We start from the raw sequence: 115,343 nt of genomic DNA, 5'->3' as shown, positions 1-115,343 counted from the left end.
AAAATCAAAGCAGCACTATTCGATTTAGATGGCGTTCTTGTAGACACAGCTCGTTATCATTACGAAGCGTGGCTGGTTTTAGCTAACCAGCTGTCCATTCCATTCACTGAGAAAGAAAACGAGCAACTGAAAGGAATATCCAGAACCGAGTCACTAGAGCGATTGCTGTCATTTGGAAAAATGGAACAGAAATTCTCAGAAAAAGAGAAATCAGCCTTTGCTGAGCAAAAAAACAATCTATATCTTCAAGCGATTCAAAAAATGGATGAAACATCCGTTTTGCCTGGTGCAATAGCTGTTCTTGAGTACTTGAAAAAAACAAACATCAAGATCGGATTGGGATCAGCAAGAAAAAATGCACGCCTCATTTTAGAAAAAACGAATTTGACAAGTTATTTTGATGTCCTTATTGACGGCACGCAAGTATCAAAAGCAAAACCTGATCCAGAAGTTTTTCTCAAAGGAGCACAGCAATTGAATGTACCGCCAAATGCATGCTTGGTCATTGAAGATTCAGAAGCTGGTTGTCAAGCAGCTTTGGCTGGTAACATGCATGTATTGGGAATAGGTGAAAACATAAATCTTCCTTCTGCTGAATATGTGATTCCTGATTTAACCGTTTTTGATCAAGTACGTTCGTTTTGGCATTTATCAGAAGCCGTATCACGTATATAATAGTTTCCGTTTTTTCTGTCACAAGCAAAACGTTATCCTCCTTTTGGAAATCAAGGTATGATGAGAAAAAAGGGGGATTTTATATGACAAAAAAAGCAGTTTTCGCAGGCGGATGCTTTTGGTGTATGGTCAAACCATTTGAAGAGCAGCCAGGGATCATTTCTGTGACATCCGGTTATACTGGCGGGCATGTACCAAATCCAACTTATGAACAAGTAACAACAGGCACAACAGGGCATACAGAAGCAGTAGAGATCGAATATGATCCAGAAGTTATTTCTTATGATCAGTTGGTGGAAATCTATTGGCAGCAAACCGATCCGACTGACGCATTAGGACAGTTCGCTGATCGCGGTGATTCTTATCGTCCAGTGATCTACTATAATGATGAAGAAGAACGAAATATTGCAGAGCGTTCAAAACAAGCATTGCAAGACAGCGGGCGATTCGATAAGCCAATCGTGACAAAAATCGAACCAAGAAGCGAATTTTATCCTGCAGAAGATTACCATCAGGATTATTACAAGAAAAACAAGCTCCATTACAATCTTTATCGAGAAGGTTCTGGACGTGCAGGTTTCCTTCGTCGACATTGGGGCGTCAAGAAATAAGAAGCCGAAAAAGCTACTTATGGAACACCGTATATCAGAGGTTGTAAAACCAGCATTTTGAGCTAATACTGAGGGTCAGCTGATTGAACACCATTTAGTGGAGAGGTTGTGAACCTGTCGCCTAGCTCCAAGTCACAAGGATTTGGTAAGAGAACACTATATATCAGAGGTTGTGACAAGTCGTTTGTCACAACCTTTTTTCAATACCTAAGATGAAGGACAATCAGCAACGCACTGCTCAAAAAAGGAATGAAAGGCAGCTTTTCCAACTTTTTTTTATGACAGATAAAGTAAACAGAAAAAACGGATATTCCAAACAGACTAGCAAGAAACAAGATCTGAAGCAACTCTTCTAGAGACAAGCCACCACTCCAAGAAAGCATCAACAGAGTATCGCCAGCTCCGAGATAGGATTGACCATAGCGAAGGCACACACCGCCTACGATAAACGTTAACAGCACACTTTGCCATTGGAAGACGCCGGCCTGCAACCAAAAAATCCATAAAATTGCCCAAGAACAGAATAGCGTGTGAGAATGGACCATGAAGTAAAATAAATCCATCAACGAAAATAGCAAAGCCGAAAGCATCCATATGAACGTCGAAAAATTTCTTGCGGAAGAAAAAGTAAAGAACCAGGCAAAAAGACCACCACATAAGGCTTCTGCCAACAAATAGTAGAAGGGCAACCGACACCTGCAATAGCGGCAGCGAAATCGTTGGACGATGATCGAGAGAATCGGAATCAATTCATACCAAGAAAGCGAACGACAGCATTTGACACAATGAGATCTAGGATAAATAATAGAGTGACCTAACGGAATCCGCTGGGCGGTTAAACATAAAAATGATCCGATACAGCAACCAATGATAAAATAAAGTAACACGCCATCTCCCCCTTTTCAAAACCAAGATACGCAAGCTTAAACTAAATTTTTGTACATACATAAAATTTGAGGTGAAAAAATGAACGTTTCAATCGGATTAGATATCGGAACCACACAAACCAAAGCAGTTGCTTTCACAGATGAAGCCCAAGAAGCAGCATCCGCTTATTTTCGCTACCCTTTGATCCAAGAAACACAAGGGATGGCAGAACAAGATCAGGAATTGATCTTTCAAGGTGTCTGCACCGTTATAAAAGAAGTAATTAAACAGTTGCCTTCAGACACAATCATTCAATTTGTCTCCTTCTCCTCTGCGATGCATGGCCTGATATTGTTGGATGAAGAGAAAACACCGTTATCTCGAATGATCACTTGGGCAGATAACCGAGCAGCGGACGAAGCAGAAAAACTGAAATATACCGTGCTTGGCAAAGAATTTTATCGGCAGACTGGGACGCCGATTCATCCAATGACACCATTGAACAAAATCAAGTGGCTGCAAAACAGCCAACCTGAATTATTCAAAAAAACTGCTTATTTTGTCGGTATCAAAGACTATATCTTTTATAGATTGTTTGGCGAACTGATCAGCGACTACGGAACAGCTTCAGGAACTGGATATTTTGATATCCATGAATTCCAATGGGCAGAAGAAGTGCTTGACTACTTGAACATTCGAATAGAGCAATTGCCGCAAGTCTTTCCTTCCACCTATCAAGTAACAGGTCTACCATCAAAAACAGCAGCAGAACTAGGTTTGCCAAATGATATATCATTTGTTTTGGGAGGGGCAGACGGGCCGCTTTCTAATCTAGGGTTAGGTGCTTTTGGTGATACGATCGCCGCTTTGACCGTAGGAACGAGCGGAGCACTTCGTTTTATTACTACTCAGCCTCAGTTCCATCCAGAAATGGAGACGTTTTGTTATGTTCTGGATCAGAAACATTGGGTAGTGGGAGGAGCGACTAGCAATGGTGCTGGCATCTTTGATTGGGCAGGGCATACATTTTTACAGGAAGTCGTTCAATCTGCTAAAGAAAAAGGAGAAAATCCATATGATGCACTGCTTTCGGCTATCGCTTTTGTGCCAGCGGGTGCCAATGGTCTGATTTTTCATCCCTATTTACTTGGTGAGCGAGCACCGCTTTGGGACGCAGATGCGTTTGGCAGTTTTATCGGTTTACAGCGGCAACATACAGAAAAAGAAATGATGAAGGCGATTCTAGAAGGGATCTGTCTCAACCTTTATCGGATTTTAAAAGGAGTTTGCCAGGAAAATCAGCTCACAGAGATCCGTGCTACAGGCGGGTTTGCTCAATCTCCGATTTTTCGTCAGATGATGGCTGATGTACTGGGTTACCCGCTTGTTTTCCCTACTGTCACAGAAGCATCCGCATTAGGAGCTGTGATTTTAGGCTGGAGAAGCATCGGAAAGATCCAAAGTATCAGTGAAGCACAGGAATTGATAGAATTGAAAGAGCAAGTTGGAGTACAAGAAACTGATCATAAAAAATATCAGAAAATCTATCCATTATTTGTTTCGACACAAAAGCATTTAGCACAGACTTATCAGCAATTTGCTCAACTGCGAGAAGAATTAGCTGATTCTGAAAAATGATTGGCTTTACGGATAAAAAAGCGAACTGAAAATCGTTCTCAGGTAAATGATTTTGTTGTACTTTTCATTGAAAGTCTACTATTATTTTAAGTGTAAGAAAATGTTAGGAGGCAAGAAAGATGAAATTCCAACAAACCAAAGAAGTATTAAATCAATTAGTTGCAGATCTAAGCCAAATGTCTGTTGTTGTTCACCAAACACATTGGTACATGAGAGGACCAGGTTTCCTTACATTGCACCCAATGATGGATGAGTTCATGGATGATTTGAACGCTCAGTTAGATGAAGTATCCGAACGCTTGATCACATTAGACGGTTCACCTTATTCTACATTGCGTGAATTTGCAGATAACACAAAAATCCCTGATGAAATTGGCCGCTGGGATCGTACTATTCCAGAACGTTTGGAAACACTTGTTGCAGGCTATCGTTATCTAGCAGATCTTTACCAAAAAGGAATCGAAGTTTCTGGAGAAGAAGGCGACGATCCAACACAAGATATCTTTATCGAATTCAAAACAGCCACAGAAAAACGTATCTGGATGATCCAAGCTCATTTGGGCAAAGCGCCAGAGATCGACGCGTAAAAACTGTTGTTGAACTTGACCGAAAAAGAGGTTGTGAAATCAGCGTTTTGACCTGAGTATTAGAGAAACAAACGTCAAAATAGTTCCTCATATTTTGCCGTTTTTTGAGCTAATACCGAGGGTCAGCTGATTGAACACCGTTTACCAAGAGGTTGTAAGCCTGCCGTTCAGCTCCGAGTCACAAGAAACAATTTTAAAAAACAGCTTCTTATGTTTTATGGATATTGTGACTTGTGACCGAGGAGTTGGCAGGAGAACACCGTTTATTCAAAATAAGGGGTTGTGACAAGACTTTTGTCACAGCCTCTTTTTGTTTTTCATTTTGACAGGAAACGACCCTTTTATATAAAAGAAAGAAAAGAAGTAAAGTTTCATATAAATTTTTCAATCAAGCAGAAAAACGTTGACATTGACTAGATTAGCGGGTAATATGTTAAATGGTATTGTTTGCCCCACAAAGAGCCCCGGAAACTCGAAGTGTATGTCAAACATCAGAACTTAAATTGGAGGAAAATAACGTGCGTACAACATATATGGCCAAACCAGGCGAAGTAGAACGTAAATGGTATGTAGTAGACGCAACTGATGTTCCATTGGGACGTCTTTCAACAGTTGTTGCATCTGTACTACGTGGTAAAAATAAACCAACTTTCACACCTCATTTGGATACTGGCGATTTCGTCATCGTCATCAATGCAGACAAAGTGAAATTAACAGGTAAAAAAGCGACTGACAAAATTTATTACCGTCACAGCAACTACCCAGGAGGATTGAAATCAATCACTGCTGGCGAATTGCGTGCTAAAAATTCTCGTCGTTTGATCGAAACTTCTGTAAAAGGTATGCTTCCTAAAAACACTTTAGGCCGCAAACAATTTACAAAATTGAACGTATACGGTGGAGCAGAACATCCACATGCAGCACAACAACCAGAAGTTTTAGACATCACAAACTTAATCTAATAGGAGGGAATTTCATTGGCACAAGTTCAATATATCGGCACAGGCCGTCGTAAAAACGCAGTTGCTCGCGTACGTCTAGTACCAGGAACTGGCAAAATTACTGTAAATAAAAAAGATGTTGAAGAATACATTCCACATGCTGACTTGCGTGAAGTAATCAATCAACCTTTCGCTGTTACTGAAACAAAAGGCGCATATGACGTATTTGTTAACGTAAACGGCGGAGGATACGCTGGACAATCAGGAGCTATCCGTCATGGTATCGCTCGTGCATTGCTAGAAGTTGATCCTGACTTCCGTTTAGCTCTTAAACGTGCTGGCTTACTTACTCGTGACGCACGTATGGTCGAACGTAAAAAACCAGGTCTTAAGAAAGCCCGTAAAGCTTCACAGTTCTCAAAACGTTAATTGCGATTATCGTTCGAGTTCACGAGTTACGAGAATCGTACTGGGCGAAGCAATGCTGAGCGCAGTTACCTTAATCCTAACTTTTCTGGCACTTTCCACAATTTGGAAAGTGCCTTTTTTGTGTTTTTAGCTATGTTAATAGGTAGGATTCTTGGTCTATAATATCATTCGATCTATAAACAAACGGGAAAAAGATAAAGTATCATCAAACAATATTATTTATCCGCTTCTGAGGTTGTGACAGAAGTGGTCAGCTTCAAGAAATAAGAAGGAATTTACAAAAATTGCTTCTCATGTTTGATAAATATTGTGACTTGTGACCGAGGAGTTGGCAGGAGAACACCGTTTATTCGGAAGAAGGGATTGTGAAAAGTCTTTTGTCATAACCTCTTATTTGGTAGCTAATTGTAAATCCCAAACGGCATGTATTATTTTTCATAAGTCCGTTTTTAAGGATTAATGTTTTCTTTTGCTTTTTATATGGTCTGGCTTCAGCGAGAAGTTCCAACGCATATACAAGGACGTCTGATGTCAACGATAACAACGATTACCATGGTGGCCAGTCCACTTGGATTAGCACTGTTTGGTGCGCTCTTTGATTGGCAGACAACTCAACCACGTCTGCGAGACAGTCTGATTTTTCTTGAAATTCAATTGGAAAATTTACACTTTCTTTATACATTTCTGGCTGCTTTCTTTATACCCGTCAACTATACTTCACTTATCAATAAGAAAGAAGGATAAGTATGGATTTTGGAAATGAAACGGTCTTGAAAGCAACTGGTATAACCAAAAAATACGGTGCTGCCAAAGCATTAGATAAAGTATCGATCGAAATCAAACGTGGAATGATCTATGGTTTGATTGGGGAGAATGGAGCGGGTAAGTCTACCTTTATGAGAACTATTATGGGTTTGATCTCGATTGATGAAGGTTCGATCGAATTATTTGGAACGACGGATTTGCAGGCAGCAAGACGACGTATGGGTCAATCGATTGAAACCCCTGCTCTTTATCCAGAATTAACTGCAAGAGATAACCTACGTATCCAAGCAGCGAACGGCGGTGTGTCGGATAGAGAAATCGAAGACCTGCTGAAAATGATGCGATTGGAAAATACAGGGAAAAAGAAAGCAAAGAATTTCTCTTTAGGTATGCGCCAGCGTTTAGCTATTGCAAATGCACTGATCACGAATCCAGAATTTTTGATTTTGGATGAACCGACGAATGGGATGGATCCAGCAGGGATGGCAGAAATGCGAGAAATCATCCAACGTTTGGTAAAAGAACGGGGCATCACCGTCTTGCTTTCTAGCCACTTGCTAGATGAATTGTCACAGATCGCCACTCACTACGGTATTTTGCATGAAGGACACTTGATCAAAGAATTATCGAAAGAAGAATTGGCACAAGAATCTCGTCAATTTATAAAAATTGACACTTCGGCGACGGAACAAGCAGTAACGGTTCTCGACTCTCTTGGTTATAGGGATTATTTTGTCCAATCTAGCCGTGTTATCCAGCTTTTTGAAGGAATTGACCAAGTAGCAGCCATCAATCAAGCATTGGTAGAGGCAAAAGTTCCTGTGGATGGTATCCACCTAGTTGGGCAAAAACTGGAAGATTATTTCTTACAATTAACTGGAGGCAATCCACATGTTTAATCTATTAACTGCTGAAAAAATAAAAGTATGGAAGAGCCGTAAAATGTGGGTCTCACTAGGACTGATGGTCGTACTTCCGCTTTTTTATTCTTGGAACGAATGGTATATGCATACAAAATACGGCAATGAATTAAACCAAGCAACGGATACAGTCATCAACGGTGCAACAGGGATTTTAATGGTGGAAAAAATGGCTGCATGGATTCTTCTGGCTTTCGCAGCATTTGCGTGCTTTTATATTGGGGAAGAATTTCAAAACGGTACGATTCGCAATACGTTATCTTTAGGACGGAATCGAATGACTTATTATGTGTCGAAACTTCTCGTTACGCTTTTGATCACAACACTTGGCGTGGTTTTGATTACGGGGCTAGCCATGATTGCTTACACACTTGCTTTCGGATTTGGTGAAGTTGAGGGAATCAAAAACTATGGAAATTATGTTCTAAAAGTATTTCCTGTATTGCTTCTGCTGATATTAGCGACATTATCTGTTCCAGTGGCTTTGACATTCATCACTAGAAGTACCAGTGTCAGTTTGCTTCTTTCTTTTCTTTATATCATGGGAACGGCCTTCGTTCCCGGTGTTTTCGCAAAAATCAAAGGCTTGGAATTTCTAACGGAGTGGTTTACGGAAACGTGGCTCATGTATACGGACTTTGCGCAACAAGCAACTTATTCGCAAGCACCGAAAATGATTCTGGTCAGTCTAGTAACAATCGTGGTATCATCAGCTCTAGGAATGTTTATTTTCCAAAAATCTGACATTAAGTAGGTGTTCCTGCTGGAAACTATTTTGATTATCGAAGACGATGAAGCTGTTCATTCTTTACTGGAGGAGGTTCTTGAACAGAGATACAAACTTCTTGATGCTTATTCAGGTACGGAAGGAAAATTATTGTTAAGCACATATCCTGTCGATTTGATCCTTCTAGATCTCATGCTTCCAGGGCTTTCAGGTGAAGCATTGTTAGCAGAAATCCGACAGACATCGAATGTTCCGATCATCGTTCTTTCAGCAAAAAGCGATCAAAGAGATAAAGTTTCCTTGTTGGCAGCAGGAGCGGATGACTATGTGACGAAACCATTTGATATCGAAGAACTGTTGTTACGAATCGGCATCCAACTTCGTCATCAGACTTCTGTCCAAGTAAAAGATCTGTCGCAACGCATCTATTACAAGGAAATCTTACTGGACAAAGAGTCGAGGGATGTAAATGTGAATGGTGTGGCTGTCCATTTGACAGGAAGAGAATTCGATCTGCTGAAGCTTTTTTTAGAACATCCGAAAAAAGTATTTTCGCGAGCAAATCTTTATGAAACAGTTTGGCAAGAACCATATTTTGATAGTGAGAAAACAGTGAATATGCATATTTCCAATCTTCGAGGGAAACTAGCAAAGGCACATGCTGTGTATATTCATACGGTGTGGGGAGTGGGGTTTAGATTTGATTAAGTGGCTGTTGCTTCTCGTTGTTATCTTTATGGGAAGTTTTATTTTCTTCCTGCAAAGGGAAATCAAGAGATTAACTAAGAAAATCGCCACTCTTTCTGAACGACAAGAATATGGTGGTCGTCTTTCAGTCGAATTTCGAGAAAAGAATCTAATGGACCTAGTAGATGCACTGAATACATGGGTGGATGAAAATGAACAAAAAGGACAAGCATTTCAAGAAATGGAAGAAAACATCAGACTATCGATCGTCGGCCTTTCTCATGATCTCAGAACTCCTTTGACTGCTATTAACGGTTATGTACAATTACTGGAACAGGTAGAGGATACGGAGAAACGGGAGAAGTATTTAACGATCATCAAACAATCTGTTGCAAGATTACTCAGTATGACGGATCAGTTTTATGATCTTGCTCGAATAGAGACGAAGCAAAAAGAAATGGATCTCCATACGCTTTCTTTTTCTAAAGAGGTGGAAGAAGTATTTTTCTCTTTTTATGAACAATTTTCTGAGAAAAATATCGAGGTAGCGTTCGCTGAACACTCGATAAATACAACTGTATTAGCAGATCCGCTCATGTTGCTGCGAGTGCTGCAAAATATCATACAGAATTTATTGCGTTATGCAGATGGACAAGCAAAGGTGACATTTTCAAAAGAGGATTCATTCATTCGATTAACAGTGGCCAATCCTATCAAACCAGGAGCGCAAACCTCTGTTGAAAAAGTCTTCCAGCGTTTTTATACCGAAAATACCAGCCGCACAAATACGGAATCTAGTGGAATCGGGCTTTACCTGTCAAAAAAATTGGTGGAAGGAATGGGAGGAGAGATGACCGCTAGATTAGACGGGGGCATCTTCTCCATCTCCGTCAAGTTGCGGAGGGTTTAATTGGCTCTAATTTACCTGAAGTGAATGACAAAAAATTGTATCTCGTTTTAAAGACATCTTCTTTTTTGGAAGGTGTTTTTATTTTGGTGTGATTGATACGAATTAGGTAACGAAGACAGTTATTTTTGTACCCCCTTTTCAAATAGCGCAACAGTGCTATACTAAAACTAACAAATCAAGGAACGGAGAGGGATATGGGCCAAAGAGAATTTATCGTTTTAATTATTATTGCAGTTGTTATTTTATTAGTTGTTTTAGACATTTTTTCACGTTTGAAAGTAAAGGAAACAGTTCGTAGTAATTGGGGAAAAATTCCTTATCAACCGAGATTTGATAAAGAAGAAAGTTTGAAGGATGCGTGGCTCACGGAGAAAAAATTCCGTTCATGGGATAGTGAAATCGACGATCTTACTTGGTATGACTTGGATATGTTCGAAGTATTTGAAGGGATCAACAGTACCTATTCTAGTGTAGGTTCAGAAGCGTTGTATCAGCGTTTACGTAGCTTTGATTTTGGAGAAGATTATCAGTTAGAAAAACTAATTGCTTTTTATCAGGAAAATCCTCAACTGAGAGAAAGAATCCAATATCAATTCGCTCGTTTAGGAAAAAAAGATCATAATTTTGCAAAACAATATCTAGCGGATGGAAAAAGTAAAAAGATTGGACGCGTAGGTTTATTTATTTTTCTTGGCTTGCTTCCGCTGGTGGGTGTAGGTTTGCTTCTTTTAGGGCAAGTACTAGGAATCTATCTAGCAATCGGTGGCTTAGTATTCAATACGGTCTATTATCTAGTGAAGAAACAAACACTAGAAACAGAGCTGAATAGCATGAGTTATTTGGTTTCAACGATTTCAGCCGCCAATCAGTTAGCAAAAATGACGACACCACTTCAAAAAGAGCTGAAACAGCAAACTAAACCATTAAGAGACATCCCTAAATTAGGTTTTTCATTTCGAATGAAGAGCGGGAGTGAAGCAGAATTGATTTTTGAATATGTCAACATCATGTTCATGCTGCCATTTATCTCCTATCATTTCGTTCTCACTAAATTAGAAAAGCATTCAACTGAAGCCATCAAGCTGTGGGAATTGCTGGGAGAATTGGAAGTTGCAGCAGCCGTTTTGAATTATCGCACCTATATGCCGATCACTTGCCGACCAGAGTTTACTGAGGGCGGTGTGACAGCGAAAGATATCTATCATCCATTGTTAAAAGAAGCGGTAGTTAATCCAGTCAACTGGCAGAAGAATACATTAGTCACGGGTTCCAATGCATCAGGAAAATCTACGTATGTCAAAAGTATAGCCATCAGCTGTATTCTAGCACAGACGATCCAAACAGCGATTGCAGAACAGTTTACCCTGCAACCTGGACATGTGTTGACTTCCATGGCAATCGAAGATGATTTATTTGAAGGCGACAGTTATTTTGTTTCAGAAATCAAATCGATCAAACGTTTGCTGGACCAAGTGGCTTCCAAAGAACGCTGCTACTGCTTCGTAGATGAGATTTTAAAAGGAACAAATACGATCGAACGGATTGCTTCTTCCGCTTCAGTCGTTCGGTGGCTTGCGGAGTATCCATCTTTAGCATTTGTCGCCACACATGATATCGAATTGACAGAGATTTTAAAGAATTATTGTGAGAATGTCCACTTTGAAGAACAAGTAACAGAAGGAAAAGGAATCAGTTTTGATTTCAAATTAAAAGAAGGACCTTCAAGGACCCGAAATGCGATTGCCTTGCTGAAAGTTTTGAATTATCCTAAATCCATAGTTGAACAGGCCCAAAAAGAAAGTTTGTTGTTCGATGAACAGCGTCAGTGGTATCCGTTTGATTAACTTTATCAAACGAAGCATGATGCGTGGGTCCAAAAAGACGATTATCAAAAGAAGTACATTGATGCCAAAAAAGTGGCAGAATTCAATGGGAACGAGTCTGCTGTCCAGATGATCTTGGAAGATTTAGCAAAAGACGATACAAAATAAACCACGCTGTCTTCCTTCTAGCAGCTTTTATCGAAAAAACTTAGCATCAGCGACGAGACGCACGTTCCATGGCAAAGTTCTCCGTAAAACAAACAGCGAAAACAGAAATTGAAAATAACTATTTCCATTTTATTTATTTCGGTTAAAATAAAAGAAAAAAGCTTTCGATAAAAGGACGGAGGAAAGCTTAACATGAATAAAAAAGACAAGAACCTCAGTTATAAGGATCTTCTATATGTCATCGTAGTAGTTGCTGTCGGTACTTTTATGATTTTAAAAGTTCCAGAGTTGTTTAGATAGTTATTCTATCGAAGATGATCATGAACTAGAAAACACATCTCCTCTTTGTTAGCAGGTGTGTTTTTGTGTGGAAGCCAAGTTGTTTTTTCATCTGCTGTATTCCATGATACAATTAAGAATCATGTCTATAAGGAGATAGGAAATAAATGGCAAATGCGCTTGAAATAAATAATTTGAAAAAGATCTATGGAAGTGGGGTCGAAGCATTGCGGGGAATCGATCTTTCGGTGAAAGAAGGAGATTTCTATGCGCTATTAGGGCCAAATGGAGCTGGGAAGTCTACAACGATCGGGATTATTACTTCTTTAGTCAATAAAACATCTGGAAAAGTGAATGTCTTCGGTTATGATCTGGACAAGGATCTAGTTCGAGCAAAGCAACAGATTGGATTGGTTCCACAAGAGTTCAATTTTAACCCTTTTGAAACGGTCCAGCAAATCGTCGTGAATCAAGCAGGCTACTACGGTGTCTCTCGCAAAGAAGCGATGAAACGCAGCGAAAAATATTTGAAGCAGTCCAATCTTTGGGAAAAGAGAAATGTCCGTGCACGTATGCTTTCCGGGGGAATGAAGCGAAGACTGATGATTGCTAGGGCATTGATGCATGAACCACGTTTGCTGATCTTGGATGAACCAACAGCAGGAGTTGACATCGAGTTGAGACGCGAGATGTGGGAGTTTCTACGAGAATTGAACGAAAATGGTACAACGATCATTTTGACGACGCATTATCTAGAAGAAGCTGAAATGCTTTGTCGCAACATCGGAATCATCCAATCGGGTGAACTGATCGAGAATACAAGTATGAAAGAGCTTCTGTCAAAACTGCAATTTGAAACATTTATCTTTGATTTAGCGCCATATGATACCAAACCTGTGATTGAAGGATATGCTTGTACATTTGAAGATGAGCAGACAATCGCTGTCGAAGTTGAACGAAATCAAGGGGTGAACGGAATCTTCGATCAGCTTACAAGACAAGGAATCAAAGTTCTTTCTATGAGGAATAAGTCGAATCGTTTAGAAGAACTGTTCTTGAAAATCACAGAAGAAAATAATCATACGGAGGAGAAAAATGTTTAATCTTTATTTTACTGCATTAAAAAGTTTAGCTATCAAGGAAACGAACCGCTATTTGCGTATATGGGTCCAAACACTGGTTCCGCCAGTGATCACGACATCCTTGTATTTTGTTATTTTCGGAAAAATGATCGGTGGGCGGATCGGTGACATGGGTGGTTTTTCATATATGGAATTCATCGTTCCTGGTTTGATTATGATGTCTGCTATCACTAGTTCGTATGCCAATGTTTCTTCGTCCTTCTTCTCTCAAAAATTTCAGAAAAATATCGAAGAAATCTTGGTAGCACCTGTTCCTACGCATGTGATTATTTGGGGCTTTGTGATTGGTGGTGTGGGTCGCAGTATTCTCGTCGGCTCTCTCGTAACGATCATTTCCTTGTTCTTTGTACCACTTCATGTGTATTCATGGTTCATGGTAATCATTACATTATTGATGACGGCAATCTTGTTTTCATTAGCAGGACTGCTCAACGGGATTTTTGCTCAGTCTTATGATGATGTATCGATCGTGCCTACATTTGTCTTGCAGCCGTTAACTTATCTAGGTGGCGTTTTCTATGCCATCTCTATGTTACCGCCCTTTTGGCAAGCTGTTTCAAAAGTCAATCCGATCGTTTATATGATCTCCGGTTTCCGTTACGGATTCCTTGGAACGATCGATGTGCCAGTAGCAACATCGATGATCGTACTTGTGTTATTCATCGTTGTTTTGTACGCCGTTACTTGGTATTTGATCAATAAAGGAAGAGGATTGAGAAGTTAGAAAAGAGGTTGTGAAATCAGCGTTTTGACCTGAGTATTAGAGAAACAAACGGGAAAATAGTTCCTCATATTTTGTTGTTTTTTGAGCGAATACCGAGGGTCAGCTGATTGAACACCATTTATTCCGGAAAATGGACTGTGATAAGATTTTTGTCACAGTCTTTTTTTTGCTCAATCAGAAACATCTTTTAAGCTGTTCACTTTGCTTCTTTTTTTGTTTCCTAGTATAATGACAATGTTTTTGAGAAAGATTGCGACTTCACTGCTTGATAGAATGGAGAGTAACAAATAAATGACTACTAATTTTTGGAAAGAGCTGCCAAAGCCTTTTTTTGTTTTAGCACCAATGGAAGATGTAACAGATGTTGTATTTCGCCATGTCGTAAAGCATGCAGCAGCACCGGATGTCTTCTTTACTGAGTTTACAAACTCAGACAGTTTCTGTCATCCAGATGGAAAAGACAGTGTACGAGGAAGATTAACATTTACAGAAGATGAACAGCCGATGGTTGCCCATATTTGGGGAGACAAGCCAGAATTTTTTAGAGAAATGAGCATTGCTATGGCAGAAATGGGCTTCCAAGGAATCGATATCAACATGGGCTGCCCAGTCCCTAATGTAGCAGAACGTGGAAAAGGCAGTGGCTTGATCCTTCGTCCAGAAGTAGCGGCACAATTGATTGAAGCAGCTAAAGCTGGCGGTTTGCCTGTCAGCGTCAAGACGCGTATCGGCTATACGGAAATGTCTGAGATGGAAGAATGGATCAGTCACCTACTTCATCAAGATATAGCCAATCTTTCTGTCCATTTGCGTACGCGTAAAGAGATGAGTAAAGTAGATGCACATTGGGAAGTCATTCCTAAAATCATTGCTTTACGTGACCAAATCGCTCCACAAACACTAATCACGATCAATGGAGATATCCCCGATCGCCAGACAGGAGAAGAATTGGCCGAGAAATATGGCGTTGATGGCATCATGATTGGCCGAGGGATTTTCAAGAATCCTTATGCATTTGAAAAAGACCCGAGGGAACATACAGAAAAAGAACTGATCGGACTACTTCGTCTGCAACTAGATCTGCAAGATCATTATTCAGAAATCATCCCGCGTTCCATCACAGGACTACATCGTTTCTTTAAAATCTATATCAAAGGATTTCCAGGAGCAAATGACTTGCGAGTTCAGTTGATGAATACGAAATCTACTGATGAAGTACGAGAGATCTTAGAGACCTTTGAAAAAGAACATCCAACGCTTTTCAGTGAACAATGATTTCTTGCTTGAACACCGTGAATTAGAGGTCGTGAAAAAGCTGTCCTGTATCAAGTAATAAGAACAGCCAAACAAAAATAGCTCTTCATATTTTGTCGTTTTTTGAGCTAATACCGAGGGTCAGTTGATTGAACACCGTTTATATCAGAGGTTGTGAGCCTGCCGTTTAACTCTGAGTCACAAGGAGCAATTTCAAAAAACAGCTTCTCATGTTTGATGAATATTTTGACTTGTGACCGAAGAGTTGGTAGGAGAACACCGTTTATAAGAGGTTGTGACAAAAGTCTTGTCGCAACCTCTTTTTTAACCAAAAAAGTGCAAATAGTTTACTTTAAGTAAGAGAATAATTATGATGAATAAAAAAGGTGGAACAAATAGCATACTATATATATTGAAATGAACACTGTATGGATGCTCCAACTTGATGAAGCTAAGGAGGAATTCGTATGTCAGAAAAGGAATTAATGAAGGTAGTCGGTTTTTATGAAGGGTTGCCGATCGATGATCCAAAAAGCTTTATTGATGAAAAAGAACAGATACCTGTACCCAGTTCACGGGATCTTCTGGTAAAAGTCAACGCAGTATCTGTTAATCCTGTCGATACGAAACTTCGCCAAGATAACGGGATAAGAAATGCTTTACGTATCTTAGGTTTTGATGGAGTCGGGAAAGTTGTTGCTGTAGGTGACGAAGTGCAAAAATTTTCTGTCGGCGATCGCGTTTTTTACGCAGGTACAACAACAAGAGCAGGAAGCAATCAAGAATACCAACTAGTTGACGAACGTATTGTCGCTCTTGCACCAAAAAATCTTTCAGATGAAGAAGCTGCAGCCTTGCCGTTGACCTCATTGACCGCTTATGAATTGTTATTTGAAAAATTTGGTCTAACTCCAGAAGAAAATGCCAATCGCGGGAAAAAAATCTTAGTGATCAACGGATCCGGGGGCGTCGGTTCGATTTTGAATCAACTAGCGCATTGGGCTGGCCTAGAAGTCTACGCGACTGCAAGTCCGAAGAATTTTGAATGGCTGAAAAAAACAGGTGTAGACTATCCAATCGATTATCATCACGACTTAAGTAAAAGTTTTCGTGAATTAGGAATCGATCAAGTAGAGTATGTCGCTGTATTATTCGATATTACCCGCTACTTTGATCAAATCAAGCACCTTGTCCGACCATTTGGACATGTGGGAACGATCGTAGGGATCAAAGAGCCGTTAGATATAGGTGTTTGGAAAAACCAATCTATCAGCTTCGACTGGGAGTATATGTTCGCTAAAACAGACTATAACTATGAAATCGAAACGCAAGGAGAAGCTTTAGCGCACATTGCTGCTTTAGCAAATGAAGGGATTATCCGCAGTACATTGAGCAAGGTCTATTCAGATGGGATGAATGCGAAGAACTTGAAACAAGCAACCAAAGACGTAGAAACAGGACATATGTTAGGAAAAGTCGTTGTTAGTGGTCCGTTCAACGGATAAGCAAGAATACGCCGATTTTTTTCTTATTTGACTTTGATAAAAACAAGAGCGCATGACAGTAATTTGCCATAAGCTCTTGTTTTTTTATTTATAATAAGCGAATCAACGAAAGGGAAAGAATTCCTGCCAAGACGATCACCAATAAGCTTTTTGAAAGAATAGCAGCTAAAAGTGTAGGAACTGAAGCCAAAGCATTTTCGAGATTGATCTGCGGCAGATGTCCGATATTTTGGGTAAATAGACTGCTGAACCATAAAGCAGACATAATGACGATCGGGACAAAACTTAAATACTCAAGCAACGGTTGCGGTAAATCGAATTTTTTCAGTAAGACAAATGGTAGGACCCTAGAAAGCCAAGTTGCTAAAGTACAACCTAAAATAGTCAGCAATGTAAACTCAAAAGAAGGCATGTTTGATCCACACCCCCAATCCGCACCCAATCAGTGTTACAACTACAATCACTAAGTTGCTTGGGATAAAAATCAGTCCGACATATACCAGAATCAAAGTGAGACCAATCAGGATCAACTGTAATCGTTTAGAGGTGTTTCTATCAGAAATGACTTGAAGATAAAGTAACCCGATAAACATAGCGACGATGGCGAAATCCAAACCAAACTTTTTCGGATCAGTAATAAAATTCCCTAAAAGTGCGCCAACAAGAGAAGAACCCACCCACGTCAAATAAGAAATCCAATTAGCTGTATTCATCCAACGAAAGTTTAACTTTTGTCCAGTATAGTTCAATTTATTCATTCCCAGTGCGAAACTTTCATCTGTCAGCAATGTGCCAATCAGCAGATTTTGAAGCAGCCGATTTTTCTTGAAATAAGGAGCAATCGTCATACTCATCAGAATCATTCGGGAATTGACTAGAAAGGTCGAGAAAACGATGGAAAGCAATGGGCTGTGACTAGCAAGCATGCTGACTGTGATAAATTGGGCAGAACCAGCATAGACCAGCAGGGACATCAACGTGACGACTAGTGGATGAAATCCGGCAGCTTTCCCAACGATACCAAATGCAAGTCCAATACCGATATAACCGAAAACGGTAGGTAACGTGTCTTTGATCGCAGTTTTTATATCTAACTTTTCATCCAATAACAAAACTCCTTTAGCACGACATAAATTTTCATAATTGTCGTTAAACTTGTGAATATTCTAAATTTTTAATGAGCATTTGTCAATGGTGGGATTGAAACGTAAAGAACTAGCGGGTCGCAGATTTACACGTATTGTTTCGGTGGGAGGAGGCGCGAAAAATCTTGCATGGCTACAAATCCAAGCTGATATTTTCGATGCAACGGTCTATTGTTTAAGTGTGGAGGAAGGACCTGCATTAGGCGCAACAATGATTGCTGCACTAGGGTTAGGGTGGTTCGACACACCTGAAAGTTGTTGTCAGAATTTTATCCAATATACAGATGCAGTGGAACCTCTCTTACAAAATGTAGAAAAGTATCATAAAATCTATCAACAATGCCGGAAAATCTATCCAGCAACGAAGGAAATTTGTCATGACTTATAAAACAAAACGCGTACCTAATAGTCAAATGACTAATATTGGGTACGCGTTAAGTCTTCTTTACTTCATCCTTTGCATGATTCGTGTTTTTAAAGCAAGGTCTGCTGTATTTCTTGTGGATTTAGGATGGTTGTTATCGTTTACTTGCTATTTTTCATTGAAATCGTCTTTCTTTACCGTTTCTTTAGTTTTTTATCTATTTTTTTCTTTTGGTTAGAAAATTCTTTTTCCCGAAAGTCTTCTTTCAGGATTTTTATGGAGTAGCGTTTTGAATAAGAGGCGTCAGTATGATCGACTTGGCAGACGAACCAAGAGAACATTTGCCTTTTTTCTGCATGAGGTGCTTCTGCTAATAATTCTTTCCATAAATAATAACAGTCCTCTATCAGAAGAAGGGTTCGTTCATCCTCAGGCTCCCAATAGAATGTTTCGAGAGTAGCAATCACTTCATTGATCAATTCGAATGCGGGAAGATAGGCATTTTGCTGAATAAGCGATTCAACTGCTTCTTGGATGAACTTTCGCATCTCCATGATGAACTTCGCTGTTTTCCTGTTTTTGTTTTTCTTGATAATATGATCGTATTTATGGATGATAGTTGTTAATTTATCTGAATAATTTATTGCATGAAATGGCATCTTAACTTTGAAGCGTTCGATAAAGTGCGGATGTTCTATAAGAATCTCTGTTAAAAGCTCCCGTACAAGAGAGGAACTAGCGGAGGAAACAAGGGACGAGAGTTCGGAAAGTGAGTAGTTGGATTTTTTTATTGGACGTTCTTCGTAAGCGAATAAGACAGCAGCCATGTGTTTGCATTTTTTTCCTTCTATGGCATATAGACAATCACAAGTCATGTTGGTCTTTTCATCCCAAGTGATCACTACCTTATAATCTTCCGTGCCAGAAACTGTTGCGGACAAGTACTTGCTTGTATAGTTCAAATGACGGACAAAACCGTGCAGATGATAGCTGTAACCGCGTTCCAAAACGTTTTCAGGAAAATACTCAAGCCAATTATTCATCTAGTTCTCCTTTCATGAAACACTTATTTATATTTAGTATAAAGAAACGTTTAAGAAAAAAGTAGCTGATTTTACATATTTGATAATCACTTTTGCTCGAATTGTCAAAAATTCATTCTCCTTTTCTTTTCTTAGAGAATGTGAGAAAAAGTAAAAGAATAGCGTGTTTTAAAGATGGAACTTTTTTTGTTTTTTATTTATCTGACAAAAATGAAGTGATTTTGTTAGAAATAAATAATTGTTCCAATTGATAAAAGAGGTATGATGTATCGCAAAGAAAAATCCAAGCAGCGTTCTGATCAGCAGTTTGAACAACAATTTGCTTTGTACAGTAGGTAGTAAGCGGATTAACTAAGGGAATAAAAGATATTTTTACCGCTTTGTTTACTTAGAATCTGTCTTCCCCAAAATTTATTTTTCTAAAGGTAAAACATAGATAGGCAGATAATACCAATTATCCGTTACGAAACGCTGCTTGAGAATTTTCTTTAGATCCATACAACATTTTCTACATCTGACTAAATTGGTTCCTGATTCATCAAGTAATTGACTTTCTTTGATAATATGATAAAAAGGCAATCAAGGAGGAAGATAAATATGCTTAAAGATCTGAACCAATTGATCGATTACATCGAAGAACATTTGACAGAAGGACTTTCCTATAAAATAATAGCCGAAAATACAGGAATCTCTGAATATCAATTAAAACGCATCTTTACGTTTATTGCAGGGATGTCGCTAATGGACTATATCAAAAACCGTAGATTGGCTTTGGCTAATCGCGATCTTCTAGATGGATCAAGAGTGACAGAAACGGCGTTTAGATATGGATATGAAACAGTCGAAGGTTTTTCAAGAGCTTTTCGTGATTGGTCAGGATATCTGCCTTCAGAAATCAGCAGATACGGCATACAAAAATCTTTTCCACGCTTGACATTTTTTATTGATGTCAGAGGAGGAAAATCGATGGAATTTCGTATCGAAAAGAAAGAACAGTTTTATGTGGCAGGTGTGGCGAAAAAAGTTCCTGTCAAATTTGAAGGAGTCAATCAAGAAATACAAAAGTTAGCGCAGACGATCACGGAGACTCAAAGGGAAGAGATGCATAAGTTAGGAGATTTATATCCAAATCAAGTAATCAACGTTTCTTATGGATTTGATGGAGACCGCTTGGAAGAAAAGGGCAGTTTGATGCACATGATTGGCTTTGCTACGACAAAAGAAAATCCGTACGCTGATTTAGAAATGCTTGCTATAGAAGAACACACTTGGGCCATTTTTCCTAATAAAGGGCCATTTCCCCAAACTTTACAAGATACTTGGGGGAAAATCTATGCAGAATGGCTTCCTTCTTCAGATTATGAGTTAGTCGAAGCTCCCGAGATCTCTTTTACAAAATGGGGAGAGGATTTCAGTAATGTTTACAGTGAGATTTGGATTGCAGTGAAAGCAAAAAAATAGTTAAAAAATAAAAATATCCCTAGAAAAAAGAGCGTAATCGTGTCATTTCCCTTTAATTTTATGTAAGATGAACTTAATATAATAGAAAGGGTGGGAGAAATGGCAAAGTATAGGATCGAAGAAAAACCAGATTTTACGGTGACGGGTATTGGTGTGGAATTGAAGAGTAGCAATACGGATTTTGTCGGTTTGGCTGCAGAGAAACAAGCATTTGAGCAAAAAGTTATCGGTAATGGAACAATAGATGCATTGAAACAAGCTGCTGAAAATCATTATTTCTTTACAGTCAACGAACCCTATAACGGGAAAATGATGTACTATGTCGGTGTTCAAACGAGTCAGGATGTTCCAAACACTACGCGAATCATCCCATTCCCAAAAGGAACGTATCTTGTTGTAAGCGCTTTAGCAGAATCGCCTGAAGAATTAAGAAATGATTTGACGAATACGGCCTTTGGGCATGTTTTAAGAGAAGTAGAAGATTACGCCTATGTTGGGGGTCCAAATGCTGTAGTCGAAATGGGAGTTACCAACGGGAAATATATGGGAGAAATCTGGATACCGGTAGTCAATAAACCATGATAATATAGAGGTCGTGAAAGTAGCGCTTTGACCTGAGCATTAGAGAGGAAAAATGGGAAATAGCTTTCCATATTTTGCATTTTTCAGAACTAATGCCGAGGGTCAGCTACTTGAACACCGTTTATCAAGACGTCATGACTTCAGCGCTTTGACCTGAGCATTAGAGAGGAAAAAGGGGCATGACAAGGCTTTTGTCCCCCGGAGAATAAAAGAATTTATGTAGACGATTCCGATCAGAAAAATGCAGGCACAGTAGAGAGAATTATAAAAATCTCTCTACGAGGCCTGTGTTTTCTGGTCTTTTTTCTTTTTCCAAAACGGCTATTTTATGTATCAGACTATCAAGTGTGATCTTAGCCATTTCTTCTTCTGCCTTTTTCTGCAGCCGAGCGTAGCTTTCTTCTAAAGCTTCTTGGATATTCGCACCAACGACGCAATTTGGATTTGTTTTTGGATCGACTTGGATAAGCTGTGTATTACCTTCGATGCTGCGATAGACATCTAGTAAAGAAATCTGATCTGGACTTTTGGCAAGGGAAGGCTGCGGTTTTCCGGTTTTTGTAAAGATCAAACCGGATTTTTTGAGCTGACTCATGATTTTACGTACATTTGCTGCATTTGTTTCGATACTACTGGCAATCATCTCACTAGAAAGTGATCGGGTATCTTGAAACATTTCAATATAGGCAAGTACATGGATTGCATCACTAAATTGCAGAGAATACTTCATCAGTTGTCATCCTTTCATTTTTTTTGCTTGACTTATCTTACCACACTCTTTATGATAAAGGTGTAATTTATAAATGTACAGCTGTAAATCTTAACAAATAAAAAGAATAGGGAGTGGCAAATATGCATTATTTAGTAACAGGAGCAACTGGAGGTTTTGGTGGTTATGCGCTGGAATTCTTAAAAAAGATGGTTCCACAAAATGAAATCTATGTACTAGTACGTAGTGAAGAAAAAGGAGAAGCACTGAAAGAAGCTGGATTTAATATACGTATTGGTGATTATGATGATTTAGACTCAATGAAAGAAGCGTTGAAAGGAATAGATCGATTGCTTTTTGTCTCTGGCGTTCCAGGAAATCGTCAAGCCGAACATAAGAATGTAGTGAAGGCAGCACAAGCAGCTGGGGTATCTTATATCGCTTATACAAGTTTTGCAGATGCCGATCACTCGATCAGTGTATTAGCGCCAGATCACCAATTCACTGAAAAAATGATTAAGGATTCAGGTATTTCCCATACATTTTTACGGAATAATTGGTATGTAGAGAATGAATTACCTATCATTGGGCAGGCTTTAAAAACTGGTCAATTCGTTTATGCTGCAGGAAATGGAAAAACAGGTTGGGCATTGAAACGTGAATATGCAGAAGCTGCAGCAAAAGTACTAGTAGAAAGTGACTCTCCAGAAATCTTAGAATTATCCGGCAATCTAACTGACTATGAAGAATTAGCCAAGGCATTAGAGCGTGCGACAGGTAAAGAGTTAGAAATTATTGAAGCAAGTGATGCAGCGTTTGTCGAAAATCTAAAAGAAGCCGGATTCCCTCAAGAAGCAGCTGACATGTTTTTAGCGATCCAACATGATATTAAAAAGGATCAGTTAGCTATTTCCTCTGATGATTTAGAAAAAGTATTGGGAAAACCATTAACTTCTCTTGAAGCAGCATTAAAAGAAATATTGGATCAGGAATAATGTATAAAGAGGTTGTGAAAAAGCCGATTAGTTTTGAGTATGAAGAAAAATTTTGTGAAAAAGCTGTTCTGCATCAAGTAATAAGAAGAGTCAAATAAAAAATAGCTCTTCATATGTTTCGTTTGGCTGGACTTATTACCGCGGAGTTGGCAGGAGAACGCCGTTTTTATTCGGAAAAAGGAGCTGAGACAAGATTTTTGTCTCAGCTCCTGTTTGTTTATCGATAAAAAAGTCTGGGGAAGACGATGGCTCAGGCTTTGTTGGAAACAGAGCCGATTTTATCATTTGCTTTTACATCACGTGCGGGTTCGATTTCTAAGCTTTGGACTTTGTCGCCATTTGTGAATACAACGACCATATCCGTGTTTTTGCCTGCAGATTGAATAGCGGCAAGATCAACTAAAGCAATCAATTGACCTCTTGCGACTTTTTGACCTTCTTCTACATATAAAGTGAATGGTTCGCCTTTTAAGTCAACAGTGTTGATGCCCATATGAAGCAAGACTTCGATACCAGCATCTGTTTGGATTCCGACAGCATGTTTCGTTGGGAAAATGTTTGTGATCGTACCAGCGATTGGAGAGAAGATTTCTCCATTTTCTGGTAATACAGCATAGCCGTCACCCATCATTTTTTCCGCGAATACATCATCTGAAACTTCAGTGATTGGAATCAGTTTCCCATTTGCGATAGCGTAAATATCTTGTTCGATCGTTTCACCGGCAAATGTTTCTGTTTTAACCACGGTGTTTGTTTGTGCAGGTCGTGCTGCAGCACCACCATGTAGTTTTGCCATCTCATCTGCAACGAATTGTACTTCTGTACCTACGATGACTTGCGCATTTTTTCCGTCGATGATCTTCATACCAGGTACGCCAGTGGCTTTGATTTTATTTTGATCGATCAGGCCTGTATCTTTGACTTGCAAACGAAGGCGTGTAGTACAGTTATCGATCGAAGTTACATTGTCGGCTCCGCCTAATGCAGCGTAGATTTTGCTTGCTTGTGCCGCATATTTATTGTCTGAATTAGTCGTTGCAGTATCGTCATCTGAAAGATCTGCTTCCTCGCGGCCAGGAGTCATCAGATGGAATTTTTTGATAGCAAAGTTAAAGCCAAAGTAGTAAATCACTGCTGTTACTAATCCTTGGACGATCAACATCAATGGCTGATTCGCAATCGGATTTTTCAAAGATAGGAAGTAATCGACAAATCCGGCACTAAAGGCAAATCCTGCTGTCCAATGGAAGAATGCACTCACTGCTAAAGAAATCCCAGTGAAAATTGCATGCAAGACATATAATGGCCAAGCAACGAACATAAATGAAAATTCAAGTGGTTCTGTCACACCAGTAAAGAATGAAGCAAAAGCTGCTGCTAGCATCAAGGAAGCTGTTTTTGCTTTGTTTTCTGGACGTGCATTTCTGTAAATAGCATATGCTCCTGCTGGAAGCCCGAACATCATGATTGGGAAAAATCCAGCTTGATACATTCCTGTTACGCCTTTTGTTCCTTCAGAAGCCAAAAATTTACCAATATCATTGATTCCTGCTACGTCAAACCAGAACACGGAGTTCATTGCTTGATGCAATCCTGTAGGGATCAGTAAACGGTTGAAGAAGCCATAAAGACCTGCACCACCCCAGCCTAAACTCAAAATGAATTTAGCAAAAGAAACTAAAGCAGAGTAAACCGGAGGCCATACGAGCAGTAGCACTGCACTGATCAGCAACATGACAAAGGCAGCCAAGATTGGCACTAGACGCTTGCCGCTAAAGAAAGATAAAGCCATCGGTAATTTTGCTTCGTGGAAACGATTATAAAGAGCTGCCGCAATCAATCCGGCAATAATACCAATAAATACGTTACTGATCTGAGCAAAAGATGGATCAACTGATTCTGGTTTGATATTCAATAAAGTAGCTACTGAATCAGTTTTTAAAACATTTACTGGAACTTCAAATGCGACCAAACCTGCCAAGGCAGCAGCACCTGATTTGTCCACTGACATCCCTAGTGCTAACCCAACGGCAAACAGCAAAGGTAATTGACCTAAAACTGCGTTACCGCCAGCTTGTAAAAAATGAGCGACAATGTCGTTACTATAAGATGCCCACCAGTTTCCGATCCCTACTAGTAAAGCAGCAGCAGGTAAGACCGCAACTGGAAGTTGAAGGGAACGTCCCATTCGTTGTAGATATGCTTTCAATTTTTTTCCTCCTCATGATTGTTAACATTTGTTTGTACGATTGCGCTTCTTAAACGCTCGATATGGATGGCCAAGTAACCCAGTTCTTCTTTCGTGATCGCGAGCTGGTATTCTTTGGTCAGCAACACACGGATTTTTTTAGAAATCTTATAGCTTTCTGGGTATTTTCGTTTGACCATTTCTACGATTTCCGTGTCTAAAACAGCATATTGTTGCGCATGGGTTCGTTGTAGAAGCAGTCGTAAATGATTCACCAGTCTTGAATAATTCAGTGAAAATGGTTCTGAATGGATATCTGTTTCCAATTCTGATTCCACTAAATGGATGATGTCAGATACAATCGTCACTTCACGGATACTGCGATGGTTATTGTTCCGACCGCTTCGTCCGCTGTGAATATGGATTGCGATATATCCTGCTTCGTCATAAGTATATGGAATCCCAAGCTCTTTTGTCAGATACTCTACTGCCCATTGAGCAATACTGAATTCATCACTGTAAAGCACTTCGATTTCTCTTAAAAGTTTGTTGCGGATGACGATACCGTTATTAATGTTCTCCGCAGAAAAAGCAATGTGGTCGGTCAAAGCGATCAATACATGTTCATTCAACTTTTCCATCAAAACAGTTTCCGCATGATCAATGATCGTTTCTGCTGCAAATAAAAAGCGTTCATCAATCTGATTAAGTAAATTTTGCAACTTGATTTGACCTTCTGGTTCCATGACAAATATCCGTTCGACATCACGATCAAAAATCAAATCATTTCTTTTTCTGTCAAATCCAATCCCTTTTCCAATAGCTACTTTTTCCTGTCCACCGTCATCTACCAATACTGCATTTTGATTAAAGATCTTTTTGATTTTCATGCGCGCACCCTTTTTGAAGATTTGGTTTTCACGTTTGCTAGACCAGTTGATTGCGGCCAAACAAAAATAGACACGAAAAACCTCCTAGGGAAACCATGTTCCTCAGAGATTTTTCATGCCTAGTATGATCTAGTCACATGAAACGAATTATTGTTAACGTAATCAATTTTATATAGACAGTTATGTTTTGTCAATTCTTTTTTTATAATTATAGTAATTTACTGGAATTATCAGAAATAAAAGGAAGAAATAAATTAAGAAACTTATGTTATTTAATCGTTGGATCTTTTGCTTATCTTATTCGTTGTTAAAAAGCTGAAAGCGAAGGAAAAAAACTCTACTTAACTGTATTTCTCCGTTAGGACATCTAAAAATTTACGAGCAGCAGGAGAAAGAGGCTGGTCTTTTTTCCAAATGAGATTCAGTGAAGCTTGTAATGGCGGATCGAGTGGGATGAATATTTTTTCCGTCCCATAAGTATTGATGATCCCATCTAGAGCTAATGCACCAAAAGTCCCGTTATCGACCATCAAAGAAGCATTGTACAATAAGTTATATGTTCCGACGATCGATAACTGATCTATGCTGAAACCTAGCCATTCAGCTAGTTGACTGTCCACTGACGTTTGCCGGGAAATGATCAAAGGAACAGTTTTCAGTTCCTGCGGATGGATGACGGTTTGCTTTGCTAAAGGATGATTTCGATGTATCAAAAGTCCCCAACGATCTTGGGCTGGCAGTCGAAATGACTGGTATTTTTGTTTGTTTGTCGGTTCGATTACGAGTCCAAAATCAAGTAATCCGCTATCCAGTTTGTCTATGATATCATCTGCATTCCCGCTATATAAATGAAACTGGATATCAGGATGCGCCTTGATCAACGAATGAAGGCTATCAGAAATGAAAGAGATTGCTTTAGTTTCGCCTCCGCCAATGTAGATTTCTCCAGAGATGATTGCGTCATTTGTTAAATTGTTCGCCGTTTTTTCTACCAACGACAAGATTTCTTTTCCTTTTGAATAAAGATATCGACCAGAATCCGTCAACTGTATCTCTCGGGAGCCCCGAGTGAAAAGTGTCACACCAAGTTCTTCTTCTAAATCTTTCAGTTGTTTTGAGAGAGTAGGTTGCGTGATATGCAGAGATTTTGCTGCTCGGCTGATATTTTTTTCTCTAGCTACTGCTAAAAAATACGTCAGTATACGAATATCCATTTTTTCCCTCCTGTTTTTAAAAAAGCATACCACTAAGTATAGTTAAAAGGAATAGTTAAGTATGTTTTATAAGTATTAGACATGATAAGCCGTCCGTTATAAAGTAAGGATAAAAGGAGGGAGCAAAATGACAAGCCTCATCGAAAAACAAATCGTCAATAAAGAGATTCGAGTAACGGATCCGCTCTTTGAAGTGATCCATCAGATCCAAGCTGAAAACGAAGAGCCTTTAGCAGCGCTGAATACTGGGTACCATGAACCAGCAGATATCCGCAAACGGCTAGAAAATATCATTAGTGACAAAGTAGATGATACGGTGACTGTTCTGCTGCCTTTTTATACAGATTTCGGCAAACATATTAGTATAGGGAAAAATGTCTTTATCAATCGTCAAGTGATGTTCGTTGACTTAGGTGGCATCTGTTTAGAAGATTCAGTATTGATTGGTCCTCGTGTCAACCTCATCACGGTGAACCATCTAACCGATCCAAAAGAACGAAGAGGCTTGTCAGTAAAGCCAATCCACATCAAGAAAAATGCTTGGATCGGAGCAGGAGCAACTATTCTGCCAGGCGTAACGATTGGCGAGAATGCCATTGTTGCAGCGAATGCAACTGTTACGAAAGATGTCCCAGACAATACCATCGTTGCAGGAATCCCTGCCAAAATCGTCAAACCTGTCGAACGGATTATTTGAACAGTAAGATGAAATAAGAGATAGTGAGTATAAGCAAGAGATTTTTCAAAACAGGAGGAGAATAGAATGAATGATTTATCAGAAAAAGTGATTGTCATCATGGGCGCTTCAAGCGGAATCGGTGAAGCAACAACGAAGCTATTAGCAGAAAAAGGGGCTAAACTAGTTATAGCTGCACGCCGAGAAGATCGCCTAAAAGCAATAAAAGAATCTTTACCAGAAGCTGAGCTATATATTCAAACAGCAGATGTAAGAGATTTTGCACAAGTCCAAGCAGTTATCGATTTAGCGATGGAAAAGTTCGGTCGAATCGATGTATTGTACAATAATGCAGGAATCATGCCAACCGCTCCATTAGTTGAAGGTCACCGTGATGAATGGCAAAATATGCTTGATATCAACATCATGGGTGTGTTAAATGGAATTTCCGCCGTACTTCCAATCATGGAAAAACAAAAATCTGGGCATATCATTTCAACTGATTCTGTGGCGGGACATGTTGTTTATCCTGATTCCGCCGTTTATTGCGGAACAAAATTTGCTGTCCGTGCAATCATGGAAGGATTACGTCAAGAGCAACGGCAAAATAACATCAAATCTACGATCATCTCTCCAGGAGCTGTTCAAACTGAATTATATCAAACCATCAGCGACAAAAAGGCTGCTCTTGAACTTCATGAAGCGCAAAAAGAATGGGGATTGACCTCCGAAGATATAGCTTCTGCTGTAGCATTTGCGATAGAAACGCCAGACCGGATGTCTGTCAGTAACATGATTATCCGTCCGACGACACAGGAAGTATAATCCATAACGGATAATATCCAAAGAGAATTACTTGTTAAATAGTTATTCAAACGACCATCAATTTAAGGCGTGAATGGAGAAGAATATTCTTCATTTACGTCTTTTTATGTAGAAAAAGCAAATTTATCAAAAAGAAACAAATGTTATTTAAATATGGACATTGACTTGCTTTTACTTTTTTAGTTACACTGTTATTTAGGAAAAGTTTCATAATTCAAAGGAGAAAAAAGATGAAAGCAAAGAATTTATTATTTAGCGTTATTCTTTTAGGAAATCTAGCAGTTGCCAACACAACAGTGCTAGCTGAAGAATCGACAGAAACTGTCGCAACTCAGACATCGAGTTCTTCAGAAACAGGAATTGAAAACGATACAGAGAGTACTTTGCAGTCAGCTACTGTCTCAGAAAATACAATTTCAACCGAAGAACCAACAACTGAAACAACAGAACAAACACAAACCGAAGACAGTACATCAGCAGAAGCTCAGAACAATCCAGAGAATGCAGAAGAAATCACGAACCAATTGACAGATGGGCAAACATTGACACATACCCATCAAGCAGATTTGTCTGAATTCGAAAACTATACTGGCTATGCTTTTTATGCTCGCTCATCTGCTAATTCTCAACAAGCGTTCATTGATAGTATTGCCTCAACTGCACAAAGTTTGGCAAGTGCCAATGACTTATATGCATCAGTCATGATTGCTCAAGCCATCGTTGAAAGTGGCTGGGGGAACAGTACTTTGGCTTCTGCCCCTAATTACAATCTATTTGGGATTAAAGGAAGCTATAATGGCCAATCTGTTACGATGCCTACTTCGGAATATGTGAATGGGCAATGGATTACGGTGAATGCCGCTTTTAGAAAATATCCTTCGTACAAAGAATCATTGCAAGATAACGTAACGGTATTGAAGACGACTTCTTTTCAGCCAGGCGTTTACTACTATTCCGGTGCATGGAAAAGCAATACGAACTCTTACAAAGATGCTACGGCTTGGCTAACAGGTCGTTATGCCACTGCGCCTAATTATGGTTCTACATTGAACAATGTAATCGAAACCTATAATCTGACACAGTATGATACAGCACCAACTTCAACTTCTCCGATGTATCGTCTGTATAACCGTCATACAGGAGAACATTTATATACATTGAATGCCGGAGAAAAAAATTATCTGCCAACTGTAGGCTGGGAATATGAAGGGATTGCTTGGCAAGCACCAAACAGCGGACAACCTGTCTACCGTTTATACAATCCTTACAGTGGAGACCATCATTACACAATGGCACAATCTGAGATCAACTCTTTAACAAAAATCGGTTGGCGTTATGAAGGTCTAAGTTTTTATTCTGGTGGTTCCAAGCCAATTTATCGACTATTTAATCCAAATGAAAAAACTGGTACCCATCACTATACCTTGAGTGCTAAGGAAAGAGATTGGCTAACACCGATGGGCTGGAGATATGAAGGAATAGGATTTTATGGTTATTAAAAAGAGGTAGTGAAAAAGCTGCCCTGCATCAAGTAGTAAGAACAGCCAAACAAAAACAGATTTTCATGTTTTTTGTTTGGTTGAACTTATTACCGCAGATGCAAGTTTTTGAACACCGTTTACTCAAAAAAGGTTGTGACAACATCTTGTCATAACTTTTTTATTACTGTTTAAGCATACTGATCCAATTTCTAATATTCGACGGGATTCTTGCAAAAGGCGATTTCGGAAATTTTTGGCGGTGTAAAATTTTCTACTGCAGAAGAGCTATCTTCTATAGTTTGATAAGAATCAATAATCTTGGTTTTAGCGTTGTGCTTTCTTTATCATTTTTTCCGTTCATTCTACAAAAAATTTCTTTTCTCTATACTTTTCTATTGAGAGCGTTTTTTTTATTACACAGCTGATTCTTTGACTTTTTTCTTTTTTTATTCTATTATTGACAAGTCAATCGTTGACGAGTCAATTATTAGAAAGGAGGAAATTATGTCTTTAGAAGAGATTAGTCACCTTTTATATCAAATCAAATTAGCCGATCAAAAAATCGTCCAGATCTTTGAAGAAAATATCGGTATAAGTCTTACTAGATACGAGATCATGATGAGACTGAAAGAAGAAAATCCATTGCTACAAAGCAGTTTGCAAGAAAAGTTGCAGATTGATCAAGGAGCAGTTACTCGTCATCTGAAGGTATTGGAAGCAAATGGCTATGTTTCGCGTCAGAGAAATCCTCAGAACAACCGGGAAGTGTATGTAGCGCTAACAGAAAAAGCCCAGAAGAAAATCGAGCATTGTGAAATGGACCATAAAGATACAGGTTCCGTGCTATCCCCGGCTTTCAGCGATGTAGAAATGAAACAATTTCTAACACTTTTAGATAAATTGAATACCCAACTTTGCAATATAACAACAGAAACGAAAGAGGTTAATAATAATGGAACAAAAAAATGATTTTTCAACAATTATGACTGGTAGAAGATCCGTTCGCGTATATGATGAAACATACAAAATCCCACACGAAGAAATGCTGGAAATGATCAAAGAAGCGACGACTGCACCTTCTTCTGTCAATATGCAACCATGGCGCTTTGTGGTCGCTGAAAGCGAGGAAGCAAAAGAAATCTTGCGTCCTTTGATCCGTTTCAATACGAGACAAAATGATACTTCTTCTGCAATGGTCATGATTTTTGGCGATATGCAATGTTACGAATATGGCGAAGAAATCTATAACCAAGCTTACGAATCAGGGAAGATGCCAAAAGAAGTCAGAGATCAACAATTAGCTGCGATCATTCCTTATTACAAGAGTTTTTCAAGAGAAGAAATGAACGATGTAGTCAAAGTCGATTCTAGCTTAGCGGCTATGCAATTCATGTTAGTTGCGCGTGATCATGGCTATGAAACAAATCCAATTGGTGGATTCGAAGCAGATCAGTTGGCAGAGGCATTTGGTTTGGATAAAGACCGTTATGTTCCAGTTATTATTTTATCAATAGGAAAAGCGGTAGAAGAAGGTTACGAGTCTGTTCGTTTAGCACCAGAAAAGATCACTACGTTCGAATAAAAGGTTTTCAGTTACTATTCAGTAGCTATTGCTTTTTTTGAATCGTGTGTGGTAACCTAATAAAAAAGGAGGTCGGAAAAATGACTGCATCGATGAAATTACGTTTCGAACTTTTGAATAACAACTAAATAAATTCAAAAGACATGTATAAACAACAATTTCATGGATGGAGTATGTCCATTTTTTCGAACGACAGTAGAATAGGTGAAAGCTATGACAGATTTGGTGATTTAGTCATAGTTATTTCGTTCAGAGTAGGAAAAGATGTGATGCAGTTTTTTTGCAAACAGATTTTTCTGCTCTTTTTTAGTATCGATAATTGTTGTTTTACATGAAATAGGAGTGTAAAACATATGGAAAATTTAGCAGTAAATATAACAAATCTACAAGTCAGCTTTGGCAACCAGCTAGAACTATCTATTGATTCTCTTCGTGTCTATCAGCAAGATCGTATAGGGATCATAGGAGAAAATGGTGTCGGTAAATCGACTTTGCTCAAACTAATAGCCGGTGAACTTTTTCCCGATCATGGGAAAATCCAAACAGAGATCACCTTCAACTACCTGCCTCAATTAACCTATCTCGCTGAAGCAAAGGACCTAAATTTGGAATTAGCCAGTCATTTCCAGTTAAGACTGGAAGAAACTTCAGAGCGGAAATGGAGCGGAGGGGAAGAACGAAAGATCGAGTTGATACGTCTTCTTTCTTCTTATGAACAAGGGATGCTTCTAGACGAGCCAACAACCCATCTAGATAGAAAAAGTATTGATCGACTGATTGAAGAGCTTCGTTATTATTATGGTACGCTGGTTTTTGTTAGTCATGATCGCTATTTTCTAGATGAGCTAGCATCGAAAATCTGGGAAGTAAAAGACGGAGAAATCCGAGAGTTTTCGGGGAATTATAGTGCCTATCTCACTCAAAAGGAATTGGAGAAAAAGACTCAGCTACGAGAAGCAGAGTCGATCATGAAAGAGAAAAAACGATTGGAAAAATCGATCCAAGAAAAGAAAAAACAAGCGGAAAAGTTGGAAAAAGTGTCCAGTAAAAAGAAAAAGCAACAAATCAGACCGGATCGGTTGTCTTCCTCTAAACAAAAAGACAGTGTACAAAAAGCCATCCAAAAGAATGCGAAAACATTAGAGAGAAGACTCCAAAAAATAGGAGAAACAACCAAGCCGCAGCAGATGAAACAAATCCGTTTTCCAGTACCAAAATCTCTTGAACTCCACAGCCGCTATCCCATCATGGGACAAAATGTCCAATTGGAAAGAAGTGGGAGAACATTACTGGTAAATGGTGATTTTCAGTTTTCTTTAGGTAAAAAAATCGCGATTGTCGGTGAAAATGGTTCAGGTAAGACAACCTTATTAGAACATATCCGCAAACAAGGAGAAGGAATCCTTCTCTCTCCGAAAGTAAGCTTTCAAGTATATCAGCAAAAGGGTTATCAAATGACATCTGAAGAATCCATCATTCGTTTTGTCATGAGACAAACAGAGTTTTCAGAATCGCTTGTCCGTAGTTTGCTGAATCACTTAGGGTTTGCTCAGGAAACTTTGACGAAACCGTTATGTACATTAAGTGGGGGAGAAGCGACCCGTCTGACGATTGCTTTGCTTTTTACTAAGCCAAGTAATGTGTTGCTGTTAGATGAACCGACTAATTTTATTGATATGGCAACGATCGAAGCTTTAGAGAAGCTAATGCAAATATATCCGGGAACGATTTTGTTTACTTCTCATGATTCTTACTTTGTCGAGCGTACGGCTGATGAAGTTTATGAAATAAAAGGGCAGAAAATAAAAAAAGTACTTACGAGAAATTTTTAAATGTGCTACGATGATTTTCGTGACAAATTTAAAGGAGTGGTACAGATTGCCTACAAATAAAAAAGAAGGAATAATTTTTACAACAATGATGTGTTTTTTGATGGTCTTGGGGATGAGCGCGTATAATTTATGGCTGCATCAAGATCTTCATTTATCAAGTTTGTTGATTGGTCTAGTGCCTGGATTCGTGGTGGCTTTCATTTTGGATGTCTTCATCATCGGTGTGCTGGCGAAAAAAATTGCCTTTAAACTACCAGTAAATCCAGAAAGCAAGGTCCAAATGATCTTAACTATTTCATGCTTGATGGTTTTAGGAATGGTGACATGTATGTCTTTATTCGGTGTGATCATGGAACAAGGAATACCTGATCAATTATTCTCTGCTTATATGAATGCTTGGAAAATGAATGTGATTGCCGCTTTACCGTTGCAGTTGATCATCGTTGGCCCGCTTTCAAGAAGTGTGCTAAAAGCAATTCAAAGTAATGAATGATGGAACACTGTTATTTGAAAAAAGGCCTTGGCATGCTTTTTGTCATAGTCTCTTGAATGCAGTTCTAGAAAAATAGTGATCCGAACGATAGGTTTTGGCCTGTCGTTCGGATCGCTTTTTCTTTTCCAACTGTATTGCTCTTTTATTGAAGATAATTTGCTCTTCAATAGATATTTCTAGAAAGGTTCTGTTTATCCCTTACTCAAAAAACTGCTGCATTTGTTCTCTTACTTGCTGACACCATTGGAGTTCCTGCTGACAAAGCATAATTCTGCGCTGGATCACAACATAACGTCCAAATTCTTGTTTCTTGTCTAGCGAGAGGTCATTCAATTTTTTTTGATTTTTTTGCATGATTTTGTTCAGCTGTTGTTCTCTAGTGAATAGCAGTCCAGTAGCTGTTGTTTTATCGAGCGTCGAAAAAGCATAGATTTTTGCTAGAAATTCATCTTTTTGCGTAGGAGCGGGAGTTTCCTCTTTGATCCATTCCTCTACAAGAGCACGTCCTTCATCAGTCAAGTGGTAGATCTTTTTTTGAGAGTGCTCGTCTTTGTCCAAAACGGTCACATAACCCTGCTGGTCTAACTTGGCAAGCGTTGTATAGATCTGACTGTGATGGGCTTCCCAAAAAATTGTGATCAGCTGCTTCAATTCATACCCAGAACGTGGTTTGGATAAAAGCACGCATAATAATATATAGGCTAAAGTATTCATAAAAATCCTACCTCTCGTCTTATTTTCTTTATTATATCACAGTAAAGTTTCCACGTTTTACATGTGCATATTTACATGTAAAATAAATCATGTATGATGCTAATAGAGAGAAAGGGATGGAAATATTGGAGAATCAAATAGATATACAAGAACAAACAAATGAAGAAACAAAGGGGAAAAGTTCAGCGCTAGTTGTAGCAGCTACCTGTATGATCGCTTTTATGGGAGTGGGTCTAGTAGACCCAATCTTAAAAACGATTGCTGCACAGTTAAACGCTACGCCAGCTGAAACGACCCTGTTATTTACTAGTTACATGTTAGTCACTGGTGTGGTGATGCTATTTACAGGTTTCTTATCTAGTCGGATCGGTTTGAAAAAAACATTGATGACAGGATTGTTTATCATCGTTGTATTCGCTGGTCTTGGCGGATTATCTGGGAATATCGGAATGCTGATTGGGTTACGTGCCGGCTGGGGTGTCGGGAATGCTTTATTTGTCTCTACTGCTTTAGCAACGATCGTCAGTATTTTAGTTGGTAACACAGAAAAAGCAATCATGATGTATGAAGCAGCACTTGGCTGCGGAATGGCTGTTGGCCCTCTAGTCGGTGGGGTCTTGGGCAGTGGTTCATGGCGTTATCCATTTTTTGGGGTAGCATTTTTGATGTTTTGCGGTTTTATAGCCCTAGCGGTACTTTTACCTGAAACTGAGAAACCAAAGAGAAAAGTAGGCCTTTGGGAAGGTGTCAAAGCGTTAAGCAATCATAAACTTCGTTCAGTTGGACTAATCGCATTGTTATATAATTTCGGATTCTTTACTTTACTTGCGTATGCGCCATTTTTATTGATTGGCTATTCTGAATTAGAAGTCGGTTTTGTATTTTTTGGCTGGGGTGTGCTTCTGGCTATTGCTTCGATTTTCGTTGCACCGGCTCTTGAGCGGAAGTTTACGACTTATCGGACAATTTTAGCAGCATTTGTCTTATTCATTATTTGTTTGCTGTTATTAGGAGCTGGAACTTCTATGCCAGTCCTTGTACCGATCAGCATTGTGTTAGCAGGATTTTTCCAAGGAATTATCAATACACTGTTGACGACGATTGCTATGGAAATACCAGGTCTGCAACGAAACGTTGCTTCGTCCAGCTATAGTTTTGTCCGCTTTTTCGGTGGAGCTTTAGCACCATTTATTGCAGGTGTGATTGGTGAACATATTGGTGAAAGCTATGCGTTTTATTTTGCAGGTGCCATTGTTCTTATCAGTGTATGTTGTATCATTTATCACCGTAATTATTTTGCTACAAATGAAGAAGAATAAGAAATCAGAGGTTGTGAAAAAGCTGTCCTGCATCAAGTCATAAGAACAGCCAAACAAAAATAGCTTCTCATATTTTTCGTTTGGTTGGGCTTATTACCGCAGATGCAAGCTTTTGAACACCGTTTATCAGGGGGTTGTAAAATCAGCGTTTTGTCCTGAGTATTAGAGAAACAAACGGAAAAATAGCTTCTCATATTTTACCGTTTTTTGAGCTAATACCGAGGGTCAGCTGATTGAACGCCGTTTACCAAGAGGTTGTGAGACTGTCGTTTAACTCTGAATCACAAGGAACAATTTCAAAAAACAGTTTCTCATGTTTGTTGAATATTGTGACTTATGATTGAGGAGTTGGCAGAAGAACACCATTTATTCGGAAAAAGGGGATGTGACACGATTTTTGTCACATTCCCTTTTTTTCTCAAAATAATGAAACTGGAAAATTTTCAGTAGGTAAGCTAAAATTCATTTAAGAAAAAGAATGGGGGGATAATAGATGCTGGAAGAATATTTTCAGGAAGTCGGGTTGACACTCGTTGAATTACCCATTGAATTTTCAGATGATCGGTTGATTTATCGTGGCTATATCAAAGAATTGCCAATAATCAATGCGGAAGGTGAAACTAGAAAAGCGATGCAGCAAAAAATAGCTGGTATGTATCAGGTGTATCGGGAACAGCTACTGGCTGAATCAGCGGAAGAAGAAAAAGAAAAAACGATGAACTTGTCCATGGATGAGCTGCTTCGTTATTATGATGGCGAAACATTTGACGGATTTTCGCTTCTTAACGAAGAGGAAACAGATTTACCAGGCAGCTGGTAGGCGAACGCCGTTTATATGGAAAAAGAGGCTGTGACAAAATCTTTGTCACAGCCTCTAAAAAGTCCGGCAGTTTTTTGCCGATCTTCAAGGCACTCTACTTATCGTACGGATATTTTTTAGCGGAAAGTCCGATTCAAGTGGTTTTTATTCAGCTGATATTTATAAGATAAGTGAAAAATCCCAGCAATCAGTAGCGTAATCGTATAAGCGATTGAATGATCGAAAAAAGAATAGTAATTGATTGTCGCTAATAAGCATAATGCAACCATGTAACTAATGTGCAAGCGTGTAACCAGCCCTTTTTGCCCGATTTTGTCAAAATACTGCGACCATTTTTCCCGTTGACTCCCTATGCTTCGTTTTTTGAATTGAAAGAAAAGGGATAAAATACCGACTCCCAGAAAAGCAGCGATATTCAGAGAAATAAGGTAAATAAAAAAAATCATTAAAATTTCAAACATATTGACACCTTTCTAGTTGGATAGAACCTTTACAGAAAAAAGGCAAAAGGCGGGAATAATGTTTCACACGAAACATTATTCGCGGATTTGTCCATCGCCATAAATGATATATTTTGTGGAAGTTAATTCATTTAACCCCATTGGACCACGGGCATGCAACTTTTGAGTAGAGATACCAATCTCTGCACCAAAACCAAATACCGATCCGTCTGTAAAACGAGTGGAGGCATTGACATAGACAGCCGCCGCGTCCACTTCATTTAAGAAACGTTGACTAGCCGCATAACTATCTGTCACGATCGTTTCTGAATGTTTAGTATTATGCCGATTGATATGTGCAATTGCTTCATCCAAAGAATCGACCACTTTGACAGCAAGGATATAATCTAGATATTCAGTATCCCAATCTGTGTCTTCTGCTAAAGCAGCCGTCTCTAGATATTCTAACGCACGAGCATCCGCACGTAAAGAGACCCCGTGTTCTACCAGTTCTTTTTCAATAGCTGGCAAGAAAAAAGGTGCGATCTCAGAATGGATCAGCAATGTTTCTGCCGCGTTACAGACAGATGGACGGGAAGCTTTTGCATTGACGATGATGTTCACTGCCATAGATAACTGTGCTTCTTTATCGATATATACGTGATTATTTCCTGTACCTGTTTCAATGATAGGTACCGTTGCCTGTTCTTTGACTCGTTGGATTAATTTTGCTCCGCCTCGAGGAATCAGCACATCTAAGTATTCTGTCAATCGCATCAACTGTCCTGCAGTTTCATGAGAAGTATCATCGACAAACTGGATGGCATAAGGAGATTCGCCAGCACTGACCAGTACTTGCTGCAATAATTGGACTAATAATTGATTCGAGAAGAATGCTTCTTTGCCACCGCGAAGGATAACGGCATTCCCTGATTTGAATGCTAGACTAGCTGCATCTGTCGTGACATTTGGACGAGATTCGTAAATGATGCCGGTCACGCCTAGTGGCACGCGCTTTTTGCCGATTCTCAATCCGTCGGTGTTCGTCCACATCTCATCTACTTTTCCAATAGGATCGTCTAACGAAGCAATTTTTTCGATCTCTGTAGCCATGGCATTGATTCGCTCAGGTGTCAGCTGCAAGCGGTCTTGCATCGTTTCACTGATATTGTTTTCGACTGCTTTTTCTAAGTCTTTATGATTTGCTTCAATGATCGCTTGTTGATTCTTTTTGATGGTTTGTGCCATTTGAACAAGTAGCTCATTTTTGCGGTTTGTAGGCATAAGTGCTAGTTGTTGCGCGCTATCTTTTGCCTGTTGTCCTAATTGCATCAAGTCAGTCATTTCAAGTCCTCCTTAAATAAAGTACCTACTTCTTTTCCTGCAAGAATATCAAAAATAATTGCCGGATTTTTTCCATTTGCTAAAATCATTGCGCTGTTTGCTTCAAATATCCTAGAAGCGGCTTTTAATTTACTCTGCATACCGCCTGTTCCAAATGTGCTACCAGCACCACCTGCTTGTGCCAGAATCTTTTCATCGATTTTATCGATATAGCGATACATCTGAGCCTCGGGATTTGTAGTCGGATTATCTGAATAAAACCCGTCGATATCAGAAAGGACGATCAAAAGGTCTGCCGCGACAAGTTTTGCCATGATGGCTGACAGCTGATCATTATCGCCAAATTTTGTCAGATGATCTAATTCATCCACTGCTACAGTATCGTTTTCGTTCACGATAGGGATCGTGTCCATAATCAAAAGCTGTTCCAATGTATTCCTCACATTTTTACGACTTTCAGGATAATCTACCACGTCTCTTGTCACGAGGATCTGTGCCGTCTGTTGATTATATACACTGAATCTTTGATTATAGATATTCATCAGTTCGGCTTGACCAACAGCCGCCGCAGCTTGCTGTTCAGGAATCAAAGTCGGACGTTCTGACAAATGTAATTTATGCATACCAACGCCTACAGCTCCTGATGAGACTAAGATCACTTCCTTTCCCCGATTTCTAAGATCAGAAAGGACAAAAGCTAACTGATCGATTGCCGCAAGATTGATATTTCCATTGGGATAAATCAATGTACTTGTTCCTACTTTGACAATAATTCGTTTTGCATTTTTAATTTCTTTACGCATGTGACACCTCAATCAAATATCCACTCATTAATTTCGTTCTATTCTACTTGTTTTGACGAGTAAAGTCATGTAAAAAATAGTTTTTTTGTACAACTTGCAGTCGTTTGGAAAAAGAACGAATTAATGGTTTACTTTAAGATAGCAGAATTTCTTGAAGAATTTGTAAAGAAAGTCTTTTACAGCCTCGGATATGTTAGAATAGGAGTAGTTTATTTAGGGAGGAAAACCGGTGAGAAAAAGAGGATTTGAAGTTATTTCTAAATATAAAGATCAAAATATCAATCTACCGCAGCGCGCTACACATCATGCTGCTGGCTATGATTTTGAAGCAGCAGAAGAGGTCGTGATTCCAAGTATCTGGAAAGCAGGCTGGAAAAAGGGGTTGGAAACAGTCGCAGATGGATTGAAAAAAGATGTATCAGAAAATGAAAAACAATTGAAACCAACCCTCGTGCCTACTGGAATCAAAGCTTACATGGGAGAAGATGAATTTTTGCAGCTTGCTAACCGTTCAAGCAATCCGTTGAAGCGGTTTTTAGTGTTGACAAACGGAGTAGGTGTGATTGACAGTGATTATTACAATAATGAGGCAAATGAAGGCCATATCATGTTCCAATTCACCAACTTTGGTTTCAAGGATGTAGTGATCAAAAAAGGCGAGCGTATCGGCCAAGGGATCTTTTTGCCGTTTTTAAAAGCAGATCAAGATCAAACGACTGCTCAACGTCAAGGCGGATTTGGTTCTTCCAGTAAATAAAACGTTAAAGATACTTAAGCTTGATTTAATGTCTCATGATTAGGATAAAAGGAGGCGGTACAATGGCAAAAAAATCAAAAGTACAATTTGTTTGCCAAAATTGCGGGTATGTGTCGCCTAAGTTCTTGGGACGCTGCCCAAATTGCGGAAAATGGAATACGATGGTCGAAGAAATCGAACAAGATACAACGGACCGCAGAACTCGGACAAGTTTGACAGGAGAAAAAGCAAAACCAACAAAAATCGCAGACGTCGTCCCTAAAAAAGAACCTCGGATCAAAACAAAATTAGAAGAACTGAACCGTGTGTTAGGCGGAGGTGTGGTGCCAGGGTCTATGGTCTTGATTGGTGGCGATCCAGGTATCGGGAAATCCACTTTGCTGTTACAAGTTTCTCAGCAATTAGCAGCCATAGGCGGAAAAGTCTTATATGTATCCGGCGAAGAAAGCGCAGAGCAGATAAAATTACGCGCGGAACGCCTCGGAAGTATCAACACAGAATTTTATCTATACGCTGAAACAGATATGAACGAAATCAGTCGTGCCATCGAACATATCTCCCCTGATTATGTTATCATTGATTCCATCCAAACGATGACGCAGCCAGACATCACAAGTGTGGCAGGAAGTGTCAGCCAAGTAAGAGAAACCACTGCAGAACTACTCAAAATCGCTAAAACAAATGGGATAGCCATTTTTATCGTCGGTCATGTTACCAAAGAAGGCTCGATCGCCGGCCCAAGAATGTTAGAACATATGGTGGATACGGTGTTATATTTTGAAGGTGAACAACATCATAGTTTTCGGATTTTGCGAGCAGTAAAAAACCGATTTGGCTCAACGAATGAGATTGGGATTTTTGAAATGCATGAGCATGGATTGGAAGAAGTCGCTAATCCTTCACAGATTTTCTTAGAAGAACGCCTAGACGGTGCAACTGGCTCTGCTATCGTTGTGGCAATGGAAGGGACACGTCCAATTTTGGTAGAGATCCAAGCATTAGTCACACCTACTATGTTCGGAAATGCCAAACGAACAACAACAGGTCTTGATTTCAATCGGGTATCTCTGATCATGGCAGTGCTGGAAAAAAGAGCTGGGTTGCTTCTTCAGAATCAAGATGCTTACTTAAAAGCTGCAGGTGGGGTAAAATTAAATGAACCAGCGATTGATTTAGCTATCGCTGTCAGTATTGCTTCAAGCTATAAAGAAAAAGGAACACAGCCAACGGAATGTTTCATCGGTGAAATTGGACTGACTGGAGAAATCAGACGTGTCAGTCATATTGAACAACGAGTCAAAGAAGTCCAAAAACTCGGCTTCACAAAAGTATACCTACCTAAAAACAACTTAGGTAACTGGGAAGCGCCAAAAGGAATCGAGATAGTTGGAGTAGCAACTTTGGCTGAAACGTTGAAGCGTGTGTTCCGCTAACTAATAAATGATTGTCGAAACGGAGGAAAAACGATGCAAAAACGTGTCATTACTTTGCTGATGATCATTGTCGGCGCAAGCTTGGGTATTTCATTTTTACCCTCAGCTTGGCAGGCAATCGGTCAACAGTCAAACGGATGGCTGAATAATACATTTACCAACAGCCTGTTAGGCGCACTTATTTTCTTTTTATTATCTTTGCTGTTGGCCAAACATATCTCAGCTATTATCAAACAAGTAGAACAAAAACTAAGTGAGGTCAGCTTGACTTATCTTCTCTTCGGTGCGATCGGTGCGATCATCGGATTGACTTTAGGTGTTGTGATCTCGACCCCTCTTTACAATATGGAAATTCCATTCGTCAATAGTGTATTGCCGATTTTACTGATGATCATCTTAGGCTATCTGGGATTGAGAATGGGAACGACACGAATCGAAGAATGGAAGAAAGTTTTTGGTTCACGAAGCAAAAAAATCGAGCAAGAAACAGCTAGTCAAGTTGAGAGTCAACTGTTAGAACGAAAATCAGGAGAAAATTTCCATAAATATAAAATCTTGGATACAAGCGTGATCATTGACGGTCGGATTTATGATATTACAAAGACTGGATTCTTAGAAGGAACCTTGATGATCCCTAATTTTGTTCTTTACGAACTACAATACATCGCGGACTCAGGGGATAGTTTGAAACGTGTGCGTGGTCGTCGCGGATTAGATATCCTAAATGCCTTGCAAAAAGAAGAGGGTATATCTGTCGAAATGTACGATGGAGACTTTGAAGATATCAGTGAAGTAGACAGCAAATTGATCAAATTGGCTAAGCTTTTAGATGGTGTCATTGTAACCAATGACTATAACTTGAATAAAGTCTCTGAATTCCAAAATGTACCTGTTCTTAATATCAATGCGTTGGCAAATGCCGTAAAACCAGTCGTCATCCCTGGTGAAACGATGAATGTTCTAGTAGTAAAAGCCGGGACAGAACGCCAACAAGGAGTAGCCTACCTTGATGACGGCACGATGGTTGTCGTAGAAGATGGACAGCATTACATGAATGAACGTATCGAAGTCGTTGTAACAAGTGCCCTTCAAACAGCTGCTGGACGCATGATCTTTGCTAAACCTGCACATGCAGGACGAGGAATCGACAATAAAAAAGAGACAGAGAAAAAGACTAAACAATCAAAATAAAAAAGAAATTCAGCCAACTGGTAAGGAAATTCAACCAGTTGGCTTTACTATTTACCTTAGAAAAGGTAAAATTTGTGCTGAGTGGCTTTAAATAAATGATATTTGAGAAGCCGTAACTGACGGAATTTTTGCTGTTAGTCAAAGTCTAGTTTGAAAGAAGAGGAAGAAAATGACGAAAGTACGCGTACGCTATGCACCAAGTCCAACTGGGCACCTGCATATTGGAAATGCAAGAACTGCATTATTCAATTATTTGTTTGCCCGCCACAATGATGGAGACTTTATTATTCGTATTGAGGATACTGACCAAAAACGTAATATCGAAGATGGCGAAAAAAGCCAGTTGGAAAACCTTGCTTGGTTGGGAATGAATTGGGATGAATCTCCTGAAAATCCTGGAGAATACGGCCCTTACCGTCAATCTGAACGTAAAGAAATCTATCAACCGCTGATTGATCAGCTGCTTGCTAGCAATCGAGCATACAAATGCTATTGCACAGAAGAAGAATTAGAAGCAGAACGGGAAGCACAACGCGCAAGAGGAGAAATGCCTCATTACGCAGGAACATGTGCGAACTTGACACCTGAAGAACAAGCAGAAAAAGAAGCACAAGGTCTAGAATCTGTTGTACGTTTCCGTGTGCCTCGCAATACAGAATACGCATTTACAGATATGGTGAAAGGCGCTATTTCGTTCGAATCCGATAATATCGGTGGCGACTTTGTCATACAAAAACGCGATGGTATGCCAACTTATAATTTTGCTGTTGCGGTCGATGATCATTTGATGAAAATCACTCACGTTTTACGTGGAGATGACCATATTGCCAATACACCAAAACAACTGATGATCTATGAAGCATTTGGCTGGACACCACCAACCTTCGGACATATGACATTGATCATCAACAGTGAAACAGGTAAAAAACTAAGCAAACGTGACGAATCAATCTTGCAATTTATCGAACAATATCGCGAATTAGGCTATCTACCAGATGCAATGTTCAACTTTATTGCATTATTGGGCTGGTCACCTGTGGGCGAAGACGAAATCTTCGAACACCAAGAATTGATCAAAATGTTCGATCCAAAACGCCTAAGTAAATCACCCGCAGCTTTCGATGCGAAAAAACTGCAATGGGTAAACAACCATTACATCAAAGCAATGGATCTAGATGCATTTACTGACATGTGTCTGCCTTATCTAATCGCTGATGGACGTGTAGCAGAAAACCCAGATGAAAAGACAATCGAATGGGTGAAGAAGATCGTTAGCCTGTATCAACCTCAAATGAGCTATGCTGCAGAAATCGTTGATCTGTCTACGCTATTTTTCAATGAACATCCTGTATTGAATGAAGCAGCAAAAGAAGTACTTGCTGGTGAAACAGTTCCTACTGTTCTCCACGCATTCAAAGCACAGCTAGAACAAATGGAAGTAGTAGATGCTCCAACTGTCAAAGCTGCCATCAAAGCTGTTCAAAAAGAAACTGGCGTAAAAGGAAAAAATCTTTTCATGCCAATCCGTGTAGCTGTATCAGGACAAATGCATGGTCCAGAATTGCCTGAAACGATCGAATTGCTTGGTCGTGAAAAATCATTAGCACATTTAAATCAAGTACTGAACTAAACACGATGAACAGAAAAAAGTAAGCAGCTGATCATTACAAGAGAGATACCGGGTGGTGCAAGGTATCAATGAATGGTTGCCGAAATGCCTCTGGGAGTGGTCTTGGCGAAACACAGAAAACAGGAAAAACTGTTTTATAGGAAACAAAGTAGCCAAGAACGTATAACAGGCGTTAGCTGTCAGAGATAATCATTGATTATGAAGAAAAGTGGAACCACGCGGAAAGCGTCTTTTGATAAGGAAACTTATTTAAAAGGCGCTTCTTTTCTTTATAAGAAGATGATTTCCTACATAAAATTCTTACGAAAGGAGTGGAAAGTCATGAGTTGGTTTACCCGAGCGATTGATGCAGCAAAGAGAAACGATCCGGCTGCACGTTCGACAGCTGAGATCGTTTTGACATACCCTGGTTTTCATGCCTTGTTTTGGCATCGTTTCTCTCATTTTTTATATCAGCACCGGCTCTTTTTATTGGCGAAGATCAATGCTCAATTCTGGCGTTTCCTAACTGGTGTTGAGATCCATCCAGGAGCAACGATTGGAACTGGCGTGTTCATCGACCATGGAATGGGAATCGTCATTGGCGAAACCGCAGAAATCGAGGACGATGTGATTTTATTCCATGGCGTAACATTAGGCGGCACAGGAAAAGAAACGGGTAAAAGACACCCAACTGTTAAACAAGGAGCCATGCTCTCTGCGAATGCGCAGATATTAGGACCGGTAACGATCGGAAAAAACGCCAAAATCGGTGCAGGTGCCGTTGTGTTGAAAGATGTTCCAGACGACGCTACAGCGGTAGGAGTACCAGCAAAAGTCGTTCGAATCAAAGGAGAAAAAGTGAGGAGATCAGAATGATAAAAATCTACAATACATTGACCAGAAAAAAAGAAGAATTCATCCCTATACAAAAGGGACATGTCGGTATGTATGTCTGCGGACCGACTGTGTATAATTATATCCATATCGGAAATGCTCGTAGCACCATTGCTTTCGATACAATTCGACGCTATTTTGAATATCGAGGCTATAAAGTCGATTTCGTATCGAATTTCACGGATGTAGACGATAAAATCATCCGTACAGCAAACGAATTAGGTATTACAGCACCAGAAGTTGCTGATCGTTTCATCCGAGCATTTGAAGAAGATACGAAAGCGTTGAATGTCGAGCCTGCTACACTGCATCCAAGAGTCATGGATCATATGCCAGATATTTTAGCATTTATTCAAGTGTTGGTTGAAAAAGGCTATGCTTATGAATCTTCAGGTGATGTGTATTACCGTACCCGTAAATTTGAAAATTATGGGAAATTAAGTGACCAATCCATCGATGAACTGGAAGTCGGAGCAAGTCAGCGTACAGGGGAAGAACAGCAGCAAAAAGAAGACCCATTAGATTTCGCTTTATGGAAACAAGCAAAACCTGGCGAGATTTCTTGGGATTCACCATGGGGCAAAGGACGTCCCGGTTGGCATATTGAATGTTCCGTTATGGCAACAAAACATTTAGGAGAAACGATCGATATCCATGGTGGCGGGCAAGATTTAGAATTTCCTCATCATGAAAATGAAATCGCACAAAGTGAAGCGAAAACAGGGAAAAAATTCGCTAATTACTGGATGCACAATGGCTATGTAACGATTGGCGAAGACGATGAAAAAATGAGTAAATCTCTAGGGAATTTCATCACTGTACATGAAATGATCAAAAACGTTGATCCACAAGTCTTGCGTTTCTTCATGGCGACCACACAATACCGTCGTCCGATCCGCTACAGTGAAACGACGATGAAAGAAGCAGCCACCAATTTACAACGATTGAAGAATACGTTTGACAATTTGAAATTCCGCCAAGAAACTGCCTCAGAGAATTTGGCAGATGATGCGGATAAAATCGCTTTGTTAGAAAATTTAGAACAGCGATTCATCGAAGAAATGGACGATGATTTTAATGCAGCAAATGGGATCACAGTGGTCTATGAGCTTGCTAAGTGGCTGAACACTTATCTAGACCAGCCGAAAGTTTCTGCCGCTGTCTTGGCACAAGGAGAAGCTTTATTCTCGCAATGGCTTTCGATCTTCGGTATTTTATTTACAGCAGAAGAGTTATTAGATGAAGAGATTGAACAATTGATCGAAGAACGAAATCAAGCAAGAAGCAATCGTGATTTTGTCCGAAGCGACGAAATTCGTGATTTGTTGAAAGAAAAAGGGATCTTATTAGAAGATACACCGCAAGGAACCCGATGGAGAAGAGAAGCATGAGAGATTACACACAATTGAACGGTTTAGCCTTGGCTTATGTTGGAGATGCGATTTACGAAATCTATGTTCGTGACCACCTGATTGATCAAGGAGAAACAAAACCCAATAAGCTGCATCGTGCGGCAACGAATTATGTTTCTGCGAATGCACAAGCCTTTTTGATTCAGCAAATGCTGGAAGAACATCTTTTGACAGAAGAAGAAGAACTTTATTATCGCAGAGGAAGAAATGCTAAAAGCCATACGAGCGCAAAAAATGCTGATGTTACGACGTATCGGGTCGCAACAGGGTTCGAAGCGCTCATGGGCTATCTGCATTTGACAAAACAAACCGAGCGGATGGAAGAATTGATCCGCTGGTGTATTCAGAAAGTTGGTGAAAAAAATGGGTAAAGAAAGAACAAACAAACATCAATCGAAACGTGGATTTGAAGACAAAAAACAAAATAGATATTCAAATAAAAAGCAAACTGGACGAAATCAGTCAGTTTCTGATCAAAATGAAGAAGCATTAGAAGATAATTTCGTCTTTGGGCACCATGCCGCAGTAGAAGCGCTACAACAAGGGCGAGGGAATAAACTCTTTCTTCAAGAAGATTCACGAGGAGAAAAAGTAGAAGAACTGAAAGAAATCGCACGTGAACAAGCTGTGCCAGTCAAATGGGTTCCTAAACAAAAATTAGAAACTTTGAGCGATCACGGCGTGCATCAAGGAGTCGTTCTTGCGATTACACCTTATGAATATTTATCCCTTGACCAACTGATTGAACGAACAAAAGAGAAAAAAGAAGACCCCTTCTTTTTGATTTTGGATAGCATCGAAGATCCACACAATTTTGGGTCGATTTTACGGACAGCAGACGCAAGTGGCGTCGATGGTGTGATCATACCAAAACACCGAGCAGTTGGAATCACACCTATCGTAACAAAGACTTCCACTGGGGCAGTCGAACATGTCCCTGTTGCACGCGTGACGAATTTGGTACAAGCTGTGCAACAGCTCAAAGAAACAGGATTTTGGGTATTTGGCACAGATATGACCGGCACAAACTTCCAAAAATGGAATGCCAAAGGATCAATTGCTTTAGTCATTGGTAATGAAGGCAAAGGAATGAGTCCAGGATTGAAAAAAGAAATGGATGAATTGCTGACGATCCCGATGACCGGGCACGTCCAGAGCTTAAATGCCAGTGTTGCTGCTGGTTTGCTTATGTATCAGGCTTTTTCCCAACGTCAGGGGGAGTAGACCATGAAAAAACAGCTGTTGATTGTAGACGGCTACAACATGATTGGTTCGTGGCCGGAACTTGTCCAGCTTAAAAAGCAGGACAAAATGGCGGATGCAAGAGAAGCTCTTTTACATCGTTTATCAAATTATGCGAAATATGAAGGAATGGAAGTCATCGTTGTCTTCGATGCCCAACTAGTTCCGGGCATCCAACAAAATTATAAGAAATACCAGTTGGATGTTGTTTTTACGAAAGAAGACGAAACGGCTGACAGTTATATCGAGAGAATCGCTGGTCAGCTGAATGACCGTTTGACACAAGTGACAGTGGCGACAAGCGATTTAGCAGAACAGTGGATGATCTTTTCCCAAGGAGCATTACGAACTTCTGCTTATGAATTATATAAGACGATAAAAAAAACGGAAAAAACAATAGCCCAAGAAAATAAAGATATGCATTTTATTGATTTCCGACGTAATTCTCCATGGAATGAAGAGCAGTTAAAAAAATTGTCCCAAAAATTGGACGATTTAATGAGAAAAAATAAATAACATATCGTTCTAATCAGTTCGATGAATCATTGATGATAAGATTCCTCCATAAACGAATTTATGGAGGAATTATTTTATGTCTGAGGAGTTATTGCGCGCTGCACGTAATGGTGACGAAGAAGCATTTGCTGCCCTGTATCAAAAATATTTTCCACTTTTACTACGTTTGAAAAACACCTATTATTTAAGAAATTATGTTTCTGAGGATTGGGAACAAGAAGCAAGGATCGCTTTATATCAGGCATTGAGAACTTACGAAAAAAGCAAAGGTGTTAGCTTTGGAAGTTATTATAAAAGCATTATAAGCAATCAAATCTATTCTCTGTTGAGGAAGCAGAACGCGCTGAAGCGTCGTGATCAAAAAGATGAAGTCTCAATCGACCAAAAAATAGAGACAGAAGGACCAGACTTTTTAGCAGAGATCACATTGCAAGAACCTTTAGCGATTCAGCATCTTTTATTAAAAGAAGCAATCGAAAATTGCGAAATCCAGTTTTCAAAAATAGAAGCTAAAATTTTTCATTATTATATGCAAGGCGTTGATTTTGTAGACATGGCTGAATGTTTAGCAATGGATCACAAGCAAGTAATGAGCGCTTACGGGAGAGTAAAACTCAAAATAAAAAAACACTTGAAATTTTATAATGAGGAATAATTTAGAAAAATCTTAATGAGCTTCTTATTTATTTTTATTGCATTTCTTTTTTTTTTATGGTAAACTTGAAAATTTTAAAAATATGTGGTATAGTTGATAGTAGAGGTGAACTGTATGCCAACAACTTTAGCTTCAATCAAGAAAGATTTAGAAGGTCGTATCGGCAGCCCAATCATGTTGGTTGCTCAGACAGGAAGAAAGCGTCAAACAGAACGCCGCGGCGTTTTAACAGAAACCTATCCTTCAGTATTCGTTGTTGATTTGGATCCTGAAGAAAATTCTTTTGAATGAGTATCTTACAGCTATTCAGATGTACTTACTCGGACAGTTGAGATCGAATTTTTAACTGAAGCAGTTTAAAAAGCAAACGAGCCTGAGATTCGTAAGGTTCGTTTGCTTTTTTGTGTGCGAATCGGTATGCTAAGAATAAAAAAGCAGGGGGCGTTTGCTTAGTGGAATATCAGGTAAAGAAATTTGAAGAATTGTCAACAGCAGAGTTTTACGCGATCGTCAAAGAACGAATCGCAGTTTTTGTTGTGGAACAACAGTGTCCTTATCAAGAAGTTGATGACATTGATGGACAAGCTTGGCATACGTTTTTTCAAGATACTGATGGGAAGATCCTTGCCTACACGCGAGTATATGAAGAAGCGGAGAGTATCCATTTTGGACGTGTCCTTGTTCATCAGGACAACCGTAAAGATGATTTAGGAAGAAAGATTGTTCAAGAAACGATTAACATGATCCAGAAAAATTTTCCAGAAAAACCAATCGTGATCGGCGCACAAGAATACCTACAAGCTTTTTATGAGTCGTTTGGATTCAAGGCAATCTCAGATGTGTATTTGGAAGATGATATTCCACATATCGACATGAAAAAGGAACAAGTAGCAAGTTAAGAATCTAAAAAAAGAAAGCCGACACTGAAAATCGGCTTTCTTTTTTTTAGATTCTTTATTATTTAGAAGTATCGGAAAGATTTGTTTGCTCTACTGGATGTGTATTGTCTTCTGCCACTTGTTTGGCAAGAAGATCGCGTATGTCACTAAGATAATCTTCTGCAGTAGGAGTTTCTTCCACTTCCACTTGCTCTTCTTTGGAGCGTAAATTCTTCGCACGGTTTGCCGCTTTGACAACTAAGAATAAGACAAAACCAGTGATCAGAAATGTAATGATAGCACTAATAACGTTACCAAACGCAAATGTGACGCCTTTTGTCGGCGACCAGTCAAGAATTGAAAGTGCTCCTTCTAAATCAGAAGTACCTGTGATCATTGCGACAAACCAACCTATTAGTGGTGTGATCAAGCCTTGCACCACTTGGTTTACGATGCTTGTAAACGCACTACCAATAACAACGCCGACAGCAAGATCCAAGACATCTCCACGCATGATGAACTCTTTGAATTCTTTGATCATGAATGACCCTCCCTTCTTTTATTTGTCTTTAGTATATCGAAAAATAAAAAATAAAAAAACAATATACGCTTTTAGCCGTCTGTTTCTTTTGATAAAAAACATCTATGCTATACTATAAAGTGTAACATCATTTAGAAAAAACGGCGAATTGCCTGAACTTATAAATTTCAAGCAGAGGAATAAGTAAAAAAGGCAGGTTGACCCATTAAAAGAGTAAGCGGGCAATCAACTGTGAAAAGGAGCATATAAATATGGTGTATCAATTGGCAGAAGGCGTGAATCTTCATGTCTTACCAACAAAACAATACAAAACGATCCGGATTTTTATCCGTTTTACTGCGCGTCTGCAACAAGAAGTCATCACGAAACGTTCACTTCTCAGCAGCATGTTGGAAACAAATAGTTTGAATTATCCGGATCAGACAAAGTTAAGTGCGCAACTTGCAGAGCTTTATGGCGCAAGCTTTGGATTATCAGTTAGAAAAAAAGGAAATTTACATTGGCTAAACGCAGGGATCAGTTTTGTGAATGGTGAATATGTCAATGATCCAAACCTTTTTTCTCAAGCGGTAGATTTTTTAAAAGAGGTTTTATTTTATCCAAATATTAAAAATCATCAGTTTGATCAGTTGACGTTTGACTTGGAAAAGAACAATCTGCGTCTATATTTGGAAAGTTTGAAGGAAGATAAACAAACTTTTGCTTCCTATGCCTTGCAAGAACTTTATTTTGAAAACAGCCCGGAACAAAAGATCCCAGGGTTGGGCGTAGTCGAAGATTTGGACAAGATCACTGCTAGTTCGCTAGCGTCCTACTATCAAGAAATGATGGCAAATGATCAAATCGACATTTTTGTTGTCGGCGATGTTGATCCGGACAAAGCAGCTGAAGCAGTTGGGCAATTACCATTTGAGTCGCGGGAAACAGTTTATCCAGATCTGTTTTATACCCAACCTCAAGTGAATATCGTGAAGGAACGACAAGTACGTGAGCCAATCGTTCAAGCAAAGCTGAACCTAGCTTATCAGACAAATGTGTATTACGATGAACCAGAACGTTTTGCGCTAATGGTCTTTAACGGTTTATTTGGCGGTTTTCCTCACTCTAAACTTTTCATGAATGTCAGAGAGAAAGAAAGTCTAGCTTATTATGCCTCTAGTAGCGTGGATACGTTCCGAGGATTCATGAGTGTCCAAACCGGTATCGATGAAAAGAACCGAAATCAAGTACTTCATCTGATTCACGAGCAATTAGAAAGTTTGCGAAATGGTGAAATAACAGAGTTGGAACTGTCTCAGACAAAAGCAATGCTGAGAAACCAATATCTGCTTTCTCTAGACTCTCCGCAAGCGGCAATCGAAGCTTCTTTTTTGGACAGCTGGCTGCCGGAAACAAAATTATCTGATGAAGAATGGTTGAAACGTATGGAGAGCGTAACGATCAAAGAGATACAACAAGTAGCTGAGCAAATCGAATTGCAGGCAATCTTCTTTTTAGCAGGAGGAAATGCAAATGAATAAAACAGAATATGAGCAAATCAATGAAACACTTTATCATGAAGTACTGCCAAACGGTTTGACCGTGTATTTGTTGCCTAAAAATGACTATCACAAGACATATGGTTTGTTCAGTACGAATTATGGTTCGATCGATAACGAATTTATTCCCTATGGTGAAAAAGAAAAGGTGAAAGTTCCAGATGGAATTGCCCATTTTTTAGAACATAAGTTGTTTGAAAAAGAAGATGGTGATGTCTTTCAATTATTTGGGAAACAAGGAGCTTCCGCCAATGCTTTCACAAGTTTTACGAAAACCAGCTATCTGTTTTCTACGACGGATCAGGTAGAAAAGAATCTGACGACTCTGATCGATTTTGTACAAGCACCTTACTTCACAGAAGAAACTGTAAACAAGGAAAAAGGAATCATCGGTCAGGAAATCCAAATGTATGAAGACGACCCTAACTGGCGGATGTTTTTTGGCATACTAAATAACTTGTATCCTACACACCCATTGCATATCGATATTGCGGGCACGGTTGAAAGTATCGACAAAATCACAGCTCAAGACTTGTATACGTGCTATCGGACGTTTTATCAGCCAAGCAATATGGTTTTATTTGTAGTTGGTAAGATGGAGCCTGAGAAATTGATGAAACTTATTCGGGAAAACCAAGAAGCAAAAAATTTCCCTCCAAAGCAAGAAATTGTACGTTATTTCCCTGAAAACACAAAAGAAATCATCAAACAAAGTGCATTGGAAGCAGCCATTACACGAGATAAATTTGTACTTGGTATTAAAGGATTAGACACATTGCCGCAAGAAGGAACAGAACTGTTACGCTATAAAACAGCAATCAATCTGTTGTTCCAAATGATTTTAGGCAATACTTCTCGAAACTATCTAGCGATGTACAATCAAGGAATTATCGATGACAGCTTTGGTTTTGAATTCAGCTTGGATCGTGAATTTCACTTTGCGGACTTCAGCGGAGATACGGACGAACCAGAGAAAGCAGCAGAAAAAGTCAAAGAAATCATTCTTGGATTCGCTGATGATCCGGAAGTGTCAGAAACAAATCTCGATTTGCTGAAGAAGAAAATGCTTGGACAATATTTCCAATCATTAAATTCGATCGAATATATTGCCAATCAATTTACGCAAAGTTTATTTGGCGATCGAACTTTATTTGATCTTCCTGAAATCATCGATTCGATCCAAATGAAAGACGTACTGGCAGCTGGGGAAGCATTTATAAGTGAAGAGGCCTTCAGCGAGTTTTACATGAGACCAAAATAAACCAGTATTTTATGAGGAAAAGTCTTAAATTTCGTTTTAGACTTGTAGTAGGAACCTCCTCCAAAATCAGCTTTTATGGTATTCTTAGTTGTGTTGGAAAAATTAGTGAGAAAATAAAACAAATCATGCTCTCTTTTAATCAACTTATATTAAAATAAAATCAAACGAAGTAATCAAAGAGGTTGTGACAGAAGTGGTCAGCTTCAAGAAATAAGAAGGAATTTACGAAAATTGCTTCTCAAATTTTTGTGATATTTCGGCTTATTGCCGAAGAAGCTACTTCTGGAACACCGTGTACCAAGAGGTTGTGAAAAAGCTGCCCTGCATCAAGTAATAAGAACAGCCAAGTAAAAACAGCTTCTTAATGTTTTTAACTTGGTTGGACTTATTACCGCAGATGCAAGCTTTTGAACACCGTTTAAGGAAGAGGTTGTGAAATCAGCGTTTTGACCTGAGTATTAGAGAAACATACGGAAAAATATCTCCTTATATTTTGCCGGTTTTTGAGCTAATACCGAGGAACAGCTGATTGAACACCGTTTAAGAAAGAGGTCGTGAGCCTGCCGTTTAACTCCGAGTCACAAGGAACAAGTTCAAAAAACAGCTTCTTATATTTATTGGATATTGTGACTTGTGACAGAGGAGTTGGCAGGAGAACAATGTTTATTCGGAAAAAAGGAGCTGTGACATGACTTTTGTCACAGCACCCAAACATAACGTCTTTCGTTGCAACAGCAGATGCTTCGGAGAATCAAACAGACTGGAGAAGATGAACGAGTGGCTTTTGAAACCATCGGAGAAAAATTACGGCAAGCACGCCTGAATAAAAAAATATCTTTAGATGAATTACAGCAGATTACAAAAATTCAAAAACGTTATTTGGAAGCAATCGACAATGATGATTTTGACCAATTGCCTGGTAAATTTTACGTGCGGGCATTTATTCGGCAATACGCTGAAGCTGTAGGAGAAGATGGAGACCATTTAGTCGATGTTTTTGATGGGAAAAGCAAATTGACAGGATCGGTCCCTGAACGTCCGCAGCCTGAAACAGTAAGTACTTCTAGAAAAGCAATGCATCAGGAAGAATCGCATCCAAGTCGCTTTTGGACAAGTCTTCCTGTCATTTTATTAGGATTGGTTGCTTTGGCGATTGTCGTTGTCGTGGGCTATATGACTTGGCAAGATCGTCAAGCTGATCCAATAATCGGAGACACAGCTTCTTCGCTTAAAGTAGAAGGATCAGTCGAGGAGTCCTCTTCCTCAGAGCAAAGCACGCAGACCAAAGAGTCTTCTACAGTAGAATCAACAACAAAATCAAGTGAAGAAAAGAAAATGGCAATAGCTACAGGAGAAGATTCTGGCAGTGCCATCGCAGTAAATATCACAGACGCTACCAAGCCTGTAACCCTTGAATTTACTGCTGTCAATCGTGTATGGTTAGGTGTGCTAGTAGACAATGCCTATGTTTATCAAGGGACACTGGCAGCAAATGAAACACAGAGTACCGTGTTACCGGAAACAGCAACAAATGCGACCATCACGATTGGTGCAGCAAGCAATGCAACGATCAAAGCGAATGGAGAATCCGTACCAGTTAATCCAGGGGAAAACAATCAGAGTCCAAAAAATGTGAACCTTACTCTTCAATACGCAGAATGATCGTATAAATTAGTTTACGCATCTGTTTACTTGTAGGTATAAAAAAGAAGGATCGTGACAAATCTGTGTCGCGGTCCTTCTTCGTTAATTCAAAAAGATCAATTTCAATAAAAATACTCCTTTGAATAAATTCATTTGGAAAAGTAAATAATATCGGTGGAAACTTCGCTGATAGTCACGTAGAATAGGGAAGAAAGGAGTCGATAGTGTGAATTTACCAAATAAATTAACTGTACTTAGAATTTGTATGATCCCGATTTTCATTTTGGTTGTAGGTTTACCTTTAGATTGGGGACAATTTAACGTAGGAGACACCACACTGGCTGTCACACAGCTAGTAGGTGCAGTTATTTTTGCTTTAGCTAGTATCACAGACTGGTTAGATGGAAAAATTGCCCGTGCGCGAGGCCTTGTCACTAATTTTGGCAAGTTTGCGGACCCGTTGGCAGATAAAATGCTAGTTATGACTGCTTTTATCATGTTGGTTGACCAAGGAAAGGCCCCTGGTTGGGTAGTAGCGATCATTGTCTGTCGTGAATTAGCCGTCACAGGCTTGCGTTTACTACTTGTCGAACATGGAGAAGTCATGGCTGCAGCTTGGCCGGGAAAAGTCAAGACGGCTACACAAATGGTTGCTATTATCTTGCTGTTTATCAATAATATCCCATTCAGCCTGATCGGTATTCCAGTAGATCAAATCATGCTTTATGCTTGTCTGATCTTTACTATCTATTCAGGTGTGGATTACTTCATCAAAAACAGCGGTGTGTTCAAAGGATCAATGTAAGTATCGTTTAGTGGAGAGGTTGTGAGCCTGCCGTCTAACTCTGAGTCACAAGGGATAATTTCAAAAAACAGCTTTTCATGTTTTATGTATATTGTGACTTATGACCGAGGTTTTGGCAGGAGAACACTGTTTATTTGGAACAAGGAGCTGTGACAAGATTTTTGTCACAGCTCCTTGCCCTCTTTTTAAATAAAAAAATATAAAAATACAGCGTATACTATATAAGGGAGCGGGAAGTAATGAAAGCAGAAATAATAGCTGTCGGAACAGAACTTTTACTAGGACAAGTCGTGAATACGAATGCCACTTTCTTGTCAGAACAGCTAGCTGATCTAGGTATCGAAGTTTATTATCAAACAGTTGTAGGAGATAATCAGCAGCGTTTAGAAGAGTTGATTGCTCTAGCTGAAACAAGAAGTGAACTCATACTCTTATGTGGCGGATTAGGACCGACAGAAGATGACCTGACAAAAGAAGCAACTGCGGCTCACCTCGGTAAGTCTCTCATACAAAATACGGAAGGATACAAAAAATTATTGGCATATTTTGAAACAACCCATCGAAAAATGACCAAAAACAATCTGCAACAGTCCCAGATTATCGAAGGCGGGGTTCCTCTACCAAATCGTACAGGGCTTGCTTTAGGGACTTTTTATCAAACAGATACACATGCGTATATCCTTCTTCCCGGTCCGCCTAATGAGTTGAAACCAATGTTTGTGGAACAAGTACGTCCTTTACTAGAGGAACGTTTTCCTTCTGAAGAAAAACTAATTTCTAAAGTTTTGCGCTTTTATGGGATTGGTGAATCGCGACTGGTCACTGAGCTAAAAGATCTGATTGAGACACAGATCAATCCAACGATCGCACCATATGCCAAACCAAATGAAGTGACATTACGACTGACAGTGAAAACAAATGATGTTCAGGCAGGGAATCAAGCTCTTTTAGCATTAGAAGAAAAAATCCAAGAACGAGTAGGGGAATATTTTTATGGATACGGCGATGATAATTCGCTAGCAAAAGTCGTAGTGGAACTACTGAAAGAAAACAAGCAGACTGTAACAGCAGCGGAAAGTTTGACAGCCGGCGCCTTCCAAGCCGCATTAGGCGACATTGCTGGTGTATCTGAAGTATTTCCAGGCGGATTCGTTACCTACTCGCTCCAAACAAAAGCTGGTTTTCTGGAGATTGATCCGGAGCTATTAGCAGAATATGGAACAGTCAGCAAAGAATGTGTGGAGCAGATGGCCATTCAAGCACGTGAGATAGCAAGAACAGATTACAGTGTAGCTTTCACCGGAGTGGCTGGACCGGACACGTTAGAAGGTCAATCTGCAGGAACAGTATGGATCGCTATTTCATCTAAAGACGGCGTGGTTTCGGAAAAATATCACTTTGCCAGAGATCGTGCTGCTATCAGATATAATGCGGTTATGCAAGGATTTGATCTTTTGAGAAAACAGCTTTTAAGAAAATGATAAATGCGAATATTTGTTCGGTTTTTTCTTGCTTTTTTTCACTAAAAAAGATATGATAAGGATAATGAAATGTTGCTCTGATTTGTAAATATAAGGAGGATTATCGTATTGGCAGATGATCGTAAAGCAGCCTTAGATGCTGCACTGAAAAAAATTGAAAAGAGCTATGGTAAAGGCTCTATTATGAAATTGGGCGAAAAAATCGACCAACAAATCTCTACAATTCCAAGTGGCTCTCTTGCGTTAGATGTCGCTTTAGGTGTCGGCGGTTACCCCCGTGGACGTATCATCGAAGTATATGGACCTGAAAGTTCAGGTAAAACAACAGTTGCACTACACGCTATTGCAGAAGTACAAAAAAATGGCGGAACGGCCGCTTTCATTGATGCTGAGCATGCGTTAGATCCGCAATATGCACAAAAATTAGGTGTGAATATCGATGAACTACTTCTTTCACAGCCTGACACAGGAGAACAAGGTCTAGAGATCGCTGATGCTTTAGTATCAAGTGGGGCTGTAGATATCGTAGTAGTCGATTCAGTTGCTGCTTTAGTTCCACGAGCAGAAATCGACGGCGAAATGGGTGACTCACATGTCGGGTTACAAGCACGTTTGATGTCTCAAGCATTGCGTAAACTCTCTGGTTCGATCAACAAAACAAAAACAATCGCTATTTTCATCAACCAAATCCGTGAAAAAGTAGGCGTGATGTTTGGGAATCCAGAAATCACTCCTGGAGGACGCGCATTGAAATTCTACGCAACGATCCGTTTGGAAGTACGTCGTGCAGAACAATTGAAACAAGGTACAGATATTGTTGGTAACCGTACAAAGATCAAAGTCGTAAAAAACAAAGTAGCACCTCCTTTCAAAATCGCTGAAGTAGATGTCATGTATGGTTTAGGGATCTCACAAGAAGGAGAACTTCTAGACATGGCAGTAGAAAAAGACATTGTTGATAAAAGCGGTGCTTGGTATTCTTATAAAGAAGATCGGATTGGTCAAGGACGGGAAAACGCTAAAATCTATATGGCTAATCATCCTGAAATGATGGCAGAAGTTTCTGCTCTAGTTAGAGCAGCTTATGGTATTGGTGAAGAAGTCGCTGTCCCAGAAGATGAAAAAGGACAAGAAGAATTGCCTTTAGTAGAAGAATAAAAATTATGATAAACAAAAACGGCTGGTCTGAAGAGTAGGTACTCTCCTTGACCTGCCGTTTTTTTATTGAATAAAGAAATCGTGAGTTATTTAATTATACGAGTGGGTACATAAAATAAAAATATCTGTTCATCTACAAAGAATAATTTAATAGAAAAGTTTCTCAATTTAAAGGTTTACCTATATGAAACTAGTGTCATTTATTTTAAAAACCATCGTTTAATGAATAAGTAGAAAGCCGTTTCTTTGTTTATTTAAAGTTGACACTACGGGGTACAAACATTAGAATAAAGTTGTGCATGTTTTTTGTACACATATATGCGAAGATGCATATTGACGAGTTTAGAATAATTTATCATAGAAGCTGTATAGATGATAAAAATGAAAAAGATAGTATGGAGGTGGATTTTATGGTATTCAACATTCTCCTCGCTATCATCGGTTTAATTGTCGGTCTTGGTTTAGGGTTTATGGTCGCAAAGTCACGTCACGAGAAAGAAATAGCTGGTGCACAATCATCAGCTGCTGGAATCATCGATAGTGCAAAAAAAGAAGCAGAAACTCTAAAAAAAGAAGCATTGTTAGAAGCTAAGGAAGAAAATCAGAAATACCGTTCTGAAGTTGAAAGTGAGCTGAGAGAAAGTAAGTTAGAATTAAAATCTCAAGAGAATCGTTTGATTCAACGCGAACAAACGCTGAATCGTAAAGATGACTCGTTAGAAAAACGCGAGAACTCACTTGAAAGTAAAGAAGAAGCACTTAGTTCAAAACAGCAATTAATTGAAGAGCGAGAAAAAGACGTTGAAAAAATGATTGAAGATCAACAAAAAGAACTAGAAAAAATTGCTGGTTTATCAAAAGAGGACGCACGAGATGTCATCATGAAATCGACTGAAGAAGAGCTGAATCATGAGTTAACTCTAATGGTAAAAGAATCTGAACAGCGTGCCAAAGAAGAAGCAGATCGCAAAGCGAAAAACTTATTATCATTAGCGATTCAACGCTGCGCAGCAGATCAAGTTTCAGAAACGACTGTTTCAGTCGTTACCCTTCCGAATGATGAAATGAAAGGTCGTATCATTGGACGAGAAGGTCGTAATATTCGAACGCTTGAGACGCTGACTGGTATCGATTTAATCATCGATGATACACCGGAAGCAGTTGTTCTTTCCGGATTCGATCCAATCCGAAGAGAAATCGCACGGATGACCTTGGAAAAACTGATACAAGATGGACGAATCCATCCAGCGCGTATCGAAGAAATGGTCGAGAAATCTCGTAAAGAAATGGATGAACGTATTCGCGAATACGGGGAAGAGGCAGCGTTTGAAGTCGGTGCTCATACACTTCATCCAGATCTAATCAAGATCATCGGACGTCTGCGATTCAGAACTAGTTATGGACAAAACGTCTTGAAGCATTCGGTCGAGGTTGCAAAATTAGCTGGTATCTTAGCAGCAGAGCTTGGCGAAGATATCCAATTAGCAAAACGTGCCGGGTTGCTCCATGATATTGGGAAAGCACTTGACCATGAGATTGAAGGATCTCACGTTGAGATCGGTGCGGAATTAGCTGCCAAGTACAAAGAAAACCCAGTAGTAATCAACGCGATCGCTTCTCATCATGGAGATGTGGAAGCTACTTCTGTTATCTCTGTCCTTGTAGCTGCAGCAGATGCGCTCTCAGCAGCAAGACCTGGTGCGCGAAGTGAATCATTAGAAAACTACATCCGTCGTTTAAGAAGTCTGGAAAATATTTCGAACAGCTTCGCCGGTGTAGAATCAAGTTACGCAGTTCAAGCTGGACGCGAAGTTCGGGTAATGGTCAAGCCAGAAGAAATCTCGGATTTAGACGCTGTTCGTTTAGTACGTGATATTCGTAAACGAATCGAAGAAGAACTGGATTATCCTGGACACATCAAAGTAATCGTTATTCGGGAAACTCGTGCAACTGATTATGCTAAATAATAAAAAATACAAAAGAAGAGCCGCGGCAAAAGCCACAGCTCTTCTTTTTTTGTAAGGCACGAAAAAACATTGCTATCATTATTTTTTATTCAACATCTCAAGATCTTTCTCGATCGTCGTATTGATTCCTTTGATGATTGCTGGGATGAATCCTGCTTCTTCTAAGGCAACTACACCTGCAACAGTTGTACCGCCAGGAGAAGAAACTTGGTCTACAAGTTCCCATGGATTTTTATCACTTGAAAGGAATTTTTGACAAGAACCCATAATTGCTTTTGCAGCAATCTCAGTGGCTGTCTGTTTGGACAAACCATTCAGTACACCAGTCCGTCCCATCGCATCGATCAGCATGTAAACGAATGCGGGTGAGCTGCCAGCAAGGCCAATGAATGTACTGAAATCTGATTCTGCTAAAGGATAGACGCTGCCGATTGCTTCAAAAATCATCGTAGCTTGCTGAAGCTGTTCCTCCGTGGCAGCTTCATTTTTGCAAATCGCAGAAACGCCTGCTCCTACGCTGACATTGACATTCGGCATCACACGTACGATGGAGGCCTGAGGATCTTCAAGCGCTGTTTCTAAATCTGTTAATGATTTTCCTGAAGCAATAGAAATGAATAAGACTTTCTGGCTATATTCTCTTAGTTCTTCCAATACTTTTTCAATGATTTTTGGTTTCACGGCTAAAAGAACGATATCTGATTGTGATGCAACTTCCTGATTACTTTTGCATGCATGGACGCCAGTTTCAGCAGCAAATTTTTGTGCATTTTCAAAATGTCCACTGGAAACGAACACCTCTTCTTTCGAGACTGTTCCTTTTTTTAATAAACCATCAATAATAGCTTGTGCCATATTCCCTGTGCCGATAAATCCTACTTTCATGTTATCCTCTCCTTTAGCATTAGGATATCTTTCTTTTTCTATCATCGCAAGCAAAGAACAGGTCTAAAGTGGAAAAATTAAAATAAATAAGATAACATTGGGGTATGACACAAAAGTATACAAGTTAGGAATGGGAAAATGTGAAAAATAAACGATACTTGATGCTGCAATGGATAAAGGAACATAGTCTGATTTTAAAACTGATTTTTTTCGGCTCCGTGTTAGTCTTTGTGGCAAATCAAGTCGCAAATATTGCTAATGGCATGAGTTGGCAAGATATTTGGCAAAGGATGGGACAACAAAGCCGCATGACGATCCTGCTCATGATTCTGGCTGGACTGCTGGGTGTCACTCCGATGTTGTTGTATGATTGGGTGACGATCAGAGTCTTAGAAAAACAAGGAAAACCAAAAATGGAAAGAAAAGAGTTTCTTCTTGCTGCGTGGGTAACAAACACGATCAACAATCTCGCCGGTTTTGGTGGTGTGGTAGGAGCAAGTCTGCGGGCTAGTTTTTATGGAAAGCAGACAAATAGAAAAATGGTTTTAGCCACTGTATCAAAAGTCGCACTATTTATGCTGACTGGTTTGTCTGTATGGTCGTTTCTTACATTTATTGATGTCTTTTTTATTCAGTCAGAAAGTATTTTTCGAAGCTATTGGATCTGGCTTTTCGGCGGTAGTTTTTTAGCACCAGTCATTTTCTTTTTTGCTTATCTAAAGAGAAAGACATTGTTCTTCGAGTTTTATCCAAAAGGCTTGCTTGGTCTGCTACTGGCATCCTTTGGACAATGGACGGGAGCCCTTGCGGTATTTTTGATCATCGGCAAGTTGATGAGAATAGATATTTCGATGCTTTCGATCTATCCTATGTTCATGATTGCTACATTGATAGGAATGCTGACGATGGTCCCAGGTGGAATGGGGACTTTTGACGTTTTGATGATCTTAGGAATGAGTCAATTGTCTGTTCGGCAAGATGTAGCAGTAGTTTGGCTATTATATTATCGGTTGTTTTATTATGTTCTACCTTTTATGACGGGACTTCTATTGTTCATCACACATACAGGAGTCAAAATCAATCGATTTTTAGATAACATTCCGCGACTGTTTTTCCAAAAGGTTGCGCATATCGTGCTCGTAAGTGCTGTCTATTTTGCGGGGATCATGATGGTACTTCTATCAACAATCACTAATCTGTCTGCAATCAGTCGGCTATTTCAAGTATTATTGCCGTTCTCATTCAATTTTTTAGATCAGACAGTGAATCTATTGGTTGGCTTTTTATTACTCGGCCTTGCTAGAGCACTTTCAGTAAAAGTCAAAAAGGCATTTCTGCCTACGATTGCTTTACTATCTTTTGGTATTTTAAATACAATCACACGTACGTTATCTTGGCAGTTGATATTGGTATATGTCTTGATTCTGTTAGCTGTGTGGTTATCCAGAAAAGAATTTTATCGAACAAAATTCGTTTATTCTTGGGGAGCTATAATCTTTGATGCTAGCTTGTTCGGCTTTTTGTTTATCGTTTACGCAATTGCAGGCTATCACAGCGGACGCTTTTTAGTCGGTCGAATAACAGGAAATCATTTTATTTTGTTTCCTTCAGATGATGTGTGGTTCTCAGGGCTTATTGGTTTGGGCATCTCATTGCTAGCTTTAGTGGCGCTTTATCAATATTTAGCTGAAGATACTACGAAGCTTGGCAGTGAGTACGAAAAAGACCGTTTTGACCGTTTATTGGAAACATACGGAGGCACAGCTACAAGCCATCAGCTTCGCTTGTCAGGTTACAGTTATTTTTATTACCAAGAAGACGACCAAGATCAAGTCGTTTTTGGTTATCAGATCAAAGGAAACAAATGCTTTGTTTTAGGAGATCCAGTTGGCAATCCTAAAATGATGCGGGCAGCAACGAATCAGTTTATGAAACAAGCAGATTGTTTAGGCTATCAGCTTGCGTTTTATAAGATATCAGAAAGCTACGTAGTGATGCTTCATGAATTGGGTTTTCACTTCACGAAAGTAGGTGAAGCAGGGATTGTTGATCTAGCAACAGAAGACTTGTCTCGGCTGAGTCAGCAACTTGAATATCAACGTTTGATGAAAGAAGGATACCATTTTACTTGGTACGATCAACTGCCGGAAGAATTACATCAAGCTGTAAATGAAGTTTCACAAAAATGGCTTCAAGGTGCACGAGAAAAATACTTCTCTGTGGGACGATTTGATAAATCATATGTATTATCTAGCGGTGTCGGTATTGTCCGTAAAGATCAAAAAGTCGTTGGCTTCATCACCGCTCAGCCGATGACGAAGAAGCAGGCGGGATATGATTTGTTGCGGGTCTTACCTAAAGAATCTGAGGAATTAGCTGACTATCTGTTAGCCAATCTGTTTATTGTATACGAGAAAATGGGCTACTCGGAAGCCAATCTAGGCTTAGCTCCATTAGCTAATGTTGGAGAAACAGATTTTTCTTTCTTTCAAGAAAAAGTCATGCATATCGTATATAATTATGGTAATTTTTTCTATTCCTTCCAGTCTGCTTATGAAAAGAAATTAAAATATGTCGATCATTGGGAAGGACGTTATTTTGCTTATAGGAAAGGAAGTAATTTCGGATTTGCTACCATGCAGCTACTCAGTCTGATAGGAAAAGAAAAAGGAAATGTTCCGAGTTTGGCAGAAGAAGTGCTCACAGAATTATAAGAATCACTAGAACTTGTTTGGATTATGAAGAGAAAATTCTGTGAAAGCTGTTGAAACGATGACAAAATCAACCACTAGGCAGACATAAGCTATACTTTTATTTTTCCCTATGATAGAATACTTGCGACTTAGACTTTTCGAATGGGTGAGAGGATGGAATTGATTGAAAAAGCGCCAGCCAAGATAAATTTAGGACTGGATGTATTATATAGACGGCAAGATGGGTATCATGAGTTGGAAATGGTGATGTCGAGCGTAGACTTGGCAGATCATCTATTTTTTGAAGAAATAACAGAAGACAAAATCATTGTAGAAACAAATAAAGCATTTTTACCGGTAGATGAACGGAACAATGTTTATCAAGCTGCTTTATTGCTAAAAAATAAATACAATATCAAAACCGGTGTCAAGATCTTTGTTAAGAAGAATATTCCAGTAGCAGCTGGATTAGGCGGAGGAAGTACAGACTGTGCAGCTGCTCTAAGAGGGATCAACCAATTATGGAATCTGGGCTGTTCGTTAGAAGAACTGGCAGAAATCGGTTTGGAAGTCGGTACAGATGTTCCTTACTGTGTCTACGGAAGTACGGCATTTGTCGGTGGCAAAGGGGAAGAAATCCAAGTATTACCTTCTATGCCACAGTGCTGGGTTGTGTTGGTCAAACCAAGAATGAGTGTCTCTACACGTACAGTGTTTAGAGAAGTAGATACGCAAGCCATCCAACATCAAGACATCCACGGACTTGCTGAAGCCATCCGAGAGCAAGATTATCAGCAGATGATCAAAAAAATGGGAAACAGTTTAGAAGATATAACGGGAAAGCGGCATCCAGTCATCCATCAAATCAAAGAGCGTATGATCAAGTACGGAGCAGATGCTGCATTGATGAGTGGAAGCGGACCAACCGTTTTTGCCTTGTGTCAACATTATTCAAGAGCGCAGAGAGTATATAATGGGTTAAAAGGTTTTTGTGAGGAAGTTTATTTAGTACGAACCCTGCAATAAAATATAAGAAGTAAAATAGGTGATGAAAAACTGAGGAATCCTAAAATGGTATTCTTCAGTTTTTTATTGTAGTGAAATGGCTAGATATGAGCAGCAACTCATCCATTTTACGATTTAATCAAGAATATACATGCTTAAATCAGAAATTGATGGATTTCTATTGACTGTGTTTTTTTATTTTGATACATTAGTTCACGTTAATAAATCGTAAAATTCCGATTTGTTCATTGAAAGGAGCATATAAATGAAAAAATATCTTTTGACAGCTACGGTAATGATAGGTGCTTTACTGTTTGCAGCATGTGGAAATACGAACAAGGAAGCAGACAAAAAAGAGGATTTGACGATCGTTACGACTTTTTATCCGATGTATGATTTTACAAAAGAGATCGTAGGGGATGAAGGAAACGTGAAACTTTTGATCCCTGCTGGAACGGAGCCGCATGATTTCGAACCAAGTGCAAAAGAAAGAGCAGAAATTTCCGATGCAGATGTTTTCGTGTATAATAGTTCAGACATGGAATTTTTTGTGGATTCGTTAAAGGATTCAGTGGATAGCAAACAGACCTTGATGATCGAAGCAGCTAAAGGAATCGACCGTTTAGAATCGCAAGAAGCAGACGAACATGAAGAATCAGAAGAAGGGCATGGTCATTCACATGAATACGATCCACATGTTTGGCTCGATCCGGTATTAGCTATAAAAGAAGTCAGAACGATTGCTGAAGAATTAGGCGAAAAATATCCAGATAAAAAGGAAACTTTTACGAAGAATGCCGATGCTTATATCAAAAAGCTTGAAGCACTGGATCAAAAATACTCCGATGAGCTAAAAGATGCAACAAACCGCACATTTGTCACTCAGCATGCTGCTTTTGCTTATTTAGCGAATCAATACGACTTAAAACAAGTAGCGATTTCGGGCGTTTCACCAGATCAGGAACCCACACCAAGTCGCTTAGCTGAGCTAAAAGAATTTGTGAAGAAAAACAACATCAAAGTGATTTATTTTGAAGAAAATGCCTCTTCGAAGGTAGCTGAGACATTGTCGAATGAAACAGGAGTGAAGCTAGAAGTGTTGAATCCTTTAGAAAGCTTGACTAATGAACAAATCAAAGCAGGCGAAAATTATATTTCTGTCATGGAAAAAAATCTGAAAGCTTTAAAAGAAAGTATCAATTAAGTTTTAGAATGGAGGTTGTAAGGTGCGTTATATCGAAATATCTGATTTGACCTTTTACTATGATGATGAACCTGTACTAGAAGATGTCTCTTATCATGTAGATGCGGGTGAATTTGTCATTTTAACTGGAGAAAATGGAGCAGCCAAGTCAACCTTGGTGAAAGCATCGTTAGGATTACTGAAACCTTCAAAAGGAATGATAAAGATTGCTGAGAAAAATCAAGAAGGAAAAAAATTAAGTATCGGTTATATTCCTCAACAAGTTGCATCTTTCAATGCAGGTTTTCCTAGTACGGTGATCGAATTAGTCCGTTCAGGAAGATATCCAAGAGGCCGCTGGTTCAAGCGTCTCTCTGAAAAAGATCATCAACATGTACAGCGTGCTTTAGAAGCTGTAGGGATGTGGGATATGCGAAATCGGCGAATAGGTGAATTGTCTGGCGGACAAAAGCAGCGAATCAGTTTAGCGCGTATTTTTGCTACTGACCCTGACTTATTTGTTCTTGATGAACCAACAACAGGTATGGATGAAGAATCCAGAAATGAATTTTATCGTCTTCTCCGACATAGTGCGCATGTCCATGGGAAATCAGTTCTAATGATCACCCATGATCATGAAGATATCAAACAGTATGCGGACAGACAGATCCGACTGGTGAGAAAGGAGGATTCTCAATGGCGTTGCTTTCATATGAATTCATGAGAAGAGCGTTTCTTGCCGCTATCTTCATTGCCGGAATCGCCCCGATGCTAGGTGTGTTTTTAGTGATCAGAAGACAATCGCTGATGGCTGATACGCTTTCTCATGTCTCTTTAGCAGGGGTAGCGTTAGGATTCTTTTTGAACCTTAATCCTACACTTACGACCATGCTAGTCGTTGTATTAGCAGCTGTGATATTGGAGTATCTGCGAACGATCTACCGAACCTATTCAGAAATCTCCATTGCCATTTTAATGGCTGGTGGTTTGGCGCTAGCGTTAGTATTGATGAATTTGAGCGGAGGGAATTCAGCAACAAGTATCCAATCCTATCTGTTTGGTTCGATCGTGACCATTACATGGGAGCAAGTCATCTTTTTAGGAATCTTATTCGTTGCCATCGGTATATTGTTCTTTTTATTCAAACGGCCGATGTATGTTCTGACTTTTGATGAAGATACCGCCCACGTGGATGGGCTACCCGTTCATTTGATGTCGATGATGTTCAATGTGATTACTGGTGTGGCTATTGCTGTGATGATCCCGATTGCCGGTGCACTTTTGATATCCGCAATCATGGTTCTTCCCGCAGCAATCGGTATGCGATTAGGCAAAAGCTTCAATGTCGTGATTGCTATCAGTGTTTGTGTAGGATTTCTAGGGATGCTGTCAGGACTAACTAGCTCGTTTTATCTAGATACACCTCCAGGAGCAACAATCACATTAGTCTTTATTGCTTTGTTCCTGATTGTAAATATCATCAAACGAATATTGGTTGCCTTCAGAAGAAAAAATAACTAAATTATAAAGAAAAGAAGCCTTATAAAAACGAAAAATTTTTTATAGGCTTCTTTTTATTTTAATAAATACCGAACTATTTTCTTATTTTTTCATAAAATGCTCGAATTTTTGAAGAAAAACTTATATAATGTAAAACGATAAAATTTCTTAAAAGGAGTTGGAATAGGTGAAAGTACGTCGCAGTGAACGTCTAGTTGACATGACACAGTATTTATTGAATCACCCGCATGAATTGATTTCCTTAACAAGCTTTGCCGAACGTTATGAATCTGCTAAATCTTCTATCAGTGAAGATTTGGGAATCATCAAGAAAACATTTAAAGAACGAGGGTATGGAACCTTGGAAACAATCCCGGGTGCTGCAGGTGGTGTATTGTTCATCCCTGAAATTTCATATGAAGAGGCGAAAAAATATATTGAATCTCTAGCAGAACGTCTATCAGAACAAGACCGTCTGCTTCCAGGAGGATATGTTTATCTCTCTGATTTGTTAGGAGAACCTGAACTGCTGCGTCAAGTTGGAAGAATCATTGCTTCTAAATACCTTGGTGAAAAAATCGATGCTGTAATGACTGTAGCCACAAAAGGCGTACCTATTGCCCAAGCTGTGTCCTATTATCTGAATGCGCCATTCGTTATTGTACGCCGGGACTCAAAAATAACAGAAGGATCAACAGTAAGTGTCAACTATGTGTCTGGATCTTCTGAAAGAATTGAAAAGATGGAACTGTCTAAGAGAAGTTTGAAACGTGGTTCACGTGTCCTTGTAGTGGATGATTTCATGAAAGGCGGCGGAACAGTCAACGGAATGAAGAGCTTGATTGAAGAATTCGAATCAGAACTTGTTGGCATCACTGTATTTGCCGAATCAAAATTCAACGGTCATCGCGCCATCGATGATTATACGTCACTGCTTTATGTCAAAGATGTAGATACTCAAACGAAAAATATTACGGTTGTGCCAGGAAATTATTTTTCAGAATAAGAGGTTGTGAAAAAGCCGCTTAGTTTCGAGTAGTAAGAAAAATTTTGTGAAAATGGCTTTCCACATTTTTTCATAAATTTGGCTTAATACCGAGAAACTGGCTTTTGAACACCGTTTATCTAGAGGTTGTGAAATCAGCGTCCTGTCCTGAGTATTAGCTCAATAAACGGAAAAATTGCTCCTCATATTTTGCCGTTTATTGAGCTAATACCGAAGGTCAGCTGATTGAAAAACGTTTAATGAAGAGGTTGTAAGCCTACCGTTTAACTCTAAGTCACAAGAAACGATTTCAAAAAACAGCTTTTCATGTTTTATGAGTAGTGTGACTTGTGACCGAGGAGTTGGCAGGAGAGCACCGGTTACCAAATAGATAGGCCCGTTATGGTCTATCTATTTTTTTATCCAGAAAACGCTGGGATAAAAGAAAATCACTTGTTTTGTTGAAAAAATGGGTATACTGGGATAAACTGAAATCAGCAAACTATATTTAGGAGTGACGCAGTTGGACGCACGTTATGCAATTATTTTGGCGGCAGGGAAAGGTACCCGCATGAAGTCAAAATTATATAAAGTTTTACATCCCGTTTCTGGTAAACCTATGGTAGAACATATCATTAATCGGGTCAGTGAAACGAAACCAGATGAAGTGATTACGATCGTTGGACACGGAGCAGAACAAGTTAAAGCACAACTAGGAGAACGCAGTAAATATGCGTTACAAGCAGAACAATTGGGAACAGGACATGCTGTTTTGCAAGCTGCTTCTTTCTTGGAAGGAAAAAAAGGAACAACGTTAGTTATCAGTGGCGATACACCATTATTGACTACTGAAACGCTGAACAATCTTTTTGAATATCACCAAGGAAAAAATGCAAGTGCAACGATCTTGACGGCACAAGCAGAAAACCCAACAGGATATGGACGAATCATCCGTGACCATATTGGGATCGTAGAAAAAATCGTGGAACAAAAAGATGCAACACCAGAAGAAGCTCTTGTACAAGAAATCAATACAGGAACTTACTGTTTTGACAACGAAGCTTTGTTCGATGCGTTAAGCAAAGTTGGAACAAACAATGCTCAAGGTGAATACTATCTAACAGATATCATCGAAATCTTAAAAGAAGAAGGCCATACAGTTGCTGCTTATCAAACGGATGATTTTGAAGAATCAATGGGAGTCAATGATCGGATCGCGTTAGCTAAAGCAAATGAGATCATGAGAAAGCGAATTAACCAGATGCATATGGTCAATGGCGTAAGCTTTGTCGATTCAGCAACGACATACATCGATGCAGGCGTAGAAATCGGTCCAGACACATTGATCGAAGCAGGTGTACAAATCCAAGGAAATACAGTCATTGGTTCTGATTGTGTCATCGGGTCACATTCAAAAATCGTAGACAGTAGGATTGAGGATCACGTCGTCATTGAAAACTCAGTCATTGAAAGCAGCCATGTCAAGAAACATGCAGATGTGGGACCTTATGCACATTTACGACCAAAAGCTGAAATTGGCGAAAACGTCCATATCGGAAACTTTGTGGAAGTGAAAAATGCTCAAATCGGCAAAGGAACTAAAGTCGGTCACTTGACTTATGTTGGTGATGCTACGCTGGGAGAAGAAATCAATGTCGGATGTGGTGTTGTCTTCGTCAACTATGATGGAAAGAACAAACATCATACGACTGTCGGCGACCACAGCTTTATTGGTTCTAGCACGAATATCATCGGACCTGTCGAGGTAGCTAAAAACAGTTCGATTGCTGCCGGGTCAACAATTACAGACAATATTCCAGAATATGCGCTGGCAATTGCGAGAGCAAGACAAGTCAATAAAGAAGGATATGCAAAAAAACTCCCTTATCTAAACTAAGACTTTTGCAAAATCACTTGATTTATTTAAAAAATATGACTACTATTTATTAGGTAGAATTCTAGAGTTGTGAAAAAGAAAGTGGAGGTCCCCATGTCAAAACATTACTTTGACCCAAGATTAAAAATTTTTGCGTTAAATTCCAATCGCCCATTAGCAGAGAAAATTGCAGCAGCAGTCGGCGTCGAGTTAGGAAAATCATCTGTTACTCAATTTAGTGATGGAGAAATTCAAGTAAACATTGAAGAAAGTATTCGTGGATCGCATGTCTATGTTATTCAATCAACGAGCAGCCCAGTCAATGATAACTTGATGGAGTTGCTGATCATGATTGACGCACTGAAACGAGCAAGTGCAAAAACAATCAACGTAGTCATGCCTTATTATGGCTATGCGCGTCAAGACCGTAAAGCACGTGCACGGGAACCAATCACAGCGAAATTAGTAGCAAACATGATTCAAAAAGCTGGTGCAACAAGAATGCTGACTTTGGACCTTCATGCAGTCCAAATCCAAGGTTTCTTTGATATTCCAGTCGATCATTTGATGGGTGCGCCACTTATTGCCAATTATTTCTTAGAAAAAGGAATCAAAGGCGATGATGTTGTCGTTGTTTCACCAGACCATGGTGGTGTCACACGGGCACGTAAATTAGCGGAATTTTTGAAATCTCCGATTGCGATCATAGACAAACGCCGTCCAAAAGCAAATGTTGCAGAAGTAATGAATATCATTGGACAAGTCAAAGGCAAAACTTGTGTACTGATCGATGATATGATCGATACAGCAGGTACGATCACATTGGCTGCCAATGCTTTGAAAGAAGCTGGTGCAACTAGTGTGTATGCTTCATGTACACATCCAGTATTATCCGGCCCTGCTTTACAAAGAATAGAAGATTCAGCTATCGAGCGTCTAGTTGTTACAGACTCGATCTATCTTCCAGAAGATCGTAAAATCGACAAAATCGATGAAGTAAGTGTTGGCGGACTAATGGGAGATGCAATCAAACGTATCCATGAAAACAAACCAGTTAGTCCATTGTTTGAAACAAAAAATAAATAATAAATAAACTCACAAAGGGGAGTCCAATTGGGCTGAGATTGAATCTATTTCTAAACCCTTCGTACCTGTATCGGTTATGCGAGCGTAGGAATTGTGAATAAACAGCTGTTTGACTATTTTCGAAAGCTGCTTCCTCCTTTGTGACTTTTTTATTCAAAGGAGGAAGTTTTTTTATGGGAAAAAATAGAGTTTGGGTAGAAGGAACGATTGTTGCAGCGTTAGCGATGGTGTTGTCGTTGATTCCGATCCAGATCGGCAGCAGTTTTTCTATTTCATTAGGGCAGATTCCATTGACTCTTTTTGCGTTAAGAAGAGGGACAAAGGCAGGGATGCTGGCAGGTTTCATTTGGGGCATCCTACATTTTCCGTTGGGACAAGTTTATTATTTAAGTGTCGTTCAAGTGTTGATTGAGTACCCGATTGCCTATACTTTTGCAGGCGCAGCAGGGCTCATGGCTTCAAATGTCCAAAAAGGCTATGTAGACGATAATACGAAACAAATTAGAAAAAGCATCGTGTTTGGTGCATTGATTGGCGCACTTTCCAGATATTTTTGGCATTTTATTGCAGGAGTGGTTTTCTGGGGAGCGTATGCACTATGGGGGATGAATCCTTGGCTCTTTTCTTTCGTAATGAATGGTGCCAGCGGGTTGAGTACAGCTATTGTAACGATCATCGTTTTATTAGGGATCCAACAAACGACTCCTTCGATTTTTGTGCCAGATAAACGACAGGAGCTGTAAATAAAAAAGAAGCAAGAAACTTGAGACAGAATCATGTCCTAGTTTCTTGTTTCCTTTTTATTTTTTGATAAGAAATAGATCTACTTCAATGGCAGATAAGAAAGATCGGCATCTTCTACCAATTGCCAGTGTCGATCGGTGACAGAGTAGATTAAAGTAGCGATGATTTCCTCTTCTCGATACCGGGTGCCTTTTAATTTCCAAATATAATCTTCAATCACATAGATTGGGATACGATATTTACCATCGATCAAACCAACTTGATCAAAAGAAAAAATGATCCCTTCCTGCATCAAATTACGCATTTCTTTCAATAATTCCACACTGATTTTTTCAACAGGTGTTTCTTTTTTGAAAAAAGATTTTTTTACATTGATCTTATCTGACAAGATCGAACTTAATTTACTAGCAAAAATCCTATAAAATTCATCTAAATAGCGATAATAAATCCGATTCAGCTGATCATTAAGATCGAAGTATACAAAATTATTCTGTAGTTTATAAAAAAACGGCGAATGAAGATGTGTTTTCATATGACCAAAATATAATAATTCTGAAATTTCTAAAGGTGTCAATTCTTTCAGCATCGTTAAATCAGTAAAGTCGATCCACTTCAATTCATCGAATCCACGCCTGTTACGAGAAGAGGAAAAGAAACGCTGAATATTTTCTGTACCACGGATTACTTTCAGCCCTGTATGGGATTCATATTATCCAGCAGAAGCAGATGGATCAAGCAAGAGCAAGTTTTGAGGAAAATGCACGATACTGTTTGCAAAGTCAGTAGCAGTCAGCCCTTTTGTTAAAACAGCATTACTTGTGGTATCAATATGTACATAAACTGACTCAGTCATCATGTTCCTCCTCTTATTTCCTCTTAATCTCTTTTATTTTACAACATTTGCATTAAAAAAGCTTGTTTCTTTTATTTTAAAATTCCATTACAAAATCACGTTTTCATTAAAAACACTCTCATTTTCAATTAATTTTTGTGATTTTTGTATTTTTTTATTTAAAGGAGGTTTTATGAATTGTTTTCTTATGGAATCTACAAAGTCGAATACGAGACTCATGACCTTTTTATGACGTACTGGTATACTTGAAGAAAAAGGAGAGCGCGATGGAGATAAAAAAAGTTTACTTTTCACAGAAAATGTCGCTGTATTCGCCTATCCAGCAAGCAAAACAACCCCTTCCATTTTTTCAAAGTCATCAAGAAAGTAGAGACGCTTTTTGGCGTTCTGCAAAAAAGCAATGTGCTTTTAAAGCAGTATCGAAAAAATATACCGTCTATTTTACTATTGCTAAAAGTAGAGGAGATGTTATTTTTAATAATCTGTTGATTGAAGGTGAAACTTTTGAATGGAAAAAATTTTTTCGGTATATGGAAGCTTGCGCTCGTTTTTTTATTAAAGAAAACTGTTGTTTTTTATTTCAATCTCCTCTATCAGAAGAATGGTTGCGTATTTTTCATAAAAACGGCTATCAAGGAACCACACAATTAAATAAAAAGCTGGTCTATCATACAGCACTTGTTTTAGGTGGAGGAGGAGCGCACGGTGCTTATCAGATTGGTGTGTGGCAGGCGCTGAAGGAACATGATATCAACTTTGAGATTATCACAGGTACCTCGGTAGGTGCGTTGAACGGCGCATTGATTTTACAAGGAGATATGAAAAAAGCTGTGAATTTATGGAAAAAGCTGTCGACAAGACAAGTGCTTGCGTTACCAGAAATGGCTGCAGTTGAAGACCTTCGTGAACGCTTCTATCGAGAAAGACGCCAAATGACGAAAACAGCACTAATTGAAGGCGGGGTTTCTTCTGCTCCATTGGAAAAGATGGTCAAAGACAATTTGGATTTGTCCTTACTCAAACATAATCCCAAAATACGTTTATATACGGTGTCTACTAAACTGCCAGAACTAGCGGAAGTAGTGACTGATATCCAACAGACAAAAACAGAAGAAATACCAGATTGGATACTCGCCTCTGCTTCATTTTATCCCGCTATGGCTTATCGAAAGATCGGAAAAAATAAATATGCAGACGGTGGGTATCGCAACAAAATACCTATTGATATTGCGATTAACAAAGGAGCAACAGAGGCATTTGTCGTAGATGTGCAAGGGCCAGGCCCAGCGAAAAAAATTCGTATGCCAGACATTTTTATCCATTGGAAATGTCAAACATTGTGGACACTAGGCAGCTTTCTGCTTTTTGATAGCCAAAGGAACCAATTAAATTTACAATTAGGCTATCTGGAAATGAAAAAACGATTAGGCTATTACTATGGGAACTGGTATACATTTCATTCTGTTAAACCTGCAAGAACATACTGGCGAGGATTTTTGTCTTACTTAACAAAAGAAATTCAGTTAGAATTATCTTTTTTCAAAAGCATAAAATTTTGGCAAAAACTGCGTAATTTATATAAGAACAGGGTCGTACCAGAGACATGCGGATTGGCGATGCTAGAACTTTTAGCAAAAAAACATTTTTTACTGCCCAATGAAATCTATCAAGTAGACATGATGATTCAAATGATCTGCCAACAAGATATAAAAAGTATGCCGGATGATTTATTGGCACAAATTGGTCAATTAAGTACTGAAGAATGGCGAAGGTATCGAAAATACCAGCAAAAAATACAAAATGAGCGCACGAAAACTGTTTATTTTGATTATCTGCTACAAGGAAAACGCAAGGATCGTTTGCAGCATGAATTGCTTAAGCAACCAGTTGACACATTACTGATCCTATATTTATATTATCTCAAGGAGGAACAACCATGGCACAAGAATTTTCATATGAAATCGTAGAAGAAATCGCTATATTGTCAGAAAACAACAAGGGGTGGCGTAAAGAACTGAACCTAGTCAGCTGGAATGGTCGCCCGCCAAAATTCGATCTTCGAGATTGGGCGCCAGACCATGAAAAAATGGGGAAAGGCCTGACATTGACGAACGAAGAGTTTGAACAACTGCAAAAAGCAATAGAAAATATGTAATGAGGAAGGACCCTGTCGAATGAAAAGTATGACTGGTTTTGGCAAAGCCATCCGCGAAACAAAAGCGTATCAGTTAGATATTGAAATAAAAAGTGTCAACCAGCGTTTTCTAGATGTTCAAATACGAAGTCCTAAAATCCTGAACTTTGTTGAAAACGATTTTCGTCAGCTTATTAAACAGCAGTTAAGCCGCGGTCGAATCGAAGTATTTGTGAATCTAGCTTATATTGGCAAAAACGAAAAACAGATCGTCATCAACTGGGAATTGATTGATTCACTTATCACTCAATTGACAGACGGAATTCAACAACGATACGGTAGTCAAAATCAAGTGTCAATTAGTCGGATGGCGGAACGCTTCGTGCTGGACGAAAACTTCGTAACGGTAGAAGAAAAACCGGAAGAGAGCATGGAAGAATTGGCACAGTTAGCTCTAGATACATTGAAAAGCGCACTTGATTCTATTGAGGCGAGTCGAGAAAAAGAAGGTCAAGCTTTAGCTTTAGTGTTGAAAAAGAATACTGAAGAATTCAAAGAAGTACTAAAAAAACTCGATAGTTTTGTAGAAATCTATGAAAAGGAATTTCAAATAAGGTATCAAAAAAAGCTGGAGGAATTTCTTGGAGCGAAAGTCGATGAGCAACGGTTGTTGACGGAGCTAGCCATCTTGTTGGAACGCGGAGATATTCACGAGGAACTGGATCGTCTGGCGATCCATGTACAAAAACTAGATGAACTTATCGAAGCACAATGTCCTGTAGGTCGGGAATTAGATTTCCTGATCCAAGAAATGAATCGGGAAATCAACACGATCGGTTCCAAATCAAATGCAATCGAAATTAAAAATCAAGTCGTCCAGTCTAAGACGATCTTAGAAAAAATCAGAGAACAAGTACAAAATATTGAATGACGAAAGAGGTAGAGATAATGAAATATTATGACGTAACGTTCCACGAATTAAGTGGAAAAACTGTGGTTAAACGGGATATCCCTTCTGAAAAAAACGGCTTTGACGTATGGAAAGATGCCTGTGCAGACTATAATGAGAACGAACTGTTTATTTTGATCAACGACGGTGCTTACGTGACGATGAATCGGAAATTTATTGTTCGAATTGACACAGAAGAGGTAGAAGATCCGACAGAAAAAGCACGTTCTCGAAAAGATGAGATCATGGGTGTAGTGAATACTTTGTCCAATATGGGCTTTTAGCAAGGATGCTGAACAAAGAAATACAATAAATAATCAGAATTGGATTTCTTCGCTTAGCTTCTTTGCTCTAGGAATACATTTAAAGGTTGTGACAAAATTCGTGTCACAATCTTTTTTTATTTTGAATAAGTGATGTTCAAAAACCATTTTCTCGGTATTAAGCCAAATTTATGCAAAAATGTGAGAAACTATTTTCACAAAATTTTTCTTCATACTCGAAACTAATCGGCTTCTTCACGACCTCTTATACACGGCGTTCAAAAGCTTGCATCTGCGATAATAACCCCAACCAAACGAAAAACATGAGAAGCTGTTTATGTTTGGCTGTTCTTATTACTTGATGCAGGACAGCTTTTTTACGACCTCTTGGTACAGGGTAGCTTTTTTACCAATTTCTAGCTATAATTAAAGATAACCTTGAAAGTTGCAGAAAAAAAGTGCAAAATAAACGATAAGTACAAAAAGACTAGTTGAAAGGACGTCGTCATGTCAGAGCGTGGATTATTAATCGTGTTGTCTGGTCCATCCGGTGTAGGAAAAGGCACAGTACGAAAAGCAATTTTTGAGAGTGAGGATAATGATTTTCAGTATTCGATCTCAATGACTACCCGTAAAATGCGTGAAGGGGAGGTCGAAGGCGTTGATTATTTCTTCCGAAGCAAAGAAGAGTTTGAATCAATGATCGAAGCTGGAGAGATGCTGGAATACGCAGAATATGTCGGGAATTATTATGGAACTCCTTTGTCATATGTCAACAAGACATTGGATGAAGGAAAAGATGTTTTCTTGGAGATTGAAGTCCAAGGAGCAAAACAAGTCAAAGAAAAAGTGCCCGATGGTGTATTCATCTTTTTGACTCCGCCAGATTTAGCGGAATTAAAATCACGGATCGTAGGCCGAGGAACAGATGCAGATGAAGTAATCGAAAAACGAATGAAAGTTGCAAAAGAAGAAATCGAAATGATGGCTCTTTACGACTATGCTGTTGTAAATGATGAAGTGCCGCTAGCAGTTGAACGAATCAAAAACATTATTGCCAGTGAACATTTTCGAGTAGATCGCGTAATCGGTAAATATATTAAAATGTTAAAGGAGATGTAGTCTTATGATGTTAAAACCTTCAATTGACTCACTATTAGATCGTGTAAATTCAAAATATTCTCTAGTGATTTTAGCAAGTAAACGCGCGCATGAATTGGATGCAAGTGCACAGCCTACTCTAGATTCTTTTGATTCAGTAAAAAGCGTCGGTCAAGCTTTAGAAGAAATCGATGCAGGAAATGTAGTCAATGATCCACATCCTGAATTAAAACGTGAACGTTTGAAGATGGAAGAAGAGGAACGTCAAGCACAAAAAGAGCGTGAACAACACGAATTGGAATCACGTATCCGTGAAGAGCAAAAAATGTAATAAAGAAAAATAGAGCGAACATCTAAAAAGAAAAGCAAACCCAGCTGTTTCCTTTTCAAACATTCGCCACTTATTGTCTGGTAGAAAAGGCTGTGTCTGAACTTTTTGACACAGTTCTTTTTTTTCTTATCTGCTGTTAATTTTTTGTTAGGATTTGGCAGAAGATAAGACAAATCCATCGATCTCTAGTAAAATAGGCAAGGAACTTTTTGTCGCTTGATAAGAAAAGACAAAAAAAGGAGGAAACGAACCATGACATTAACAGCTGAAGTCATTGTGGACGTACCTACTATGCAGACCGATCAGCCATTCACTTATTTGGTTCCCTCTGAAATGGAAACAGCTTTGCAAGTCGGGATGCGAGTAGAAGTCCCTTTTGGTAATGGCAATCGTCATGTCCAAGGATTTGTTATGGCTATCCAAAAATCAGAAGAATCAGCTAATCCATCTTTGAAGGCAGTTATTCGTTTGCTAGACCTTGCTCCGGTGGTCAATGAAGAATTACTTTCATTAGCTGATTATATGAAAAAAATTACTTACGCATTCAAAATCACTTGTCTACAAACGATGCTTCCGAGTGTGATGAAAGCAGAATATGATAAATTGATCTATCCTTTGGCAGACACACCAGAAGTTCAGGTATTGTTTGATCAGCGAGAAGTGATTTCCTGGAAGGAAGCAGAAGAAGAAGGCAGCCTTTCTCAATTGATTCGCTGGCGCCAAGAGCAATTAGTAGATATCAAATATGAAGTCCATACACGAAATAAAGTAAAAACGATTCGTTTGGTCCGTTCTTTGTTAACTGAAAAGCAAATCGAAGAAGAATGGGCAAAATTACGGCAAAATGCCAAGAAACAAAAAGAACTTCTTTTGTGTTTATCTGAACTGAGCCAAGAAGAACCAATTGCTTATTTCAAAAATAAAGGAATCAGTACTGCTGTCTTGAATCAAGGAAAAGAAAAGGGCTGGCTGGAGTTTATAGAATCAGAACGTTATCGCGACCCTTATAAAGACCGAGTATTTGACCAAACGACGGCATTGGAACTGAATGCAGAACAAAAAAATGCTGTCGAACAAATCATCACAGCAGGTCAGCAGCAAAAAGATCAGGTCTTTTTGCTGGAGGGAATCACTGGCAGCGGGAAAACAGAAGTATATCTTCAGGCAATCGCTGATGTTTTGTCAGAAAATAAAACGGCTATTATGTTAGTGCCTGAAATCGCATTGACTCCGCAAATGGTCGAGCGATTCAAAGGACGCTTCGGAGAATCAGTTGCGGTCTTACATAGCGGACTTTCCCAAGGTGAAAAATATGATGAATGGCGCAAGATTGAGCGGGAAGAAGCGCAAGTAGTAGTAGGCGCACGATCTGCTATTTTTGCCCCGCTGAAAAATATCGGGCTGATCATTATCGATGAAGAACATGAATCAAGTTACAAACAAGATGAGACACCGCGTTATCATGCGAGAGATCTAGCAATTTGGCGCAGTAAATATCATCATTGCCCAATAGTTCTAGGAAGCGCGACGCCCTCTTTAGAATCAAGAGCACGAGCTCAAAAAGGCGTTTATCAGTTATTGCAGTTAAACCACCGAGCCAAAGCAGCTGCACAGCTTCCAGCTATTGAGATCGTAGATATGCGTGAAGAGTTTCAGAATCATCGGACCTCTACTTTTTCTGCTAATTTGCAGGAAAAAATACAAAATCGATTAGACAAAAAAGAACAAACTGTCCTACTGCTCAATCGTCGAGGATATTCGTCTTTTGTGATGTGTAGGGACTGTGGATTTGTTCTTCCATGTCCTAATTGCGATATCTCTCTTACACTGCATATGGATACACGTTCAATGCGCTGCCATTATTGCGGACATGAAGAACCTATTCCCAATCGCTGTCCTAATTGTGGCGGCAATAAAATCCGCTACTATGGAACAGGTACTCAAAAAGTAGAAGAGGAACTCCGAGAACTTTATCCGCAAGCTAGGATTTTGCGTATGGATGTAGATACCACTCGAAGAAAAGGGGCACACGAACAGATTTTACAAAAATTCGGTGCAAAAGAAGCAGATATATTATTAGGGACACAAATGATTGCTAAAGGTTTGGACTTTCCAGAAGTGACATTAGTTGGGGTGTTGAATGCTGATACCTCCCTGAATTTACCGGATTTTCGTTCTAGTGAGCATACATTCCAATTGCTTACCCAAGTTTCAGGACGAGCAGGGCGAGCGGAAAAAGCAGGCGAAGTCGTGATCCAAACATTCAATCCTCAACATTACGCCATAGAATTGGCTAAAAAACAAAATTATGAGCAGTTTTATCAGCAGGAAATGCATGTACGGCATCGTGGAGGCTATCCTCCTTATTACTTTACTGTGAAAATAACCGCCAGCCATCCTGAAGAACAAGTAGCGGCAAAGAAAATCTTTCAGATTGCCAATCAGCTAAAAGAAGTGTTAAGCCCTCAAAGCTTGCTATTAGGGCCAACGCCCAGCATGATTTTGAGAGTGAAAAACCGATATTATTATCAACTAATCATCAAATATAAACATGAACCGAATCTTCCTCATGTTTTGGATGAAATTTTGAATGGAAGCCAGAAAGAACAGCGACAAGGTCTTTTTGTGGCAATTGACAACGAACCATTAAACTTTATTTAAGAAAGGGCCAAATTATGCGCTATCCTATATTGATCCACCCTAATGATAAATTAAAAAGAACTGCTCAGCCAATCGATGTAATCACGGACGAGACAATCGCTTTATTAGACAATTTATATGAGACAATGATTGCGAATGACGGAATAGGGATCGCTGCTCCTCAAGTAGGACAAAACAAGAGAATTGCTGTGATCGAAGTAGATGAAGGCGAGAAATTTGAACTGATTAACCCAGAAATCATCGAAGCAAAAGGTGAAAGCCTTGACGTAGAAGGTTGTCTCAGTATTCCGCATGTCTATGGAACGGTCAAGCGAGCAGATGAAGTGACCGTGCGTTATTATGATCGAGACGGAGAAGAGATAGAAGTGACGGCTTTTGGCTATTTAGCCCGTGCCTTCCAGCATGAAATCGATCACTTAGACGGTATCTTGTTCATTGAGAAAATGATACAGCAGATCCCGGAAGAAGAACTTGAAGAATATATGGAGGAACATCTTGATGACTAAGCTAGTATTTATGGGCACACCTGCTTTTTCTGTGCCGATTCTTGAAGGGCTGATAGAATCAGGTTACGAGATCCAGGCAGTGGTAACACAGCCCGACCGTCCAGTTGGGCGGAAACGAGTAATTACGCCGACACCGGTAAAAAAAGCGGCTCTGAAGCACGGTATCCGTGTGCTGCAGCCAGAGAAAATCTCCGGTTCGCCAGAAATGGAAGAAATCATTGAATTGGTGCCTGATGTGATCGTCACTGCGGCATTTGGCCAATTCTTGCCTGAAAAGTTATTGCAAGTACCAAAATTAGGGGCAATCAATGTCCATGCTTCTTTACTTCCTAAATATCGGGGAGGTGCGCCTGTTCATTATGCCATCATGAATGGGGAGAAAGAAACTGGTGTAACGATCATGGAAATGATCAAAAAAATGGATGCAGGCGGAATCTATGCGCAAGAAAGCATACCAATCACTAAACAAGATGATGTAGGGACGATGTTTGAAAAGCTTAGCCTTTTAGGAAGAAAGCTATTGCTAGAAACATTGCCCAATATTTTGGATGGACAAAAACCAGTACCTCAAGACGAGTCAGAAGCAACTTTTTCGCCAAACATCACACGGGAACAAGAAGCAATCGATTGGCATAAAACTGCAGAAGAAATTGACAACCAAGTACGCGGAATGCGTCCTTGGCCAATTGCATTCACGACCTATGAGGGCATACGCTGGAAATTATTATCGGTTGAAGTATTGGCAGAAACTACAGACAAAGCACCTGGTACGATCATCCGGAAAGACAAAAAAAATCTATGGATTGCTTGCGGTAAACAGACCGTCTTAGCCATCAATGAATTACAGCCAGCTGGTAAAGGAAAACAGGCCGTACATGATTTCCTTAACGGAAGCGGTCAGCAAGTTCAGATTGGTCAGCAGGTGAAATAATGAAAAAAATCCCTAAAAAAATGAAAAAATCAGTACGATATATGGCATTACTGACATTAGAGCGAGTGAACAAGGGTGGCGCCTACTCGAATCTTTTGTTGAATGAGATGATCAAACAAAGCGAGCTAAATCAAAAAGATGTGGGTTTATTTACAGAATTGATCTATGGTACGATTAGCCATCAGCGACTATTGGAATTTTACGTTGCACCATTGATCGCTAAAGCAAAAAAAGTGGATGACTGGGTCAAGACGCTTCTTTATCTTTCTGTATACCAATTAGAATTTTTAGATAAAGTCCCTGCACATGCTATTTTAAACGAGGCGGTCGAAATCGCAAAAGTAAAAGGAAATCCTGGGACAGGGAAATTTGTAAATGGTGTCTTGAGGAATTATCAGCGTCAAGGAGCACCAGATCTGCAAGGCATTGCTGATCCTATCGAAAGACTTTCTGTCAAAATCAGCCTGCCTCTATGGATGACGAAACGACTGGTGGATCAAATCGGATACGAAGAAACTGAAAAGCTCGGTTTATCGCTATATCAGCCTAGCCATGCTAGTGCCCGAGTAGATACACGCCGACTTTCCAGAGATCAGGCCATCACTGTTTTGCAAGAAGAAGAGATCACAGCTGAAAAAAGCCAAGTCAGTCCATACGGTATAGTAGCGAAAAAAGGGCATTTAGCTTCTAGCTCATTGTTCCACGATGGCGTCATGACGATCCAAGATGAAAGTTCGATGCTTGTAGCGCCGTCTATGCAAATCGAGCCTGAACATCATGTCTTAGATGCCTGTGCAGCACCCGGAGGTAAGACGACGCATATTGCTTCTTTTTTAGATCCGTCATGCGGTGGAGAAGTGGTCGCTTTAGATGTACACGAACACAAAGTCAAACTCATTGAAGATAATGCAGCACGTCTAGGTGTCTCTTCTGCTGTCTACGCTCAAAAGATGGATGCTAGAGAAGTCAGTAAACAGTTCGAAGCAGAGCAGTTTGATCGGATTTTAGTAGACGCGCCTTGTTCAGGTCTTGGGCTGCTTCGGCGAAAACCAGATATTCGTTATAAAAAACAGCCGGATGAATTAGCGAATTTACCAAAAATCCAATTGGAAATTTTAGAAAGCTGCGCACCAACTTTAAAGTCTTCCGGTATTCTGACTTATAGCACTTGTACGATCTTAAAAGAAGAAAACCAAGACGTTGTTTCTGCTTTCTTGGAAAGACACCCTGATTTTGAGAGGATTGATGTTTTGACCAATCCTATGCTACAATCATCAATCGAAGAGAAAATGTTGACTTTGTATCCGCATCAGTTTTACACAGATGGATTTTTCATTTGTTGTTTGCGCAAAAAGTAATGAGGTGAAAAAATGCAGATTGAATATCAATCAGATGTAGGAAGACGACGTAACACAAATCAAGACTATGCCAGTGTATTTACCAGCCGTTCAGGTCTCAAGCTTGCTGTATTAGCAGACGGGATGGGTGGTCATCGTGCCGGAGACATTGCCAGTCAGATGGCGGTAACGAATCTAGGCGAAGCTTGGGAAAAACAAGAAGCTGTTGACGATGAAAAAATCGCCCAATGGTTCATTCAATCGATTCAAGAAGAAAATATGCTGATTTATCAGCGTGGACAAGAACAGCCGGAATATAACGGTATGGGAACAACAATCGTAGCGGCCGCTCTGTCAGATGACTGGTTCACGATTGCCAATGTTGGGGATAGCAGAGCTTATTTGATTCGTGAAGATAAAATCATGCAATTGACGGAGGATCATTCTTTAGTCAATGAACTAGTCAAATCAGGAGAAATCAGCGAAGAAATGGCAGTGAACCATCCAAGGAAAAATATTTTAACACGTTCTGTCGGCATGCCTGGAACAGTCGAAGTAGATGTTTCTACTCATCTTTGGCAACTAAAAGATCGACTGCTGTTATGTTCAGATGGCTTGACGAACATGCTGTCTGAAGAAGAAATAGGAACGATCATCAATCAAGAAGGCCCATTGTCTCATAAAGTAACTGAGCTGATTGATCGTGCCAATGAAGCAGGCGGAGCGGATAATATCACCGTTCTTCTTATCGAATATAAGGAGGACAGTGTATGATCGAGTTGGGCAAAAAATTAAATGGCCGTTATCAAATCACTGGAAATATCGGTAGCGGTGGTATGGCAAATGTATTTTTGGCGCACGATTTAATCTTGGATCGTGATGTAGCAGTTAAAGTCTTACGATTTGACTTTCAAAATGACCAGACTGCGATTCGACGATTTCAGAGAGAAGCTTTAGCAGCAACAGAACTCGTTCATCCAAACATTGTTAGTGTTTACGATGTTGGTGAAGAAGACAACATGCAGTATCTGGTGATGGAATACGTCAAAGGAATGGACTTGAAACGATATATCCAAACACATTATCCTGTTCCTTATGAAACAGCAGTAAATATTATGCAGCAGATCCTTTCTGCTATTTCTTTAGCTCATAACCATCAAATCATCCACCGAGATTTGAAACCCCAAAACGTACTGATCGATAATGAAGGTGTTGTAAAAATCACGGATTTCGGGATTGCTATCGCTTTATCTGAAACATCGATCACGCAGACGAATACGATGCTAGGATCTGTTCATTATCTGTCCCCTGAGCAGGCCAGAGGAAGTATGGCAACGAAGCAGTCAGATATTTATGCTTTAGGGATCATCCTTTATGAGATGTTGACGGGTAGCGTACCGTTTGATGGTGAATCTGCTGTAACAATTGCTTTAAAACATTTTCAAGATGATCTTCCATCTATAAAAGCACTTGATCCAAATGTGCCACAAGCACTGGAAAACGTGATTTTACGGGCAACGGCTAAAGAACCTGCAGACCGTTATAAGTCAGCCGAGGAAATGTCTGATGATCTTTCTACAGTATTATCACCAGCTCGTGCAAACGAAGAAAAATGGCAGCCTCATGTGATGGATAATGAAACAAAAGTTATCACACCCCTTACGGAAGATGCACCAATGCCTGATTCATTCAAATCTATGCCTCTGCCAAAAGACAAGCCAGAAAACGAAACCTTACCAGAGGAGGAAGAAGTTCTGCCTGATCCTAAAAAGAAAGGACAGAAAAAATGGTGGCTGATCCTATTAGCTATTCTTGCTGTTTTAGGAATCGGAACAGCTGTATTCTTTGCTTCTGGCGGGCGAGGAGAAGTTGTTGTTCCTGATGTTTCTGATCTTTCTGAAGCTTCTGCTAGAGAAACACTCGCAAAAGCGAAATTAGAAGTAGCAACAAAAACAGAAGAAATTGCAGATGACAAAATCGAAGAAGGTAATGTAGTGAAGACAGACCCGGCAGCGGGAACGACAGTCAAGCAAAAACGCGAAGTCACTCTGTATATTAGTAGCGGCACGAAAAAAATCAAATTAGATGATTACAGTGGTAAAAGTTATGAAGATGCCGAAGCAAGTTTGAAAGAATTAGGGTTTTCTGCTGACTTGATTCAAAAAGAAGAGGAATTCAGTTCAGAGGTAGAAAGCGGAATGATCATTTCGCAATCTCCATCAGAAGATACAGAAGTCGATCCTAAAACAGACACGATTACTTTCACAGTCAGCAAAGGACCAGAAACAGTGACTTTGAGTAGTCATGTAGGAGAAAACTACGAAACTGTTCGTAATTGGCTTGTTACACAAGGATTCAATATCAATAATATTAGTGCTACTTATGACTATAGCGACACTGTACCATCAGGTTCGATCATCAGTCAGGATCCAGCCTCGGGTGAAGTTGTAGCAGAAGAAACTTACATCAATTTTGTCGTAAGCCAAGGAACAGAGCCTAAATTGAATGATATCTCCGGCTATACAAAAAGCGAAGCACAAAGTTATTTAGCTAGTGTCGGTGCAGAATATATCGGGCATGAGACTTCCGAATATTCAAACACGGTGGATAAAGATAAAGTGATTCGTACAGTACCAGGGGCAGGAACGACAATTACCAAAGGAATGGTTGTGAACGTAATTTACTCTAAAGGACCAGATCCAGCGTCTTCTAGTTCTGAAAAAGACTCTTCAGACAGTTCTAGCAGCTCAAGTAGCTCCAGTAGCACAAGCAACTCTTCAAAAGAAGAATCTTCCAGCTCCACAAGTTCATCAGCTAGCACCTCAGAAAGTTCAAAATAAGTGCTGAATAAAATATATCAGAAGGGAATGCGACATTGATTTGTTGCATTCTCTTTTTTGTGTTTCTATCTCTTTTGATCAATTTTCAAGCCATATACTTTGAGAAGTTTGCATGGAATAACACCTACTTTCCTCTTCGTATGGTAAAATAAACAAAAACGGAGGTGGCACTTATCAAAGGACAAATCAGAAAAGCAATCAGCGGTTTTTACTATGTATACGCAAACGGAGAGACCTATCAAACAAGAGGAAGAGGAAATTTCCGGAATCGGAAAATCACGCCGCTTGTCGGAGATCAGGTGATCTTTGAGAGTGAAAATCAAACAGACGGCTATCTTCTGGAAATCTTGCCGAGAAAAAATCAATTAGTTCGCCCACCAGTCACAAATGTTGATCTTGGAATCATTGTCACAAGTATCGTAGAGCCTGCATTTTCTTATAATCTACTTGACCGCTTTCTAGTTACCTTGGAATACGAGTCGATCGAACCGATTATTTTTTTGACAAAGACCGACTTGTCAGACGACCCAGAAAAAATCGAAGAGATCAAGCAAACCTATACTAAAATAGGCTATCCGGTGATTGTACCCAATCATACGGGTGATACGACAGAACTGATCCGTTACTTCCCAGAACGGCTATCGGTCTTTATGGGTCAGTCTGGAGCAGGAAAATCGACGCTACTGAATCAAATATCACCGGAACTGAATTTAGCAACAGGAGAGATTTCTGATGCACTTGGAAGAGGACGGCATACAACACGTCATGTGGAACTGATTCCTATCTATGGCGGGTTAGTAGCAGATACACCAGGATTTAGCTCGATTGACTTTTTGACAATTGAAGCAGGAGAACTGCCGAGACAATTTCCTGAATTTGTAGAAGCTTCTGTCCATTGCAAATTTAGAGAGTGCATGCATGCTAAAGAACCTGGCTGCGAAGTAAAACATAGAGTAGAAACAGGTGGTATCGCACAGACACGTTACGACAATTATTTGCAATTCTTACAAGAAATCGAAAAAAGAAAACCAATGTATGCAAAAAAAGAAGGTAAACGAAAATAGGAGGAAACAAGAATGAAGATAGCACCATCCATTTTGAGTGCAGATTTTGCCAATTTACAAAGAGACATTGAGTTAGTGGAAAAAGGAGGCGCAGATTACATCCACGTAGATGTAATGGATGGCCAATTTGTCCCAAATATCACATTAGGGCCAAATATTGTTCAGGCAATCCGTCCTGTTACTAAATTACCGTTAGACGTCCATCTGATGATCGTTGATCCAGAAAACTACATTCCAGCATTTGCAAAAGCTGGAGCAGATATCATTACTGTCCACGTCGAAGCAACTCCTCATATTCATCGGGCACTTCAAATGACAAAAAGCTTAGGAGTTAAAGCTGGAGTAGTTATCAATCCAGGAACACCAGTCTCCATGATCAAACATGTTTTGCCTTTGGCTGATCAAGTACTAGTCATGACTGTCAATCCTGGGTTCGGCGGACAAAGCTTTATTGAAGAAACAGTAGAAAAAATTACGGAACTCGCTGATCTACGTAGAGAGAACAATTGGACTTATGCAATCGAAGTAGATGGCGGAATCGTTCCAGAAACAGCAAAAATCTGTAAAGATGCAGGGGCGGATGTCTTCGTTGCAGGATCATATATCTATGGAGCCGAAAATCCAGTCGGACAAATCGAACGATTAAAAGAGGCATTAGACTAAATGAAAATTTTATTAGCTGCTGGAGGTAATCCGCAAAACTGGCCGCAGTCTCTGCTGTCCAAATACGATGCCTATGTCGGGATAGACCGTGGTGCGCTGTACCTGCTTCAAGCAGGCTACCCAGTAGATCTGGCAGTGGGTGATTTTGATTCATTGTCGAACGAAGAGCAGAAGGAAGTATTTGCAAAAGCCAAAGAGTATACCCGTTCCCCTGCAGAAAAAGACGATACAGATACACAGTTAGGTATCTTAAAAACATTTGAACGTTACCCGCAAGCGGAAGTCACTTTGATTGGAGCTACGGGCGGAAGATTGGATCATCTTTTAGCCAATCTCTGGTTAGGTATGGAACCTCGCTTCAAACCCTTTGCCCATCAGCTTATTATCAGAGATTGTCAAAATTATTTGTCTTATTATTTGCCTGGAGAGCATATAGTAAGACAGATACCAGATATGAAGTATTTAGCTTATTGCTGCTTGACTCCCGTCTCGAATCTTACATTAAAAGGCAGCAAGTATGTATTGGAAAATAAAGAAGTAGAATATCCGACATCTTATGCAAGTAACGAATTTCTTTCAGATACCGCAGAATTTTCTTTTTCAGATGGTATGATTGCAGTTATTCAAAGCAAAGATTGATCCATAAACAAATAAAAAAATTTGTCTTTCAGGCTAAAAATGACAGAATCTATTATTTGCTAAAAAAAAGCTTAAGAGGAGCAACTTACCTTTTGTTTCACGGCATTTAGTGATAAAATTGAACACAAGAGTCTAATTAATTCGAGGTGTCTTTGTGAAGAAGTTCAATCCTAATAAAAATATTATTATTACCTTGGTTATTGTTATCATCGTGGTGACGATACTAAGTGTGACCGCTGCGCAGCGAGCGAATGAAGGAAAGCCCAATTTCTTCCAATCCATCGTTAATGACAGTGTTGCAATGGTTGATAAAACAATCTCTGCCCCAGTACGGTGGGTACGAAATGGAGTAGATTCTGTCCATAATCTTTTTTCAACTTATGCCGAAAATGAGCGGCTAAAAGAAAAAATCGATAGCTATGATGACGTTTCACAGCAAAACAAGAATTACGAGAGAGAAATCGAAGCGTTGAAAAAAGAACTTGAGTTGAATCAGACGCTGACTAGTTACGAAAAAGTAACGGCAAATGTCATTACTCGTTCGCCTGACAGTTGGCAGGACATGCTGATCGTAGACAAGGGTTCTAAAGACGGTATCGAAGCAAATATGGCAGTCATGTCGCAAAAAGGATTGATTGGCCGAGTGATCGAGGTCAATACGGCTTCGTCTAAAATCGAATTACTGTCATCCTCTAATGAAAGCTCCAATCATTTTCCAGTACGGGTATCTTCGGCTAATGGCGAAGCGTTTGGTTTGCTTAAAAACTATGATGAAAAGCTCCATGCCTTAGTGGTGACCCAATTAACTGGTGATACGGATATCAAAGAAGGGGATGTTGTCCAGACATCCGGTCTTGGAGGGAATTCTCCAGCTAACTTGCCGATCGGTACGGTTATTAAAACGAAACCAGATAGTTATGGGCTGGATCGGGAAGTTTATGTGAAACCTTATGCAGAAATGTATGACGTGTCAGTTGTGACGATTGTCCAACGGCTAGCGGAGGATTAGTCCATGTTGAAGAAAGAAACAATGAAGTACTATCTGCCAATCGTTTTGTTCTTTTTGATGTTGATAGATGGTCATTTAACAAGAATGCTAGGGGAGTGGTCGAAAGGCACCTATATGTCAAATGCCCACTTTCTGATATTGGCATTATTATGTTGCAGTATGGCGTTTGAAAAACGTTATTTACTGATTACCACGATTGTTCTCGGGGCTATCTATGACGCTTACTATATTGGCGTTATCGGTATCTATGCAGTAGCTCTCCCTTTAATTGTATGGTTGATGTATGTAATGAAAGACGTTATCCATGTCAACATCTTTACTGAATTTTTCAGTATGATCATCTTTGTCACGGGTTATGAATTGTTTACGATGGTGGTCCAGTTGATTTTTAAATTAGCAGTAGTAAATAACACGTATTTTATTACAAGGTTTTTAGGACCTACACTGCTGTTGAACATGGTTATATTTGTATTATTCATTTTTCCCTTTAAGAAATTATTCAGTGATGAATAATTTCTTTTTTTATTTTTAGGTCGAAAGCGAAAAAGAATCGTTGTTATCTTAAGAAATGCTAGACTTAACGCGGCTTTTTCATGATCATTTTCTGAAACGAACAGTTTTGTCATTTTTAAAAGTTGTTTTGAAACATTTTTGTAACATAACTATTATATCGTTGACACACTGCTATGGTACAATTTTTATATCGTTAAGAAAGACTTAAATATATTTAGATATTTATTAAATTAAGCCAGTCGGAGGAATGAAGAGTGAAAAAGAGTTTAATATCAGCAGTAATGGTATGTTCAATGACCTTGACTGCCGTAGCATCACCGATCGCTGCCGCGGCGGACGATTTTGATTCTCAGATACAACAGCAAGATCAAAAGATTGCAGACTTGAAAAATCAACAAGCAGATGCACAATCACAAATCGATGCCTTAGAAAGCCAAGTTTCTGAAATCAACACACAAGCACAAGACCTATTAGCAAAACAAGATACATTGCGTCAAGAATCTGCACAATTAGTAAAAGACATTGCAGATTTACAAGAACGTATTGAAAAACGTGAAGATACAATCCAAAAACAAGCACGCGAAGCACAAGTAAGCAACACAAGCTCAAACTACATCGATGCTGTATTGAATGCTGATTCATTAGCAGATGCTATTGGACGCGTTCAAGCAATGACAACGATGGTAAAAGCAAACAACGACTTGATGGAACAACAAAAACAAGATAAAAAAGCTGTAGAAGACAAAAAAGCTGAAAACGATGCTAAACTAAAAGAATTAGCTGAAAACCAAGCTGCTTTGGAATCTCAAAAAGGCGATCTTTTATCTAAACAAGCTGATTTGAACGTACTGAAAACTTCATTAGCTGCTGAACAAGCAACTGCTGAAGACAAGAAAGCTGACTTGAACCGTCAAAAAGCAGAAGCTGAAGCAGAGCAAGCTCGTATTCGTGAACAACAACGTCTAGCAGAACAAGCTCGTCAACAAGCTGCACAAGAAAAAGCTGAAAAAGAAGCACGCGAACAAGCAGAGGCTGAAGCACAAGCTACTCAAGCTTCATCTACTGCACAAAGCTCAGCAACAGAAGAATCATCAGCTACACAATCTTCAATGACTGAAGAATCATCATCAGCTACACAATCTTCAGCAACAGAAGAATCAACAACACCTGAATCTTCAACAGAAGAATCAACAGCGCCTGAATCTTCAGCAACAGAAGAATCAACAACAGCGCCTGAATCTTCAGCAACAGAAGAATCAACAACAGTGCCTGAATCTTCAGCAACAGAAGAATCAACAACAGTGCCTGAATCTTCAACAACAGAAGAATCAACAACACCTGCGCCTACAACACCATCAACAGATCAAAGTGTTGATACAGGAAACGGCACAGGAAGTAGTACTCCGGCTCCAACGCCAACACCAACACCTGAACAACCAAAACCTGTAACACCTGCTCCAGCTCCTTCTGGAAGTGTGAATGGTGCAGCAATCGTAGCAGAAGCTTACAAATATATTGGTACTCCATATGTTTGGGGCGGTAAAGATCCAAGTGGCTTTGACTGCTCAGGGTTCACACGCTATGTTTACATGCAAGTAACTGGTCGTGACATCGGTGGTTGGACAGTTCCTCAAGAATCAGCTGGAACAAAAATTTCAGTTTCTCAAGCAAAAGCTGGAGACTTGTTATTCTGGGGGTCACAAGGCGGAACTTACCACGTAGCGATTGCTTTAGGCGGAGGACAATATATCCATGCTCCTCAACCAGGCGAAAGCGTAAAAGTTGGTTCAGTTCAATGGTTTGCCCCTGACTTTGCTGTCAGCATGTAAGAATGATTAATCAAAAAGAGTTAGCCCATTCTGGACTAACTCTTTTTTTATTGTGATAAAATAGAAATCAGATAAATTCTTCTGTCAATTCCATGAACGTTTGGATATCTTCAGTCACCATGTCGATACCTGCTTGCCAAAAATCTGGTTGGGTAAGATCGACATTCAAATGTTTCTTCGCAAGATCTTCCGTCGTCATTGAGGCAGTATCGCGTAGTAAATGGATATATTCTTCTTCAAAATTTGCTCCCTTTTGGTTGGCGTAAGCATAGATGCCCAAACTAAAGAGGTAGCCAAATGTGTATGGGAAGTTATAAAACGGTACGTCATCAATAAAGAAATGCAATTTTGCAGCCCAGAAATATGGATGGTAAGTAGCTAAAGCTCCTTGATAGCCTTCTTTTTGCGCCTCAACCATCATCTCTGTGATCTTATCTTCTGAGACTAATCCTTCTTGCCGTGCTTCATAGAATCGATTTTCAAAAATGAATCGGGAATGGATATTCATGAACATAGCTAAAGCATTTTGCAGTTTTGTATCTAGCAAATTGATTTTTTCTTCTTTTGTTTTTGCGACTTTTAATGTAGCATCGGCTACGATCAGTTCTGCGAATGTACTTGCTGTTTCTGCGACATTCATGGCATATTCGCGATTTAAAGAAGGTAAATCCCACATCGTGCTGCTATGGAAAGCATGTCCTAGTTCATGAGCAAGTGTCGCAACCTCATTAACAGAATTACTGTAGGTCATAAAGATCCTTGATTCTTTTGTTTCTGGTAACTCAGTACAATAACCACCAGGACGTTTCCCAGGACGATCTTCTGCTTCGATCCAGCTCTTTTCAAAAGCAGATTGGGCAAATTTAGCCATTTTTGGACTGAATTTGTTAAAGTTTTCGATAATAAATGCTGCTGCTTCGTCAAAACTAAAGGTTTTTTCTTTCAAATCGCCTAAAATAATAGGTGCATCTTGATCTTGCCATTCCATTTTTTCTTTACCGAAAAGATTAGCTTTTCTAGTCAAGTAATTAACAAGGGGTTGTTTGTTTTTCTGGATTGTATCCCACATGACAGACAATGTTTCTTTCTTCAACCGATTGTACTCTAATGGTTTTTGTAGAAAATCTGTGACACCATGAAGTTCATAGTCAGAAAGTCTAAAACCATCTAAATGATTCAAAGTATCCGTGAAGAGGGGTGCCTTTTCTTTCCAGGCTTCTTCCCATGCTGCGAAAAGTGTTTCTCTGACTTTTGGATCTGGATCGCCCATCATCTTATTGAAGGCTTGTCCAGCAGATAATTCGACTACTTGTCCATCTTGTTCGAAGGGAATCGAAATGCTGGCTACAATCGTATCATAATGACTGCTCCAAGCATTTAGACCATCTAAAGAAAGCGTATTTATAATGTTTTCTTCAGCTTCTGATAATAATTGTGAGCCATCACGACGAATCTCGTTTAAACGAAAAGCAATTGTTTCAAACGAAGATTGAGAAAGCATCTGATTCCAATCATTGTCAGATATTTCTGCAAATTTCTTTGACAATACAGTTTCGGCTGATTGCAGACGAGGCAGCATTGCGTAAAGCTTGCCTGATAAGACCTTTGCATCTGAATCATTGACATTGGCAGAAAGCAATGCAGTAATATAGCTGCTGCATTGGGTAAAACCATTCGTAATCGTTTCTTGCAATTGAAGAATAGCGTTTAACTGCTCTGCATTGTCAGAACTAGGTGACCATTTTGTTACGCGGTGATAATACTCGTTCATTTGGTCTTCCAATTGCTTCATCCGTTGGTTCAAAGCATCAGAATGACTGCCTCCGGAAAAAATAGAATCTAGATTCCAATTTAATGAATAACTCATGAAAAAACTCCCTTCATATTGTAATACAAAATTAAGTATAGCACTTTTTTATGGAAGAAGTCTCTATGAAAATGATTGTTGTTTCTTCAAAAAAAGTCTAAGATAAAATACAGAGGTGACTTATGAATTCTTCAAAAAAACAAATGAAAAACGGAAATATTTATTTAGTAATCGCACTGATAGTCGTTATAATCTTATTTTACAGTTCTTCTCAAACTTACGGACAGCAATCACAAGTTTCGCGATTAGAAAGCTGGCTGCCTAATCAGCCATTTAAAGACACATTAGCGGGTATACGTTTTAATTATGGTGGAAGTATGGTGAGTATCAACCATCTGGGCTACGCCAAATTTTTAGAGTTCTTTTTAAGGAAGGGCGCACATTTCGGTACCTATTTTATTTTGGGAGGCAGCTTGTTTTTAGGTGTTTTCCCCAAGCTAAAAATTTGGTGGCTGACAGCGATCCTTGCTTGGCTTTCAGCAACAGGGTACGCAGGTTTGGACGAATTCCATCAGATGATGACCGGTGGACGAACACCTATGTTCCAAGATGTCATGTTGGATTCGATCGGTGCTCTGACTGCTGTGATATTATGTGTGCTTTTTGCGGCATTCAAGAAGCGTTTATAGATTGGCTGTGGCTTTGTTTTTTTGTGAAATAGTACTAGAATAGAAGTGTATTCTCAAAAGAACAAGGGAGGAAAAATCATGTCAGGACATAGTAAATGGCATAATATCCAAGGAAGAAAAAATGCCCAAGATGCAAAACGAGGGAAAGTCTTTCAGAAACTTTCTCGTGAAATTTATATGGCAGCTAAAGCAGGCGGTCCTGATCCATCTATGAATCCAGCTTTGCGGCTTGTTGTGGACAAAGCAAAAGCTGCAAATATGCCTAACGACAATGTGGAACGGGCGATTAAAAAGGCTACGAGTGCCGTAGATGAAACGAATTACGATGAAATCACGTATGAAGGATATGGTCCGGGTGGAGTAGGAATCTTAGTCCATGCATTGACAGATAACCGTAATCGGACAGCGACAAATGTCCGAGTAGCTTTTACTCGAAACGGTGGATCACTGGGAGAAACGGGTTCAGTCAGTTACTTGTTTGACCGCAAAGGATATATCGCTATTGAACGCGATGGGTTGACTGTTGATGAAGAGACGATGTTTGAGGATGTATTAGAGGCGGGGGCAGAAGATCTGCAAACTTCTCCTGAAGTATTCGAGATTTATACTGCACCAGAAGATTTTGCTGCTGTACGAGATGAGTTGGAAAAAGAGTTCACTTTGGCGCAAGCAGAATTGACGATGATTCCACAAACGACGATTGATTTAAATGAGGAACAAAAAGAGCAATTGGAACGTCTAGTAGATAAGCTAGAAGACGATGATGATGTTTCAGAAGTCTTTACTGCTGCTGAAATGTAAGTAGCACATTGTTAGATAATAAAAAGAAAGCACCTGTACCAATCGTACGGGTGCTTTCTTTTTATATATTATTTTTGTTAGAAGACCAATACAGGCGTTCCTTTTTCGACCATCCCGAATAATTCCTTCATTACACTTGGTGGGGTGTTGATGCAGCCGTGTGAACCGCGGGTTTTCCATAAGTCTCCACCGTATTCAGGTTGCCAGTCTGAATCGTGGATACCAACACCTGTCCAGTCAATCGGCATCCAGTAGTTTACCGGACTCTCGTAAGGTGTTCCATCGTCATTTGTTCCTTTTAAAGTTGCATCTTCTTCTTTATTCCAAACATAGAAGACTCCAGCAGGTGTAGGTGTAGTTGGCTTTCCGGAAACGATATCTGTTTCAAGGGCCACTTTTCCGTCTTTGTAATACCACATATGCTGGTTCTCCAGATCAACTTCGATATACGTATCTTCGATCAATGGATGATCAGCGGTTGTGCCACCTTGCACAATGGGTGAACGAGTAAAATCTTGGCCTGCCAGAATCGCTTTTTTCAATGCTTCTGTCTCACTGTCTGTTTGGATCGTCCAACTGTAAGTGCCAACTGGGACCGTAACTTCTCCTCTTTTTGTACTTTTAAATTTTGTGTCATTCGTACTTGTGTTATACTTTGTGCCTAAATCTGTTACATATTGACGTACTTGTTCCGTATCTAAATCGACTTTTCCATCATTGTAGGTCAGCCAACTCATAATATCACTTGATGGGATCTGGAAAGTCTCACCGTTTATACTGTAAGTAGCTTTTACATTTGCGATAGCATTCATGGATGCGAGTTGTTCTTTCAGTGAGCTGTCTTCAGATGTTACTTTTGGTTTTTCTTTGAATTCAGTCAATTCAATTGTATCTTTACCAGAGTTTACCGCACTTTTTAATTGTTTGACCGCAGCATCGACGTCGATCGTATTTCCATTGACTTCAGGCTTGATAACGAAAGAGTCACCTGCTTTTTCGATCGTTGCATCAGTAGTAGGTGTCCGGTCTTTGTTCAAATCAGTCAGCTTAGTTGTCAATGTCTGAACGGTAGTGTCTAGTTTTTGGTGGTTTTGACTGACAGGATCTATTTCTTGTTTTTCTGCCGCTGAGACATAAGTCATTCCCCAAGTCCATCCGTTTTGTTCATTTAGGATCGGAGAAAGCTCCGAAGTGAAATCATCTTTGTAGCCGAGCTCGGATTTTGGTACTTCCTGCCAGACTTTTCCATCTTCTTTAATAGCCAGTTTTTTATCAGAATAAGCTTCTTTTAATTTTTCATTTGCTTTTTCGACTGTTAGATTGCTGACATTTATTCCATTTATTTCTGTATTCGGCAAAAAATGCTTTGTGTAGTATGTACTGCGATAGGTATAAAAGCTGATCAGCACTAAGAGAACACCAAGAACTGAAAGCAAAGCAACATGTTTCGATTTTTTTCGATGCGAAGATCTTGTCATATCGACAACTCCTTAAGTAAAAGTTTAGGGTGGAACGGTCTCATGATAGCATAATTTAGAGGAAAAGACGAAGGTTATCTCTACTTTATGAAAAAATTTAGAAACCATAAGGGTGATAAAATAAAAAAACGGAAAACACCGAATAGATGTTTTCCGTCATGTTCAAAGATTATTCAGCGTCTAGTTTAGCAAAAGCTTCATCTAGAATTTCTTTTAATTGCTTAGCAGAAGCAGCCATACGGTCTTGCTCGCTGTCACTTAAAGGAATTTCGATTACTTTTTGGATACCTTGACGGTTGATAACAGCAGGTGCACCAATGTAGATGTCGTTCAATCCATATTCGCCATTCATGAATACTGATAAAGGAAGAACAGCATTTTCATCATCTAAGATGGCACGAGTGATACGTGCTAATGCTACTGCGATACCATAGAAAGTAGCGCCTTTTTTCTCGATAATTGTGTAAGCAGCGTCACGTACGCCAAAGAATAGGTTAACCATAGCTTCTTCATCGATTTCTGGGTTGTTTTTTACCCATTCATAGATTTGCAAGCCGGCAACATTTGCATGTGACCAAACTGGGAATTCTGAATCTCCGTGTTCACCTAAGATGTAAGCATGGACGTTACGTGCATCAACGTCAACTAATTCCGCAAGTGCTTGACGGAAACGAGCTGAGTCAAGAGAGGTACCTGAACCGATTACGCGTTCTTTAGGGAAACCTGAGAATTTCCAAGTTGAGTAAGTCAAAATATCTACTGGGTTAGCGGCAACTAAAAAGATACCGTTAAATCCTGATTCAACGATTTGTGTGACAACATCGCGGTTGATTTTTAGGTTTTTGTTTACTAAGTCTAAACGAGTTTCACCTGGTTTTTGTGGTGCGCCAGCTGTAATAACAACTAAGTCAGCATCATGTGCGTCTGCGTAAGTAGCAGAATAGATTTTTTTAGGTGAAGTAAATGCCAAAGCGTGAGACAAGTCAATTGCGTCTCCTTCAGTTTTAGCAGTATTGATATCCACAATACCTACTTCTTGAGCGATATTTTGAGTAACTAGAGCAAAGGCATAGCTAGAACCTACGGCGCCGTCTCCAACAAGAATAACTTTTTGATGATCTTTTTTTTCTGCAGCTGCAGTCATTTAGTATCAATCCTTCCATTGATTTGTTTTTTCCCATGCTTATGCTAACATTTCTCAAGCCCCATGTCACGCTATTTGGCTATAAAATATAACAGATAACAAGGTTGTATTATATGTAAAAGCTTACATGTGCGTTATTTCACTATTTTTATATATCAATTATTTCATTAAACTTTGAAGAAATTTTTAATTTCTTTATCATTTATTAACGATTCTCTTTTAGCCGAAACGCCTTGTTTTGTGTTATACTATGCATTGACAAGTATAAAAAAGAAAAAAGCTCGATGGACTGGACCGCTAATTAGCAGTCCAGCCTTTTGTGCTGCTTTTTAGAATTAGGTGGAAAACAAAAATGAAAATGATCGTCGGGTTAGGAAACCCAGGTACCAAATACCAATATACAAAACACAATATCGGCTTTATGGTCGTGGATAAAATTGCACGCGAGCATCAAGCTACTTTCAAAAAAAATCCGTTCGAAGCAGAAGTTGCCGAATTTTTTCATAATGGAGAAAAGATCCTTTTAGTCAAACCACAAACATTCATGAATGAATCTGGTCGTGCAGTCGGCCCACTAATGACTTATTTTGGGATTTATCCAGAGGAATTAGTCGTAATCTACGATGATTTGGATCTGGCAGTGGGAAAAATCCGGCTCCGTCAAAAGGGAAGTGCCGGCGGGCATAACGGTATCAAAAGTATTATTTCCCATTTGAATACGAATGTCTTTGATCGAATCAAGGTGGGAATCGGCAGGCCAGAAGGGAAAAAAACAGTAGTCCAGCATGTGCTTAGTCCTTTCAGCAAAGAAAATCAGCCTTTGATAGAAGAAAGCATGTGTCAATCTGTTAAAGCAGTCGAATATCTCATAGAAGGGCATTCGTTCGTGGATGCGATGAATCGATTCAATTGAGGAAGGAGGAAAAGGAATGGATATTATTCAATTAGTCGGAAAAGATCCGCAAGTAAAAGAATGGGTCAGCAATTTAGAAGAAAAAATGCCTAGACAACTAATCACAGGATTAGCGGGCTCAGCGAAAACACTTCTATTTGCTCGAGCGTTTAAGAAAACAAATAAAAACATGATTATTCTGATGCCAAATTTGTATTATGCGAATCAGTTAGCAGAAGATCTGCAACATGTGATTCCGCAAGATCAGATCCATTTATTTCCAGTGGATGAAGTGCTTTCTGCTGAAATGGCCTTTTCTTCTCCAGAAGCGCGAGGCGAGAGAGTTGCAACGCTTAACGCACTTCAAGAAAAAAAAGCAGGTATCTATTTGTTGCCAGTCGCATCTTTGCACAAACGACTGCCGAATAAGAAAACTTGGCTACAGGCGCAATTGAATTGGCATATTGGTGATGAGATAGACGTGGAAAATCTTCCTCGCCAATTGACTTTGATGGGCTATGTACGAGAAGAGATGGTCGCAAAACCGGGAGAATTCAGTATTCGAGGAAGCATTATCGATATTTACCCGTTAACGACAACCTATCCTGTTCGTGTAGAACTATTTGATGTAGAGATAGATTCTATGCGGTATTTTGAAGCAGAAACACAACGCTCAATCGAAAAAACGGAAGAAATCTGGGTTTCCCCAACGAGTGAACAAGTCTACGGACCAGAGGATCTAGAACATGGAATAGAGCAAATGCAAAAAATGCTAGAAAAACGGCTTGCTGCGACCACAGAAGAAGCAGACCGCGAGTTTTTGCAAGATTACTTCGGTCAGCTGACTTCAAGCTGGCAAGCAGGTGTCCCGACAGAAGAAGCAAAATTCTACTCAGATCTTCTTTACCAAGAATCTGTGACGATCTTGGATTATTTCCCTTCAAATAGTTTACTAGTCGTTGATGATTATCAGCGAATCATGGAAACAAATCGGGAAATCGAAAGGGAAGCGGCAGAATGGCAGACTCAAAAAATCAGCGAATTGCGGGTGTTTTCTGAGCAGACATTTTCAGCAGATATACAAAAAATCGTGCAGAAGGAAAAGTTCACCACAACCTTTTTCTCACTCTTCCAAAAAGGGATGGGAAATCTTCGTTTCCAAGCAATCCATAATTTTCAATATCGGACGATGCAACAGTTCTTCGGACAAATGCCATTGCTGAAAACAGAAATGGACCGTTGGCGCAAGCAAAAACAGACTGTTGTGATCTTTATTCCGACAAAGGACAGAATACGCAAAGCAGAACAAATGCTTCGAGATGAAGACATATTAGTAGTAGAAACAGAAAAAAATGCATTGATCAGAGGACAGGTACAATTAGTTGAAGGAGCTTTGCAGGCTGGTTTTGAACTTCCTCAAGAAAAAATAGTAGCTATCACAGAAAAAGAAATTTTCCAAAAAACGACGAAAAAACAAACGAGACGTCAAACAGTAACAAACGCAGAGCGATTGAAAAGCTATAATGAGTTAAAAGCAGGAGATTACGTTGTCCATGCCAATCATGGTATCGGGAAATACATTGGGATGGAAACGCTAGAAGTAGATGGCGTTCACCAAGACTATATGACTATTTTGTATCAAAACGACGACAAACTGTTTATTCCTGTTACTCAACTGAATCTGATCCAAAAATATGTCGCCTCTGAAGCCAAAGCGCCTCGCATCAATAAGCTAGGCGGAAGTGAATGGACGAAAACCAAGCGAAAAGTCTCTTCAAAAATCGAGGATATCGCTGACGATCTAATCAAATTATATGCCGCAAGAGAGTCAGAAAAAGGATATGCTTTTGGACCTGATGACGCCTACCAAAAAGAATTCGAAAATGCCTTCCCCTACTCTGAAACTGATGACCAGTTGAGAAGTGCAGCGGAGATCAAACGGGATATGGAAAAAGAAAAACCAATGGATCGACTACTCGTAGGTGATGTTGGTTATGGGAAAACAGAAGTAGCGCTTCGAGCGGCCTTTAAAGCGATAAAGGAAAGCAAACAAGTAGCCTTTTTAGTTCCAACAACGATCTTGGCACAGCAGCACTATGAAACGATGCTGGAAAGATTTGAAGGTTTCCCCGTAAATATCGGGCTATTAAGTCGTTTCAGAACAAGAAAGCAACAAAAAGAAACCATCGAACAACTGCGTACAGGTCAAGTTGATATTGTTGTAGGAACCCACCGAATTTTGTCAAAAGATATTGAATTTAGCGATTTGGGTCTACTGATCATTGACGAAGAACAACGTTTTGGTGTAAAACATAAGGAACGATTGAAACAGTTACGTGCACAAGTGGATGTTTTGACTCTGACTGCAACACCGATTCCGAGAACTTTGCATATGTCGATGTTAGGCGTGCGGGATCTTTCAGTAATCGAAACACCGCCTGCGAATCGTTATCCGATCCAAACGTATGTTATGGAAAAAAATCCTGGGGCTATTCGCGAAGCAATCCATCGAGAAATGGGACGAGGTGGACAAGTATTCTATTTATATAATCGGGTAGAAACGATCGAACAAAAAGTAGAAGAAATCCAAGAACTCGTTCCGGAAGCACGGATCGGTTATGCTCATGGGCAAATGACAGAGGCGCAATTAGAAAATACGCTTTTTGAATTTATTGAAGGTCAATATGATGTTCTTGTCACTACAACCATCATTGAAACAGGAGTAGATATCCCGAACGCAAATACGTTGTTCGTTGAGAACGCTGATTATATGGGATTATCCACGTTATACCAATTGCGAGGGCGGGTAGGAAGAAGCAGCCGTGTCGCATATGCTTACTTTATGTATGAGCAGCAGAAGATCCTTAACGAAGTCAGTGAAAAACGTCTTCAGGCAATCAAAGATTTTACAGAACTGGGATCTGGATTCAAGATTGCGATGCGGGATCTTTCCATTCGCGGTGCAGGTAATCTCTTAGGTGCTCAGCAGCATGGATTTATTGATGCAGTCGGTTTCGATATGTATTCTCAAATGCTAAGCGAAGCTGTTTCTCGTAAACAAGGAAAGAATAGTCAAGTGGAGAAGACCACTGTTGAGATCGACCTCGGTGTCGATGCGTATCTACCTGAAACATACGTGGCAGATCAACGGCAGAAAATCGAGATCTATAAACGAATTCGTGAACTTGATTCGCAAGAAATGCTAGATGAACTAGAAGATGATCTGCTCGACCGTTTTGGAGAATATCCAGAAGAAGTAGCACATCTCTTGACAATTGGGCAGATCAAAATGGATGGCGATCGAGCGCTCCTAGAAACGATAAGGAAACAGGAGGCGCATATAGTCTTTACTCTAAGTAAAGTTGGAACAAAACGCTATAGTGTGGAACAGTTATTCGAAGCACTGACAGCGACAAAACTAAAAGCCAGTCTAGGCGTTGAAAAAGAACAGATGGTGATACGCTTGACGATCCCCAACCAAATGGAAGAAGCAGTATGGCTTCAGGAAATCCAAAAGTTTGTCAAAGCGTTGCGTGAGCAAAAATATCTGTCAGCGTAGGAAGGAGCAATGATTTGGATCATAAAGAAATGCGGCGCGTCATGCAAGGAGCATTTGTATTGACGATTGCTTCTTTCATAGCAAAAGTATTAAGTGCCCTTTACCGAATTCCCCTCCAAAACTTAGTCGGCGACGAAGGTTTTTATGTTTATCAGCAAGTTTATCCAATTTATGGGATAGCAATGACTTTAGCTTTATCCGGTCTTCCGCAGTTCATATCAAAGTACGTTGCAGAAAGAAAGAATCCTTTCGAGCGAAAGCAAGCTTTGCAAAATCTTTATCCCTTAGTATTTTGGACAGGTGTCTTTTTGTGGTTGTTTGTCTTTGCATTTAGCAGCTGGATTGCTTGGATGATGGGAGACATACAATTGAAACCGCTGATCCAAGTAGTTTCCTTTACCTTTTTGCTGATGCCTGGTCTATCTTTTTATCGAGGGAATTTCCAAGGAAGATTCTTGATGGAACCAACTGCTGTTTCTCAAGTAGTTGAGCAGTTCGTTCGTGTTTTTGTGATTGTCTGTAGTGCGTTTGCTTTTAGAAAGCTTGGATGGACGGTGTACCAAACAGGGACGGCAGCAATGAGTGGAGCTGTTTTTGGCGGTTTATGCGCATATGGGATCCTTCACTACTATGAACAAAAGATTCATGGAGGAGCGTTAAGCTTCCGACGGTTTCCATTGTTCAAACAGCCGTCAAAGCCCTTGATCCGGCGTTTTCTGGTAGAAGGCGGACTGGTTTCGATTTATAGTGGATTGCTTATCTTTTTCCAGCTGATCGACTCTTTCTTTGTAAAAAATGCTTTGGAAGTTTACGGACTGTCAGAATACGGTGCGAAGATAGCAAAAGGGGTCTATGATCGAGGTCAGCCTTTAGTACAATTAGGTTTAGTGATTGCCACTGCATTAAGTGCGACATTCCTGCCTGCGTTGACTCGTCATTTGACCAACCGGATCTATCGTCAGTTTTTACAGACAGCCAAAATCTATCTTAGATTGACGACCGCTTTAGCATTAGCTGCGTCTTTGGGATTAGCCTTGCTGCTCCCTTATATCAATTATGCGTTGTTTAAAGATTATGCGGGAAATGCAGCGCTTGTATTATTTGTTTTTTCCATTGCTTTCACTGCAGTCATCCAAGCTTATCAAAGTATTGCTCAAAGCAAGAACTCGTTTCGCCCTTCTTTAAAAGGCGCAGGATGGGGACTATTGGTAAAAGGATTGACTACTTCTTTTCTGACCGGTTTATTAGGAACAGCAGGTGCAAGCCTGTCTACCCTTTTAGGATTAGGTGTGACGCTTTGGTATTTTGTTCGAATTGAAACAAAAGAGCTAAATGCTTTTTGGAAAGAACGGCATTTTGGACGGAAGTTGATGTTCAGCCTTCTTTGTATGACAGTAGTACTGCTGCTGTATTATGGTGTATTGAATATAGTATTTGGTCCTGTAACTCATCGTTCCACTGCTTTTTTTGTCAGCGTGATAGGAGTTGGGATCGGGGCTTCTGTGTTCATTTATGCAGTGATTCGTCTTCGTCTGTTTACAGTACGAGAATGGCTAATGTTGCCTTTTGGTAAGAAAATCCTGCGATTAAATAAAAAAATTAAAAAGTGAGGAATAAGATATGCGATTAGATAAATTTTTAAAAATTTCCCGAATCATCAAAAGACGATCAGTAGCAAAAGAAGTAGCTGATAAAGGAAGAATTCAAATCAACGGTAAATTGGCGAAATCTTCCAGTGATGTCAAAGTAGGCGATATTTTGAAAGTCCAGTTTGGCAACAAAACGTTGGAAGTGAAAATTACGGAATTACATGAATCAACCAAAAAAGAAGATGCACAAAAAATGTACGAAATTATTTCTGAAAATCGCACAGAAACACTAGAGAAATAGATTAGACAAGCTTTCACGATATTGGTATAATGAAAAAGACAATCAAAAAGATTGGAGCGAATCCAAGTGACGAAAAAAAGCAATAAAATCGCTGCGCTAGATACGGAATATGCAAAGAAAAAGTATGCTGAATTTCAGCAACAACAACGTCAACTGATTTTTCGAAGACGCAGACTGGCTGCAATTTTTGTTGGTGCTTTGGTCATTTTCGCGATAATAGGTGTGCAGATTTTCCATGACATGCAAAGGATGCATCAATTGAACGAATTGAGAGTCGAAGCAAATACTGAAATGAAAGAAGTCAACGCAGACGTTGATCAGCTGCACCAAGATGTTTCATTGCTGAAAGATGATGAGTATGTAGCTAAACTTGCCAGAAGCAAATTCTTTTACTCAAAAGACGGTGAAAAAGTTTATCCTATATTAGAATCAAATACAGACAGCTCGACAAATGAAACAGATCAATCAACTAGTTCTACAACTGCAAAATAAGCAGGAATATAAAAAAGGGAAATAATTAGGAGGAACATTTTTTTTATGTCAATCGAGGTAGGAGCAAAACTGCAAGGAAAAGTATCAGGAATCACAAATTTTGGTGCGTTTATTGATCTAGGTGCTGGAAAAACGGGTCTAGTTCATATTAGCGAAGTGTCAAATGGCTATGTAAAAGACATCCATGATGTTTTAAGTGTAGGAGATGAAGTAACAGTTAAAGTTATTTCAGTAAATGATGATGGAAAAATCGGACTATCTATCCGGAAAGCGCAGGAACAACCTGCTGAATCTGGAGAAGAAAGCCGTCCTAAAAAATATCAACAAAAAGATCCCCGTGACAACCGAAATCGTCCAGCACAGAAAAAATCTTTTTCTCGCAGTCAACCTTCAGCTCAAAAAGAAGACTTCGATTCATTGATGAGTTCATTTTTGAAAGATAGCGATGACCGCTTATCTTCATTGAAGCGAAACACAGAAGGAAAGCGCGGTGGCCGTGGCGGACGTCGCAGCTAAAAAGCCGCAAATAATGATAGTGCGACTATTTGGGTCATAGTATCAACAGAGGGCAGGTTAATTGTCGTTTTAGACGTTTTCCCGCTCTCTTTTTTTTAGGAAGAAAGGGTGTGGAAAGGATGAACGTTGAAAAAGGCGGGAAAAAAGCACCGCTATTACAGCAGTCATTTATTCGGCACGGGAATGAACAAGGATTCTGGCAACAAGGATCGAGAATTTTAGCAGCGGTATCAGGTGGTGTTGATTCGATGGTTTTGCTCCATTTACTTTTACAAGTGCAACGCCAAATCGGTTTTTCTTTAGGTATCGTCCACATCAATCACCAATTAAGAGAAGAATCAGCAGAAGAAGCTGCCTATCTTCGCTCATATTGTGAAGAGAAGAATCTCCCTTTATATGTAAGTATTTGGGAAGATCCAGCCAAATCCGCCATAGAAACAGAAGCTCGTAACTTTCGTTATCAAGAATTCACTCGCGTGATGGAAGAAGGACAATATGACACGTTGATGACTGCTCATCACGGAGATGATCAAATCGAGACGGTGTTAATGAAAATCGTTCGTGGGGGACAGTTAAATACTTTTTCTGGAATCAAAGAAGTACAACCATTTGCTACGGGCAGACTGATTCGTCCGTTGCTGAGTTTTAGCAAAGAAGACCTATATACTTATGCAGCGGAATCGCAGCTTGTTTACTTTGAGGATCAGACAAACCAATTGTTAGATATCCAGAGAAATCGGCTTCGTCATTTGGTAGTTCCTCAATTGAAACAAGAAAATACACAGGCGTTGAGACATTTCCAGCAATTTTCGCAACAGATCCAATGGGCAGACCAAGTCATTCAAAAATATATGGGACAGTTGATCGAAAAGGAAGTCGAACAGTGGGAGGAACAATTTCGATTTTCTGCAGAAATGATTGAAGAAATGACAGATGCTGAACGATACTATTTTTTTTACTCCTTTTTCGACAAAGCATTCTCAAAAACAGGAATTATTTTGAAAGAACAACAAATGGAGTCGATTTTAGACCAGTGGCAACAGAAAAAAAGCCAATGGCAACTCAGTATTGGCAATAATTGGATACTGAAAAGAGAGTATCATTTTGTTGTACTCTCTAAAAAAGAAAAACAAGCAACTAGCCAGACAGAAGACCAGCGCTTGTTGCTGATTCCAGAACAAGGAATATATTTGAATGAAACAGAATGGATTGGTCTGGTCAAACCTGAAAATGCAGGGGACATCAAAGCAACAGATTCATGGTCTCTATTTTCTCATGACATTTGGATTCCTGCTGATGTGCAACTGTATGTCGAAAAAAGAAAAGCAGGAGACCGCATTAAATTAACAGAGAATCTCACAAAAAAAGTATCTAGATATTTTATCGATCAGAAAGTACCTAATTCACAAAGGCAGCATGCTTGGATCATTACAGATGCCAAAAGAAATATATATAGCTTGATACCTTTTGCCTTTTCATATTTGAGTATTCGTGAAGAAACTGATAAAATACACTACATACTTCTTTACAAATATCAAAAAGAAGCAATTGGAAGGAGAACCTGATGTTGGAAAAGGATATTGAGAGAATTTTGATCTCACAAGAAGAGATACAAGTTCGTTGCAAAGAACTAGGCAAAGAGTTAACAGAAATTTACCAAAACACCAATCCCCTAGTAGTAGGTGTCTTAAAAGGAGCGGTACCATTCATGGCAGATATCGTTCGTTCTATCGATACGTATTTGGAATTGGATTTCATGGATGTTTCAAGCTACGGGAATGCAACAGTCTCGTCAGGGGAAGTAAAAATCGTCAAAGACTTAGATACGAATGTAGAAGGTCGCGATCTGTTGATCGTTGAAGATATCATTGACAGCGGAAGAACACTTGCTTATTTAGTGGATCTTTTCAAATACCGCAAAGCAAAATCAGTCAAAATTGTTACACTACTTGACAAACCTGAAGGAAGAGTAGTAAATATCGAAGCAGATTATGTTGGCTTCAACGTACCAAATGAATTTGTGGTCGGTTATGGCTTGGATTATGCAGAAGCATATCGTAACCTTCCGTACATCGGTGTATTGAAACCTAGTGTTTATCAATCAAATTAATGCTGTATCTCAATTAAATTATGGTACAATAGAATGGTCAGGATTGATAAAAAACTGTTAAATTAAATTGACGCTTAGGGAGGGCAACTATGAACAAAAAGAACAACGGCATGATGAAAAATGCCTTGTATTATGTCCTCGTAATCTTAGCGATGGTAATGGTCGTTTATTTCATTTTTGGTAATAACGGCCAGCGATCGTCAGATATCGAGTACTCAAAATTCACAGAACAACTACAAGCAGGCAAGATCAAAGAATTTGAAGTGCAGCCTGCAAATGGTGTATATAAGATCACTGGTGAATACAAAGAACAGCAGACCGTCGCTAACAGCGGTGGGTTAGCTATCTTAGGTTCAACAGATACGACTACTACCCATTTCACAACAATCATTTTGCCAAATGATACAACATTGAGCCAAGTAACAGAACTGGCAAAAGAAAACAAAGTTGCTACAACAGTAAAAGAAGAATCAAGCAGCGGTATATGGGTTTCCCTATTGCTTAGCTTCTTGCCAATCGTAATCATCATCTTTTTCTTTTACATGATGATGGGACAACAAGGCGGCGGCGGTGGCGGTGGCGGCCGTGTCATGAACTTTGGTAAATCAAAAGCCAAAGAAGCAGACAAAAAAGCTAATCGCGTACGTTTTTCTGATGTAGCGGGTGCGGAAGAAGAAAAACAAGAACTAGTTGAAGTTGTTGAATTTCTGAAAGATCCTCGCCGATTTGTTGAATTAGGTGCCCGTATCCCGGCAGGTGTACTTTTAGAAGGACCTCCAGGAACAGGTAAAACCTTATTAGCAAAAGCTGTTGCCGGAGAAGCTGGAGTACCGTTTTACTCGATCTCGGGTTCTGATTTCGTAGAAATGTTTGTCGGTGTTGGAGCAAGTCGTGTTCGTGATTTGTTTGAAACAGCGAAGAAAAACGCACCAGCTATCATTTTCATTGATGAAATTGATGCGGTAGGTCGTCAACGTGGTGCCGGTATGGGCGGCGGACATGATGAACGCGAACAAACATTGAACCAATTGCTTGTAGAAATGGATGGCTTCGACGGAAATGAAGGAGTAATCGTCATTGCTGCAACCAACCGTTCTGATGTACTAGACCCAGCGTTACTACGTCCAGGCCGTTTTGACCGCCAGATTTTAGTTGGACGTCCAGATGTAAAAGGTCGTGAAGCAATCTTGCGAGTCCATGCACGGAATAAACCGATGGCAGATGACGTTGACTTGAAAGTTGTGGCTCAACAGACACCAGGTTTTGCCGGAGCAGATTTAGAAAATGTCTTGAATGAAGCAGCGTTAGTAGCTGCTAGAAGAAATAAAAAGAAAATCGATGCTTCTGATATCGATGAAGCGGAAGATCGCGTGATTGCAGGTCCAGCTAAAAAAGATCGCGTAATCAGCAAAAAAGAACGCGAAATGGTTGCTTATCACGAAGCTGGTCATACGATTGTCGGATTAGTATTGAGTCGCGCTCGGGTCGTCCACAAAGTAACGATCATCCCTCGCGGACGCGCCGGCGGATATATGATCGCTTTACCAAAAGAAGATCAGTTCTTGATGACGAAAGAAGATATGTTTGAACAAATCGTAGGCTTACTTGGTGGACGTACAGCTGAAGAAATCATCTTCAATGTCCAATCAACTGGTGCTTCCAATGACTTTGAGCAAGCGACAGCTCTAGCACGAAGCATGGTAACAGAATATGGAATGAGTGATCGTTTAGGTCCTGTTCAATATGAAGGAAACCATCAAGTGTTTGTTGGCCGCGACTATGGTCAAACAAAAGCTTACTCGGAACAAGTCGCTTTCGAGATTGATCAAGAAGTACGAAAAATCTTGATGGAAGCTCATGATAAAGCTCGAGAAATCATCGAAGCTCATCGTGCACAGCATAAACTGATTGCTGAAAAACTTTTGGAATTCGAAACATTGGATGCCAAAGCAATCAAGTCATTGTTTGAACACGGTGTGATGCCTGAAGGTACTGAGTCAAATGATTATCCAAGCGAAAAAGAAGCGAAAACTTTTGAAGAAGCAAAACGTGCTTTGGAAGAAAAAGACGCTGAAAAACAAGCGGAAGAAAAACGTGATTTTGAAGAAGCAAAACATGAACTGAATGAGGAAAATAAAGCAGAACATGATTCAGATTCTCAACAATCAGAAGATAATCATTCAGACGATCAATACAAATAAAAAAATATAGGTCAATTGATCTGATATGACTCCCGAAAACCGGAACAAAAACCGGTTTTCGGGAGATTTCTTTATTTAAGTTGTAAATAGGGTGATGTCCTGTTTTCTAGATGATTCTGAATTATTTTTAAAAGAAGCATTCCAAAGTTGAAAAAAGCAGTAGTTGCTAGTATGATTCACTATGAGTTTAAAAACGGAAAAAGGAGTACATAACAAATGAAAGATTATTTGGTTAAGGCACTTGCTCACGACGGATTCGTCCGAGCATACGCCGTTCAAGCAACAAATACCGTAGCGGAGGCACAAAGACGTCATGATACTTGGCACACCTCCTCAGCTGCTTTGGGACGGACATTGGTCGGTAGTCTGCTACTTGGTGCGACGCTCAAAGGAGAAGACAAACTAACTGTTCGAATCCAAGGCGATGGTCCAGCAACAGGAATTGTAGTAGATGCAAATGGAAAGGGAGATGTGAAAGGTTACATCAAAAATCCGCATCTCAGTCTTCCTCTAAATAGTGAAGGTAAAATCGATGTGCGGGGAGCAGTTGGAACACAAGGAATGTTTACTGTCACAAAAGACTTAGGATTAAAAGAACCTTTTTCTGGGCAAACGCCGATTGTTTCTGGAGAAATCGCTGAAGATTTTACTTACTATCTTGCTATCTCAGAACAAATCCCTTCAGCTGTTGGACTGAGTGTATTGGTCAATACTGACGACAGCATCAAGACGGCGGGAGGATTCATGATCCAAATCATGCCAGGTGCCGATGAAGAAACAATCAGCAAGATCGAAGAACAATTAAAAACGACACCAAGAATCTCTACCCTCTTAGATGAAGGACAGACACCAGAAGAAATATTGAAAGGATTGCTTGGTACAGAAGAATTGAACATTTTGGAAAAAATGCCTGTTCAATTCAAATGTGACTGTTCAAAAGAAAAATTTGCAGAAGCAATTATCGCGTTAGGTGCAGAAGAAATCCAAGCAATGATAGACGAAGATCACGGTGCAGAAGCGGTTTGTTCTTTCTGTAATAACAAATACAAGTATAGCGAAGAAGAATTAGATGGATTGAAGAAAGAAGCCTTAGGAGGGATTTAAGTGGAACACACATGGAAAATTGGCAATGTGGAAATCCCTAATCGTGTCGTTGTTGCACCGATGGCTGGAATAACAAATTCAGCATTTCGAGTCACTGTCAAAGAATTTGGTGCGGGCTTAGTCGTATGTGAAATGATCAGTGACCAAGGTATTCATTTCAGAAACAAAAAAACTTTAGAGATGCTCCACATTGAAGAAACAGAACATCCATTAAGTTTACAGATATTTGGCGGAAATAAAGATAGTCTAGTTGAAGCTGCTCAATTTGTCGAAGAAAACACAGCTGCCGATATAATAGATATCAATATGGGCTGTCCAGTAAATAAAGTAATCAAAGCAGAAGCAGGAGCAAAATGGCTTTTAGATCCTGAGAAAGTATACGAAATGGTCCAAGCTGTTTCTTCAGCAGTAAATATCCCAGTAACAATCAAGATGCGTATTGGTTGGGATGAAGAGCACGTCTTTGCTGTAGAAAATGCATTAGCAGCACAATCAGCTGGAGCAAGTGCCATCGCTATGCATGGACGTACACGGGTTCAGATGTATGAAGGAAAAGCGGACTGGGAAGTATTGAAAGAAGTGAAAAAACATTTGACGATCCCATTTATGGGGAACGGGGATGTCAAAACGCCAGAAGATGCAAAATGGATGCTTGACTATGTCGGTGCAGACGGTGTGATGATTGGTCGTGCAGCGCTGGGCAATCCATGGATGATTCACCGCACACAGCATTATCTCGAAACAGGGGAACTGATTCCTGAACCAACACCAGCCGAAAAAATTGCTACAGCTAAACTTCATTTACAACGCTTAGCAGATCTCAAAGGAGAAAAAGTAGCTTGTAGAGAATTCAGAACACATGCGGCTTATTATTTAAAAGGGATTCCTCGAGCAGCGAAAGTGAAAGTAGCAATCAATCAGACAGAAAAACAGCAAGAAATCAATGACCTGCTGGATCAATTTGTAGAAAAAGCGGAAAAAGTACTATTGAAACAAACGTTGTGATTTCTAAGTTTTTCGTGAATTTTCAAGCCGAAATTCCAAGTTCGGCTTGCTTTTTTTGTGTTTCATTGGCATTATAGGAAAGAGATTAACATGAGAATGGAGGAACTTTTGTGACACAGGAACAACAACATCAAGTAGAAGATTTAAATGATCAAATGCTTGTACGTCGTCAAAAAATGGAACAATTGCGTGAAGATGGAATCGATCCATTTGGAAAACGATTTGAACGCACGCACAACTCAGAAGAATTGCATGAACTATTTGATCCAAGAACAAAAGAAGAACTAGCAGAAATGGGATTGACCGCTAGTGTAGCTGGTCGTATGATGACTCGCCGAGGAAAAGGGAAAGCTGGATTTGCGCATCTACAAGATCGTGAAGGCCAAATTCAAATTTATGTAAGAAAAGACCAAGTAGGTGATGAGGCCTATGAAGTATTCAAACATGCAGACCTTGGAGATTTCTTTGGTGTAACTGGACAAATCATGAAAACAGACACAGGCGAAGTTTCTATCAAAGCTTCAGAAATCACGATTTTGTCAAAAGCACTTCGTCCACTGCCAGATAAATACCATGGCTTAACGAATATTGAACAACGCTACAGACAACGCTACTTGGATTTAATCAGTAATCGCGAAAGCTTTGACCGATTTATGAAACGAAGCCAAATTATCAGCGAAATCCGTCGCTATTTAGATGGCAATGGCTATATTGAAGTAGAAACACCAGTATTGCACAATGAGGCAGGTGGAGCTGCCGCACGCCCATTTATCACGCATCATAATGCACTGGACATTGATTTATATTTGCGTATTGCGCTAGAACTTCATTTAAAACGACTAATTGTTGGCGGAATGGAAAAAGTTTATGAAATCGGCCGCGTTTTCCGTAATGAAGGAATTGATACTACACATAATCCAGAATTTACGATGTTAGAAGCATACACAGCATATACTGATTTCAATGATGTAATGAATCTGACAGAAGGTATTATCCGTAACGCAGCTGAAAAAGTACTAGGAACAGCAAAAATCACATATGATGGACAAGCTGTCGACTTAGAAAGTGACTTTAAACGCATCCATATGGTAGATGCAATCAAAGAACAAACTGGTGTAGACTTCTGGCAAGAAATGACATTGGAAGAAGCATTAGCTTTAGCCGAAAAACACAATGTAGAAGTAACCGAAGCTATGGGTGTCGGACATGTTATCAATGAATTCTTTGAAACATTTGTTGAAGAAACATTGACACAACCGACGTTTGTATACGGACATCCAGTCGAAGTTTCGCCTTTAGCGAAGAAAAATCCAGAAGATCCTCGATTCACAGATCGATTCGAACTATTCATAGTGGGGCGCGAATTTGCTAATGCCTTTACAGAACTGAACGATCCAATTGATCAAAGAGAAAGATTCGAAGCGCAAGAAAAAGAACGTGAACTAGGAAATGACGAAGCTCACGGTGTAGACGAAGACTTCTTGGAAGCCTTAGAATACGGTATGCCGCCAACTGGTGGTCTAGGCATCGGGATCGACAGATTAGTAATGTTGCTAACTGATGCACAATCAATTCGGGATGTTTTGCTATTCCCAACAATGAGATAATCGAATAAAAGCTGTCTAAGGAATTCCTTAGGCAGCTTTTGCTGTGTAGAAAGGAATAAATAATAACGAAAGTTCAAAAGCTAATGCCGACTATTCTAGACATTAAAGAAGACGAAAACGAACGATAAAGAAAGAAAAGTTATGAATAATCGTTTATTGAAAAAAACTTGAAAAAATACAAAAAATTCGTTGACCAAGCTAAATTTAGTTGGTATATTATTACTTGTCCAAAAGACAGAAGAAAATATTTATTCAAAAACATAACAAAAAAGTTATTGACATGTTACTAACGACATGATAAGATAACTGAGTCGTTAAAAAAGAACCACTTGCGAAGCTTGATTCTATCGAAAAAAACTTCAAAAAAGTTCTTGACAAATAACAAACGATAAGTTATGATAAATGAGTTGCCGAAAGATTTCGAAAAACGAAATCGAAAAAAACTTTTAAAAAAGAGTTGACAATCGCTTGTCTCTCTGATATGATATAAAAGTTGCTACGGCAGCCAAAAATGAATCGGGAAACACTCTCGATGAAGTAGACCTTTGAAAACTGAACAAAGTAAGACAAACCAAATGTGTAGGGCGTCTTGATTCAATTCAAGACAACAAACATTTTTAACAAGCAAGCAATATGCTAGCAAACAAATTGAGCTTAACAATCGCAAGATTGTTCGAACTTTTTATGAGAGTTTGATCCTGGCTCAGGACGAACGCTGGCGGCGTGCCTAATACATGCAAGTCGAACGCTTCTTTTTCCACCGGAGCTTGCTCCACCGGAAAAAGAGGAGTGGCGAACGGGTGAGTAACACGTGGGTAACCTGCCCATCAGAAGGGGATAACACTTGGAAACAGGTGCTAATACCGTATAACAATCAAAACCGCATGGTTTTGATTTGAAAGGCGCTTTCGGGTGTCGCTGATGGATGGACCCGCGGTGCATTAGCTAGTTGGTGAGGTAACGGCTCACCAAGGCCACGATGCATAGCCGACCTGAGAGGGTGATCGGCCACATTGGGACTGAGACACGGCCCAAACTCCTACGGGAGGCAGCAGTAGGGAATCTTCGGCAATGGACGAAAGTCTGACCGAGCAACGCCGCGTGAGTGAAGAAGGTTTTCGGATCGTAAAACTCTGTTGTTAGAGAAGAACAAGGATGAGAGTAACTGTTCATCCCTTGACGGTATCTAACCAGAAAGCCACGGCTAACTACGTGCCAGCAGCCGCGGTAATACGTAGGTGGCAAGCGTTGTCCGGATTTATTGGGCGTAAAGCGAGCGCAGGCGGTTTCTTAAGTCTGATGTGAAAGCCCCCGGCTCAACCGGGGAGGGTCATTGGAAACTGGGAGACTTGAGTGCAGAAGAGGAGAGTGGAATTCCATGTGTAGCGGTGAAATGCGTAGATATATGGAGGAACACCAGTGGCGAAGGCGGCTCTCTGGTCTGTAACTGACGCTGAGGCTCGAAAGCGTGGGGAGCAAACAGGATTAGATACCCTGGTAGTCCACGCCGTAAACGATGAGTGCTAAGTGTTGGAGGGTTTCCGCCCTTCAGTGCTGCAGCTAACGCATTAAGCACTCCGCCTGGGGAGTACGACCGCAAGGTTGAAACTCAAAGGAATTGACGGGGGCCCGCACAAGCGGTGGAGCATGTGGTTTAATTCGAAGCAACGCGAAGAACCTTACCAGGTCTTGACATCCTTTGACCACTCTAGAGATAGAGCTTCCCCTTCGGGGGCAAAGTGACAGGTGGTGCATGGTTGTCGTCAGCTCGTGTCGTGAGATGTTGGGTTAAGTCCCGCAACGAGCGCAACCCTTATTGTTAGTTGCCATCATTCAGTTGGGCACTCTAGCAAGACTGCCGGTGACAAACCGGAGGAAGGTGGGGATGACGTCAAATCATCATGCCCCTTA

106 protein-coding genes, 1 rRNA gene, 2 pseudogenes, 1 riboswitch and 1 other annotated feature (3 of these 111 running past the window's edge) are annotated in these 115,343 nt (G+C 39.6%); of the genes and pseudogenes, 91 read left to right on the top strand and 18 right to left on the bottom strand.

The annotated features are described in order from the left end of the window. Window position 1 carries a 1-nt sliver of a glycerate kinase gene (locus tag PYW34_RS11965; RefSeq protein WP_002320807.1) on the top strand. The gene continues 1,130 nt to the left of window position 1, outside the view, so only 1 of the gene's 1,131 nt is visible here; its start codon lies off the left edge, out of view; the stop codon is cut by the window's left edge — 1 of its three bases falls inside, at window position 1. Next, window positions 1-675: the 3' portion of a beta-phosphoglucomutase gene (gene pgmB / locus PYW34_RS11960; RefSeq protein ID WP_002333188.1), read on the top strand. Its footprint begins 3 nt before the window's first position; 675 of the gene's 678 nt are visible here — the last part of the coding sequence; its start codon lies off the left edge, out of view; its stop codon occupies window positions 673-675. The genes PYW34_RS11965 and pgmB overlap by 4 nt, the downstream gene beginning before the upstream one ends. Before the next feature lie 83 nt (window positions 676-758). Beyond that, entirely contained in the window at window positions 759-1,286 is a 528-nt protein-coding gene (msrA, locus tag PYW34_RS11955) for a peptide-methionine (S)-S-oxide reductase MsrA (RefSeq protein ID WP_002288119.1), read from the top strand. Window positions 1,287-1,486: 200 nt separating this feature from the next. Here the strand turns inward: msrA and PYW34_RS11950 are convergent, their stop codons facing one another. Continuing rightward, a complete protein-coding gene (locus tag PYW34_RS11950; RefSeq protein ID WP_002288144.1) occupies window positions 1,487-2,173 on the bottom strand; it encodes a prepilin peptidase in 687 nt (228 codons plus the stop codon). A gap of 79 nt (window positions 2,174-2,252) precedes the next feature. Between PYW34_RS11950 and PYW34_RS11945 the strand changes: the two genes are divergently transcribed. The 14 genes from PYW34_RS11945 (at window position 2,253) to PYW34_RS11880 (ending at window position 16,652) form a co-directional block, all read left to right on the top strand. Continuing rightward, window positions 2,253-3,791, top strand: a complete 1,539-nt coding sequence (locus PYW34_RS11945; protein WP_002288118.1) for a gluconokinase — start codon at window positions 2,253-2,255, stop codon at window positions 3,789-3,791. 119 nt (window positions 3,792-3,910) lie between these two features. Next, a complete protein-coding gene (locus tag PYW34_RS11940) occupies window positions 3,911-4,378 on the top strand; it encodes a Dps family protein (RefSeq protein WP_002297290.1) in 468 nt (155 codons plus the stop codon). A gap of 533 nt (window positions 4,379-4,911) precedes the next feature. Beyond that, window positions 4,912-5,340 (top strand): 50S ribosomal protein L13, encoded by a 429-nt coding sequence (gene rplM / locus PYW34_RS11935; protein WP_002323724.1) that lies wholly within the window; start codon window positions 4,912-4,914, stop codon window positions 5,338-5,340. A 15-nt stretch (window positions 5,341-5,355) separates the two neighbouring features. Beyond that, window positions 5,356-5,748 (top strand): 30S ribosomal protein S9, encoded by a 393-nt coding sequence (rpsI, locus tag PYW34_RS11930; RefSeq protein WP_002287505.1) that lies wholly within the window; start codon window positions 5,356-5,358, stop codon window positions 5,746-5,748. A gap of 459 nt (window positions 5,749-6,207) precedes the next feature. Further along, window positions 6,208-6,492, top strand: a complete 285-nt coding sequence (locus PYW34_RS11925; protein ID WP_002287509.1) for a hypothetical protein — start codon at window positions 6,208-6,210, stop codon at window positions 6,490-6,492. Between the two features lie 2 nt (window positions 6,493-6,494). Beyond that, window positions 6,495-7,412, top strand: coding sequence for an ATP-binding cassette domain-containing protein (locus PYW34_RS11920; protein ID WP_002287502.1), 918 nt, complete (start codon window positions 6,495-6,497; stop codon window positions 7,410-7,412). After that, entirely contained in the window at window positions 7,405-8,187 is a 783-nt protein-coding gene (locus PYW34_RS11915; RefSeq protein ID WP_002287500.1) for an ABC transporter permease subunit, read from the top strand. Before PYW34_RS11920 ends, PYW34_RS11915 begins: the two co-directional genes overlap by 8 nt. Further along, window positions 8,188-8,868, top strand: a complete 681-nt coding sequence (locus tag PYW34_RS11910; protein WP_002287499.1) for a response regulator transcription factor — start codon at window positions 8,188-8,190, stop codon at window positions 8,866-8,868. Continuing rightward, window positions 8,861-9,757, top strand: coding sequence for a sensor histidine kinase (locus tag PYW34_RS11905; protein WP_002287497.1), 897 nt, complete (start codon window positions 8,861-8,863; stop codon window positions 9,755-9,757). The genes PYW34_RS11910 and PYW34_RS11905 overlap by 8 nt, the downstream gene beginning before the upstream one ends. A 194-nt stretch (window positions 9,758-9,951) precedes the next feature. Further along, window positions 9,952-11,601 (top strand): MutS-related protein, encoded by a 1,650-nt coding sequence (locus PYW34_RS11900; protein ID WP_002287495.1) that lies wholly within the window; start codon window positions 9,952-9,954, stop codon window positions 11,599-11,601. Between the two features lie 593 nt (window positions 11,602-12,194). Then, complete coding sequence (locus tag PYW34_RS11895; RefSeq protein WP_002287494.1) at window positions 12,195-13,130, top strand: ABC transporter ATP-binding protein; 936 nt, start codon at window positions 12,195-12,197, stop codon at window positions 13,128-13,130. Then, a complete protein-coding gene (locus tag PYW34_RS11890) occupies window positions 13,123-13,893 on the top strand; it encodes an ABC transporter permease (RefSeq protein ID WP_002287492.1) in 771 nt (256 codons plus the stop codon). The genes PYW34_RS11895 and PYW34_RS11890 overlap by 8 nt, the downstream gene beginning before the upstream one ends. Window positions 13,894-14,184: 291 nt before the next feature. Further along, window positions 14,185-15,168 carry a tRNA dihydrouridine synthase gene (locus PYW34_RS11885; protein WP_002287490.1) on the top strand — a complete coding sequence of 328 codons (984 nt, stop codon included), beginning with the start codon at window positions 14,185-14,187 and terminating at the stop codon, window positions 15,166-15,168. Window positions 15,169-15,614: 446 nt separating this feature from the next. Next, entirely contained in the window at window positions 15,615-16,652 is a 1,038-nt protein-coding gene (locus PYW34_RS11880; protein WP_002287486.1) for a zinc-binding alcohol dehydrogenase family protein, read from the top strand. An 88-nt stretch (window positions 16,653-16,740) separates the two neighbouring features. Here the strand turns inward: PYW34_RS11880 and PYW34_RS11875 are convergent, their stop codons facing one another. Together PYW34_RS11875 and PYW34_RS11870 are read right to left on the bottom strand one after the other, a co-directional pair. Beyond that, window positions 16,741-17,064: an AzlD domain-containing protein gene (locus tag PYW34_RS11875; protein WP_002287484.1), complete on the bottom strand. Its 324-nt coding sequence runs from the start codon at window positions 17,062-17,064 to the stop codon at window positions 16,741-16,743. Further along, on the bottom strand, window positions 17,051-17,758 hold the full coding sequence (locus PYW34_RS11870) for an AzlC family ABC transporter permease (protein WP_002287482.1): 708 nt from the start codon (window positions 17,756-17,758) through the stop codon (window positions 17,051-17,053). The genes PYW34_RS11875 and PYW34_RS11870 overlap by 14 nt, the downstream gene beginning before the upstream one ends. 85 nt (window positions 17,759-17,843) lie before the next feature. Here PYW34_RS11870 and PYW34_RS11865 point away from each other — a divergent pair, with 85 nt between their 5' ends. Next, entirely contained in the window at window positions 17,844-18,185 is a 342-nt protein-coding gene (locus PYW34_RS11865) for an FGGY-family carbohydrate kinase (RefSeq protein WP_002301008.1), read from the top strand. Window positions 18,186-18,355: 170 nt separating this feature from the next. On the opposite strand, the gene PYW34_RS11860 is transcribed toward PYW34_RS11865, so the two are convergent. Further along, entirely contained in the window at window positions 18,356-19,204 is an 849-nt protein-coding gene (locus PYW34_RS11860) for an SWIM zinc finger family protein (protein ID WP_002287480.1), read from the bottom strand. Window positions 19,205-19,801: 597 nt separating this feature from the next. Here PYW34_RS11860 and PYW34_RS11855 point away from each other — a divergent pair. Then, entirely contained in the window at window positions 19,802-20,665 is an 864-nt protein-coding gene (locus PYW34_RS11855) for an AraC family transcriptional regulator (RefSeq protein WP_002301009.1), read from the top strand. A 99-nt stretch (window positions 20,666-20,764) separates the two neighbouring features. Beyond that, complete coding sequence (locus tag PYW34_RS11850; RefSeq protein WP_002287478.1) at window positions 20,765-21,247, top strand: GyrI-like domain-containing protein; 483 nt, start codon at window positions 20,765-20,767, stop codon at window positions 21,245-21,247. A gap of 262 nt (window positions 21,248-21,509) precedes the next feature. Here PYW34_RS11850 and PYW34_RS11845 read toward each other — a convergent pair whose 3' ends face one another. Continuing rightward, on the bottom strand, window positions 21,510-21,977 hold the full coding sequence (locus tag PYW34_RS11845) for an Rrf2 family transcriptional regulator (protein ID WP_002287477.1): 468 nt from the start codon (window positions 21,975-21,977) through the stop codon (window positions 21,510-21,512). Between the two features lie 122 nt (window positions 21,978-22,099). On the opposite strand from PYW34_RS11845, the gene PYW34_RS11840 reads away from it, so the two are divergent. Then, window positions 22,100-22,951 (top strand): SDR family oxidoreductase, encoded by an 852-nt coding sequence (locus tag PYW34_RS11840; protein ID WP_002287475.1) that lies wholly within the window; start codon window positions 22,100-22,102, stop codon window positions 22,949-22,951. Between the two features lie 250 nt (window positions 22,952-23,201). Here the strand turns inward: PYW34_RS11840 and nagE are convergent, their stop codons facing one another. From nagE to PYW34_RS11825, 3 genes are all read right to left on the bottom strand, one after another. Next, window positions 23,202-25,160 carry an N-acetylglucosamine-specific PTS transporter subunit IIBC gene (gene nagE, locus PYW34_RS11835; RefSeq protein ID WP_002287473.1) on the bottom strand — a complete coding sequence of 653 codons (1,959 nt, stop codon included), beginning with the start codon at window positions 25,158-25,160 and terminating at the stop codon, window positions 23,202-23,204. After that, complete coding sequence (locus PYW34_RS11830) at window positions 25,157-26,029, bottom strand: PRD domain-containing protein (protein WP_002287471.1); 873 nt, start codon at window positions 26,027-26,029, stop codon at window positions 25,157-25,159. Before PYW34_RS11830 ends, nagE begins: the two co-directional genes overlap by 4 nt. Window positions 26,030-26,370: 341 nt before the next feature. Beyond that, a complete protein-coding gene (locus PYW34_RS11825; RefSeq protein ID WP_002287470.1) occupies window positions 26,371-27,243 on the bottom strand; it encodes a LysR family transcriptional regulator in 873 nt (290 codons plus the stop codon). A gap of 127 nt (window positions 27,244-27,370) precedes the next feature. Here PYW34_RS11825 and PYW34_RS11820 point away from each other — a divergent pair, with 127 nt between their 5' ends. From PYW34_RS11820 to PYW34_RS11790, 7 genes are all read left to right on the top strand, one after another. After that, window positions 27,371-27,940, top strand: a complete 570-nt coding sequence (locus tag PYW34_RS11820; protein WP_002287468.1) for a DapH/DapD/GlmU-related protein — start codon at window positions 27,371-27,373, stop codon at window positions 27,938-27,940. Between the two features lie 66 nt (window positions 27,941-28,006). After that, complete coding sequence (locus PYW34_RS11815) at window positions 28,007-28,744, top strand: SDR family oxidoreductase (protein ID WP_002287466.1); 738 nt, start codon at window positions 28,007-28,009, stop codon at window positions 28,742-28,744. Between the two features lie 230 nt (window positions 28,745-28,974). Continuing rightward, window positions 28,975-30,243, top strand: coding sequence for a glycoside hydrolase family 73 protein (locus tag PYW34_RS11810; RefSeq protein ID WP_002287463.1), 1,269 nt, complete (start codon window positions 28,975-28,977; stop codon window positions 30,241-30,243). Window positions 30,244-30,729: 486 nt separating this feature from the next. Further along, window positions 30,730-31,194: a MarR family winged helix-turn-helix transcriptional regulator gene (locus PYW34_RS11805; RefSeq protein ID WP_002287461.1), complete on the top strand. Its 465-nt coding sequence runs from the start codon at window positions 30,730-30,732 to the stop codon at window positions 31,192-31,194. Further along, window positions 31,178-31,807 carry a nitroreductase family protein gene (locus PYW34_RS11800; RefSeq protein ID WP_002287459.1) on the top strand — a complete coding sequence of 210 codons (630 nt, stop codon included), beginning with the start codon at window positions 31,178-31,180 and terminating at the stop codon, window positions 31,805-31,807. The genes PYW34_RS11805 and PYW34_RS11800 overlap by 17 nt, the downstream gene beginning before the upstream one ends. A 353-nt stretch (window positions 31,808-32,160) precedes the next feature. Further along, window positions 32,161-33,639, top strand: coding sequence for an ABC-F type ribosomal protection protein Msr(C) (msr(C), locus tag PYW34_RS11795; RefSeq protein ID WP_002287458.1), 1,479 nt, complete (start codon window positions 32,161-32,163; stop codon window positions 33,637-33,639). Window positions 33,640-33,685: 46 nt separating this feature from the next. After that, a complete protein-coding gene (locus tag PYW34_RS11790) occupies window positions 33,686-34,132 on the top strand; it encodes a DUF2798 domain-containing protein (protein WP_002287457.1) in 447 nt (148 codons plus the stop codon). A 198-nt stretch (window positions 34,133-34,330) separates the two neighbouring features. Here PYW34_RS11790 and PYW34_RS11785 read toward each other — a convergent pair whose 3' ends face one another. Next, complete coding sequence (locus PYW34_RS11785; RefSeq protein ID WP_002287456.1) at window positions 34,331-34,846, bottom strand: PadR family transcriptional regulator; 516 nt, start codon at window positions 34,844-34,846, stop codon at window positions 34,331-34,333. Between the two features lie 116 nt (window positions 34,847-34,962). Here PYW34_RS11785 and PYW34_RS11780 point away from each other — a divergent pair, with 116 nt between their 5' ends. Further along, on the top strand, window positions 34,963-36,165 hold the full coding sequence (locus PYW34_RS11780; RefSeq protein WP_002296013.1) for an MFS transporter: 1,203 nt from the start codon (window positions 34,963-34,965) through the stop codon (window positions 36,163-36,165). A gap of 493 nt (window positions 36,166-36,658) precedes the next feature. Then, entirely contained in the window at window positions 36,659-36,985 is a 327-nt protein-coding gene (locus tag PYW34_RS11775; protein ID WP_002287453.1) for a hypothetical protein, read from the top strand. Between the two features lie 116 nt (window positions 36,986-37,101). Here PYW34_RS11775 and PYW34_RS11770 read toward each other — a convergent pair whose 3' ends face one another. The 3 genes from PYW34_RS11770 to proB all read right to left on the bottom strand — a co-directional run bounded on the left by PYW34_RS11770 (window position 37,102) and on the right by proB (window position 39,572). Continuing rightward, window positions 37,102-37,446 (bottom strand): hypothetical protein, encoded by a 345-nt coding sequence (locus PYW34_RS11770; RefSeq protein ID WP_002287507.1) that lies wholly within the window; start codon window positions 37,444-37,446, stop codon window positions 37,102-37,104. Between the two features lie 75 nt (window positions 37,447-37,521). After that, window positions 37,522-38,769: a glutamate-5-semialdehyde dehydrogenase gene (locus PYW34_RS11765; RefSeq protein ID WP_002287452.1), complete on the bottom strand. Its 1,248-nt coding sequence runs from the start codon at window positions 38,767-38,769 to the stop codon at window positions 37,522-37,524. Continuing rightward, window positions 38,766-39,572 carry a glutamate 5-kinase gene (gene proB / locus PYW34_RS11760; protein WP_002287451.1) on the bottom strand — a complete coding sequence of 269 codons (807 nt, stop codon included), beginning with the start codon at window positions 39,570-39,572 and terminating at the stop codon, window positions 38,766-38,768. Before proB ends, PYW34_RS11765 begins: the two co-directional genes overlap by 4 nt. Before the next feature lie 229 nt (window positions 39,573-39,801). On the opposite strand from proB, the gene PYW34_RS11755 reads away from it, so the two are divergent. From PYW34_RS11755 to PYW34_RS11700, 12 genes and pseudogenes are all read left to right on the top strand, one after another. After that, window positions 39,802-40,329 (top strand): dUTP diphosphatase, encoded by a 528-nt coding sequence (locus PYW34_RS11755; RefSeq protein WP_002287450.1) that lies wholly within the window; start codon window positions 39,802-39,804, stop codon window positions 40,327-40,329. A 62-nt stretch (window positions 40,330-40,391) separates the two neighbouring features. Continuing rightward, a complete protein-coding gene (gene radA / locus PYW34_RS11750) occupies window positions 40,392-41,762 on the top strand; it encodes a DNA repair protein RadA (RefSeq protein WP_002287449.1) in 1,371 nt (456 codons plus the stop codon). Window positions 41,763-41,795: 33 nt separating this feature from the next. Continuing rightward, window positions 41,796-42,953: a PIN/TRAM domain-containing protein gene (locus tag PYW34_RS11745; RefSeq protein ID WP_002287448.1), complete on the top strand. Its 1,158-nt coding sequence runs from the start codon at window positions 41,796-41,798 to the stop codon at window positions 42,951-42,953. A 169-nt stretch (window positions 42,954-43,122) separates the two neighbouring features. Then, the gene (gene gltX / locus PYW34_RS11740; RefSeq protein WP_002287447.1) at window positions 43,123-44,583 is read left to right on the top strand and encodes a glutamate--tRNA ligase; all 1,461 of its coding nucleotides are present in this window, start codon (window positions 43,123-43,125) and stop codon (window positions 44,581-44,583) included. Further along, window positions 44,580-44,819, top strand: a binding site (T-box leader). Its footprint overlaps the gene before it by 4 nt. A gap of 85 nt (window positions 44,820-44,904) precedes the next feature. Further along, window positions 44,905-45,441: a serine O-acetyltransferase EpsC gene (gene epsC, locus PYW34_RS11735; RefSeq protein WP_002287446.1), complete on the top strand. Its 537-nt coding sequence runs from the start codon at window positions 44,905-44,907 to the stop codon at window positions 45,439-45,441. Next, on the top strand, window positions 45,438-46,850 hold the full coding sequence (gene cysS / locus PYW34_RS11730) for a cysteine--tRNA ligase (RefSeq protein ID WP_002287445.1): 1,413 nt from the start codon (window positions 45,438-45,440) through the stop codon (window positions 46,848-46,850). Before epsC ends, cysS begins: the two co-directional genes overlap by 4 nt. Beyond that, complete coding sequence (locus PYW34_RS11725) at window positions 46,847-47,242, top strand: Mini-ribonuclease 3 (protein ID WP_002293091.1); 396 nt, start codon at window positions 46,847-46,849, stop codon at window positions 47,240-47,242. The genes cysS and PYW34_RS11725 overlap by 4 nt, the downstream gene beginning before the upstream one ends. Further along, a complete protein-coding gene (gene rlmB, locus PYW34_RS11720) occupies window positions 47,235-48,095 on the top strand; it encodes a 23S rRNA (guanosine(2251)-2'-O)-methyltransferase RlmB (protein ID WP_002287441.1) in 861 nt (286 codons plus the stop codon). The genes PYW34_RS11725 and rlmB overlap by 8 nt, the downstream gene beginning before the upstream one ends. Before the next feature lie 3 nt (window positions 48,096-48,098). Then, a complete protein-coding gene (locus tag PYW34_RS11715) occupies window positions 48,099-48,629 on the top strand; it encodes an NYN domain-containing protein (RefSeq protein WP_002287439.1) in 531 nt (176 codons plus the stop codon). A gap of 76 nt (window positions 48,630-48,705) precedes the next feature. Next, entirely contained in the window at window positions 48,706-49,284 is a 579-nt protein-coding gene (locus PYW34_RS11710; RefSeq protein WP_002287436.1) for a sigma-70 family RNA polymerase sigma factor, read from the top strand. Between the two features lie 114 nt (window positions 49,285-49,398). Beyond that, window positions 49,399-49,644: pseudogene (locus PYW34_RS11705) on the top strand (Veg family protein). Between the two features lie 92 nt (window positions 49,645-49,736). Next, window positions 49,737-50,183 carry a GNAT family N-acetyltransferase gene (locus PYW34_RS11700; RefSeq protein WP_002296021.1) on the top strand — a complete coding sequence of 149 codons (447 nt, stop codon included), beginning with the start codon at window positions 49,737-49,739 and terminating at the stop codon, window positions 50,181-50,183. A gap of 58 nt (window positions 50,184-50,241) precedes the next feature. Here PYW34_RS11700 and mscL read toward each other — a convergent pair whose 3' ends face one another. After that, on the bottom strand, window positions 50,242-50,703 hold the full coding sequence (gene mscL, locus PYW34_RS11695; protein ID WP_002287431.1) for a large conductance mechanosensitive channel protein MscL: 462 nt from the start codon (window positions 50,701-50,703) through the stop codon (window positions 50,242-50,244). A gap of 251 nt (window positions 50,704-50,954) precedes the next feature. Between mscL and yfmF the strand changes: the two genes are divergently transcribed. The 7 genes from yfmF (at window position 50,955) to rny (ending at window position 60,557) form a co-directional block, all read left to right on the top strand. After that, window positions 50,955-52,223 (top strand): EF-P 5-aminopentanol modification-associated protein YfmF, encoded by a 1,269-nt coding sequence (gene yfmF, locus PYW34_RS11690; RefSeq protein ID WP_002287428.1) that lies wholly within the window; start codon window positions 50,955-50,957, stop codon window positions 52,221-52,223. Then, window positions 52,216-53,502, top strand: coding sequence for an EF-P 5-aminopentanol modification-associated protein YfmH (yfmH, locus tag PYW34_RS11685; RefSeq protein WP_002287425.1), 1,287 nt, complete (start codon window positions 52,216-52,218; stop codon window positions 53,500-53,502). The genes yfmF and yfmH overlap by 8 nt, the downstream gene beginning before the upstream one ends. 738 nt (window positions 53,503-54,240) lie before the next feature. Continuing rightward, window positions 54,241-55,164: a RodZ domain-containing protein gene (locus PYW34_RS11680; protein WP_002287423.1), complete on the top strand. Its 924-nt coding sequence runs from the start codon at window positions 54,241-54,243 to the stop codon at window positions 55,162-55,164. A gap of 208 nt (window positions 55,165-55,372) precedes the next feature. Continuing rightward, window positions 55,373-55,951: a CDP-diacylglycerol--glycerol-3-phosphate 3-phosphatidyltransferase gene (pgsA, locus tag PYW34_RS11675; protein WP_002296025.1), complete on the top strand. Its 579-nt coding sequence runs from the start codon at window positions 55,373-55,375 to the stop codon at window positions 55,949-55,951. 239 nt (window positions 55,952-56,190) lie between these two features. Beyond that, on the top strand, window positions 56,191-57,432 hold the full coding sequence (locus PYW34_RS11670; RefSeq protein WP_002296026.1) for a competence/damage-inducible protein A: 1,242 nt from the start codon (window positions 56,191-56,193) through the stop codon (window positions 57,430-57,432). 108 nt (window positions 57,433-57,540) lie between these two features. Next, window positions 57,541-58,590: a recombinase RecA gene (gene recA, locus PYW34_RS11665; protein WP_002287328.1), complete on the top strand. Its 1,050-nt coding sequence runs from the start codon at window positions 57,541-57,543 to the stop codon at window positions 58,588-58,590. Window positions 58,591-59,000: 410 nt separating this feature from the next. Continuing rightward, window positions 59,001-60,557, top strand: a complete 1,557-nt coding sequence (rny, locus tag PYW34_RS11660) for a ribonuclease Y (RefSeq protein ID WP_002287336.1) — start codon at window positions 59,001-59,003, stop codon at window positions 60,555-60,557. Between the two features lie 78 nt (window positions 60,558-60,635). Here the strand turns inward: rny and proC are convergent, their stop codons facing one another. Continuing rightward, window positions 60,636-61,442 carry a pyrroline-5-carboxylate reductase gene (proC, locus tag PYW34_RS11655; protein ID WP_002296027.1) on the bottom strand — a complete coding sequence of 269 codons (807 nt, stop codon included), beginning with the start codon at window positions 61,440-61,442 and terminating at the stop codon, window positions 60,636-60,638. Between the two features lie 140 nt (window positions 61,443-61,582). Here proC and mprF point away from each other — a divergent pair, with 140 nt between their 5' ends. The 9 genes from mprF (at window position 61,583) to thiT (ending at window position 72,513) form a co-directional block, all read left to right on the top strand. Further along, a complete protein-coding gene (gene mprF, locus PYW34_RS11650) occupies window positions 61,583-64,156 on the top strand; it encodes a bifunctional lysylphosphatidylglycerol flippase/synthetase MprF (RefSeq protein ID WP_002287340.1) in 2,574 nt (857 codons plus the stop codon). 153 nt (window positions 64,157-64,309) lie between these two features. Next, window positions 64,310-65,161, top strand: a complete 852-nt coding sequence (ispE, locus tag PYW34_RS11645; RefSeq protein WP_002296028.1) for a 4-(cytidine 5'-diphospho)-2-C-methyl-D-erythritol kinase — start codon at window positions 64,310-64,312, stop codon at window positions 65,159-65,161. Between the two features lie 244 nt (window positions 65,162-65,405). Then, window positions 65,406-66,344 carry a metal ABC transporter substrate-binding protein gene (locus PYW34_RS11640; RefSeq protein WP_002287342.1) on the top strand — a complete coding sequence of 313 codons (939 nt, stop codon included), beginning with the start codon at window positions 65,406-65,408 and terminating at the stop codon, window positions 66,342-66,344. A 22-nt stretch (window positions 66,345-66,366) separates the two neighbouring features. Beyond that, window positions 66,367-67,047, top strand: coding sequence for a metal ABC transporter ATP-binding protein (locus tag PYW34_RS11635; RefSeq protein WP_002287343.1), 681 nt, complete (start codon window positions 66,367-66,369; stop codon window positions 67,045-67,047). Next, window positions 67,020-67,844, top strand: coding sequence for a metal ABC transporter permease (locus tag PYW34_RS11630; protein ID WP_002287344.1), 825 nt, complete (start codon window positions 67,020-67,022; stop codon window positions 67,842-67,844). The genes PYW34_RS11635 and PYW34_RS11630 overlap by 28 nt, the downstream gene beginning before the upstream one ends. 166 nt (window positions 67,845-68,010) lie before the next feature. Further along, the gene (gene purR, locus PYW34_RS11625; RefSeq protein ID WP_002287345.1) at window positions 68,011-68,829 is read left to right on the top strand and encodes a pur operon repressor; all 819 of its coding nucleotides are present in this window, start codon (window positions 68,011-68,013) and stop codon (window positions 68,827-68,829) included. A gap of 502 nt (window positions 68,830-69,331) precedes the next feature. Beyond that, window positions 69,332-70,705 carry a bifunctional UDP-N-acetylglucosamine diphosphorylase/glucosamine-1-phosphate N-acetyltransferase GlmU gene (gene glmU, locus PYW34_RS11620; protein ID WP_002287346.1) on the top strand — a complete coding sequence of 458 codons (1,374 nt, stop codon included), beginning with the start codon at window positions 69,332-69,334 and terminating at the stop codon, window positions 70,703-70,705. 93 nt (window positions 70,706-70,798) lie between these two features. Then, window positions 70,799-71,770: a ribose-phosphate diphosphokinase gene (locus tag PYW34_RS11615; protein WP_002287347.1), complete on the top strand. Its 972-nt coding sequence runs from the start codon at window positions 70,799-70,801 to the stop codon at window positions 71,768-71,770. 5 nt (window positions 71,771-71,775) lie between these two features. Then, a riboswitch (TPP riboswitch) is annotated at window positions 71,776-71,878 on the top strand. Between the two features lie 65 nt (window positions 71,879-71,943). Then, window positions 71,944-72,513: an energy-coupled thiamine transporter ThiT gene (gene thiT / locus PYW34_RS11610; protein ID WP_002296029.1), complete on the top strand. Its 570-nt coding sequence runs from the start codon at window positions 71,944-71,946 to the stop codon at window positions 72,511-72,513. 80 nt (window positions 72,514-72,593) lie between these two features. On the opposite strand, the pseudogene PYW34_RS11605 reads toward thiT, so the two are convergent. Further along, window positions 72,594-73,367: pseudogene (locus PYW34_RS11605) on the bottom strand (hypothetical protein). A gap of 266 nt (window positions 73,368-73,633) precedes the next feature. On the opposite strand from PYW34_RS11605, the gene PYW34_RS11600 reads away from it, so the two are divergent. From PYW34_RS11600 to PYW34_RS11515, 18 genes are all read left to right on the top strand, one after another. After that, window positions 73,634-75,334 carry a patatin-like phospholipase family protein gene (locus PYW34_RS11600; RefSeq protein WP_002287350.1) on the top strand — a complete coding sequence of 567 codons (1,701 nt, stop codon included), beginning with the start codon at window positions 73,634-73,636 and terminating at the stop codon, window positions 75,332-75,334. After that, complete coding sequence (locus tag PYW34_RS11595; protein ID WP_002287352.1) at window positions 75,304-75,522, top strand: YdbC family protein; 219 nt, start codon at window positions 75,304-75,306, stop codon at window positions 75,520-75,522. Before PYW34_RS11600 ends, PYW34_RS11595 begins: the two co-directional genes overlap by 31 nt. Before the next feature lie 19 nt (window positions 75,523-75,541). Continuing rightward, window positions 75,542-76,432 (top strand): YicC/YloC family endoribonuclease, encoded by an 891-nt coding sequence (locus PYW34_RS11590; protein ID WP_002305541.1) that lies wholly within the window; start codon window positions 75,542-75,544, stop codon window positions 76,430-76,432. A 17-nt stretch (window positions 76,433-76,449) separates the two neighbouring features. After that, window positions 76,450-76,734 carry a hypothetical protein gene (locus PYW34_RS11585; protein WP_002287356.1) on the top strand — a complete coding sequence of 95 codons (285 nt, stop codon included), beginning with the start codon at window positions 76,450-76,452 and terminating at the stop codon, window positions 76,732-76,734. A gap of 486 nt (window positions 76,735-77,220) precedes the next feature. Beyond that, window positions 77,221-77,835 carry a guanylate kinase gene (gmk, locus tag PYW34_RS11580; RefSeq protein WP_002303641.1) on the top strand — a complete coding sequence of 205 codons (615 nt, stop codon included), beginning with the start codon at window positions 77,221-77,223 and terminating at the stop codon, window positions 77,833-77,835. 4 nt (window positions 77,836-77,839) lie between these two features. Then, on the top strand, window positions 77,840-78,145 hold the full coding sequence (gene rpoZ / locus PYW34_RS11575) for a DNA-directed RNA polymerase subunit omega (protein WP_002287365.1): 306 nt from the start codon (window positions 77,840-77,842) through the stop codon (window positions 78,143-78,145). 252 nt (window positions 78,146-78,397) lie between these two features. After that, window positions 78,398-80,806 carry a primosomal protein N' gene (gene priA, locus PYW34_RS11570; protein ID WP_002287367.1) on the top strand — a complete coding sequence of 803 codons (2,409 nt, stop codon included), beginning with the start codon at window positions 78,398-78,400 and terminating at the stop codon, window positions 80,804-80,806. 14 nt (window positions 80,807-80,820) lie between these two features. Then, window positions 80,821-81,312 carry a peptide deformylase gene (gene def / locus PYW34_RS11565; RefSeq protein ID WP_002287369.1) on the top strand — a complete coding sequence of 164 codons (492 nt, stop codon included), beginning with the start codon at window positions 80,821-80,823 and terminating at the stop codon, window positions 81,310-81,312. After that, a complete protein-coding gene (gene fmt / locus PYW34_RS11560) occupies window positions 81,305-82,243 on the top strand; it encodes a methionyl-tRNA formyltransferase (protein WP_002303642.1) in 939 nt (312 codons plus the stop codon). Before def ends, fmt begins: the two co-directional genes overlap by 8 nt. Continuing rightward, entirely contained in the window at window positions 82,243-83,601 is a 1,359-nt protein-coding gene (gene rsmB / locus PYW34_RS11555; protein WP_002287374.1) for a 16S rRNA (cytosine(967)-C(5))-methyltransferase RsmB, read from the top strand. Before fmt ends, rsmB begins: the two co-directional genes overlap by 1 nt. A 12-nt stretch (window positions 83,602-83,613) precedes the next feature. Further along, window positions 83,614-84,354 carry a Stp1/IreP family PP2C-type Ser/Thr phosphatase gene (locus PYW34_RS11550; RefSeq protein ID WP_002287376.1) on the top strand — a complete coding sequence of 247 codons (741 nt, stop codon included), beginning with the start codon at window positions 83,614-83,616 and terminating at the stop codon, window positions 84,352-84,354. Further along, window positions 84,351-86,420 carry a Stk1 family PASTA domain-containing Ser/Thr kinase gene (gene pknB, locus PYW34_RS11545; protein ID WP_002287377.1) on the top strand — a complete coding sequence of 690 codons (2,070 nt, stop codon included), beginning with the start codon at window positions 84,351-84,353 and terminating at the stop codon, window positions 86,418-86,420. Before PYW34_RS11550 ends, pknB begins: the two co-directional genes overlap by 4 nt. A gap of 164 nt (window positions 86,421-86,584) precedes the next feature. Then, on the top strand, window positions 86,585-87,484 hold the full coding sequence (rsgA, locus tag PYW34_RS11540) for a ribosome small subunit-dependent GTPase A (protein ID WP_002287379.1): 900 nt from the start codon (window positions 86,585-86,587) through the stop codon (window positions 87,482-87,484). 12 nt (window positions 87,485-87,496) lie between these two features. Beyond that, window positions 87,497-88,147: a ribulose-phosphate 3-epimerase gene (rpe, locus tag PYW34_RS11535; protein ID WP_002287380.1), complete on the top strand. Its 651-nt coding sequence runs from the start codon at window positions 87,497-87,499 to the stop codon at window positions 88,145-88,147. Continuing rightward, window positions 88,148-88,786, top strand: coding sequence for a thiamine diphosphokinase (locus PYW34_RS11530; protein WP_002287382.1), 639 nt, complete (start codon window positions 88,148-88,150; stop codon window positions 88,784-88,786). 154 nt (window positions 88,787-88,940) lie between these two features. After that, the gene (gene mreC, locus PYW34_RS11525; RefSeq protein WP_002296044.1) at window positions 88,941-89,795 is read left to right on the top strand and encodes a rod shape-determining protein MreC; all 855 of its coding nucleotides are present in this window, start codon (window positions 88,941-88,943) and stop codon (window positions 89,793-89,795) included. Window positions 89,796-89,798: 3 nt separating this feature from the next. Beyond that, window positions 89,799-90,308: a rod shape-determining protein MreD gene (mreD, locus tag PYW34_RS11520; RefSeq protein WP_002334563.1), complete on the top strand. Its 510-nt coding sequence runs from the start codon at window positions 89,799-89,801 to the stop codon at window positions 90,306-90,308. Between the two features lie 254 nt (window positions 90,309-90,562). Beyond that, window positions 90,563-92,137 carry a PcsB-like coiled-coil domain-containing protein gene (locus PYW34_RS11515; protein WP_002287386.1) on the top strand — a complete coding sequence of 525 codons (1,575 nt, stop codon included), beginning with the start codon at window positions 90,563-90,565 and terminating at the stop codon, window positions 92,135-92,137. A gap of 67 nt (window positions 92,138-92,204) precedes the next feature. Here PYW34_RS11515 and PYW34_RS11510 read toward each other — a convergent pair whose 3' ends face one another. Further along, window positions 92,205-94,004, bottom strand: coding sequence for a M3 family oligoendopeptidase (locus PYW34_RS11510; RefSeq protein ID WP_002287387.1), 1,800 nt, complete (start codon window positions 94,002-94,004; stop codon window positions 92,205-92,207). A 122-nt stretch (window positions 94,005-94,126) separates the two neighbouring features. On the opposite strand from PYW34_RS11510, the gene PYW34_RS11505 reads away from it, so the two are divergent. Together PYW34_RS11505 and PYW34_RS11500 are read left to right on the top strand one after the other, a co-directional pair. Further along, window positions 94,127-94,633: a VanZ family protein gene (locus PYW34_RS11505; RefSeq protein ID WP_002303647.1), complete on the top strand. Its 507-nt coding sequence runs from the start codon at window positions 94,127-94,129 to the stop codon at window positions 94,631-94,633. 78 nt (window positions 94,634-94,711) lie between these two features. Further along, on the top strand, window positions 94,712-95,434 hold the full coding sequence (locus PYW34_RS11500; protein ID WP_002287391.1) for a YebC/PmpR family DNA-binding transcriptional regulator: 723 nt from the start codon (window positions 94,712-94,714) through the stop codon (window positions 95,432-95,434). Window positions 95,435-95,511: 77 nt separating this feature from the next. Here PYW34_RS11500 and PYW34_RS11495 read toward each other — a convergent pair whose 3' ends face one another. Together PYW34_RS11495 and PYW34_RS11490 are read right to left on the bottom strand one after the other, a co-directional pair. Then, window positions 95,512-96,912: a L,D-transpeptidase family protein gene (locus tag PYW34_RS11495; RefSeq protein ID WP_002287397.1), complete on the bottom strand. Its 1,401-nt coding sequence runs from the start codon at window positions 96,910-96,912 to the stop codon at window positions 95,512-95,514. Between the two features lie 169 nt (window positions 96,913-97,081). Further along, window positions 97,082-98,056 (bottom strand): L-lactate dehydrogenase, encoded by a 975-nt coding sequence (locus tag PYW34_RS11490; RefSeq protein ID WP_002287399.1) that lies wholly within the window; start codon window positions 98,054-98,056, stop codon window positions 97,082-97,084. 352 nt (window positions 98,057-98,408) lie between these two features. Here PYW34_RS11490 and pth point away from each other — a divergent pair, with 352 nt between their 5' ends. From pth to PYW34_RS11425, 13 genes are all read left to right on the top strand, one after another. Next, a complete protein-coding gene (gene pth, locus PYW34_RS11485; RefSeq protein ID WP_002287401.1) occupies window positions 98,409-98,969 on the top strand; it encodes an aminoacyl-tRNA hydrolase in 561 nt (186 codons plus the stop codon). Between the two features lie 16 nt (window positions 98,970-98,985). After that, window positions 98,986-102,507, top strand: coding sequence for a transcription-repair coupling factor (gene mfd / locus PYW34_RS11480; protein WP_002287403.1), 3,522 nt, complete (start codon window positions 98,986-98,988; stop codon window positions 102,505-102,507). A 14-nt stretch (window positions 102,508-102,521) separates the two neighbouring features. Next, the gene (locus PYW34_RS11475; protein WP_002287405.1) at window positions 102,522-104,117 is read left to right on the top strand and encodes a putative polysaccharide biosynthesis protein; all 1,596 of its coding nucleotides are present in this window, start codon (window positions 102,522-102,524) and stop codon (window positions 104,115-104,117) included. 10 nt (window positions 104,118-104,127) lie between these two features. After that, window positions 104,128-104,397 carry an RNA-binding S4 domain-containing protein gene (locus PYW34_RS11470; protein ID WP_002287407.1) on the top strand — a complete coding sequence of 90 codons (270 nt, stop codon included), beginning with the start codon at window positions 104,128-104,130 and terminating at the stop codon, window positions 104,395-104,397. 66 nt (window positions 104,398-104,463) lie between these two features. Beyond that, the gene (locus tag PYW34_RS11465; RefSeq protein WP_002287409.1) at window positions 104,464-104,889 is read left to right on the top strand and encodes an FtsB family cell division protein; all 426 of its coding nucleotides are present in this window, start codon (window positions 104,464-104,466) and stop codon (window positions 104,887-104,889) included. Window positions 104,890-104,934: 45 nt separating this feature from the next. After that, entirely contained in the window at window positions 104,935-105,405 is a 471-nt protein-coding gene (locus tag PYW34_RS11460; protein ID WP_002287412.1) for a S1 domain-containing RNA-binding protein, read from the top strand. A gap of 119 nt (window positions 105,406-105,524) precedes the next feature. After that, window positions 105,525-106,970, top strand: a complete 1,446-nt coding sequence (gene tilS / locus PYW34_RS11455) for a tRNA lysidine(34) synthetase TilS (RefSeq protein ID WP_002287414.1) — start codon at window positions 105,525-105,527, stop codon at window positions 106,968-106,970. Next, complete coding sequence (gene hpt, locus PYW34_RS11450) at window positions 106,970-107,515, top strand: hypoxanthine phosphoribosyltransferase (RefSeq protein WP_002287415.1); 546 nt, start codon at window positions 106,970-106,972, stop codon at window positions 107,513-107,515. The genes tilS and hpt overlap by 1 nt, the downstream gene beginning before the upstream one ends. An 89-nt stretch (window positions 107,516-107,604) precedes the next feature. Beyond that, window positions 107,605-109,716, top strand: a complete 2,112-nt coding sequence (gene ftsH, locus PYW34_RS11445) for an ATP-dependent zinc metalloprotease FtsH (protein WP_002287418.1) — start codon at window positions 107,605-107,607, stop codon at window positions 109,714-109,716. A 216-nt stretch (window positions 109,717-109,932) separates the two neighbouring features. Continuing rightward, window positions 109,933-110,820, top strand: coding sequence for an Hsp33 family molecular chaperone HslO (gene hslO / locus PYW34_RS11440; protein WP_002296053.1), 888 nt, complete (start codon window positions 109,933-109,935; stop codon window positions 110,818-110,820). Further along, window positions 110,821-111,825: a tRNA dihydrouridine synthase DusB gene (dusB, locus tag PYW34_RS11435; RefSeq protein WP_002290055.1), complete on the top strand. Its 1,005-nt coding sequence runs from the start codon at window positions 110,821-110,823 to the stop codon at window positions 111,823-111,825. A 110-nt stretch (window positions 111,826-111,935) separates the two neighbouring features. Continuing rightward, the gene (gene lysS / locus PYW34_RS11430; protein WP_002296055.1) at window positions 111,936-113,432 is read left to right on the top strand and encodes a lysine--tRNA ligase; all 1,497 of its coding nucleotides are present in this window, start codon (window positions 111,936-111,938) and stop codon (window positions 113,430-113,432) included. Window positions 113,433-114,112: 680 nt separating this feature from the next. Continuing rightward, window positions 114,113-115,343: ribosomal RNA gene (locus tag PYW34_RS11425) — 16S ribosomal RNA — on the top strand (it continues 329 nt past the right edge of the window).

Source organism: Enterococcus faecium, from assembly GCF_029023785.1.
Classification (GTDB): domain Bacteria; phylum Bacillota; class Bacilli; order Lactobacillales; family Enterococcaceae; genus Enterococcus_B; species Enterococcus_B faecium.
This window is presented reverse-complemented; position numbering and strand designations above follow the sequence as displayed.

Bases quoted from the DNA above. Each gene is read 5' to 3' on its own strand.
- cysS (WP_002287445.1), top strand. From the start codon at position 45,438: ATGATAAAAATCTACAATACATTGACCAGAAAAAAAGAAGAATTCATC.
- PYW34_RS11915 (WP_002287500.1), top strand. From the start codon at position 7,405: ATGTTTAATCTATTAACTGCTGAAAAAATAAAAGTATGGAAGAGCCGT.
- mscL (WP_002287431.1), bottom strand. From the start codon at position 50,703: ATGATCAAAGAATTCAAAGAGTTCATCATGCGTGGAGATGTCTTGGAT.
- hslO (WP_002296053.1), top strand. From the start codon at position 109,933: ATGAAAGATTATTTGGTTAAGGCACTTGCTCACGACGGATTCGTCCGA.
- PYW34_RS11770 (WP_002287507.1), bottom strand. From the start codon at position 37,446: ATGTTTGAAATTTTAATGATTTTTTTTATTTACCTTATTTCTCTGAAT.
- proC (WP_002296027.1), bottom strand. From the start codon at position 61,442: ATGAAAGTAGGATTTATCGGCACAGGGAATATGGCACAAGCTATTATT.
- PYW34_RS11830 (WP_002287471.1), bottom strand. From the start codon at position 26,029: ATGAAAATCAAAAAGATCTTTAATCAAAATGCAGTATTGGTAGATGAC.
- radA (WP_002287449.1), top strand. From the start codon at position 40,392: ATGGCAAAAAAATCAAAAGTACAATTTGTTTGCCAAAATTGCGGGTAT.
- pknB (WP_002287377.1), top strand. From the start codon at position 84,351: ATGATCGAGTTGGGCAAAAAATTAAATGGCCGTTATCAAATCACTGGA.
- PYW34_RS11785 (WP_002287456.1), bottom strand. From the start codon at position 34,846: ATGAATACTTTAGCCTATATATTATTATGCGTGCTTTTATCCAAACCA.
- PYW34_RS11825 (WP_002287470.1), bottom strand. From the start codon at position 27,243: ATGGATATTCGTATACTGACGTATTTTTTAGCAGTAGCTAGAGAAAAA.
- epsC (WP_002287446.1), top strand. From the start codon at position 44,905: ATGAGTTGGTTTACCCGAGCGATTGATGCAGCAAAGAGAAACGATCCG.
- PYW34_RS11855 (WP_002301009.1), top strand. From the start codon at position 19,802: ATGCTTAAAGATCTGAACCAATTGATCGATTACATCGAAGAACATTTG.
- fmt (WP_002303642.1), top strand. From the start codon at position 81,305: ATGACTAAGCTAGTATTTATGGGCACACCTGCTTTTTCTGTGCCGATT.
- PYW34_RS11505 (WP_002303647.1), top strand. From the start codon at position 94,127: ATGAATTCTTCAAAAAAACAAATGAAAAACGGAAATATTTATTTAGTA.
- PYW34_RS11490 (WP_002287399.1), bottom strand. From the start codon at position 98,056: ATGACTGCAGCTGCAGAAAAAAAAGATCATCAAAAAGTTATTCTTGTT.
- PYW34_RS11865 (WP_002301008.1), top strand. From the start codon at position 17,844: ATGGTGGGATTGAAACGTAAAGAACTAGCGGGTCGCAGATTTACACGT.
- ftsH (WP_002287418.1), top strand. From the start codon at position 107,605: ATGAACAAAAAGAACAACGGCATGATGAAAAATGCCTTGTATTATGTC.
- rpe (WP_002287380.1), top strand. From the start codon at position 87,497: ATGAAGATAGCACCATCCATTTTGAGTGCAGATTTTGCCAATTTACAA.
- PYW34_RS11600 (WP_002287350.1), top strand. From the start codon at position 73,634: ATGGAGATAAAAAAAGTTTACTTTTCACAGAAAATGTCGCTGTATTCG.
- PYW34_RS11765 (WP_002287452.1), bottom strand. From the start codon at position 38,769: ATGACTGACTTGATGCAATTAGGACAACAGGCAAAAGATAGCGCGCAA.
- rny (WP_002287336.1), top strand. From the start codon at position 59,001: ATGGTATTCAACATTCTCCTCGCTATCATCGGTTTAATTGTCGGTCTT.
- rpoZ (WP_002287365.1), top strand. From the start codon at position 77,840: ATGATGTTAAAACCTTCAATTGACTCACTATTAGATCGTGTAAATTCA.
- PYW34_RS11585 (WP_002287356.1), top strand. From the start codon at position 76,450: ATGAAATATTATGACGTAACGTTCCACGAATTAAGTGGAAAAACTGTG.
- priA (WP_002287367.1), top strand. From the start codon at position 78,398: ATGACATTAACAGCTGAAGTCATTGTGGACGTACCTACTATGCAGACC.
- PYW34_RS11940 (WP_002297290.1), top strand. From the start codon at position 3,911: ATGAAATTCCAACAAACCAAAGAAGTATTAAATCAATTAGTTGCAGAT.
- PYW34_RS11800 (WP_002287459.1), top strand. From the start codon at position 31,178: ATGGAACAAAAAAATGATTTTTCAACAATTATGACTGGTAGAAGATCC.
- PYW34_RS11925 (WP_002287509.1), top strand. From the start codon at position 6,208: ATGTTTTCTTTTGCTTTTTATATGGTCTGGCTTCAGCGAGAAGTTCCA.
- PYW34_RS11890 (WP_002287492.1), top strand. From the start codon at position 13,123: ATGTTTAATCTTTATTTTACTGCATTAAAAAGTTTAGCTATCAAGGAA.
- PYW34_RS11880 (WP_002287486.1), top strand. From the start codon at position 15,615: ATGTCAGAAAAGGAATTAATGAAGGTAGTCGGTTTTTATGAAGGGTTG.
- rsmB (WP_002287374.1), top strand. From the start codon at position 82,243: ATGAAAAAAATCCCTAAAAAAATGAAAAAATCAGTACGATATATGGCA.
- PYW34_RS11845 (WP_002287477.1), bottom strand. From the start codon at position 21,977: ATGAAGTATTCTCTGCAATTTAGTGATGCAATCCATGTACTTGCCTAT.
- PYW34_RS11920 (WP_002287502.1), top strand. From the start codon at position 6,495: ATGGATTTTGGAAATGAAACGGTCTTGAAAGCAACTGGTATAACCAAA.
- PYW34_RS11945 (WP_002288118.1), top strand. From the start codon at position 2,253: ATGAACGTTTCAATCGGATTAGATATCGGAACCACACAAACCAAAGCA.
- PYW34_RS11810 (WP_002287463.1), top strand. From the start codon at position 28,975: ATGAAAGCAAAGAATTTATTATTTAGCGTTATTCTTTTAGGAAATCTA.
- PYW34_RS11900 (WP_002287495.1), top strand. From the start codon at position 9,952: ATGGGCCAAAGAGAATTTATCGTTTTAATTATTATTGCAGTTGTTATT.
- gmk (WP_002303641.1), top strand. From the start codon at position 77,221: ATGTCAGAGCGTGGATTATTAATCGTGTTGTCTGGTCCATCCGGTGTA.
- PYW34_RS11615 (WP_002287347.1), top strand. From the start codon at position 70,799: ATGTCAAAACATTACTTTGACCCAAGATTAAAAATTTTTGCGTTAAAT.
- PYW34_RS11590 (WP_002305541.1), top strand. From the start codon at position 75,542: ATGAAAAGTATGACTGGTTTTGGCAAAGCCATCCGCGAAACAAAAGCG.
- rplM (WP_002323724.1), top strand. From the start codon at position 4,912: ATGGCCAAACCAGGCGAAGTAGAACGTAAATGGTATGTAGTAGACGCA.
- PYW34_RS11895 (WP_002287494.1), top strand. From the start codon at position 12,195: ATGGCAAATGCGCTTGAAATAAATAATTTGAAAAAGATCTATGGAAGT.
- mreD (WP_002334563.1), top strand. From the start codon at position 89,799: ATGTTGAAGAAAGAAACAATGAAGTACTATCTGCCAATCGTTTTGTTC.
- PYW34_RS11840 (WP_002287475.1), top strand. From the start codon at position 22,100: ATGCATTATTTAGTAACAGGAGCAACTGGAGGTTTTGGTGGTTATGCG.
- proB (WP_002287451.1), bottom strand. From the start codon at position 39,572: ATGCGTAAAGAAATTAAAAATGCAAAACGAATTATTGTCAAAGTAGGA.
- PYW34_RS11820 (WP_002287468.1), top strand. From the start codon at position 27,371: ATGACAAGCCTCATCGAAAAACAAATCGTCAATAAAGAGATTCGAGTA.
- hpt (WP_002287415.1), top strand. From the start codon at position 106,970: ATGTTGGAAAAGGATATTGAGAGAATTTTGATCTCACAAGAAGAGATA.
- pth (WP_002287401.1), top strand. From the start codon at position 98,409: ATGAAAATGATCGTCGGGTTAGGAAACCCAGGTACCAAATACCAATAT.
- PYW34_RS11500 (WP_002287391.1), top strand. From the start codon at position 94,712: ATGTCAGGACATAGTAAATGGCATAATATCCAAGGAAGAAAAAATGCC.
- PYW34_RS11715 (WP_002287439.1), top strand. From the start codon at position 48,099: ATGAAAAAACAGCTGTTGATTGTAGACGGCTACAACATGATTGGTTCG.
- PYW34_RS11875 (WP_002287484.1), bottom strand. From the start codon at position 17,064: ATGCCTTCTTTTGAGTTTACATTGCTGACTATTTTAGGTTGTACTTTA.
- PYW34_RS11780 (WP_002296013.1), top strand. From the start codon at position 34,963: ATGGAAATATTGGAGAATCAAATAGATATACAAGAACAAACAAATGAA.
- PYW34_RS11495 (WP_002287397.1), bottom strand. From the start codon at position 96,912: ATGACAAGATCTTCGCATCGAAAAAAATCGAAACATGTTGCTTTGCTT.
- PYW34_RS11595 (WP_002287352.1), top strand. From the start codon at position 75,304: ATGGCACAAGAATTTTCATATGAAATCGTAGAAGAAATCGCTATATTG.
- yfmH (WP_002287425.1), top strand. From the start codon at position 52,216: ATGAATAAAACAGAATATGAGCAAATCAATGAAACACTTTATCATGAA.
- PYW34_RS11680 (WP_002287423.1), top strand. From the start codon at position 54,241: ATGCTTCGGAGAATCAAACAGACTGGAGAAGATGAACGAGTGGCTTTT.
- PYW34_RS11725 (WP_002293091.1), top strand. From the start codon at position 46,847: ATGAGAGATTACACACAATTGAACGGTTTAGCCTTGGCTTATGTTGGA.
- def (WP_002287369.1), top strand. From the start codon at position 80,821: ATGCGCTATCCTATATTGATCCACCCTAATGATAAATTAAAAAGAACT.
- ispE (WP_002296028.1), top strand. From the start codon at position 64,310: ATGGAATTGATTGAAAAAGCGCCAGCCAAGATAAATTTAGGACTGGAT.
- PYW34_RS11550 (WP_002287376.1), top strand. From the start codon at position 83,614: ATGCAGATTGAATATCAATCAGATGTAGGAAGACGACGTAACACAAAT.
- PYW34_RS11745 (WP_002287448.1), top strand. From the start codon at position 41,796: ATGCAAAAACGTGTCATTACTTTGCTGATGATCATTGTCGGCGCAAGC.
- rlmB (WP_002287441.1), top strand. From the start codon at position 47,235: ATGGGTAAAGAAAGAACAAACAAACATCAATCGAAACGTGGATTTGAA.
- mfd (WP_002287403.1), top strand. From the start codon at position 98,986: ATGGATATTATTCAATTAGTCGGAAAAGATCCGCAAGTAAAAGAATGG.
- PYW34_RS11510 (WP_002287387.1), bottom strand. From the start codon at position 94,004: ATGAGTTATTCATTAAATTGGAATCTAGATTCTATTTTTTCCGGAGGC.
- PYW34_RS11775 (WP_002287453.1), top strand. From the start codon at position 36,659: ATGCTGGAAGAATATTTTCAGGAAGTCGGGTTGACACTCGTTGAATTA.
- PYW34_RS11710 (WP_002287436.1), top strand. From the start codon at position 48,706: ATGTCTGAGGAGTTATTGCGCGCTGCACGTAATGGTGACGAAGAAGCA.
- PYW34_RS11640 (WP_002287342.1), top strand. From the start codon at position 65,406: ATGAAAAAATATCTTTTGACAGCTACGGTAATGATAGGTGCTTTACTG.
- PYW34_RS11630 (WP_002287344.1), top strand. From the start codon at position 67,020: ATGGCGTTGCTTTCATATGAATTCATGAGAAGAGCGTTTCTTGCCGCT.
- PYW34_RS11850 (WP_002287478.1), top strand. From the start codon at position 20,765: ATGGCAAAGTATAGGATCGAAGAAAAACCAGATTTTACGGTGACGGGT.
- PYW34_RS11805 (WP_002287461.1), top strand. From the start codon at position 30,730: ATGTCTTTAGAAGAGATTAGTCACCTTTTATATCAAATCAAATTAGCC.
- PYW34_RS11530 (WP_002287382.1), top strand. From the start codon at position 88,148: ATGAAAATTTTATTAGCTGCTGGAGGTAATCCGCAAAACTGGCCGCAG.
- PYW34_RS11460 (WP_002287412.1), top strand. From the start codon at position 104,935: ATGTCAATCGAGGTAGGAGCAAAACTGCAAGGAAAAGTATCAGGAATC.
- thiT (WP_002296029.1), top strand. From the start codon at position 71,944: ATGGGAAAAAATAGAGTTTGGGTAGAAGGAACGATTGTTGCAGCGTTA.
- tilS (WP_002287414.1), top strand. From the start codon at position 105,525: ATGAACGTTGAAAAAGGCGGGAAAAAAGCACCGCTATTACAGCAGTCA.
- gltX (WP_002287447.1), top strand. From the start codon at position 43,123: ATGACGAAAGTACGCGTACGCTATGCACCAAGTCCAACTGGGCACCTG.
- PYW34_RS11860 (WP_002287480.1), bottom strand. From the start codon at position 19,204: ATGAATAATTGGCTTGAGTATTTTCCTGAAAACGTTTTGGAACGCGGT.
- PYW34_RS11885 (WP_002287490.1), top strand. From the start codon at position 14,185: ATGACTACTAATTTTTGGAAAGAGCTGCCAAAGCCTTTTTTTGTTTTA.
- PYW34_RS11470 (WP_002287407.1), top strand. From the start codon at position 104,128: ATGCGATTAGATAAATTTTTAAAAATTTCCCGAATCATCAAAAGACGA.
- yfmF (WP_002287428.1), top strand. From the start codon at position 50,955: ATGGTGTATCAATTGGCAGAAGGCGTGAATCTTCATGTCTTACCAACA.
- PYW34_RS11815 (WP_002287466.1), top strand. From the start codon at position 28,007: ATGAATGATTTATCAGAAAAAGTGATTGTCATCATGGGCGCTTCAAGC.
- PYW34_RS11670 (WP_002296026.1), top strand. From the start codon at position 56,191: ATGAAAGCAGAAATAATAGCTGTCGGAACAGAACTTTTACTAGGACAA.
- msrA (WP_002288119.1), top strand. From the start codon at position 759: ATGACAAAAAAAGCAGTTTTCGCAGGCGGATGCTTTTGGTGTATGGTC.